The following is a 112,311-nucleotide window of genomic DNA, read 5'->3' as shown; positions in this document are numbered from 1 at the left end:
CGGAGCTGGTGGTGCTGCCCGACGAGCCGTACCGCTTCACGCCGGACGACGGCCCCGAGTGCTTTCCCGCGCTGCCCGCGGCCCTGGTCAGCGGGCGGCACCTGACCTGGTACGGGCCGTCGCTGGCCGAGGCCCCCGCCGTGCTCGGCCGCGCTCTGCGCGCGGCCCTCGGACCCGGTTGACCCGCGCCGTCCCGCCGCCCGGCCGTGCCGTCACCCGGCCGCCGTCCGCGCCGCCCGCCGCCTCAGCCGCCGGCGGCGCGGACCAGCGCGCGCAGGACCCGCAGGTCCGTGCCCGCCTCCGGGTGCCACTGCACGCCCAGCACGAACCCGTCACCCCCCGCGCGTTCGACGGCCTCCACCGTGCCGTCGGCGGCGTGCGCGCTCGCGGTCAGCCCGGCGCCGAGGGCGCCGACGGCCTGGTGGTGGTAGGTCGGCACGTCCACGGGCCCGTCCAGCAGGCGCCCCAGCAAGGTGCCCGGCACCGGCGCCACGCGGTGCGTGCCGAAGACGCCGGGCGGCCCGCCGTGCCCGTCCAGGTGCTGCACCAGCGTCCCGCCAAAGGCGACGTTGAGCAGTTGCATGCCCCGGCAGACGCCCAGCAGCGGCACCCCGGACGCCAGCGCCGCGTCGATCAGCGCCAGCTCCCACGCGTCACGCCGCCCGGCGGGCGGGCCGGTGCGCGGGTCGCGCCGGGCGGCGTAGCGGGCCGGGTCCACGTCGGGGCCGCCCGCGATGACCAGCGCGTCCACCCGGGCGGCCACGGCGGCCGCCGCGCCCGGTGCCGGATCGGGCGGCAGCAGCGCCGCCAGGGCGCCGGCGCCCTGCACCAGCCGGTGGTAGGCGGCGGGCAGCAGCGCCGCGGGCTGGTGCCACACCCCCCAGCGCACGGAGTCCTCCAGATAGGTGCTGACGCCGATGAGCGGAGCGGGCACCGGTTGCCTCCCGGGGTGTCGCGGTCAGTCGCGGTCGAGTGCGGACGTGGCCTCGGCGAGCAGCGCGAACTCCTCCTCGGGCGCCGCGGCGACCAGCCGGTGCCGGGAGTGGAGGGCGAAGTAGGCGGCGGCCACCAGGTACAGGGCGAGCGCGATCCCGGCCGCCCACGGGTCGACCAGGAACGTGGCCACCACCGCGAGACAGGCCAGGACGAGCGCCACCGACGAGGTGAGCTGCCCGCCGGGTGTGCGGTAGGGGCGGTGCAGCCCCGGCTCCCGGCGGCGCAGGACCACGTGGGAGAGCGACATCAGCACGTAGGAGACGGCGGCCCCGAACACCGCGACGTTGAGCATCCGCGCCCCGTCCCCGGTCGCGGCGGCCAGCGTGAAGCCGATCGCGCCGGGCACCAGCAGTCCGAGGTACGGCGCCTGGCGGCGGCTGGTCAGCGACAGGAAGCGCGGCAGGTACCCCGCCCGGGAGAGGGCGAAGAGCTGCCGGGACCCGGCGTAGACGAGGGAGAAGAACGACGCCACCAGCCCGGCGAGCCCCGCGTAGTTGACCAGGCGGCTCAGCGCCGTCGGCTCACCGCCCGCCGCCGCCTCCAGCGCGGCGACGAGCGGGCTGTCGGCGTCCTTGATGGCGTCCGACCCGGCGGCGCCCGCCGCGGGCAGCAGCGTGAGCAGGGCCAGCAGCACCAGGATGCCGATGGCCAGGCTCATGGCGCGCGGCAGCGTGCGGGCCGGGTCGCGGGTCTCCTCGGCGGCCAGCGGCACGCCCTCCACCCCGAGGAAGAACCACATGCCGAAGGGGACGGCCGCCCACACCCCGAGCAGGCCGTACGGCAGCCAGGACCCGGACCCGAAGGCCGACGCGTCACCGGCGACGTCGGTCAGCCCGGCGGCGTCGAAGTGGGTGAGCGCACCGGCGGCGAAGACCAGCAGGGCGGCGACCGCGATGCCGGTGACCACGAAGCTGAACCGCAGCGCCTCCCCGACGCCCCACAGGTGCACCCCCGTGAAGAGGACGAAGCAGGCCAGGTAGACGGGCCACCCGGAGGTGAGCCCGAACAGGCCGAGCGACTCGACGTAGCCGCCGATGAACACCGCGATCGCGGCGGGCGCGAGCACGTACTCGATGAGGACGGCCGTCCCGGTGAGGAAGCCGCCCCAGGGGCCGAGCGCACGGCGGGCGAAGCCGTAGCCGCCGCCCGCCGTGGGCAGGATCGCGGACAGCTCGGCCAGGGAGAACACCAGACACGTGTACATCAGGCCCATCGCCACCGTGGCGATGACCAGGCCGCCGAAGCCGCCCTCGGCCAGCCCGAAGTTCCAGCCCGCGTAGTCCCCGGAGACGACGTAGGCGACACCGAGCCCGGTCAGCAGCACCCAGCCCGCGCTGCCGCGCCGCAGCGAGCGGCGGGCCAGGTAGGCGTCCGGCTGCGGCTGCCCCTGCCCCTGCCCCTTCCCGGCGCGGCCCGGTGACGCCGTTTCCCCGCCCATGGGCATCTCCGCTCTGTGACGGCATTGGTGTCGTGCGACACCTTTGCGGGGCCGCCGGGGGCGGCGCAAGACCGCCTGCCTCCCCGGGGTGCCGCCGCGGGCGCACTCTCAGGACAGGAAGCCCCGCAGCAGGGCGGCGGTGCCCGAGCAGTGCTCGCGCATCACCGCGCGGGCTCCCTCCGCGTCGCCGTCCAGGACGGCCGCCACCACCGCCGCGTGCTGGCGCTGGGCGTGCTCCAGGTTGCGCACCAGCAGCGGGATGCCGTCCAGCAGGCCGTTGAGGGTGGCGCGGACGGCCGCGTACTGGGCGGTGAGCGAGGGGGAACCGGCCAGCTCGGCCAGGGCGAGGTGAAAGAGGGTGTCCTTGCGGCGGTAGTCCTCCGGCGGGGCGTCGCCGGTGGCCGCCAGCGCCGAGCGCAGCCGTCCGGCCCCCGCCGCGTCCAGCTCCCGGGCGGCGCACAGCCCGGCCGCCCCGCACTCCAGCACCTCGCGGAAGCGCAGCACGTCCTCCAGGTCCACGTCCGCCGCGCGGCGCCGCAGCTCCTGCGGGGCCCGCCGCGCGTCCGCCTCCCGGTGCCGCACGAAGGTGCCGCCGTACCGGCCGCGCCTGCTGGCCACCAGACCCTGGTCGGCCAGCACCTTCAGCACGTCGCGCAGGGTGACCCGGCTGACGCCGAGCCGCGCGGCCAGCTCCCGCTCGGACGGGAGCCGTTCCCCGGGCGGCACCAGCCCGAGCCGCAGCACCTGGAGTATCTGCTCCAGGGCCTCCTCGAACCCGTTGCCCGCCCGGACCGGACGCAGCACCGGCGCCAGCCGGTCGCCGTCCGCCCACCGCTCCCGTGCCGCCGTCCGGCTGTCGTCCACCTGCCTCCCCTTCCCCTCCAATGGTCCGCAGCACTACCTTATGGCTCCCACGGCATGGACAGGAGGCCAGCAGTGGCCCAGCGCACACCCCCGCTCCCCGTCGGAGAACTGCGCCGGCTGGTGGACACCGGTGACCTCGACACCGTCGTCCTGGCGTTCACCGACATGCAGGGCAGGCTCCAGGGCAAGCGGTTCGCCGCCCGCCACTTCCTCGACGAGGTTCTCGGCCACGGCACCGAGGGCTGCGCCTACCTGCTGGCCGTGGACGCCGACATGAACACCGTCGACGGCTACGCCACGGCGTCCTGGGACAGCGGCTACGGCGACTTCGTGCTGCACGCCGACCCCGCCACGCTGCGCCGCACCCCCTGGCACCCGGGCACCGCCATGGTCACCGCCGACCTCGCCTGGCACGACGGCTCACCGGTGGCCGCATCGCCCCGGCAGATCCTGCGCCGCCAGCTCGACCGGCTCGCGGAGCGCGGCTGGAGCGCCCAGGTCGGCACCGAGCTGGAGTTCATCCTCTTCAAGGACACCTACGAGCAGGCGTGGGACCGGGGCTACCGCGGCCTGACCCCGGCCAACCAGTACAACGCCGACTACTCCGTCCTGGGCACCGGACGCGTCGAACCGCTGCTGCGCCGCATCCGCAACGAACTGGCCGCCGCCGGACTCGCCGTGGAGTCCGCCAAGGGCGAGTGCAACCTCGGGCAGCACGAGATCGTGTTCCGCTACGCGGACGCCCTCACCACCTGCGACCAGCACTCCCTGTACAAGACCGCCGCCAAGGAGATCGCCGCCCAGGAGGGCTACGCGCTCACCTTCATGGCCAAGTACGACGAGCGCGAGGGCAACTCCTGCCACATCCACCTCTCCCTGCGTGACGCGGACGGGCGTCCGGTGCTGGCCGATCCGGCCGGACGGCACGGCATGTCCGCCACCATGCGCCACTTCCTGGCCGGACAGCTCGCCGCCCTGCGCGAGTTCACGCTGCTCTACGCCCCCAACATCAACTCCTACAAGCGCTTCCGCCCCGGCTCCTTCGCGCCCACCGCCGCCGCCTGGGGACCGGACAACCGCACCTGCGCCCTGCGCGTCATCGGGCACGGCCCCGGTCACCGGCTGGAGAACCGCCTGCCCGGCGGAGACGTCAACCCCTACCTGGCCGTCGCCGGGATGATCGCCGCGGGGCTGCACGGCGTCGACCACGCCCTGGAACCGCCCGGGCCGTGTACCGGGAACGCCTACGCGGGCGACGCGCCCCGGGTCCCGGCCACCCTCCGCGACGCCGCCGGACTGTGGGCCGCGAGCCGTCTCGCCCGCGAGGCGTTCGGCGACGAGGTCGTCGAGCACTACCGCACCATGGCCCGCGTCGAACAGGACGCCTACGACGCCGCCGTCACCGACTGGGAGCGCTACCGCTCCTTCGAGCGCATGTGAGGAGCCGCGGACCCGTGACCCGCGTACACGAGCACCACGTGACCAACCCGGCGACCGAGGAGCGCGTCGCCACCGTTCCCGCGGCCGCCCCCGCCGACGTGGACGCGGCCGTGCGCCGCGCGGCCGCCGCCCAGCGCGGCTGGGCCGCCGCCGCGCCGGCCGACCGGGCGCGGCTGCTGCGCCGCTTCGCCGACGCCGTCGACGGCCACCTGGAGGAACTGGCCGCCCTGGAGGTCGCCGAGGCCGGCCACCCGGTCACGGGCGCGCGGTGGGAGGCGGGCAACGTCCGCGACGTGCTGGAGTACGCCGCCGGGGGCGTGGAACGCCTCAGCGGCCGCCAGATCCCGGTGCCCGGCGGCGTCGACCTCACCCTCCTGGAACCCCTGGGCACCGTCGCCGTCATCGCGCCGTGGAACTTCCCCATGCCCATCGCCGCCTGGGGCAGCGCCCCCGCGCTCGCCGCGGGCAACGCGGTACTGCTCAAACCCGCCGAGGCGACGCCGCTCACCGCCCTGCGGCTCGCCGCCCTCGCGCTGGACGCCGGACTGCCCGAGGGCCTGTTCCAGGTGCTGCCCGGAGCCGGGGACGTCACCGGGCGCGCCCTGGTGGACCACCCGGGCGTCGCCAAGGTCGTCTTCACCGGCTCCACGGCGACGGGCCGCGAGGTGATGGCCCGCTGCGCGGAACAGGTCAAACGCGTCACGCTCGAACTGGGCGGCAAGAGCCCCAACATCGTCTTCGCCGACGCCGACCTGGAACGGGCCGCCGCCGCCGCGCCCGGGTCCTTCCTGGACAACGCCGGCCAGGACTGCTGCGCCCGCAGCCGCATCCTGGTGCAGGCGGAGGTCTACGACCGGTTCCTGGAACTGCTGGAGCCCGCCGTGCTCGGCTTCGCCTGCGGCGACCCGGCCGACCCGGCCACGGCCATGGGACCGCTGATCTCCGCGGCGCAGCGCGAACGGGTCCGCGGCTACGTGCGCGAGGACGAACCCGCCGCCATCCGCGGCACCGCACCGCGCGGCCGGGGGTACTGGTACCCGGCCACCGTGCTCGAACGGGAGGCGTCCGACCGGGTGGCCGTGGAGGAGGTCTTCGGCCCCGTCGCCGTGGTGCTGCCCTTCACCGACGAGGCCGACGCCGTGCGGCTGGCCAACGCCACCGACTACGGCCTGTCCGGCTCCGTCTGGACCCGCGACACCGCCCGCGCCCTGCGCGTGGCGCGGGCCGTCGCCGCGGGCAACCTCTCCGTCAACTCCCACGCCAGCGTCCGCTACGGCACCCCCTTCGGCGGCTACAAGCGCTCCGGGCTCGGCCGGGAGCTGGGCCCCGACGCGCTCGCCGCCTTCACCGAGACGAAGAACGTCTTCCTCAGCACCGACTAGCGCGGGCGCCGGGGGCCGGCCGCGGCGCAGGGCGGCAGACCGGCACCGGGCGGCCGGACCGAAACGGAACCGAAGGAGCAGCAAGTGACCGCAGCAGCAGTGTGCCGCCGCCTGGTGGACCGGACCGCCGTCGTCACCGGGGCGGCCAGCGGCATCGGGCTGGCCAGCGCCCGGCGGCTGGCGTCCGAGGGCGCGCACGTGGTGTGCGCCGACATCGACGCCGAACGCGGCGAGGCGGCGGCGAAGGAGTGCGGCGGCCTCTTCGTCCGCACCGACGTGACGGACGCCGGGCAGGTCGAGGCGCTGTTCGCCGCCGCCCACCGGACGTACGGCTCCGTGGACGTCGCCTTCAACAACGCCGGCATCTCCCCGCCCGACGACGACTCGATCCTCACCACGGAGCCGGACGCCTGGCGGCGCGTCCAGGAGGTCAACCTCACCTCCGTCTACCTGTGCTGCAAGTACGCCATCCCCCACATGCGGCGCCAGGGACGCGGGTCGGTCATCAACACGGCGTCCTTCGTCGCCCGGATGGGCGCGGCCACCTCCCAGATCAGCTACACCGCCTCCAAGGGCGGCGTCCTGGCGATGTCCCGCGAGCTGGGCGTGCAGTTCGCCCGCGACGGCATCCGGGTCAACGCCCTGTGCCCGGGCCCGGTGAACACCCCGCTGCTGGCGGAGCTGTTCGCCCAGGACCCCGAGCGCGCCCAGCGCCGCCTGGTGCACGTGCCCGCGGGCCGGTTCGCCGAACCCGAGGAGATCGCCGCCGCCGTCGCGTTCCTGGCCAGCGACGACGCGTCCTTCGTCAACGCGGCCGAGTTCCTGGTGGACGGCGGCATCGCCGGGGCCTACGTGACGCCGCTGTAGCCGCGCGACCTGCCGGGGCGGGGCGCCGGCGGGCTACAGGAACGTTTGGCCCTCGCCCCGGTAGGTCGGGGCCGTCGCCGTCACCCGGTCGCCCTCCACGAGGTGCAGCGCGTCGAACCGCTCCGCCGGCTCGCCCGACTTGGCGTGCCGGAACCACACCTTGTCGCCGATGAGCAGGTCGTCCGCGGCAGGGCCCAGCAGCGGTGTCTGCACCTCGCCCGCGCCCTCGGCCGCGTCGTAGCGCAGCCCCTGCGGCAGGTAGGGCACCGGCAGCCGGTCGGCGCCCGGCGCGCCGGAGGCCGGGTAGCCGCCGCCCAGCACCGTCACCACCCCGAGCCCGGGACGGCGCACCACGGGCAGAGCGAACAGCGCCGCGGGGCGGCCCGCGAAACCGGTGTAGTGGTCGAACAGCCGCGGCATCAGCAGCCCCGAACCGGCGGCGACCTCCGTCACCGCGTCCTCGGCGACCGTGTGCTGGACGCTGCCGGTGCCGCCGCCGTTGACGAACTCCAGCTCCGGCTGCACCGCCCGGACGGCCCGCACCACCGCCGCCCGGCGCTCCGCCAGCTCCCGCCGCGCGACGTGCTGCATGAGCCGCACCGCCCGCGAGCGCAGCGGCCGGCCCGGCACCGCGTCCCCCACCCCGGCCACGTGCCCCTCGTACCCCATCAGGCCCACCAGCCGGAAGCCGGGCCTGCGGGCCACCGAACGGGCCAGCTCCGCGACCTCGGCCGGGGAGTGCAGCGGGGACCGGCGCGCCCCCACGCGCAGCCGGCCGCCGAGGAGCCGCAGGGAGGTGTCCAGCTCCAGGCAGACCCGGATCTCCTGGGTACCGCCCGCCCGCGCCCGGTCGATGAGGGAGAGCTGCGCCGGGTCGTCCACCATGACGGTCACGGCCGCGGCGAGCCCCGGGTCCGCCGCCAGCTCCGCGTACCCGGCGCGGTCGGCGGAAGGGTAGGCCAGCAGCACGTCCCGCAGGCCGCACCGGGCCAGCCACAGTGACTCCGCGAGCGTGAACGCCATCACGCCCGCGAACCCGGGGTGATCCAGCGCCCTTTCCAGCAGCGCCCGGCAGCGCAGGGACTTGCTGGCCACCCGGACGGGCTTCCCGCCCGCCCGGCGGACGAGGTCCGCGGCGTTGGCGTCGAACGCCGCCAGGTCGCACACGGCCAGCGGCGCGTCCAGGTGGGCGGTGGCCCGGTCGTACCGGGCCCGGTCGGCGGCGGGGTGTACGAACGCGGAGGACATCCGGGCAGCTTGCCAGAGCCGTGCCGCACGCGGCACCCCCGCGGCGTCCCGGCCGCCGCCCCGGCCCCGCCCCGCCCCGGGCGGGCCGGGGCGGGGCGGCGGAACGCGTTACCGCCGCCGGGGGAGGGCACCGTAAAGTGACGCGCACACCATGACCGAAGGTCGGCGGCGCGTGCGCTCCGCGGACGGACCGGCCGTCCCGCACTCCGGCGGGCGGCATCGAGGGCGAGAGGGGTGCCGGTGAGCACGGAGGCGGACCCGGCGACCTGGCCCCAGCCGCTGCCCCGCAGCCCGCACGGTCCCGAACGCCCGGCACGCCCGGCGCACCCGGCGGGGCCGGTGCGGCCCCCCGTCCCGCCGCAGGGCGCGGCGCCCTCACTGCCGCCCCGCCCGCCCGCCGGAGCGCCGCCCCGGCCCCCGGCGCCGCCCCGGACCGCCGCGCCGTCCGAGGGCCCCGCCCCGCACGTGCCGTGCCCGGCCCCGCCCGCCGGGTGGCCGGCGGACGGCACCGGCGCGCCGCCGCAACCGCCCGGCGGGCCGCCCGCCGCGCCCCGCCCGCGCCGCAACCGGCCCCGCACCGCGGCCGCCGCGCTGTGCCTGGTCCTGGGCGTCGGCCTGGTGGGCGGCGCCGCCACCGGGAGCTGGCTGGGCGACCCGTCCAGCGGCGGGCCCACGGCGGCCGAGACCTACGGCGTCGCCCGCGACCTGTGGCGCGAGCTGCCCGTCGACACCCTCTTCCCCCGCATCCTGGACGGCGAGGGCGCGGGCCCCGGCGGCGCGGACCGCCGCTGGATACGCGCGGCCGTCGCCCCCGCCGGCACCTGCGCCCAGGCGCTGGACGAACTCCTGGTCCAGGTGCTGGCCCCCGTGGGCTGCCACCGCCTGGTGCGCGCCACCTACATCGACGAGACGTCCTCCAGCCTCACCACCGTCGGCCTGGTCTTCACCGAGGCCGACCCCGCGGGCATGCGCGAACTGCACCGGCGCTTCGCCGCCGAGGAACTGGCCGCCCGCCCCGACCTCATGCCCCGCCCCTACGCGCCCCGGGGCACCGACGCGGCCGGGTTCGGCGACGACCAGCGCGCCACCTGGACCGTCCGCGTCGCCACCGACGTCCCGGTGATCACCTACGCCGTCACCGGCTTCGCCGACGGCCGCGCCGTCAGCGACCCGCAGCCCGCCGACGAGGCCACCGCCGACGGCCAGACCACCGCCCCCGCCCAGGCCGGGCTCGGGCACACCGCCCGGGCCGTCGCCGAACGCGTCGAGCGCGGGGTGCGCGAGGCCGCCGCGCACGGCGCCCGGGAGCGCCGGTGAGGGGGGCAGCGGCCCGCGGCCGCGTCCTCGCCCTGCTCGGCGCGGTCCTCCTCGTCCTGCTGCCGCAGCTCACCGCCGGGACGGCTCGGGCCGACACCATCCGTGAACGCCAGTGGCCCCTGACGACGGTCGGCGCCTACCAGGCGTGGGAGACGACCAGGGGCGCCGGTGTCACCGTCGCCGTGCTCGACACCGGCGTCGACGCCGGCCACCCCGACCTGCGGGGCGCCGTCCTGCCCGGCAGGGACGTGGTCGGCTTCGGCGCCGACGAGGGCGACGAGGCGTGGGCGCGCCACGGCACCGCCATGGCCGGGATCATCGCCGGGCGCGGGCACGGCCCCGGCGGGCAGGAGGGCGTCATCGGCATCGCGCCCGAGGCCGAGATCCTGCCCGTGCGCGTCCTGCTCGAAGAGGCCGACCCGGCCCGCGACGAGGCCCGCGACGCCCGGGGCAGCGCCCTGGCCGAGGGCATCCGCTGGGCCGTCGACCAGGGCGCGGACGTGATCAACCTCTCCCTCGGCGACGACAGCGCGTCCGCCCACCCCGACGCCGAGGAGGACGCCGCCGTGCGGTACGCGCTGCGCGAGGGCGCCGTCGTGGTGGCCTCCGCCGGCAACGGCGGCGAGGACGGCGACCCGGTGTCCTACCCGGCCGCGTACCCGGGCGTCATCGCCGTCACCGCCGTGGACCGCGACGGGGCCCGCGCCCCGTTCTCCACCCGGCGCTGGTACGCCACCGTCAGCGCGCCGGGCAAGGACGTCGTCATAGCGGACCCGGACCGCCGGTACTACCACGGCTGGGGCACCAGCGCGGCCGCCGCGGTCGTCTCCGGCGCCGTGGCCCTCGTGCGCGCCGCCCACCCCGGCCTCAGCCCCGCCCAGATCAGGCAGCTCCTCGCGGACACCGCCCGCGCCACGCCGCCGGGCGGCCGCAGCGACGCCCTGGGCGCCGGGGTGGTGGACGCCGCCGCGGCCGTCGAGGCCGGGGCCCGGATCGAGCCCGGCGCCCAGGTGCCCGAGCCCCGGGCCCACACCGCCGAGCACTTCGGTCCCGGCCCGGCGCCGAAGGACGACGCGGACACCGGCTGGCTGGCCGTCGGCGCGGGCGTGCTCGGCGCGCTGTTCGTCGGCGCCGCCGTGAGCCTCTACCTCAGCGCCCGCCCACCCCGCAGGACGTGAGGGCCCCGGGCGGCCGGTACCCTCGCCGGGTGGCGCTCAAGAACATCCCCGACCCCGGGTTCGCGGACGACGACGGCCGCGCCGATCCGGAGCTGGCCCGCGCGCTCGCCGACTGGGCGGCCGACCGCGCGGCCGAGCCGCGCGTGCTGTCCGCCCTGGCCACCGCCCGGCTCCTGGTCCCCGTCCTCGCCGTGCTCGGCGAGGCCGAGACGGGCCCCGACGGGCTGCGCCGCGACAAGACCAGCGACATGGCCGTGCCCACCCTGAACGCCCCCGGCGGACGGCGCGCCCTGCCGGTGTTCACCTCCACCTCCGCGCTGGCCCGCTGGCGTCCCGACGGCAGGCCGGTCGCGGTGCCGCTGGGGCAGGCGCTCCAGGCCGCGGCGCAGGAGGGCGCCGACACGCTCGTCGTGGACCTCGCGGGCCCGGTCACCTACCAGCTCACCGGTGCCGCCCTGCGCGCGCTGGCCGCCGGACGGACGCGGGAGGGCGGCCCGCTGGCCGACCCGGCCGTCGCGGCGGCCGTCCGCGCCGTCGCCGCCGCCGAGCCCGCGGTGCTCAGCGCGCACCTGGCGCCCGGCGGCCGGGCGGACGGCACCCTCGCGCTGCGGCTCGCCGACGCGGCGCCCGCCCGGGAGGTGGCCGCCCGGGTGTCCGGGGCGCTGGCCGCCGACGGCGTCCTGCGCGAGCACCTGGTGCGCGGTCTGGACGTGGCGCTGCTGCCGGCCGGTGCCGCCCTGCCGGGGGAGCCCCTGTTCAGCCGTACACCGGGCCGGTGAACTTCTCGCCCGGACCCTGACCCGGCTCGTCGGGGACGACGGACGCCTCCCGGAAGGCGAGCTGGAGCGACTTCAGGCCGTCCCGCAGCGGCGCGGCGTGGTAGGAGCCGATCTCGGTCGCCGAGGCCGTGACCAGCCCGGCGAGGGCGTGCACGAGCTTGCGGGCCTCGTCCAGGTCCTTGTGCTGCTCGCCCTCCTCGCTCAGGCCCAGGTTCACGGCGGCGGCACTCATCAGGTGCACGGCGACGGTCGTGATCACCTCGACGGCCGGCACGTCGGCGATGTCGCGCGCCATGCTGTCGAAGCCGGAGCCCTCGGGCTCCGACGGGCGGGCGGGGCGGGGGGCGTCGTCGCTCATCGTTCCTTCGCTTTCTGCTGGACGGTGCGACCAGCCTAGGCTCGGCCGCGGCCGAGCCGCTCCCGGCCCGCGGGGGCGGCCGTACCCGGCCGGCTCGTGTACCATGGAGGGCGACCGGCCGGACGTCTGAGCGCTCACGCGCACACAGCGTTCCGGCCCGCAAGTGGAGGCTCCGCTCTCCCACCTGACCGGCTCTGCGGCCGGCGGGTCAACGGTCAGGCTGCGCCCCGCGGTGATCGCGGCGGTGCTCCCGGTCTGTGAGGAGCCCCGTCTTGCGTCCCGTCAGGGGCGTTTCTCACGTCGCGCCCAGGACGGGCGGTTCCCACCCACAGACACGTGACGCGGCTGTCCGCCAGGCAGCTGCGTGGTGCTACCTAGGAGGCCCCATCAGCGCCGAGCCCCGCATCAACGACCGGATTCGCGTCCCCGAGGTGCGACTCGTCGGTCCCAGTGGCGAGCAGGTCGGCATCGTGCCGCTTGCCAAGGCCCTGGAGCTTGCGCAGGAGTACGACCTCGACCTCGTCGAGGTGGCCGCCACCGCGCGTCCGCCCGTGTGCAAGCTCATGGACTACGGGAAGTTCAAGTACGAGTCGGCCATGAAGGCCCGTGAGGCGCGCAAGAACCAGGCGCACACGGTCATCAAGGAGATGAAGCTCCGGCCGAAGATCGATCCGCACGACTACGACACCAAAAAGGGTCACGTCGTCCGGTTCCTCAAGCAGGGTGACAAGGTCAAGATCACGATCATGTTCCGCGGTCGTGAGCAGTCGCGCCCCGAGCTGGGCTTCCGGCTGCTGCAGCGGCTCGCGGACGACGTCCAGGAGCTGGGCTTCGTCGAGTCCAACCCCAAGCAGGACGGGCGCAACATGATCATGGTGCTCGGTCCGCACAAGAAGAAGACCGAGGCCATGGCCGAGGCCCGCCAGGCGCAGGCCGACCGCAAGGCCGAGCGTCAGCGGGACACCGCCGCGGAGGAGTCCGCAGAGGAGCCGGCCGAGGCGTGAGCCTCACCGGGGCCGCCGGCCCCGGCCCGACCAACCGAGACAGCTGACGTTCCCGCCTGCCCGCCCCACCGGGTGGAGCCGACGGGAACGGCATCACGAGGAGAGAACGGCGACATGCCGAAGAACAAGACGCACAGTGGTGCGAGCAAGCGCTTCAAGCTCACCGGCTCCGGCAAGGTGATGCGCCAGCGCGCCGGCCGCCGCCACCTTCTCGAGCACAAGTCGTCGACGCTGACGCGCCGTCTTGCGGGCAAGACCGAGATGGCTCCGGCCGACGCCAAGAAGATCAAGAAGCTTCTCGGCAAGTGAGCCGGCGGCCCGCCCCCGACCGGGGCAGGGCCCCCGCCTTCGACCGGGACCCCATCGATGTCCGGGCCGCGTGCGTAGACCGCGGCCCCGCTACAAGGAGTTAACACGTGGCACGCGTCAAGCGGGCAGTCAACGCCCACAAGAAGCGCCGGGCGATCCTGGAGCAGGCCAGCGGCTACCGCGGCCAGCGCTCCCGCCTGTACCGCAAGGCCAAGGAGCAGGTCACCCACTCCTTCGTCTACAACTACAACGACCGCAAGAAGCGCAAGGGCGACTTCCGCCAGCTCTGGATCCAGCGGATCAACGCCGCGGCCCGCGCCAACGGCATGACCTACAACCGCTTCATCCAGGGCCTGAAGGCCGCCGAGGTCGAGGTGGACCGCAAGATCCTCGCCGACCTCGCCGTCAACGACCCGAACGCGTTCGCCGCGCTCGTCGAGGTCGCCCAGAAGGCGCTGCCGAGCGACGTCAACGCCCCGAAGGCCGCCTGACGCCCGGCGGCCCCGCCGCGTGACCGGACCCGCAGGCCCCGGCCTGCGGGTCCGCCGCGTATCCCCCCAACGCACCGGGCACCCGCCCGTCCCGCCGACGAAGAGCGAGAACGCCGCACGATGGGCACCGCCGAGCTGATCTCCCCGCGCAACCCCCGGGTCGCCTTCGCCCGGCGGCTGGCCCGCCGTGCCGTCCGGGGCAAGGAGCGCCGGTTCCTCGCCGAGGGGCCGCAGGCCGTGCGCGAGGCCGTCAGCCACCGGGGCACCGGGGACGGCGCGGGCCCCGGGCGGCCCACGCTCGGCGAACTGTTCGCCACCGAGGACGCCGCCGCCCGCCACGCGGACATCGTGGACGCCGCCCGCGCCGCCGGCGCCCGGGTGCTGCTGGCCCCCGACGCGACGATGGCCGAGATTTCCCAGACGGTGACCCCGCAGGGCCTCATCGGCGTCTGCCACTTCCTGGACGCGCCCTTCGAGGACGTGCTCGCCGCGCGGCCGCGCCTGGTCGCGGTGCTGGCCCACGTCCGCGACCCGGGGAACGCGGGCACGGTGCTGCGCTGCGCGGACGCGGCGGGCGCGGACGCGGTGGTGCTCACCGACGCCTCGGTGGACCTGTACAACCCGAAGTCCGTGCGGGCCTCGGCCGGATCGCTCTTCCACCTGCCCGTGGCCGTCGGCGTCCCCGTCGAGCGCGCCGTCACCGGGCTGCGCGCCCACGGCGTGCGGGTGCTGGCCGCGGACGGCGCCGGGGAGTGCGACCTGGACGACGAGCTGGACCGGGGCGCGATGGGCGGCCCCACGGCCTGGCTGTTCGGCAACGAGGCGTGGGGCCTGCCCGAGCCGACCCGGGCGCTGGCCGACGCGGCCGTCCGGGTGCCGATCCACGGCCGGGCCGAGTCGCTGAACCTGGCCACGGCGGCGGCGGTCTGCCTGTACGCCTCCGCCCGCGCCCAGCGCGGAACGCCCCCGGGCCCGTCCGGCGGCTGACGCACGGCGTGCGGGCGCCCCCGCGCGCCCCGGGCGCCGCCCCCGGGAGGCGGGGACCGGGGCCGCGCGGGGATAGGGTGGGGCGCCGTGACGGAGGGCAGGGGAGTGAGCGGGATGGAGTTACCGGACCCCGCGTGGTGGGGGCTGTCCCCCGACGACCTGCCCGACGGCCTCGTCGTCGCCGACGAGCTGGGCCGCGTCGTCTGCTTCAACGCCGCCGCCGCCCGCATCACCGCCCAGCGCCCCCAGCAGGCGCTCGGGCGGCCCGTCGAGCGGGTGCTGCCCCTCCAGGACACCGAGGGCCGCCCGTGGTGGCAGCTCACCGACCCCTACGGCGGACTGAGGACCCGGCGCGGACAGCCCGAGCGGAACCTGCTGCTGCCCGGCGGGCGCGAGGTGCTCGTCTCCGCCCGGTACGTGCGCCCCGCCCCCGCCGGGCCGCTGCACCGCCTGGTGGTCGCGCTGCGCGGCACCGAGGCCCGGCGGCGCACCGAGCGGCGGCACGCCGAGCTGATCGCCACCGTCGCCCACGAACTGCGCTCCCCGCTGACGTCGGTCAAGGGCTTCACGGCCACCCTGCTGGCCAAGTGGGAACGCTTCACCGACGACCAGAAGCGGCTGATGCTGGAGACGGTGGACGCCGACGCCGGACGCATCACCCGGCTCATCGCGGAGCTGCTGGACATCTCCCGCATCGACTCCGGCCGCCTGGAGCTGCGCAAGCAGCCGGTGGACGTCGCCGCCGCCGTGCGCCGGCACGTGGAGGCGCACGTCGCGGCGGGCGAGCCCGCCGGGCGGTTCCGCAGCGGCATCGCCTCCCCGCTGCCCCCGCTGTGGGCGGACCCCGACAAGATCGACCAGGTCCTCGGCAACCTGCTCGAAAACGCGGTGCGGCACGGCGAGGGAACCGTCACCATCGAGGTGGCACCCGCCGAGCCCACCCGGACCGTCCCGGAAGGAACGACCGTCACCGTGAGCGACGAAGGTCCCGGCATCCCCGAGGAGTCGATGAGCCGTGTCTTCACCCGCTTCTGGCGGGGCAGCAAGCGCGGCGGCACCGGCCTTGGCCTCTACATCGTCAAGGGCATCGTCGAGGCGCACGGCGGCGTGATCACGGTCGGCCGCTCGGCGGCCGGCGGCGCCCGGTTCCAGTTCACCCTGCCCGTGGGCACCCCCGCCGTCCTGGCGTGACCCGCCAGGGCGGACGGGGCGCGGCCCGCGGGCTCCTCCGCGTCCCCGCGCGCCGCCCGGCCCCCGTAGACTCGTGGTTTGGCACCTCATCGACGCCTGACCGGCGCCGTCGGCCCAGGTGCCACCGCCCGGGCACGTCGCTCACAGCGCGCAGGTGTCAGCCAATCGGAAGCACGGGAAGAGATGTCGGCACCAAACAAGTCGTACGACCCTGTCGAGGTCGAGGCACTGAAACCGGAAGCGATCGACCGGGCGCGGGAGGCGGCGGTCGCCGCGATCGCCGCGGCGGCCGATCTCGACGCGCTGCGCGAGGTCAAGGCCGCCCACGCCTCGGACCGCTCGCCGCTGGCCCTGGCCAACCGCGAGATCGGCGCCCTGCCGCCGCAGGCCAAGGCGGACGCGGGCAAGCGCGTCGGCGCGGCGCGCGGCGCGGTGAACCAGGCGCTCAAGGCCCGCCAGGAGGAACTGGAGGCCGAGCGTGACGAACGGGTCCTGGTCGAGGAGGCCGTGGACGTCACGCTGCCCTACGACCGCGTGCCCGCCGGGGCCCGGCACCCGCTGACCACGCTCATGGAGCGCATCGAGGACGTCTTCGTCGCGATGGGTTACGAGGTCGCCGAGGGCCCCGAGGCCGAGGCGGAGTGGTTCAACTTCGACGCGCTCAACATCGGCCCCGACCACCCCGCCCGCTCCACCCAGGACACGTTCTTCGTGGCCGGCGGCGAGGGCGGGACGGGATCCGGCGTCGTCCTGCGCACCCACACCTCGCCGGTGCAGGCCAGGGCGCTGCTGGAGCGCGACCTGCCCGTCTACGTCATCTGCCCGGGCCGGGTGTACCGCTCGGACGAGCTGGACGCCACCCACACCCCGGTCTTCCACCAGGTCGAGCTGCTGGCCATCGACGAGGGCCTGACCATGGGCGACCTCAAGGGCACCCTCGACCACATGGTGCGGGAGCTGTTCGGACCGGGCATGAGCACCCGGCTGCGGCCCAGCTACTTCCCGTTCACCGAGCCGTCCGCCGAGATGGACATGGTCTGCTACGTCTGCCACGGCGCGTCCGTCGGGAACCCGGAGCGGCCCTGCCGCACCTGCTCCTCCGAGGGCTGGATCGAGCTGGGCGGCTGCGGCATGGTCAACCCGCGGGTGCTCACCGCCTGCGGCGTCGACCCGGAGCGCTACAGCGGCTTCGCCTTCGGGTTCGGCATCGAGCGGATGCTGATGTTCCGCCACAACGTCGAGGACATGCGAGACATGGTCGAGGGTGACGTGCGCTTCACCCGGCCGTTCGGGATGGAGATCTGATGCGGGCCCCGCTTTCCTGGCTGCGGGAGTACGTCGACCTGCCGGCCGCCGACACCGGCCGCGACGTCGCGGCCAAGCTCATCGCCGCGGGTCTGGAGGTCGAGACCGTCGACCGGCTCGGCGCCGACCTGACCGGGCCGCTCGTCGTCGGCAAGGTCCTGGCCATCGAGGAGCTGACCGGGTTCAAGAAGCCCATCCGCTACTGCCAGGTGGACGTGGGCGACGCCAACGGCAGCGGCGAACCGCAGAACATCGTCTGCGGCGCCCGGAACTTCGCCGTCGGCGACAAGGTCGTCGTCGTGCTGCCCGGGGCCGTGCTGCCCGGCGGCTTCGCGATCTCCGCACGCAAGACCTACGGCCACGTCTCCGAGGGCATGATCTGCTCCGCCGCCGAGCTGGGCATGGGCGACGACCACGCCGGCATCATCGTGCTCCCGCCGGAGTACGAGCCCGGCACCGACGCGATCGAGCTGCTGGAACTCGTCGACGAGGTCCTGGACATCGCGGTGACCCCCGACCGCGGCTACTGCCTGTCGATGCGCGGCATCGCCCGCGAGACGGCCACCGCCTACGGGCTGCCGCTGCGCGACCCGGCGCTGCTCGACGTCCCCGCCCCGGACGGCTACGGCCCGCCGGTCCACGTCGCCGACCCGGCGGGCTGCGACCGGTTCACCGCCCGCGCGGTCACCGGCGTGCGCCCCGAGGCACGGTCCCCGATCTGGCTGCAGCGGCGGCTCCAGAAGGCGGGCATGCGCCCGATCTCGCTCGCCGTGGACATCACCAACTACGTGATGCTCGAACTCGGCCAGCCGCTGCACGCCTACGACCGCGGCAGGATCGAGGGAACGATCGGCGTGCGCCGCGCCGAGCCGGGCGAGAAGATCGTCACCCTCGACGGCGTCACCCGGGCGCTGGACCCGCAGGACCTGGTCATCACCGACGACTCCGGGCCCATCGGGCTGGCCGGGGTGATGGGCGGCGCCCACACCGAGATCGCGGACGCCGCCGCCGACCCGGCCACCGGAGACGTCGAGGGCACCCGCGAGATCGTCATCGAGGCCGCCCACTTCGACCCGGTCGCCGTCGCCCGCACGGCCCGGCGCCACAAGCTCAGCTCGGAGGCGTCACGCCGCTTCGAGCGCGGCGTGGACCCGCAGGCCGCCGCCGCGGCCGCCCAGCGCACCGTGGACCTCCTGGTCCTCCTCGCGGGCGGAACCGCCGAGGCGGGCGTGACCGAGGTCGCGGCGCCCAGCGCGCCGCGCACCCTCACCCTCGCCGCCGACCACCCCGACCGGGTAGCGGGCGTCGGCTACGGGCGCGAGACCGTCGTGCGCCGCCTCCAGCAGGTCGGGTGCGACGTGAGCGGCACCGACGAGCTGAGCGTCACCGTGCCGAGCTGGCGGCCCGACCTGACGGACCCGAACGACCTGGCCGAGGAGGTCATCCGGCTGGAGGGCTACGACAACCTGCCCTCCACCCTGCCCCGGCCCCCGGCCGGGCGGGGCCTGACCGCCCGGCAGCGCCTGCACCGCCGGGCCGGGCGGGCGCTGGCCGGCGCCGGCTACGTCGAGGCGCCGAACTACCCGTTCGTCGCCGACGCCGTCCTGGACCAGCTCGGCCTTCCGGCGGACGACGCCCGGCGCCGCACGGTACGGCTGGCCAACCCGCTCTCGGACGAGGAGCCCGCGCTGCGCACCACGCTGCTGCCGGGCCTGCTGGCCGCGCTGCGCCGCAACGACGGCCGGGGCAGCCAGGACGGCCAGGCCGGGCTGGCGCTGTTCGAGACCGGGCTCGTCTTCCTGCCGACCGGCCAGGAGCGGCCCGCCGCCGCGCCCGGGGTGGACGCGCGTCCCGCCGACGAGGAGATCGCCGCACTGGACGCCGCGCTGCCCCGGCAGCCGCGCCGGGCCGCCGTCGTCCTGGCCGGAGCCCGCGAGCAGGGCGGCTGGTGGGGCGCGGGACGCCCCGCGAGCTGGGCGGACACCGTCGAGGCCGCCCGCAGCGTCGCCCGTGAGGCCGGCGCGGAGCTGACCGTCACCGCCGACCGCCACGCGCCCTGGCACCCGGGCCGCTGCGCCGCGCTGTACGCGCGGGTGAACGGCGAGCGGACGCTGGTCGGCCACGCGGGCGAACTGCACCCGAGGGTCACCAAGGCGCTGCACCTGCCCGCGCGCACCGCCGCCATGGAGATCGACCTCGATCTGCTGGAGCGCGCCGGGACGGGCGTCGTCCAGGCGCCGCACGTGTCCGCCTTCCCGGTGGCCACCCAGGACGTCGCCCTGCTCGTGGACGCCGCCGTACCGGCCGCCGAGGTCGAGGGCGCGCTGCGTACCGGAGCGGGCCCGCTGCTGGAGTCGGTGCGGCTGTTCGACGTCTTCACCGGCGAGCAGCTCGGGGCCGGACGCAAGTCGCTGGCGTACGCGCTGCGCTTCCGGGCGCCGGACCGCACGCTGACCGCCGAGGAGGCGTCCGCGGCCCGCGACGCCGCCGTGGCCGCCGCCGTCGAGCGCACCGGCGCGGAGCTGCGCGGCGCCTGACGCCGCACCCGGCACGCGAGGGGGCCCGGCCGGTGATCCGGCCGGGCCCCCTCGCGTCGTGCCCCGGCGCCACCCGTGCGCGGTGGCGCCCGGCGGCGTCAGCCCACGTACGGGTAGAAGCCCGCGCCCGTCTTGCGGCCGAGCCGGCCCGCGTCCACCATGCGCTGGAGCAGCGGGGGAGCGGCGTACAGCGGCTCCTTGAACTCCTCGTACATCGAGTACGCCACCGAGGCGACGGTGTCCAGGCCGATCAGGTCCGCCAGCTTGAGCGGGCCCATCGGGTGCGCACAGCCCATCTCCATGCCGTTGTCGATGTCCTCGCGGCTGGCCGTGCCGGACTCGAACATCCGGATCGCCGAGAGCAGGTACGGGATCAGCAGGGCGTTCACGACGAAGCCCGAGCGGTCCTGCGCCCGGATGGCGTGCTTGCCCAGCACCTTGGTGACGACCGCCTCGGCGCGGGAGACGGTGCCCTCGCTGGTGGTCAGCGCCGGAATCAGCTCCACGAGCTGCTGCACCGGCGCCGGGTTGAAGAAGTGGATGCCGATGACGTGGTCCGGACGCGTGGTCGCGACGGCCAGCTTCACCAGCGGGATGGAGGAGGTGTTGGAGGCCAGGATGGCGTCCTGCCGGGTCACCACCTGGTCGAGCACCTGGAAGATCTCCGTCTTGATCTGCTCGTTCTCCACGACGGCCTCGATGACGAGGTCGCGGTCGGCGAACTCGCCGAGATCCGTGGTGAAGGTCAGGCGCCCCAGGGTGGCGTCCCGGTCCTCCTCGGTGATCTTGCCCCGGCCGGCGGCCCGTTCCAGGGAGTTGACCAGCCGGGTGCGGCCCAGCTCCAGCGCTTCGCCGGTGGTCTCGGCGACCATCACATCCAGTCCGGCCCGCGCACACACCTCGGCGATGCCGGCGCCCATCTGGCCGCAGCCCACCACACCCACGCGTTCGATGTCGGTCACATCGTGCCTTTCGCTGATCGTCCGGTCCGCGGCGCACGGCCGTCAGGTTGGTGGCCGCGGCTTGGTGGCCGCGGCGCCTCGCCGTCCGACGTTACCGTCGTCCGCGGCCCACGTGGGCCGCGGGTGCCGCTTCCTCCCGGTCGGGACGGGTTCTGCGTTTCTGCCACGCGGCGGCACCGGGCCGGTGCATCCTGGACGAACGTCACCAGGGGTATCCGCGCGGGCACCAGGCGTAGGAGGCAGCGGCATGGGTCAGATCACGCGACGTACGTTCACCGCGGTGGCGGCGGGGGCCTGGGCGTCCGCGCTGGCCGCGGGCGACGCGGCCGCCCGGACGCGGGAGCACGCGCCCGGTCCCGCGCCGGACGGCCGGGCCGCCGGCGGCGGCGCGCGGCGGCAGGGCGAGATGCGGGGCATGTGGGTGGCCACCGTGGGGAACATCGACTGGCCGAGCCGGCCCGGCCTCGGGGCCGACGCCCAGCGCCGCGAGCTGACGGCCCTGCTGGACACGGCGGTGCGGCGACGGCTCAACACCGTCATGCTCCAGGTGCGGCCCGCCGCCGACGCGCTGTGGCCCTCGCCGCACGAACCCTGGTCCGCGGTGCTCACCGGGACGCAGGGCCAGGACCCCGGCTGGGACCCGCTGGACTTCGCCGTCCGCGCCGCGCACGAACGCGGCCTCGCTCTGCACGGCTGGTTCAACCCCTACCGCGTGGCCAACCACGCCGATCCCGCGCGGCTGAGCGCCGCCCACCCGGTCCGGCGCCACCCGGACTGGGCCGTGCCCTACGGCGGCAAGCTGTACTACAACCCGGGGCTGCCGCAGGTGCGCGCCTTCGTGCAGGACGCGATGTTCCACGCCGTCGAGCACTACGACCTCGACGGCTTCCACTGGGACGACTACTTCTACCCGTACCCGGTGGCGGGCGAGGCGTTCGACGACGACGCGGCCTGGGCCGAACACGGCGGCGGCTTCGCGGACCGGGGCGACTGGCGGCGGCACAACGTGAACCTGCTGGTGCGGGAGGCGGGGGAGCGGCTGCGCCGCACCCGGCCCGGGGCGCGCTTCGGCGTCAGCCCGTTCGCCATCTGGCGCAACCGCGCCACCGACCCCGCCGGCTCGGACACCCGGGGCGGGGTGGAGACCTACGACGACCTGTACGCGGACACCCGCCGCTGGGTGCGCGAACGCCGCATCGACTACGTCGTCCCCCAGGTCTACTGGCACATCGGGTTCGCCGCCGCCGACTACGCCAAGCTCGTCCCCTGGTGGGACGAGGTGTGCCGGGGCACGGGCGTCGACCTGTACGTCGGGGAGGCCCTGTACAAGGTGGCCGACCCCGCGCAGCCCGAGGCGTGGCAGGACCCGGCCGAGCTGTCCCGGCACCTGACGTTCTGCCGGGACCACCCCCGGGTGAAGGGGCACGTGTACTTCTCGGCCCGGCACGTCGTGGCGGACCCGGCCGGGGCGATGAGCCGCGTGGTGCGCGACCACTACCGGCGCGCCCTGCCCGGTCCGCGCGGGTGACGGCCCCGGCGCCCCCGGCCCGGCGCCCGGCCGGGGCGGCTCAGCGGCGGCGGCCGCGGGGGGTGTGCCGCACCTCGGTGTCCGGGCCGGGGGAGACCACCGTCTCGTGGCCGTCCCCGTCCCGTACGCGGTAGGGCGGCTGGCCGCCCGGCCCGAGCACCGCCACCACATCGGCCGTGCGGTCGTGACGCCCGACGACCCGCCCGTGCGTGACGAGTTCGTCACCCACCTCTGCACGCATCCTGACCACTCCTCCGTCAGATTCGCCCCTGTCTGTACGCTTTCGTCCCTGACAGTCTAGGCCGCCCGGCGTCCGGGGCCCAGTGGAAGCCGGCGCCACCGCCGGGCGGGGCGGGACGCGCCCGGCGGTCACGCCGGGATGGCCTGCTCGCCGCCTCCGGCCTCCTCCGCGCACGCGGCGGCCAGGTCGTCCAGGGACAGGTGCAGCGCGTGGGCCAGGGCCGCCACGGTGAAGAAGGCCGGGGTCGGGGCCCGGCCGGTCTCGATCTTGCGGAGGGTCTCGGCGGACACCCCGGCCGCCGCTGCCACCTCGACCATGCTGCGGTCCCCGCGGGCGTCCCGGAGCAGCGCTCCGAACCGCTCTCCGCGTCGCCGCTCCCGGGGGCTCAGGGGAACTCTCACCATGCCCGTGATACTAATACCGGTATAAGTATTGGGTACCGTCGCATCGCGGGGAGTCACGGCACATGGTGGAGATCAAGACCGGCGCGGCACTGGAGGCCATGCGGGAAGCCGGACGCGTCGTGGCGAAGGCGCTGGCGGCCGCCCGCGCGGCGGCAGCCGTGGGAGTCCGCCTGAGCGAACTGGACGAAGCCGCCCGCGCCGTTCTCGCCGAGTCCGGAGCGCGCTCCCCGTTCCTGGGCTACCAGCCCTCCTTCGCCCCGGTCCCCTTCCCCGCCGTGATCTGCGCCTCCGTGAACGACGCCGTCGCGCACGGCATCCCCGGCGCCTACCGCCTGTGCGACGGCGACCTGGTCAGCATCGACTGCGGAGCCGAACTCGGCGGCTGGACCGGCGACGCCGCGATCAGCTTCACCGTCGGGACCCCCCGTCCCGCCGACCTCGAACTCATCGCCGTCACCCAGCAGGCCCTGGACGCGGGGATCGCCGCCGCCACCACCGGTCACCGCATCGGTGACATCTCCCACGCCATCAGCACGGTCGCCCGCAAGGCCGCCTGCGGCATGCCGGCCGACTTCGGCGGCCACGGCATCGGCCGCCAGATGCACGAGGATCCCCACGTCCCCAACCACGGACGCCCCGGCCGCGGCTTCCCCCTGCGCCGCGGCCTCACCCTCGCCATCGAACCCATGCTCATGGCTGGAGGACGCAACGACTACTACACCGACCCCGACGGATGGACCCTGCGCACGACCGACGGCAGCCGGGCTGCCCACATCGAGCACACCATCGCCGTCACCGGGGACGGCCCCCGCATCCTCACCCTGCCCTGACCGCGGAGCGGGGCCGCGGCGGCCGTGCGGGCGTCGGCCCCCTACCCGGGCCGGTCCGCCGTGACGAGGTAGTAGTCAAGCGTCCGCTGCTCGTAGGCGCGCAGGAAGTTCCGCGGCCAGGTCCCCGGGGCCCACCACAGGCTGAGCCAGAGGTCCCAGCCCGGCCAGACGTGCGCCCCGATCGACTCGACGCGCACGCTCGTGAACCCGGCCTCCGCGAACGCGTCAGCGAGCGCCTGCACCGGCCGGGCGATGTCCAGGCCGCTCGCGTACGAGTCCAGCAGCCGCGCGAGTTCCCCGGACCGGCCGGGTGCGTCGTCCACGGTGAAGAAGCTGGCGACGGCCACCCGGCCACCCGGCCGCAGCACCCGCCACGCCTCTGCCGCGAAGGCGCCGAGATCCGGGAAGTGCTGAGCGGCCTCCACGCTGATGACGGCGTCGAACTCACCGCCGTCCAGGGGAATGCTCTCCGCGGCCCCCTGGACGAACCGCAGCCGGGCCGGTTCCTCACGGAGCAGGCCGGCGTGCGTGCTGCGCGCCCGCCGCAGCTGCTCCGGGTGGATGTCCATGCCGGTCACCGTGGCGGGGCCGCGTTCCCGCAAGGCCACCGCGCAGCCCATGCCGAGCCCGCAGCCCACCTCCAGGACCTTCGGCTCCCGCGGCAGCCCGGCGGCGTCCAGGACGCGGCGGTAGAGATCCTCCTGGCTGCGGACCCGCTCCGCCTCGCCGAGCGGCAGGCCCAAATCCACGCCTTGCCAGTACCCGAAGTTGATGAACCCCCCGGCGAAGCTCCGGTCGCCGCTCAGATCGGCCGGACCGTACGTCTGCTCCACCACGGGCCGCATGGCGGGGCGAACCCGCTGAGCACCGTCTGACACTGTGCCGCACCTCCTGGAAGTGCCCCCACCGCGTCGTCACACGCGGTTCCCTAAGACCGTTCGTGACCGTTCTCGTCCCAGACGGGACCGCGCTGACCGCCTGCCGCTCCCCGGCTCATCGGCGACGGTGTTCCAGCATGGCAGGCATCCCGCGGCCACAGTAGCCATTCCGGCGGCCCGCCCGGCACAAGGCCGTCTCGCGGCCACGGCGGATCAGCCGGCGGCCGGGCGGAACCGGCCAGCCGCGACGCCCGCCGGCCTACGGAAGCGCTCGGCTCCGGGGCTCCGGGGCGGGGTGCGGGAACGGCGTTGCATAAAAGTTCGCCCCTTCGTATAGTCATGCCATCGAGAAGGAGGAACGATGGCGGTACGTGCGGCAGTGGCGGGGGCGAGCGGCTACGCGGGAGGGGAACTCCTGCGCCTGCTGCTCGGGCACCCCGAGGTGCGCATCGGCGCGCTGACCGGGAACTCCAACGCGGGGCGTCCGCTCGGTGAGCTCCAGCCTCAGCTCGCGGCGCTGGCCGACCGGGTGCTGGAGCCGACCGGCGCGGAGGTGCTGGCCGGGCACGACGTCGTCTTCCTGGCCCTGCCGCACGGTGAGTCCGCGGCCGTCGCGGAGCGGCTCGGCGCGGACGTGCTCGTCGTCGACTGCGGAGCCGACTTCCGCCTGGCCGACGCCGCGGACTGGGACCGCTACTACGGTACCCCGCACGCCGGGACCTGGCCGTACGGCCTGCCCGAACTGCCCGGGGCCCGCGAGGCGCTGCGGGGCGCCCGGCGCGTCGCCGTCCCCGGCTGCTATCCGACGGCCGTCTCCCTGGCCCTGTTCCCCGCCTACGCCGCCGGGCTGGCCGAGCCGGAGGCCGTGGTCGTCGCGGCCACCGGCACCTCGGGCGCGGGCAAGGCGCTCAAGCCGCACCTGCTGGGCAGCGAGGTCATGGGCGCGATGAGCCCGTACGGCGTCGGCGGCGTCCACCGGCACACCCCGGAGATGGCGCAGAACCTCTCCGCGGCGGCCGGGGAACGGGTCACCGTCTCCTTCACCCCGACGCTCGCCCCCATGCCCCGGGGCATCCTCGCCACCTGCTCCGCCAAGGTGCGCCCCGGCGTCACCGGCGCCGCGCTGCGCGAGGCGTACGGCAAGGCGCTCGCCGGTGAACCGTTCGTGCGGCTGCTGCCCCCGGGGCAGTGGCCGTCCACCGCCCACGTCACCGGCGCCAACACCGCGCTCCTCCAGGTCGCGCTGGACGAGACGGCCGGACGGCTCGTCGCCGTCAGCGCCGTCGACAACCTGACCAAGGGCACGGCGGGCGGCGCGGTGCAGAGCATGAACATCGCCCTCGGGCTCCCGGAGGAGCTGGGGCTTCCCACCACCGGAGTGGCCCCGTGAGCCGCACGCACCCCGCGGCCGGGGACGACAGAGACGGAGAAGGCTTGTGAGTGTCACCGCTGCGAAGGGCTTCACGGCGGCGGGTGTCGCCGCCGGGATCAAGGAGAGCGGCGCCGCGGACCTGGCGCTGGTCGTCAACAACGGCCCCCGGCTGGCGGCCGCCGGGGTGTTCACCGCCAACCGCGTCAAGGCCGCGCCCGTCCTGTGGTCGCAGCAGGTGCTCACGGGCGGTCAGGTCTCCGCGGTCGTCCTCAACTCCGGCGGCGCCAACGCCTGCACCGGCCCGCTGGGCTTCGGGGACACCCACGCCACCGCCGAGAGGGCCGCCGAGGTGCTGGGGCACAGCGCCGCCGAGATCGCCGTCGCCTCCACCGGCCTGATCGGCATCCGGCTGCCCATGGACAAGCTGCTGCCCGGCATCGGGGCGGCCGCCGCCGCGCTCTCCCCGCACGGCGGGGAGAAGGCGGCGATCGCCATCAAGACGACCGACACCGTGCACAAGACCGCCGTCGCCGAGGGCACCGGGTACACCGTGGGCGGCATGGCCAAGGGAGCGGGCATGCTGGCCCCGGGCCTGGCCACCATGCTCGTCGTCCTCACCACCGACGCGGACGTCCCCGCCGGGGAGCTGGACCGGGCCCTGCGCGCCGCCACCCGCACCACCTTCGACCGGGTGGACTCCGACGGCTGCATGTCCACCAACGACACCGTGCTCCTCCTGGCCTCCGGCGCGTCCGGCACCGTCCCGGACGCCGCGGAGTTCGCTGAGGCCGTGCGCACCGTCTGCGACGACCTGGGGCAGCAGCTCATCCGGGACGCCGAGGGCGCCTCCAAGGACATCCGCATCGAGGTCACCGGCGCGGCCAGCGAGGACGACGCCGTGCTCGTGGGCCGCTCCATCGCCCGCAACAACCTGCTCAAGTGCGCGCTGCACGGCGAGGACCCCAACTGGGGCCGCGTGCTGTCCGCGATCGGCACCACCAGCGCCGTCTTCGAGCCCGACGAGCTGAACGTGGCCATCAACGGCGTGTGGGTGTGCAAGCAGGGCTCCGTCGGTGAGGACCGCGAACTGGTCGACATGCGCTTCCGCGAGGTGCGCGTCACCGCCGACCTCGCCGCCGGTCCGCACTCCGCCGTCATCTGGACGAACGACCTCACCGCCGACTACGTCCACGAGAACAGCGCCTACTCCTCCTGATGAGGGTCATGAGTACTCGAAAGCACACCGCACTGCCCAAGGCCCGTACGCTCATCGAGGCGCTGCCCTGGCTCACCCGGCACCACGGCAAGACGGTCGTCGTCAAGTTCGGCGGGAACGCCATGGTGGACGACGCGCTGAAGGCCGCCTTCGCGCAGGACGTCGTCTTCCTGCGCCACGCCGGGCTCAAGCCGGTCGTCGTGCACGGCGGCGGGCCGCAGATCAGCGCGCAGCTCGACCGCCTCGGCCTGGCCTCGGAGTTCAAGGCCGGGCTGCGCGTCACCACGCCCGAGACGATGGACGTCGTGCGCATGGTGCTGGCCGGGCAGGTGCAGCGCGAACTCGTCGGCCTCCTCAACCGGCACGGCCCGCTGGCCGTCGGCATGACCGGCGAGGACGCGCACATCATGACCGCCGTCCAGCGCTTCGCCGACATCGACGGCGAGCGGGTGGACATCGGCCGCGTCGGCGACGTCACCGCCATCGAGACGGGCGCCGTGCGGGCGCTGCTGGACGACGGGCGCATCCCCGTCATCTCCTCCATCGCCCGCAGCGCCGACGACGAGCACGTCTACAACGTCAACGCCGACACGGCCGCCGCCGCGCTGGCCGCCGCGCTCGGCGCCGAGACGCTGATGGTGCTCACCGACGTCGAGGGCCTGTACGCCGACTGGCCGCGCAGCGACGACGTCATCAGCCGGCTCACCGTCAGCGAGCTGGAGAAGCTGCTGCCCGAGCTGGCCAGCGGCATGGTGCCCAAGATGGAGGGCTGCCTGCACGCGGTACGGGGCGGCGTGCGGACGGCCCGCGTCATCGACGGCCGGGTGCCGCACTCGATCCTGCTGGAGATCTTCACCGACGAGGGCATCGGCACCATGGTCGTGCCGGACGAGGAGACGCGGTCATGAGCAACCGGAGCCTGGCCGAGCGCTGGCAGGGCGCGCTGATGGACAACTACGGCACCCCGCGGCTGTCCCTGGTCCGCGGCGAGGGCGCCCGGCTGTGGGACGCCGACGGCAAGGAGTACCTCGACTTCGTCGGGGGCATCGCGGTCAACGCGCTCGGCACCGGCCACCCCGCCGTCGTCCGCGCCGTGCACGACCAGCTCGCCACGCTCGGGCACGTCTCGAACCTGTTCATCTCCGAGCCGCCGGTCGCGCTGGCCGAACGCCTGCTGGAGCTGGCCGGGCGGCCCGGCGCCGTCTACTTCTGCAACTCCGGCGCCGAGGCCGTCGAGGCCGCGTTCAAGATCGGGCGGCGCACCGGGCGCACCGGCATGGTCGCCACCACCGGCGGCTTCCACGGCCGCACCATGGGCGCCCTCGCCCTGACCGGCCAGCCCGCGAAGCGGGAGCCGTTCCTGCCGCTGCCCGGCGACGTCACCCACGTCCCCTTCGGCGACACCGAGGCGCTGCGGGCCGCCGTCACCGAGGACACCGCGCTGTTCGTCGTGGAGCCGGTCCAGGGCGAGAACGGCGTCGTCGTGCCGCCCGAGGGCTACCTCGCCGCGGCCCGGGAGATCACCCGGGCCACCGGGACGCTGCTCGTGGTGGACGAGGTGCAGACCGGCATCGGCCGCCTCGGGCACTGGTTCGCCTGCCAGGCCCAGGGCGTCGAGCCGGACGTCGTCACCCTGGCCAAGGGGCTCGGCGGCGGCCTGCCCCTCGGCGCCACCCTCGCGTTCGGGGAGGCCGCCCACCTGCTCACGCCGGGGCAGCACGGCTCCACCTTCGGCGGCAACCCCGTCTCCTGCGCCGCGGCCCTCGCCGTCCTGGACACCCTCGCGGCCGAGGGCACGCTCGGCTCCGTCAAGCGGGTGGGCGGCCACCTGGCGGACGGCGTACGGGCGTTGGGGCACCCGCTGGTCGACCGGGTCCGCGGCGCCGGACTGCTGCTGGGTATCGTGCTCACCGAGCCGGTCGCCGCCCAGGTGCAGCAGGCGGCTCAGGACGCGGGCTTCCTGGTGAACGCGGTCGCGCCGGACGTCGTCCGGCTGGCCCCGCCGCTGATCATCACGGAGGGCGAGGCGGACGCACTGCTCCGCGCGCTCCCCGGCGTCCTCGACGCAGCCGCACGGGCGGGCTCCGCCGTCGCGGCGGAGCCCGCCCGAGACCTGAGAGGGTGACCATGAGCGAGGAGCAGCGCGACGGCCAGGCCGTTCCGCAGACGCGGACGGCCCGGCACCGCCGGATCGTGGACATCCTGAACCGGCACCCCGTGCGTTCCCAGAGCCAGCTCGCCGGGCTCCTCGCCGACGACGGCCTGACCGTCACGCAGGCCACCCTCTCCCGCGACCTGGACGAGCTGGGGGCGGTGAAGATCCGCAACACCGGCGGGGAGCTGATCTACGCCGTCCCCGGCGAGGGCGGCGACCGCACGCCCCGCGCCCCTCTGGGGGAGTCGGCGACCGAGGCGCGCATGGCCCGGCTGGCGGGGGAGCTGATGATCTCGGCGGAGGCCTCCGCCAACCTCGTCGTGCTGCGCACCCCGCCCGGCGCCGCCCAGTTCCTCGCCTCGGCGATCGACCAGGCCGGGGTCCACGAGATCATCGGCACCATCGCGGGCGACGACACGCTGCTGCTGATCAGCCGCGCTCCCGACGGCGGACAGCCGCTCGCCGCCCACCTGCTCCAGCTCGCCGAACGCCACCGCTGACCCGGGCCCGGAGCGGGCGCCACCGCCTCCGGGGCGGCGTGCGAGGATCGCACGATGAGAAATCCCCGCTGCGGGCTACTGCGCTGGCAGTTCGACATGACCTGGTCGCTGTTCGAGTACCACCTGGAGCGGCTCGCACCCGAGGCCCTCCTGTGGGAGCCCGCCGACCTGAGCTGGACGGTGCGCCCGGACGCCGCCGGGAACTGGCTGCCGGACTGGGCCGACGCCGAGCCCGACCCCGTTCCCGTTCCCACCATCGGCTGGGTGAGCTGGCATATCGGCTGGTGGTGGAGTACCGCCATCGATCACGCACAGGGGCGTACGCCGCGGGAACGCACCGACGTCACCTGGCCCGGCGACGGCCCGGCGACCGTCGCCTGGCTCCAGGACCTGCGGACCCAGTGGCTGGCGGTCCTCGACGACCTCACCGACGCCGATCTGGACGCCGCCTCCACGCTGCCGTGGCAGACCCCTCCGGACAACACCACCGGACACATGATCGCCTGGCTGAACGCCGAGCTGATGAAGAACGTGGCGGAGATCGGGCAGCTGCGGCTGATCTGGGCGGCCTCGCAGCCGCGGCCGGGGAAGCGGTAGGGCCCGGCAGCCGGATCGCCGTGCGGCCGGCAGCGGCCCCGGGCGGGAAAGCAGGTGACGCGGGCGCGGGCGCCGGGTGATGATCGGCGCGTCCGCCCCGTCACCGACGTCCCCGGGAGCCGCCCCGTGCCGCACCGCCTCACCGTCCCCGGTCTCTTCCCGCCGCCCGGATACGCGCACGCCGCCGTCGTGGAGGCGGGGGAGCGGCTGGTCTTCACCGCGGGCGGCGTCCCGCTGGACGCGTCCGGCGACCTCGTCGGACCCGGCGACCGGCCGGCCCAGACCCGGCAGGTCCTGGCCAACCTGTCGGCGGCGCTGGAGGCGGCGGGCAGCGCGCTCGGGCACGTCGTCTCCACGGAGGTGTACGTGGTGGCCGAGCGGGACGAGGACCTGTACGCGGTGTGGGACGAGGTGCGGGCCTCGGACCTGTCCGCCGGTCCGCACGCCTCCACCCTGCTCGGGGTCGCCCGGCTCGGCTATCCCGGGCAGCTCGTGGAGATCACCGCCGTGGCGACGGTCCCGGGCTCACCCGCGCCGGGCTGAGCCGGGACGGGGCCGGTCACGGCGTGGGGGGCAGTGGCAGGGGCAGACCGGGCAGGCCGTCGAGGCTGGTGGCCACGTGCTCCTTCGACTGGAAGTACGCGTCCAGGCTCTCGTCCGTCTCGCGTCCGAAGCGGGAGCCGTGCAGCGGACGGTCCGCGTCGTAGCTCATGAACGGCACGGCGAAGCCGCAGGTGTCGCGGATGTGCTCGGCGGTGACGACGATGATCGCCCGCAGCCCGTGAGGTGACGGGTCGATGCCGGGGAAGCGGGCCAGCAGGCCGGGGAAGCGCGGGTCGTCGCGCAGCACCGGCTCGCCGCGCCCGTGCACCCGCAGGATGTTCGGCGGCCCCGAGAAGGCACACCACATGAGGGTGATCCGGCCGTTCTCCCGCAGGTGGGCGACCGTCTCGGCGTTGCTGCCCGCGAAGTCGAGGTACGCCACGGTGTGCTCGTCCAGGACGGCGAGGGAGCCGCGCAGGCCCTTGGGGGAGAGGTTGACGGTGCCGTCGGCCGCCAGCGGCGCGGTGGCGGTGAAGAAGACGGGCTGCTCCTCGATGAACGCCCGCAGCCGGTCGGTGATGTGTTCATGTCTGTTACCCATGGCCCCATTCAACCCCGTCGCCGCGCGCGGCGGCATCGCTTTACCCCGCCCCCGACCTGCGGAAACCCGGGCGCTTTGACGAACCATACGGAGGGATGCATACTTATGCCAGTCGCCGTATGGATCGTAAGGAGTTCCCCGTGACCGAGCGCGTCGTACTCGCCTATTCCGGCGGCCTGGACACCTCCGTCTGCATCGGCTGGATCGCGGAGGAGACCGGTGCCGAGGTCGTCGCCGTCGCCGTGGACGTCGGCCAGGGCGGCGAGGACCTCGACGTGATCCGCAAGCGCGCGCTGGCCTGCGGTGCCGTCGAGGCCGAGGTGGCCGACGCCAGGGACGAGTTCGCCGACGAGTACTGCCTGCCGGCGATCAAGGCCAACGCCCTGTACATGGACCGGTACCCGCTCGTCTCCGCCCTGTCCCGGCCGGTCATCGTCAAGCACCTGGTGGCCGCCGCGCGCAAGCACGGCGCCACCACCGTCGCCCACGGCTGCACCGGCAAGGGCAACGACCAGGTGCGGTTCGAGGCCGGGATCTCCTCCCTGGCCCCCGACCTGAAGTGCATCGCTCCCGTCCGGGACTACGCCATGACCCGGGACAAGGCCATCGCCTTCTGCGAGGAGAAGAACCTCCCGATCGCGACGACGAAGAAGTCCCCCTACTCCATCGACCAGAACGTCTTCGGGCGCGCGGTCGAGACGGGGTTCCTGGAGGACATCTGGAACGCGCCCATCGAGGACGTCTACGAGTACACTGGCAACCCGGCCGACCAGCGGGACGCCGACGAGGTCGTCATCACCTTCAAGGAGGGCGTGCCGGTCGCCGTCGACGGCCAGCCCGTCACCGTCCTCCAGGCCATCCAGCAGCTCAACGAGCGGGCGGGGGCCCAGGGCGTCGGCCGGATCGACATGGTCGAGGACCGGCTCGTCGGCATCAAGTCCCGGGAGGTCTACGAGGCGCCCGGCGCCATCGCGCTGATCACCGCCCACCAGGAGCTGGAGAACGTCACGGTCGAGCGCGAGCTGGCCCGCTACAAGCGGCAGGTCGAGCAGCGCTGGGGCGAGCTGGTCTACGACGGCCTGTGGTTCTCCCCGCTCAAGCGGGCGCTGGACGGCTTCGTCGACGAGGCCAACGCCCACGTCAGCGGTGAGATCCGGATGACGCTGCACGGCGGACGGGCCGTCGTCACGGGCCGCCGGTCCGAGGCGTCGCTGTACGACTTCAACCTCGCCACCTACGACACCGGCGACACCTTCGACCAGTCGCTGTCCAAGGGCTTCATCGAACTCTTCGGGATGTCCAGCAAGATCGCGGCCAAGCGGGACCTCGCGCAGTAACCCCCGGCCGCACCCACACCCCGCCGCCCCGCCCCTGCACCGGGCGGGGCGGCGGTCTCCCACGGCGTCACACACACGGCAGCGCGGCCGGCGGGCCGCGCGAGGCAAGGAGCGAACGAGCGATGAGCAACGGAGTGGAGCCCCGGGCGGACGGTGGCGACGTGCGGCTGTGGGGCGGCCGTTTCGCCGACGGACCGTCCGAGGCGCTGGCCCGCCTCAGCGCCTCCGTCCACTTCGACTGGCGGCTCGCCCCCTACGACATCGCCGGGTCCCGCGCCCACGCCCGGGTGCTGCACCGGGCCGGGCTGCTCACGGCCGGCGAACTGGAGCGCATGCTCGCCGGCCTGGACCGCCTGGAGGCCGACGTCGCGGACGGCAGCCTCACCGGCACCATCGCCGACGAGGACGTCCACACCGCCCTGGAGCGCGGCCTGCTGGAGCGGCTCGGACCCGACCTCGGCGGCAAACTGCGCGCGGGCCGGTCCCGCAACGACCAGGTCGCCACCCTCTTCCGCATGTACCTGCGCGACCACGCCCGCCGCATCGGCGGACTGCTCGCCGACCTCGGCGAGGCGCTGGCCGGCCTCGCCGAGGCCCACGGGGACGTGGCGATGCCCGGCCGCACCCACCTCCAGCACGCACAGCCCGTCCTCTTCGCCCACCACGTGCTCGCCCACGTCCAGGCGCTCGGCCGGAACGCCGAGCGGCTGCGCCAGTGGGACGCGCGCACCGCCGTCTCGCCCTACGGCTCGGGCGCGCTGGCCGGGTCCTCCCTCGGCCTGGACCCAGAGGCCGTCGCCGCGGACCTCGGGTTCGAGCACGGCTCGGCCGCCAACTCCATCGACGGCACCGCCGCCCGCGACTTCGCCGCCGAGTTCGCCTTCATCACCGCGATGATCGGCGTGGACCTCTCCCGGATCGCAGAGGAGGTCATCATCTGGAACACGAAGGAGTTCTCCTTCGTCACCCTGCACGACGCGTTCTCCACCGGCTCCTCGATCATGCCGCAGAAGAAGAACCCGGACATCGCGGAACTGGCCCGCGGCAAGTCCGGACGGCTCATCGGGAACCTCACCGGCCTGCTGGCCACGCTCAAGGCCCTCCCGCTCGCCTACAACCGCGACCTCCAGGAGGACAAGGAACCCGTCTTCGACTCCTGCGACCAGCTCGAAGTCCTGCTGCCCGCCTTCACCGGCATGATGGCCACCCTCACGGTCCACCGCGAGCGCATGGAGGAACTGGCCCCCGCCGGGTTCTCGCTCGCCACCGACATCGCCGAGTGGCTGGTCAAGCGGGGTGTGCCGTTCCGCGTCGCCCACGAGGTGGCGGGGGAGTGCGTCAAGGAGTGCGAGGGGGCCGGGATCGAGCTGGACGAGCTGACGGACGCCCAGTTCGCCGCGATCTCGCCGCACCTCACCCCCGACGTCCGTGCGGTGCTCAGCGTGCCCGGCGCCCTCGCCGCCCGCAGCGGACGCGGCGGCACCGCGCCGTCGGCCGTGGCGGTGCAGCTCGCCGAGGTGAAGGCCGACCTGGCCCGGCAGCGGGAGTGGGCCGAAGCGAAGCGCTGAGGCGGCGGGGACGCGCCCCCGCGACCGCCGCCCGGCCCGGTGCGTCGTCCGCACCGGGCCGGGCGGCGGTCGGCGGAGTACGGCGAGGACGGCACCGGCCGTGCGGGTGCGGCAGGCAAGAGCCGCGGACGCTCTGCCGCCACCCCGCCGGGGGACGGCTCCCGGCGTCGGCTCAGGCGGCCTTGGCCTTGGTGGCGTACATGTCGACGTACTCCTGGCCGGACAGCCGCATGACCTCGCTCATGACCTCGTCCGTCACCGCGCGCAGCACGTAGCGGTCGCGGTCCATGCCGTCGTAGCGGGAGAAGTCGAGCGGCTGGCCGAAGCGGACGGTGATGCGGCGGTCCCGCCCGACCCGGGGCAGGCCCTTGCCGCCCGGCTGTACCCGGTCGGTGCCGATCATGGCGAACGGCACCACCGGCGCGCCGGTCATCAGGGCCAGGCGGGCGATGCCGGTACGGCCCCGGTACAGCCGGCCGTCGGGGGAGCGGGTGCCCTCCGGGTAGATGCCGAAGACGTTGCCCTCCTCCAGCACGCGCCGTCCCGTCATCAGCGCCGCCACACCGCCGCGGGCGCCGTCCCGGGTGACCGGGATCATGCCCACCCCGGTGAAGAACCAGGCCATCAGCCGGCCCTTCAGGCTGGTGCCCGTGACGTACTCGTCCTTGCCGATGAAGAACACCTGCCGGGAGACGACCAGCGGCAGGATCATCGAGTCGATGAACGTCAGGTGGTTGCCGGCCAGGATGACCGGACCCTCGGCGGGGATGCGCTCGGCACCCTCGACCCGCGGGCGGAAGAGCACGCGCAGTACCGTGCCGAGTACCGCTTTGATCAGCAGGAAACGGCTCATACCGGGATTCAGCCTCCGTCGGGAAGGTCCGCGCAGGCGCGCGGACGGCAGGTCAGGACGATACCCATGGACCGGGTACCCCGCCGCACGGGGTACACCACACGGCTGGGCGCGCCACTCGCGTCCGGCCCGCGGCGGTGTGCTGTTCCCGGGGTGTTCCGCCGCGCGTCTCCCCGGTGACAGACCCGCGCGCCTACGCTTCGGCCCGTCATCCGTCAGGCACACGGGCGGCGTTGCGCGCGCACCGCGTGCCGCCCGGCAGGGAGGAGCATCATGGGAGAGCAGAGCAGGCCCGGCCGCAGAGCCGTGCTGGGAGCGACGGTGCTGGGCGCCGGAGCCACGGCGCTCGGCGCGGCGGCGGGCCAGGCGCACGCCCTGCCCGGTCAGGCGGCCTCTGCCGGGGGCCGCCCCGGACGGCTGCCCGTGCCCGCCGTCGTCGCCCACCGCGGCGCCAGCGGATACCGTCCCGAACACACCTTCGGGGCCTACGAGCTGGCGCTCGACATGGGCGCGGACATCATCGAGCAGGACCTCGTGCCCACGAAGGACGGCCACCTGGTGTGCCGGCACGAGAACGAGATCGGCGGCACCACCGACGTCGCCGGCCACCCGCGCTTCGCCGGCCGCAGGACCACCAAGACGGTCGACGGGCAGCGCGTCACCGGCTGGTTCACCGAGGACTTCACCCTGGCGGAGCTGAAGACCCTGCGCGCCACCGAGCGCATTCCCGCGCAGCGCCAGCACAACACCGTCTACGACGGCCGCTGGGACGTGCCCACCTTCGAGGAGGTGCTGCGCTGGGCCCGCACCGAGGGCAGGAAGCGCGGGCGCACGGTGTGGCTGCACGTGGAGACCAAGCACCCCAGCTACTTCCGCGCCCTCGGGCTCGGCCTGGAGGAGCGGCTGGCGCGGCTGCTGCGCGCCCACCGGCTGCACCGGCGCACCGCCCCCGTCTTCGTCCAGTCCTTCGAGCCGGGCAGCATCCGGCGCATGGCCCGGCTCGTGGACACCCCCGGTGTGGTGCTGCTGTCCTCGGCGGGCTCCCGCCCGTGGGACTTCACCCAGTCCGGCGACCCCCGCACCGTCGCCGACCTCGTCACCCCCGCCGGGCTGGACTGGATCGCCTCCTTCGCCCGCGGCATCGGCCCCACCCTGGACCTCGTCGTCCCGCGCGGCCGCGACGGCCGGCTCGGCGCGCCCACCTCCCTGGTGCGCGACGCCCACGCCCGTGACCTCGTCGTGCACCCGTACACGATGCGCAACGAGAACACCTTCCTGCCCGCCGAGTTCCGGCGCGGCACCGACCCCGCCGCCCACGGGGACGCCTTCGGTGCCCTGCGCGCCTACTTCGCCACCGGCATCGACGGCCTCTTCGCCGACCAGCCCGACACCGCCCTGCTGGCCGCGGACGACTTCCGTCGCTCGCGCGGGTGATCTCCGGCCGCCGCCGAAACCGCCCGGCGGGACGCGCGCGTCCCGCCGGGCATGGACGTATCCGACCACCCGCCGCACACCCCGCCCACCGCGCCGCCGGCCGGTACCGCGTCCGGTGCCGACGGCGCCTTCGGGGCACCGCCCGCACCGGCGGGCCCCGGCCTGCCCGAGCGGCTGCGCCGGCTGCTGGCCGCCGAGTGCGCCGCCGAGGCCCACGCCGCCCCCGGCACCGAGGCGGAGGACCTGGAGCAGGCCGTCCTGCTGCGCTGGCTCGAACACCACCGCACCCACGGGCCGCCCGCCCGGCCCGGCGCGTGGCTGCGCGCCGCCGTCCGCGCCGAGGCCCGTCCGGGACGGCGGCGCGCACGCCGCGAGGTCGCCTACGCCAGCGCCTACGCGGACTGCGGGAGCGAGGCCGGCGACGCGCCCCCCGGCGCCGCCGACGAGGGCGGCGGCCCGGCCGGTCCGGTCGAGCACAGCGCCGAGCTGCGGTTCCTCGCCCAGGAGAGGGGCCGGCTCCTGCGCAGCCGCATCCCGGCCCTGCCCGGCCGCTGCCCGAGGGTGCTGACCGCCCTGCTGGCGGACGAGGACGCGACCTACCGCGAAATCGCAGGCGAGTTGGGAATCTCACAGGGGAGTCTGGGGCCGTTGCGTTCTCGTTGCCTGGGATGTCTGCGCAGAATGCTCCTGGCGGAGGTTGGAAACCCTGACCACGTGGGAAGGGTGCGATAGACGACCGGCGCCATCAGGGCAGCCAGCCCGGCCGCGCGACCCTCCTTTTGGCGCGCCGGGCCCACACACCAGAAAGAGGCGTGCGCACATGGGCATGAGCGTGACCATCTCTGCGGCGGCCGGGCCGGACACCGAGCAGATCCTCAAGCTCCAGTACCTCTGCTACCAGAGCGAGGCCGAACTGTACGGGGACTGGAGCATCGAACCGCTCACCCAGACGCTCGCGGACCTGCGCGCCGAACTCGCGGACGGCCTCGTGCTCGTCGCCCGGCTCGGCGACGAGGTCGTGGGATCGGTGCGGGGCACGGTGGACGCCGACGGCACCGCGCACATCGGCAAGCTCGTCGTCCACCCCCGGCTGCAGCGCCACGGCCTCGGCGGACGGCTGCTGACCGCGCTGGAGAGGCGTCTCGCCGAGGAGCAGGGCGCCCGGCGCTTCCGCCTCTTCACCGGCCACCGCAGCGAGGGCAACCTGCGGCTGTACCGGCGCTGCGGCTACGTCGCCTCGGCCACCGAGCGGGTATCGCCCCGGCTCAGCCTCATCACCCTGGAGAAGGCCGCCGTCGCCGCGGAGTACGCGCGCAGCGCGTGAGCGGTCCCGCGCGGGGGTCCCGCTCGCCGGTCAGGCGCCGCGGGACCTCCGCAGCCACAGCAGGCCCACCACCGGCAGCACCAGCGGAATGAACAGGTAGCCCATGCCGTAGGCCGACCACACGGTGGTGTCGGGGAAGGCGTCCGGGTCCAGGGCGGACCAGGTGCCGACGGCCAGCACTCCGGCCAGCTCCGTGACGCAGCCCGCCAGCGCCGTCCTGCGGGCCCGCTCACCGCCGCGCACCAGCGCCACGGTGATGCCCGCGTACACGGCGGCGGCCAGCGCCGACAGCGCGTAGGGCAGCGGAGCCTCGTCGAACCGCGTGGCGATCTGGTAGGCCGAGCGGGACGCGGCGCCGATGGTGAAGACGCAGTAGAGCGTCACCAGGAGCCGTCCCGGTCCGGTGCCGATGCCGCGCGCCGTACCGGTCGTGTTCCGCCGCGCCAAACCCGGGGCCGGTGCCATGGACCTCTCCTTCGCCTGCCGCGTCTCACGCACCGCCGCCACCCCAGACGTCGTACAGCCGGACCTGGAGCACCGCGAGCACCACGGCGCCCGCCGCCACCGTCGCCGACCCCCAGCGGGTGCGCTCGGCGAGGGAGAGGAAGCCGACCCCGGGGACCGCGGCGGCACAGCCCAGCAGGTAGGACACGAAGATCACCGAGCCACCGTCCGCGTCCCGCCCCCGGGAGAGCTGGACGATGCCGACGACGAGCTGGGCGAGGGCCAGCACGGTGACGACGGCCATCCCGGCGAAGTGCCAGTCCTTCGTGGGCTGGTCCCGGTAGGCCGCCAGGCCGCACCATGCGGCCAGCGCGAGCGCGGCCACGGCGACCGCGACCGTCAGCGGGGTGAACATGGCAGGGACTCTACTGCGCTGCCCGCGGTCTGCGGCGCGGCCCCCGGCCGCGCCCCGCGCGGGAGCGGAGCAGGACCCCGTGCCCGGCGGCGGGGCGCGGGGCACGTAGCCTGGGCCGTCATGAGGTTCTCCGCACAGGCCCTGCTGTTCGACAACGACGGCACCCTCATCTCGTCGCTCGCTTCCGTCGAACGCTGCTGGCGGCGCTGGTGCGAGGAGTACGGCGTCGGTGCGCGGGAGTTCGCCCGCGCGGGGCTGCACGGCCGCCCCGCCGCCGACATCATCGCCGACCTGCTGCCCGCCGGGCAGGTGCCCGCGGCGCTGGCCCGCATCGAGCACCTGGAGATCGCGGACGTGGCCGGCGGCGTCGAGCCGCTGCCCGGCGCCGTGCGGCTGACCGGGGTCCTGCCGCCCGAGCGCTGGGCCGTGGTCACCTCGGCGACCCGCGCGCTGGGCGAGGCCCGGCTGCGTGCGGCCGGGATCGCGCCGCCGCTGGTCGTCGCCGCCGACGATGTCGTGCGGGGCAAGCCCGATCCCGAGCCCTTCCGCGCAGCGGCGGCCAAGCTGGGCGTCGACCCGGCGCACTGCGTGGTCTTCGAGGACGCCCCCGTGGGGCTCACGGCGGCCCGGGCGGCGGGCATGCGCACCGTGGCCTTGACCACAACGCACGCGCGTGCGGAGCTGTCCGCCGACGCCGTCGTACCCGACCTCTCCGCTGTGTCCGTGCAGGTCACAGCGGATGGGCTGGAACTGCAGGCCGAGGTCTGAGCGCCGGGGCCGAGGGGTGCGCGGGCGCTCCGGGCCGTCCGGCATGCGGACGAACGTCTCGCCTGCCGGGAAGCGGCGCCCGGGGTCTGTTTTACTGGGCGCCATGACCACGACGCGCGGCCGCACCCCTGCCACCGAGGCGATGTCCCTGCCCGGTGGCCGCTGCACGCGTCGAATGTGTGACCGCTGAGGGCCCCTGCCTGAGCCGTCTCGCGCCCCGAAGCGAGACCCGCCGGACCTGAGCCGTGCCTCCCCCTCACCCGGGGTCCCGCCGCTCCGGCGCTCACGGGCGGTCCGCCGCGCCGCAGCCCGGCGCCCGCCCGCACCGCCCCCACGCAACACCGCCGTGCGCCGTCCGCGACCCGGGCGCCGCGCACTCGACAGTGACGGAAACCCAGTGATCACCACCACGGACCTGACGAAGGTCTACCGCACCAAGGACCGCGAGGTCACCGCCCTGGACGGGGTGAACCTGCACGTCCGCGAGGGCGAGGTCTACGGCGTCATCGGCCAGAGCGGCGCCGGGAAGTCCTCGCTCATCCGCTGCGTGAACCTCCTGGAGACCCCCACCTTTGGCACCGTGACCGTGGCGGGTGAGGACCTCACCGCCCTCGCCGGACGGGGGCCGCGGCCCTCCGCCGCGCTGCGGGCCGCGCGCAGCCGCATCGGCATGGTCTTCCAGCACTTCAACCTGCTGTCCTCACGCACCGTGCAGGGCAACGTGGAACTGCCGCTGGAGATCCTGGGCGTCTCCCGCGCCGCGCGGCGGCGCAAGGCACTCGACCTGCTCGACGTCGTCGGGCTCGCCGACCGGGCGCACGCCCACCCGGCCCAGCTCTCCGGGGGCCAGAAGCAGCGCGTGGGCATCGCGCGGGCGCTCGCCGGCGACCCGAAGGTGCTGCTGTCGGACGAGGCCACCTCGGCGCTCGACCCCGAGACCACGCGCTCCGTCCTGCAACTCCTGCGCGACCTGAACCGGCAGCTCGGCCTCACCGTGCTGCTCATCACCCACGAGATGGACGTCGTCAAGAGCGTCTGCGATTCGGCCGCCCTCATGCGCGGCGGCCGGATCGTGGAGTCCGGCACCGTGCCCGAGCTGCTGGCCACCCCGGGGTCGGAGCTGGCCGCCACGCTCTTCCCGGTCGGCGGCGCCCCCCTGGAGCCGGGCCGCACGGTGGTGGACGTCACCTTCCAGGGCGATGCCACCGCCCGTCCGGTGATCTCCCAGCTCTCCCGTACCTACAACATCGACATATCGATCCTCGGTGCCGCCATGGACACCGTCGGCGGACGGCAGACCGGCCGCATGCGCATCGAACTGCCCGGCGGTTTCGACGACAACGTCGTGCCCATCGGCTTCCTGCGCGAGCGGGGCCTGACGGTGGACGTCGTCACGGCGGCCGGGAGCGCGGACCACGGCGCGTCCGCGCAGCGCCCCCGGGGCGGCACGGCGGCAGACCCGGCGGACGCGACCCCCGCGCACGCCGCGGCGGCACCGGAGCGGAAGGCGGCACGATGACCTGGGCCCAGATGCAGCCGCTGCTGCTCCAGGGATGCGTCGACACCCTCTACATGGTCGGCTGGTCCGCGCTCCTCGCCGTGCTCGGCGGGCTGCCGCTCGGCGTCCTGCTCGTCCTGACCGACCGCGGCGGCATGCTGCGCAGCCCCGCGGTCAACCGGATCGCCGGCGCCGTGGTGAACGTCGGCCGCTCGCTGCCCTTCATCATCCTGCTGGTCGCCCTCATCCCGTTCACCAGTCTCGTGGTGGGCACCTTCATCGGTCCCACGGCCGCCGTCGTCCCCCTGGCCGTCGGCGCGATCCCGTTCTTCGCGCGGCTGGTGGAGACCGCGGTGCGCGAGGTCGACCGCGGCCTCGTCGAGGCCGCGCAGGCGATGGGCGGCGGCACCGGAACCGTCGTGTTCAAGGTGCTGCTGCCGCAGGCCCTGCCCTCACTGGTGGCCGGGCTGACGACCACCGTCATCGTGCTGATCGGCTACTCCGCCATGGCCGGTGTCGTCGGCGCCGGCGGCCTCGGCGACCTGGCCCACACCTACGGCTACCAGCGTTTCGAGACGTCGCTGATGCTCGTCACCGTCGCCGTGCTCGTCGTCCTGGTCACCGCCGTCCAGCTGGCCGGCGACACCGCGGTCCGGCTGCTGGGCCGCCGGCGGGGCACGGCGGGCTGACGCCCGCGCGGGCGCGGCCCGCGCCTGTCGTGTGCCGCCCCCGCGGCGGCGCACAGCGAAACGTCCGGCCCCGCCGTCCGCGGGGAGCCGGAACACCCAAGGCCCGAACTTTTTGTCGGGCAGGCACCACCGAAAGAGAGCACTCCTCGTGCGCACCACCAGCAAGATCACCGCCGCCGTCGCGGCCACCGCCGCGCTGACCCTGGGGCTGAGCGCCTGCGGCACCGCGTCCGACCCGCAGGACTCCCCGGGCGCCACGGGGGAGGGGCCGCTGACCGTGGCCGCCTCGCCGACGCCGCACGCCGCCATCCTGGAGTACGTCCGGGACCACCTGGCCGAGAAGGAGGGGCTGGACCTCAAGGTCAAGGTGGTCAACGACTACGTCCTGCCGAACACCGCCACCGAGAGCGGCGACGTCGACGCCAACTACTTCCAGCACAAGCCCTACCTGGACGACTTCCAGGCCAAGAACGGCACCCACATCACGCCGGTCGTGAACGTGCACCTCGAACCGCTCGGCCTGTACGCGGAGACGGCCGACGGCCTTGAGGACATCAAGGCCGGGCACACGATCGCCCTGCCCAACGACACCACCAACGGCGGGCGCGCGCTCCAGCTCCTCGACGCCCACGGCCTCATCGAACTGGCGGAGGGCGCCGGACAGGACGCCACCCTGGCCGACATCGCCGACCGCAAGGGCCTGGAGTTCAAGGAGCTGGAGGCCGCCACGGTGCCCCGGGCGCTCGGCGAGGTGGACGCCGCCGTCATCAACGGCAACTACGCCCTCGAAGCCGGTCTCGCGCCCGCCGAGGACGCCCTCGTCCTGGAGGAGGCGGAAGGCAACCCGTACGCCAACTTCCTCGCGGTCAAGGAGGGGAACGAGGACGACCCGCGCGTGGTCAAGCTGGCCCAGCTCCTCACCTCCGACGAGGTCAGGGCGTACATCGAGAAGGAGTACGGCGGCTCCGTCGTGCCCGCGTCCGGCACCGCCGGGGACTGACCGCCCGCAGCACCGCCGCGCCGCACGCGCCCGCGCCCGCGCCGCGCGTGCGGCCCCGGCGGCGGGTCCCGCGGCACCGGGAACCCGCCGCCGGGGCCCTCCCCGGCCATGCTGCATGCTGTGCACCCGACCCCCGTGGCATGGAGCGGCGCATGACTTCGACTTTCCCGGACATCTCGATCAGTACGGACCGGCTCGTGCTGCGCCCGTTCGAGGAAGCGGACGTGCCCGCGCTCACGGACATGATGAACGACGAACTCGTCACCGCGTGGACCGCGGCCCCGCACCCCTACACCGAGGCCGACGCCAGGCGGTGGATCGACCGTACGGCACCCGAGGAGCGCAGCGCTGGCCGCGGCGTCGTCCTCGCCGTGACCGAACTGCTGACGCAGCGTCTGGTCGGGCAGGTCCACCTGAAGGACACCGACTGGCGCACCCTGGCCACCCGCGCCGGGTTCGTCGTCGCCCCCTGGGCCCGGGGCGAGGGGTACGCCGCCGAATCGGTCCTCGCCGTCGCCGGCTGGCTCTTCCGCGACCAGTGGTTCGAGCGGCTGGAGCTGCGCACGGCGGCGGGGAACACCGCGTCGCAGCAGGTCGCCCAGAAGGTCGGCTGCGTCAGTGAGGGCGTCCTGCGCAACGCGTGGACGGCGCGCATGCGCACCGAGGACGGCACGTGGACGGACATGCGCACGGACCTCATCGTGTGGAGCCTGCTGCCCGAGGACCTCGACGACGACAGCGACGAGCAGGCCGTGGGCCGGCTCGGGTAACCTCACTCGCGCCCGGCCGGTGAGCCCTCCGGACGCCGGTCCCCGGGTGCCCCGCGCGGCCCGCCCGCGCCCGCCGTCCGTTCCGCGCACCCACGCACCGCACGCCGTTCCCCGACCGCGCCCCGGCCGCGATTCCCCCTCGCGCCCCCGGGCCCCGCTCGCTCCGCCGCACCCCTTTGCCGCATCCCGCCCCGCAGTACAGGAGAGTCCCGCCGATGGCCGACCGTGTCACCGTGATCGGCTGGGACGGCTCTCCGATGGACGGCGCCGCACGGGCCGCGCTCGGCGCGGCCACCCTAGTCGCCGGAGCCGCACACCACCTCGCCCTGCCCGAAGTGCCGCCGGGCGCCGAACAGGTGCGGCTGGGGAGCGTCCCGCTCGCCGCCCAGCGCATCGCCCGGCACCGCGGGACCGCGGTCGTCCTCGCGGACGGCGACCCCGGCTTCTTCGGCGTCGTGCGTGCCCTGCGCGCGCCCGAGCACGGCCTGGAGGTCGAGGTCGTCCCCGCCGTGTCGGCCGTCGCCGCCGCCTTCGCCCGCGCGGGCATGCCCTGGGACGACGCCCAGATCGTCGTCGCCCACAGCCGGACCCTGCGCCGCGCGGTCAACGTGTGCCGCGCCCACCCGAAGGTCGCCGTCCTCACCGCGCCCGGCGCCGGGCCCGCCGAACTCGCGCTGCTGCTCGCCGGTGTGCACCGCACCTTCGTCATCTGCGAGGGGCTGGGCACCGGACGGGAGAGCATGACCGTGCTCACCTCCGACAAGGCCGCCGACCACGTGTGGCGGGACCCGAACGTGGTGATCGTCGTCGGCGGGCACGGCGCGGGCGCCCAGTCCGGCACCGTGCAGGGCAGCGGCTGGCTCGCCGGGCGGCCCCCCGGCTACCCCGGGGGCCGGCGCGGCTGGGCCCTGCCCGCCGGGCCGGACGCCGGGCCGGACGGCGCCCGCCGGGGCGAGCGGGACGGCGGCCCGCCGCGCGAGGGGTCCGGCGCGCGGCTGACGACGGGCGAGTCCGCGCACCTGCGCGCGGCCCAGCTGGCCCGGATCGGGCCCCGCCCGGGTGACCTGGTGTGGGACATCGGCACCGGAGCCGGGACCGTCGCCGTGGAGGCGGCCGGGTTCGGGGCCGCCGTCATCGCGGTGGACCGCAACGCCGAGGCGTGCGCCCGCGCGACGGCGGCCGCCCGGGACGCCGCGGTACAGCTCCAGGTCGTGCACGGCGGCGCCCCGCAGGTGCTGGAGGACCTGCCCGAACCCGACGTCGTCCGCGTCGGCGGCGGCGGTCCGCGCACCGTCGCCGCCTGTGCCGAGCGGCGGCCCGAGCGGATCGTCACGCACGCCACCACCCGGGACGAGGCGGAGGAGGCAGGCCGGGTGCTCGCCGAGGCCGGATACCGGGTGGAATGCGCCCTGTTGCAGACGGTCGAACTGGACACGTCGCAGTGGCGCGAGCGGGACCGCACGGTGGTCTTCCTGCTCTGCGGGACCCGGGTGTGATCTGGGGCGGACAACCGTGATCAACCGGGGCCAGTCGTGCACCCGTGGCCGGTCGTGTCAGGGGTGCCGGGTAGGCTGATGGACTGTTGTGCCGTCACCCGGGATTGACGCTTTGTTCGATATTGTCCGGATGGCGGACGCGGGAGTCGTGCCGCGCGCCGCGCGTGCTCGTTCTCCCTACGGGGGAGTCCCACCGGGACTCGAAGGAGCACTACCGATGGCGAGGGGTACGCATGACTGACACCGGCCAGGTCCCGGGCGAGGGGCAGCCGGAGAACGCAGGCGCACAGCCCGGAGGGCCGGACGCGCCGGCCCCGGGCGCGTACGCCTACGCGGACCCGGCCACCGGCGGTGCGGCGAGCGACGAGGACGACCTGCTGCTGATGCCCGCCGCGCAGGGGGCCTGGACGGAGTCCGCCCACCCGGCCCCGGCCCGGCCCGTCCCCACCGGCGCGCAGTACCCCGCGCCGACGGGGACGGACGGCCACGGCTCCGCCGCGTACGGCGCCTACGGCCCCGAAGGCGCCGCAGCCGGTGCGCCCGGCGACGCCGCGCCGAACGGCGCGCCGGAGCAGAACGCCGCCCAGCCGGGGAGCGCGCCGCGCCGCCCGCTGCACCTCGGCCCGCCCGTGCCCGAACAGTCCAACGCCGTCCGGTCGCTGGCCGACCGCGGCCCGAGCCCGCAGGCGGGCCCCGCGCAGCCGGCGGACGCCGCGACGGCGGGCGGCGGGTGGCGGGCGGAGCCGGGCCGTTCCGACGGCGTCCCGGCGGCCGGTCACGGCGCCGGGCAGGCCGCCGGGGACACCGGACAGGCCGTCGGCGCGGCCGGGCACGCGGGTGCCGCCGCCCACCCTGCCGGGGACGGCCAGGGATACGGGGAGACGCCGTCGCGGAACCACGGCGAGTCGGCCGGGCCCAGCGGCGCCGGGCAGCCGTCCGCCGTCGGCGCCGAGCAGGCCGCCGGTGGCGGCGGGCCCGTGCCCGGGAGCGCCGGGCCGGTCGCTGAGACGGCCGGGCCGGTCGCCGCAGGCACCGAGCAGTACGCCGCGCTGCCTCCGCAGCCGGGCGCCTGGTCCCCGCAGGCACCGGTCGCGGAGCCCGCCGGGCCGGTGGCCGGCGGTCTCGCGGAACCGGGCGCCGAGGCTGCTGGGCCGGACGCCGGGGGCGTCGCGGAGCCGGTGGCTGAGGGCGTTGCGGAGCCGGTGTCCGGGGGCGTTGCGGAGCCGGTGGCCGCCGGGACGGCCCCGGTGGCTGAGCCGGTCGTGGAACCGGGCGCGCCCGGTGGGACGGAACCGGGTGCCGGAGTGGCTGGGGAGCCGGGTGGTGAACCGGTCGTGGAGCCGGTTGCCGTGCCGGTCGCGGAACCGGTTGCCGGGCCAGTTGTGGAGCCGGGTGTTCCGGATGTGTCCGGGGCTGGCTTCGCGGAGGTGGCGCCGGGCGCCGTGGACGCGGCCGCGCCGGGTGCGCCGGAGGCGGCCGGGGAACCGGCCGCGCCCCTGGCGGCGGAGCCGGGCGGCCCGGTGGCCGCGGAGGCGGGTCCCGCCGCGCCGGAGGGCGGCCCGGAACCGGCCGCCGCCCCCGAGCCGCCGCCCGCGCCGGAGCAGGTCGCGCCGCAGCCCCCGCACGTGGAGGAGCCGCGGCCCGCGGAGCTGCCGCACGTGGGGGAACCCCCGCACGCCGGAACCGCGCCCGAGCCCGCACCGGCGCCCGAGCCCGGACCGGCGGCCGGACCCGCGGCCGGTGCGGAGCCGGTCGGCCCGCGGCCGGAACCCGGGCTCCAGCCGGAGCCGCAGGACGGTCCGGACGACGCCCCCGCGCCCGGCCCGTCGGAACCGCGGCCCGCCGCCGGACCGGCGGCCGCCGACGCCGCCGCCCCGCACCCGGGGCTCCCTCCGGGGGAACCGGCCGCCGATCCGGAGCCCGGGCCCGCGCCCCGCGCCGTCCCGGCCACCCCTCCGGCACCCGGCTACCCGGACGCCGAGCGGGAGGCCCTGCACCGGGCGATGCGCGAGCGGCGCGACGTCCGCAACGGGTTCCGGCCCGACCCCATCCCGCACGAGGTGCTGCTGCGCGTCCTGGAGGCGGCCCACACCGCACCGAGCGTCGGCCACTCCCAGCCCTGGGACTTCGTCATCCTCCGCTCCGAGGAGACGCGCCGCGCCATGCACGAGCTGGCCACCCGTCAGCGCGAGGCGTACGCGCGGTCCCTGCCGCGCGCCCGCGCCAAGCAGTTCCGGCAGCTCAAGGTCGAGGCCATCCTCGACACCCCGGTGAACATCGTCGTGACCGCCGACCCGACGCGCGGCGGCCGCCACACCCTGGGCCGCCACACCCAGCCGCAGATGGCCCCGTACTCCTCGGCCCTCGCGGTGGAGAACCTCTGGCTCGCCGCCCGCGCCGAGGGCCTGGGCGTCGGCTGGGTCAGCTTCTTCGACGAGCGGGAGCTGGTCGGCGCACTCGACCTGCCCGAGCACCTGGAGGTCGTCGCCTACCTGTGCGTCGGCTACGTGGACTCCTTCCCCGACGAGCCGGAACTCGTGCGCTCCGGCTGGTCCAGGCGGCGTCCCCTGTCCTGGGTCGTGCACGAGGAGTCCTACGGACGGCGCGTGCTGCCCGGAGCCGAACCGAGCGACCTGCTGGGCGAGACGCTCGCGGGCATCCGCCCGCTGGACGCCAAGGCCCTCGGGGAGGCGTGGGAGCGCCAGAAGCGCATGACCAAGCCGTCCGGCGCCCTCGGCATGCTGGAGATCATCTCCGCGCAGCTCAGCGGGCTGGCCCGGCGGTGCCCGCCGCCGGTCCCCGAACCCGCCGCCGTGGCCGTCTTCGCCGGGGACCACGGCGTCCACGCCCAGGGCGTCACCGCCTGGCCGCAGGAGGTGACGGCGCAGATGGTCGCCAACTTCCTGAACGGCGGCGCGGTCTGCAACGCCTTCGCGAACCAGGTCGGCGCGGAGGTGTGCGTGGTGGACGTCGGCGTGGCGTGCGAGCTGCCCGGCACCCCCGGCCTGCTGCCGCGCAAGGTGCGGCCCGGCACCGCCGACGTCTCCACCGCTCCCGCCATGACGCGCGAGGAGGCGCTGCGGGCCATCGAGGTCGGCATCGAGACGGCGCGCGACCTGGTCACGGCGGGCAACAAGGCCCTGCTCACCGGTGAGATGGGCATCGCCAACACCACCGTCTCGGCCGCGCTCATCTCCGTCTTCACCGGCGCCGACCCGGCCGAGGTCACCGGCCGGGGCACCGGAATCAGCGACGAGACGCACGCGCACAAGGTCGACGTCGTCCGCCGCGTCCTGGAACTGCACCAGCCGGACCCGGCCGACCCGATCGGTGTCCTGACCGCCGTCGGCGGCCTGGAGCACGCCGCGCTCGTCGGGTTCATCCTCGGCGGCGCCTCGCTGCGCACCCCCGTGGTCCTGGACGGCGTGAGCGCCGGAGCGGCGGCCCTCGTCGCGCGGGCCATCGCCCCCGAGGCGCTGGCGGCGTGCATCGCGGGCCACCGCAGCGCCGAGCCCGGGCACGTCGCGGCCCTCACCAAGCTGGGACTGCGCCCGCTGGTCGACCTCGACCTGCGGCTCGGCGAGGGCACGGGAGCCCTGCTCGCGCTGCCCGTCGTGCAGAGCGCGGCCCGCGCGATGCACGAGGTGGCGACCTTCGACGCGGCAGGTGTCACCGAGAAGAGCTGACCCCGCGCGCCGTCCCGGCGCCCGTCTACGATGCAGCGAGACCAGCACGCCCGCCGCTCCACCGCCGCAGCGGCTCACCACCCTTCCCCGAGGAGCCGCACCGCCATGCCCGACACCCCCGCCTACCCCGTCGGACTGCGGCTGGCCGGACGCCGCGTGGTCGTGCTCGGCGGCGGCACGGTCGCCCAGCGGCGGCTGCCCGCGCTGGTGGCCGCGGGGGCGGACATCGAACTCGTCGCGCCCGCCGCCACCCCGTCGGTGGAGGCCATGGCCGAGGCCGGTGAGCTGCGCTGGCAGCGCCGCGCCTACCGGGACGGCGACCTGGCGGGCGCCTGGTACGCGCTCATCGCCACCAGCGACGCGGCGGCCAACGCGGCGGCCTCCGCCGAGGCCGAGGCCCGGCGCGTGTGGTGCGTGCGCAGCGACGACGCCGAGGCGGCCACCGCCTGGACACCCGCCACCGGGCGCAGCGAGGGCGTCACGGTGGCCGTCCTCACCGGCCGCGACCCGCGCCGCTCGGCCGCCGTACGGGACGCCGTGGTGGCGGGGCTGCGCGACGGCACCCTCGTCGCCCCCCAGCACCGGGCCCGCACCGCCGGGGTGGCGCTCGTCGGCGGCGGCCCGGGGGACCCGGACCTGATCACCGTGCGCGGCCGCCGCCTGCTGGCGGAGGCCGACGTGGTCATCGCCGACCGGCTCGGCCCCCGTGACCTGCTCGACGAGCTGCCCCCGCACGTCGAGGTCATCGACGCCGCGAAGATCCCCTACGGCCGGTTCATGGCGCAGGAGGCCATCAACCACGCGCTCGTGGAGCACGCGAAGGCCGGGAAGTCCGTCGTGCGGCTCAAGGGCGGCGATCCGTACGTCTTCGGGCGTGGCATGGAGGAGGTCGAGGCGCTGACGGCGGCCGGGGTGCCCGTGACCGTCGTGCCCGGCATCTCCAGCTCCATCAGCGTGCCGGGAGCCGCCGGCGTCCCGGTCACCCACCGGGGTGTGGCGCACGAGTTCACCGTCGTCAGCGGGCACGTGGCCCCCGACGACGAGCGTTCCCTCGTGGACTGGAAGGCGCTGGCCGCCCTGCGCGGCACCCTCGTCCTGCTCATGGCCGTCGAACGCGTCGGCGCGATCGCGCGGACCCTCGTCGCCCACGGGCGGGACGCTCACACGCCGGTGGCCGTCGTCCAGGAGGGCACGACCGCCGCGCAGCGCCGCGTCGACGCCACGCTCGCCACCGTCGAGGAGACCGTGCGCCGGGAGGGCGTGCGTCCGCCCGCGGTCGTCGTCGTCGGCGACGTCGTGGCCGTCGGGCCGCTCGCGCCGGGGCGCTCCCGTGGCTGAGCCCGTCACCGTCGAGGACGCGGACGACCCCCGGCTGCGCGACTACACCGGCCTCACCGACGTGGAGCTGCGACGCCGCCGCGAACCGGCCGAGGGCCTGTTCATCGCCGAGGGCGACAAGGTCATCCGGCGCGCCCTGCACGCGGGCTACCCGATGCGCTCGATGCTGCTGTCGGCCAAGTGGCTGGACACCATGCACGACGTCATCGCGCGGACGGCCGCCCCCGTGCACGTCGTCAGCCCGGAGCTGGCCGAGCGCGTCACCGGATACCACGTGCACCGCGGCGCCCTGGCCTCCATGGGACGGCTGCCCCTCCCGGCCCCGGCCGGCCTGCTCCCGGCGGCCCGCCGGGTCGTCGTGCTCGAATCCGTCAACGACCACACGAACGTCGGCGCGATCTTCCGCAGCGCCGCCGCGCTGGGCATGGACGCCGTCCTGCTCTCCCCGGACTGCGCCGACCCGCTCTACCGGCGCGCGGTCAAGGTGTCCATGGGCGCCGTCTTCGCCGTGCCGTACGCCCGGTTCGACGCCTGGCCGGACGGCCTCGACGCGCTGCGCGCCGCCGGGTTCGAACTGCTGGCGCTCACCCCGGACGCCGGGGCCGTGCCGCTGGACGAGGTCGTGGCCCGCCGCCCCAAGCGGGCGGCCGTCATGCTGGGCGCCGAAGGCGACGGGCTCAGTGCCCGCGCCCTGCGGGCCGCCGACACCCGCACCCGCATCCCGATGGCCCACGGGGTGGACTCGCTCAACGTGGGCGCCGCCGCGGCCGTCGCCTTCCACGCGATGCGGCCGTAGCGAGGAACGCGGCCGCACCGCACGGGCCCGGGCGGGCGGCGCGCCGTGCCCCGTCACCGGCGCGCCGGCGCGTCACCCGGCCCGGACGGGAGCCGCCGCCGCGCCCCCGCCGGCGGGGGGAGCCGACGCGCGGTCCGCGGGGCCCTGGCAGCCCTGGGCCGCCGCGATACCGAGCGCCACGAGCACGGTGACCGTCACGAACACCACCAGCCGCTGCCGCAGCAGCCTGCGGCCGGCGTCGTCCCGCGGCCTGCGCGCCGGGCGCGACGGCCGGTGCGGGGGACGGCCGTCGCGGCCCGGCCCCGGGCGGGCGGGACGCCGGGCGCCGGAACCGGCGGACCGCCTGCCCTCACCGTTCGCGGGCCGTGGCACTGCCCGGGGCGGCGGCGTGCCCGGCGCCCGGCCGCGCCGTCCAGCGGGCGGCCCGGACGGCTCCGCCCCCGCGGCGGCACCGGACGCCGGGCCCGTCGGCACCGCGCCCGCGGGCCGGGGCGCCGTCGCCGCGCCCTGCCGGGGCGCCGGACGCGGCACGGGCCCGCCGGGGCGCTGCCGCACCGGCTCGGCGGCGTGCCGCGCGGCCGGGCGCGGCACCGGCGCTCCCGGCTCCGGCAGCCCGCGGGCCTCGCGGGCGGCGATCTCCTTGAGCCGTAGCGACAGTTGCAAGGTGGTGGGCCGCTCCTCGGCGGACTTGGCCAGGCACGCATGCACGATGGGCGCCAGCGCCGGCGGCACCAGGTGGAGCTGCGCCTCCTCGTGCACGACGCGGTAGAGCATCACCTCGGAACTGCCCTGCCCGAAGGGGGAATCACCGGTCGCCGCGTACGCCAGGGTCGCCCCGAGCGAGAAGACGTCGGTGGCCGGGGTCACAGCCGCGCCCCGCACCTGCTCCGGCGCGAGGAAACCGGGGGAGCCCACCGCCGTCCCCACGTGGGTGAGCGTGCTCGCCCCGGTGGCCCAGGCGATGCCGAAGTCGATGATGCGCGGCCCCTTGGGGGACAGCAGGATGTTGGACGGCTTCAGGTCGCGGTGCACCACACCGGCCTCGTGCACCGCCACCAGCCCCTCGGCCAGCGCCGCGCCGACGGCGGCCACCTGCGCGGGCGGCAGCGGCCCGCCCTCGTGCACCTTGTCGTGCAGCGAGGGGCCGGGCACGTACTGGGTGGCGAACCAGGGACGCTCCGCCTCCAGGTCGGCCGCCACCAGGCGGGCGGTGCAGCCGCCGCGGATGCGCCGGGCCGCCGACACCTCGCGGGCGAAGCGGGAGCGGAACTCCTGGTCCTCGGCGAGGTCCGGGCGGATCACCTTGAGCGCCACGCGCTGCCCGCGCCGGTCGGAGCCCAGGTACACCACGCCCATGCCGCCCGCGCCGAGCCGCCGGTGGAGCCTGAACGACCCGACGACTCGCGGGTCCTCACGTCGGAGCCGCATCATCGTCATGTCCTTCCCCGACCTCCGGTGGGGAGGCCCCGCGTGCCCGTCGCTGCTGACGGTGACAGCTTACGGACTGGTGCCGCCGTGCGCCGCAAGGCCGCGCACGCGGCGCCGACGGTTTGTCAGCGGCCCCTGGCCCGCCGGGAGTCCGCCGTCCCCGGCCCCGGCCGGGGACGGCGCCGGGGGCCGGGCCCGCCAACCACCAGGCCGTTTCCGGGACCTGACGCACCAGCAGGTGCGGACCGGCCGCCGCCGCGAACCGGGGCGCCGTCCGCGCCGGGCGGCCGGGGGCCGTGGGCGGCCCTTGAGCGGCCGCGGGGCCCCGGGTGCGGGGTGACCGACGTCACCCGCCTGGCCTGCGGTGTTCCCCCGCCCCTTCCGGGAGGACCCGGGGACGGCCGGTGTCCCTCTCCACCCTGGGGACTACGCGGGCGGGTGCGGTGTCCTCCTGCGGGATGCCCCTGACTCGGTACGCGGGCATGACGCCCGGGGGGTGCCCGCCCGCCTACGGTGGTGGACAAGCGGCGGGTGAGGAACTCGTCCCCCGAGGTCATCCACCCGCCGCCTTCGGACACACACGACAGGAGCAGGAACCATGGCGTACCCGGCAGCACGGACGACCGCGCGGACGCGGCCCGGCGGCTTCGCCGTACGGCCGGCCGGCGCGGGCGGCCGTACGCCGGGGACGCGGCACCCTCTGGTGGCCGCCGCCATGGTCCTGCCGCTGGCCGTGCTCCTCGCCGTCGTCTTCGGCGGCGTGGACGCCGTGCTGGACCATGCGTCGTCCGTGGCGGGAATGCTGGAGCGCTGAGGCGCGAGCCAGGCCCGGGAGAGCGGCCCGGGGCTGGGGTTTCCTGGCCGTACAACCCCGTGGGGACGGGGGTGCGACGGACGGCACGTAAGCCCGGGCAGCCATCGAGCTGCCCGGGCTTCGCGCTGCCCGCCTCCCGCCGGGGGGCGGGCAGGAGACACGGACCGGGCCCGGACGCGGACAAGGCCCCGACCACGTGGGTCGGGGCCTTGCCTGTGGTGGACGATACTGGGATTGAACCAGTGACCTCTTCCGTGTCAGGGAAGCGCTCTCCCGCTGAGCTAATCGTCCATGGGAGCCCGGCGCCGCCGGGAACCGCGTGCGCGATACTGGGATTGAACCAGTGACCTCTTCCGTGTCAGGGAAGCGCTCTCCCGCTGAGCTAATCGCGCGGGAAGGTCCGAAGCGGACCAGTGGACGATACTGGGATTGAACCAGTGACCTCTTCCGTGTCAGGGAAGCGCTCTCCCGCTGAGCTAATCGTCCATGGAGGTGGAGACGGGATTTGAACCCGTGTAGACGGCTTTGCAGGCCGTTGCCTCGCCTCTCGGCCACTCCACCAGGAGTGAGTGCGGGACCGGCTGGGCCCCCACTGTTCCGAGCGGACGACGAGATTCGAACTCGCGACCCTCACCTTGGCAAGGTGATGCTCTACCAACTGAGCCACGTCCGCACTGCCCTCCGGCCCGCTCAAGCGGTCCGGCGACGTGTTGAACTTTAGCTGATTCCCGGGCCAGCTCAAATTCCGTTCACCCAGCGTGCCCGTCCTAGACTCGCTCCTGTGCTCGATTCCGCCCCTCTCGCCCGCTTCGGAGGCCTCGTCGCCTCCGACCTGCGCGACGTGACCCACGACCCTCGGGCGCTGGACTCCAGCGGCTGGTGGGCGGTCGTCGCCGACTTCGAGGGACGGCCCCTGTGCGCCCGGTTCGGTGACGTCCGCCCCGCCCCGCCGCGCGCCCGCGCCGCCGCCCAGTGGCACGGTCCCGCCCCCGGCGCCTGGACGTCCTCGCTGGACCGGGACGGCTACGTCGCGGGGGTGCGGCGCATCCGCGCGCACATCGCGGCGGGCGAGGTCTACCAGGCCAACCTCTGCCGCGTGCTGACCGCACCGCTGCCCGCCCCGGACACCGCCGACATCGACGGCCTCGCCGCGCTGCTGGCCCGCGGCAACCCCGCGCCCTACGCCGGCACCGTGCGGCTGCCCGCGCACGGCGTCGAGGTCGCCACCGCCTCACCCGAGCTGTACCTGCGCCGGTCCGGGCGCACGGTGACCTCCGGTCCGATCAAGGGCACCGGACGCACCGCGGCCGACCTGCTGGAGAAGGACCACGCCGAGAACGTCATGATCGTCGACCTGGTCCGCAACGACCTGGGACGGGTGTGCGCCCCCGGCAGCGTCACCGTGCCCGCGCTGTGCGCCGTCGAGCCGCACCCGGGCCTGGTCCACCTGGTCTCCACCGTCCGCGGCGAACTGGCCGACGGCGCGGGCTGGGCCGAACTGCTGGCGGGCACCTTCCCGCCCGGCTCGGTGACCGGCGCGCCCAAGGCCAGCGCGCTCGGCATCATCCGCGCCCTGGAACCCGTGCCGCGCGGCCCGTACTGCGGCGCCGTCGGCTGGGTGGACGCCGACCGGGGCACCGGCGAGCTGGCCGTCGGCATCCGCACCTTCTGGACCGACCGCACCGCCCCCGGCGGCCCCGCGCTGCGCTTCGGCACCGGTGCCGGGATCACCTGGGGCTCGGACCCGGACCGGGAATGGGCGGAGACCGAACTGAAGGCGTCCCGGCTCCTCACGGTAGCGTCGGGGGTGCACCGACAGGCGGGAACCGGAGGCAGGACGTGACGCTGATCTGGCTGGACGGGAAGCTGCGCGACGCCGACAGCGCGCGGGTGTCGGTCTTCGACCACGGACTGACGGTCGGCGACGGCGTCTTCGAGACGCTCAAGGCCGTCGCGGGCCGCCCCTTCGCGCTCACCCGCCACCTGGAGCGCCTGGCCCGCTCCGCGCGCGGCCTCGGGCTGCCCGAGCCCGACGGGGACGAGGTGCGGCGGGCCTGCGCGGCCGTCCTTGAGGCCCACCCGGTCGCGTTCGGCCGCCTGCGCGTCACCTACACCGGCGGCCCGTCCCCGCTCGGCTCCGACCGGGGCGAGGCCGGGCCCACGCTGGTGGTCGCCGTCGGCGAGGCCGTCCGGCGCCCGGACACCACCGCCGTCGTCACCGTCCCCTGGACGCGCAACGAGCGGGGCGCCGTCACCGGCCTCAAGACCACCTCCTACGCCGAGAACGTCGTCGCCCTGGCCCAGGCCCGCCGCCAGGCCGCCACCGAGGCGCTGTTCGGCAACAGCACCGGTCAGCTGTGCGAGGGCACCGGCTCCAACGTCTTCGTCGTCCTGGACGGCGAGCTGCACACCCCGCCGCTGGCCTCCGGCTGCCTGGCCGGCGTCACCCGCGCCCTCGTCCTGGAGTGGACCGGAGCCAAGGAGACCGACCTGCCGCTCGACGTGCTGGAGCGCGCCGAGGAGGTCTTCCTGACCTCCTCGCTGCGCGACGTCCAGGCCGTCCGCCGGATCGACGGGCGGGACCTGCCCGGCGCCCCGGGCCCGGTCACCGCCGACGCGATGCGCACCTTCCAGGAGCGCGCGGGTGCCGACATCGACCCCTGAGCACCGCCGGGCGCCCGTGCGGCGGCGCCGCGCCCGGGGTAGGTACCCCCGATGACGACCACGCTGCGCCCCACCGGCCCGGAGGAGCGGCAGGCCGACGGCGGCCGCTCCCGCACGTACGCGATCTGTGACAACAGCCGGCCCGTCGGCACCCTGCGGCTCACCGCCCGCCCGGCGCCGGCCGGGGCGGGCTCCATCGACGCGCTCACGGTGCACGAGCCCGACCGGCGCCGGGGCCGGGCGACGGTGGCCGCGCTCGCCGCCGAGGAGGTGCTGCGCGGCTGGGGCTGCCGCCGGGCCGACGTGGCGGTCCCCGCCGGAGCCGGCGGCGCGCTGCGGCTCGCCGGGGCCCTCGGCTACACCGAGAGCAACCGCCACCTCGTCAAGGAACTCGGTGGCGAGGCATCCGGCCCGCCCCCGCTGCCCGGGGGCAGCACGGTCCGCCCGATGTCGGACACCGACTTCACCGCCTGGCTCGGCCCGGTGCGCGCGGAGTACGCCCGCACCTGGGTCCGCCACGGCCTGCCCGCCGCCGAGGCGGCGGCGAAGGCCGAGCGGGACCACGCCACGCTGCTGCCCGGGGGCGCCGCCACACCGGGCACCGCCCTGCAGGTGCTCTCCCACGCGGGCACGGACGTGGGCACCCTGTGGCTGGCCCTGCCCGGCGCCCGTCCCGCCGCCGGGGACGCGGGCGGCGGCTACGTCTACGACGTGCGGGTGGCGCGGGAGCACCGGGGGCGGGGGCACGGGCGCACCCTGCTGCTCCTGGCCGAGCGCGAGTGCCTGGCCGCCGGGGCGCGGTCGCTGGCGCTCAACGTCTTCGCCGACAACGCACCCGCCCGCGGGCTGTACGACGCGCTCGGCTACCGCCCCGCCCGGATCTTCCTGACCAAGCCGCTGTGGTGACGCACGCCCCGGCCCCGCCCCGGCCCCGCGCAGGCCTCGCCGCGGACCCGGCGAGGCGCCGGCGAGGCGCTGGCGAGGCGCCTGCGCGGGTCAGGGCGCGGAGGCGCCGAGCAGGCGGTCCGCGACGGCCGCCACGCGCTCGCGCAGCCCCTCCTGGCTCGCGCCGCCGTCCAGCCGCTCGCCGCCGATGACGTACGTCGGGGTGCCGGTGACCCCGAGCGCCCGCCCCTCGGCCTCGTCCGCGTCCACCGCCAGCAGGTGCCGCCCGTCGATGAGCGCCAGCTCCACCTCGTCCGCGTCCAGCCCGAGGTCGCGGGCGATGCCGGGCAGCACCGGCTCGCCGCGCTCGCCCAGCTCGGCCGTGCGGGCGAGCAGCGCCCGCACGTAGTCCTCGCCCCGGCCCTGGGCGTACGCCTCCTCGGCCGCCTGCGCCGCCGCGTAGGCGTGCCGGTGCCGGGCGAGCGGGAAGTGCCGCAGCCGCACCTCCAGCGCCCGCCCGTACCGCTGCCGCAGCAGGTCGACGTCGGTGAGCGCGGTGTGGCAGTCGGGGCACTGGAGGTCGAACCACGTGTCCAGCACGGCCGGGGCGGGGGAGGCGGAGGTGTCGGTCATGGGGCCAGTCTGTCAGCCGGACGTGGCCCCGCCGACGCCGAGCGGTGCAGGATGGAGGCATGCTCACCGTGACCGTCTGCGCCGCACTGACCGCCGTCGGGCTCGCCGCGTCCACCGCGCTGGCCTGGCGCCGCCGCTTCTCCGCCGCCGCCCGCCTCGCCGCCGTGTCCCTCCTGCCCCTGGGCCTGGCCCTGTCCGGGCTGCTCGCCCTGGCCGGACGGATCGGCCGGGCGATCGGCTCGTGGGCCGGCGCCCTGGTGCTCGACCCGCAGGTGTGGGCGGGCTTCGGCATCCTCGCCTCGGCGGTGGTGCTGTACGCCGCCGGCCGGCTGGCGGCCTCCCGAACCGCCCGGCGCGGCGGTCCCGCCGCCGCGGACGCCGGCCGGGGCCGTCCGGCGCCGCCGCCCGCCGCCGGACGTCCCGCGGTGTCGAGGGGCCAGGCCGGGAAGGAGAGCGGGGGCGAGGACTTCTCGGAGATCGAGGACATCCTGAAAAAACACGGGATCTGATGAACTCCGCGCCCGTTCGGGCGTTTTGGCCCCGGCGGGCCGGCTGACTGCGCCATCATCGCGGCGAGATGCCGCACGACCCACCGGGCCCCGCCCCGCACGCCCCGCCCCGCCGCACCGGCGCGCACGCCGCCGCGGACACCCCGCACCCGGACGCCGAGCCGCGCGGCTGCCTGTTCGCCCTCTCCCAGCCGCCGCTGATGCTCTTCCTCGCGGTGATCGGCGTCCTGCTCCTGATCACCGCGGTGCACGACCTGTTCCTGCTGTGAGCTGTTCCCGCTGTGAGCCGGGGCCCGGTGAGCCGGGGCGGCGGTCAGTTGCCCGCCGACTCCCGCTGCCGGGCCCGGTAGGCCGCCACGTGCAGCCGGTTGCCGCAGGTGCGGCTGTCGCAGTAGCGGCGCGAGCGGTTGCGGGACAGGTCGATGAACGCCCGCCGGCAGTCCGGCGCGGCGCAGCGGCGCAGCCGCTCCCGCTCCCCGGCGACGAGGAGGAAGCCGAGGGCCATGCCCCCGTCCGCCGCCAGGTGGTCGGCGACGGAGGCGCCCGGCGCGAAGTAGTGCACGTGCCAGTCGTAGCCGTCGTGGTCGGTGAGCTGCGGCGTCGTGCCGGCGTCGGCGACCAGCGCGTTCACCAGGTCCGCCGCGCTGCGCTGGTCGGCGGCCGCGAAGACCTGCGCGAACTGCTCGCGCACCCGCCGCACGGCCAGCAGGTCACCGTCGGTCAGGTCGCTCACCCCGCTGAAGGCGTTGCGCCGCACGTAACCCGCCAGGGCTTCGAGGTCGGTGAGCGTGTCGGGCGTCCCGTCGTCCGCCCTGGTGTTGAGCAGGTCGACCACGGCGTCGAGCGCATACCGGGTGTCGTGGTTGATCAGCACGGTCGGTCGCTCCCCAGGCCGGTGTCGTCTCCGCTCCCATGGTGCGCCATCGGCGGGGCGTGGGAGCGGTGCGTCGTGCCCGGAGACTCTAGCCGGTCCCGGCGCACCGGTGCCGCCGCCACGACGGCGCGTGGCGGCGGCACCGGCGTACCGCGCGGGCCCCGGCCCCGTGCCGTCGCCCCGAGTCGGACGGCACGGGGAACCGGAGGTCTTCAGCTCTCGGCGAGGATGTGCGAGAGCTCGGTGTCGAGGTCGAAGTGACGGTGTTCGGTGCCCGGGGGCACCGCCGCGTCGGTCCGCTTGAGGAACGACTCCAGAGCCCGCGCGGGGGCCTCCAGCAGCGCTTCGCCCTCGGGGGAACTGAGGGCGATGCAGACGACGCCCTGCCCGTGGCTTCGGGAGGGCCAGACACGGACGTCTCCGGTGCCCGTGGGGCGGTGCAGCCCCTCGGCGAGGAGATCGCGGGCGAAAACCCACTCGACGGTCTCCTCGGCACCGGTGTGGAAGGTGGCATGCACGGCGTAGGGGTCGGCCGTGTCATACCGGAGGCCCGCGGGTACAGGCAGGGAGGACTCGCTCGACACAACGAGGCGCAGGTGCAGCTCGCAGCTGACCGTGGTGTTCATAAGCGCCAGGGCCTTTCGCTCAGTGTGCGCTCGGGGGTTCGCACGTCGGCGAAATCGACATGCCACCTACCGGCCGGTTGTAAACCCCTCTGACCGGTTTGTTCCTCCGCAAGTCGTTCGTACAGCGGATCGGCACTTGCGGTCATACGTCCGTCCCGGTGAACGCTCACCCGCGGCCCGCGTGTCGTCCCGCCCCCGGGTGCGGCGGCCGGGACGCCGGGGGGGGGTGGCAATCCATGGTCATCGGGCGCTGTGGCATGCGGTAATGTGGGCGTCGCACCGCGGGCGATTAGCTCAGTGGGAGAGCGCTTCGTTCACACCGAAGAGGTCACTGGTTCGAACCCAGTATCGCCCACCGCGTGCACCGGGCCCGGAGGCGTGAACTCCGGGCCCGGTGGCGTTTGCGGGCCCTGGCCCGCGCCTCGCCCGGCCCCGGGCGGCCGGGTCCGCGGGTGCCGCCGGACGGCCCCGCCACGTTTTGGCGAACCACCACCGGCGCTGTATGGTTCTCTCCGTGCCGCAGGGCACAGGGGGCGATTAGCTCAGTGGGAGAGCGCTTCGTTCACACCGAAGAGGTCACTGGTTCGAACCCAGTATCGCCCACCCCAGCAGGCCGGTCCGGCACCCGCGGACCGGCCTTTCGCGTACCCGGCCCACCCCGCGCGGACGGGCCGTGGCGGGCCCGGCGCCCGCCGCCCCGGCCGCCGGGCGCCGCGGCTCCCGGGGCGGGCGACCGCTTCGCGCCCGCAGGGCCGGGCTCGGTACGATTCCAGCTGCGCCCGGCACCCGCCCCGCGCATCCCGGCATGAGTCAGGAGAGATCCGGTGTCCGATGTCCGTGTGACCGTCCAGCGCGATTCCGAGCGGGAAGAACGCGTGGTGACCACGGGCACTACGGCCGCCGCCCTCTTCGACGGCGAGCGCGCCGTCGTCGCCGTCCGGGTGGGCGGACAGCTCAAGGACCTCGCCTACGCGCCGGCCGACGGCGAGGTGGTCGAGCCCGTCCTCATCTCCAGCCCCGACGGCCTGGACATCCTGCGGCACTCCACCGCCCACGTCATGGCCCAGGCCGTGCAGGAGCTGTTCCCCGAGGCCAAGCTCGGCATCGGACCGCCGGTCAGGGACGGCTTCTACTACGACTTCGACGTCGCCGAGCCCTTCCACCCGGAGGACCTCAAGCGCATCGAGAAGAAGATGCAGGAGATCGTCAAGCGCGGGCAGCGCTTCTCCCGCCGCGTCACCACCGACGAGGACGCACGCGAGGAACTGGCCGGCGAGCCGTACAAGCTGGAGCTGATCGGCCTCAAGGGCTCGGCCGCCGAGGCCGCCGAGGGCGCCGGAGCCGAGGTGGGCGCCGGTGAGCTGACCATCTACGACAACCTCGACGCCAAGACCGGCGAGCTGTGCTGGAAGGACCTCTGCCGGGGTCCGCACCTGCCCACCACCCGCGTCATCCCCGCGTTCAAGCTGATGCGCACCGCCGCCGCCTACTGGCGCGGCAGCGAGAAGAACAAGCAGCTCCAGCGCATCTACGGCACCGCGTGGCCGAGCCGGGACGAGCTGAAGGCGCACCTGGAGTTCCTCGCGGAGGCCGAGAAGCGCGACCACCGCAAGCTCGGCGCCGAGCTTGACCTCTTCTCCATCCCGGAGGACATCGGTTCGGGCCTGGCCGTCTTCCACCCCCGGGGCGGCGTCATCCGGCGCGCCATGGAGGACTACTCGCGCAGGCGGCACGAGGAGGCGGGCTACGAGTTCGTCTACACCCCGCACGCCACCAAGGGGCAGCTCTTCGAGAAGTCCGGGCACCTGGACTGGTACGCCGACGGCATGTACCCGCCCATGCAGCTCGACGAGGGCCAGGACTACTACCTGAAGCCCATGAACTGCCCCATGCACAACCTGATCTTCGACGCCCGCGGGCGGTCCTACCGCGAGCTGCCGCTGCGCATGTTCGAGTTCGGCACCGTCTACCGGTACGAGAAATCGGGGGTCGTGCACGGCCTGACCCGCGCCCGCGGCTTCACCCAGGACGACGCGCACATCTACTGCACCCGCGACCAGATGGCCGGCGAGCTGGACTCGCTGCTCACCTTCGTGCTGAACCTCCTGCGCGACTACGGCCTCACGGACTTCTACCTGGAGCTGTCCACCAAGGACCCCGAGAAGTCCATCGGCTCGGACGAGAACTGGGAGGAGGCCACCGAGGCGCTGCGCCAGGCCGCCGGGAAGCAGGGCCTGGAACTCGTCATGGACCCGGGCGGCGCGGCGTTCTACGGCCCCAAGATCTCCGTCCAGGCCCGGGACGCCATCGGCCGCACCTGGCAGATGAGCACCATCCAGGTCGACTTCAACCTGCCCGAGCGCTTCGACCTGGAGTACACGGCGGCCGACGGGTCGCGGCAGCGTCCCGTCATGATCCACCGTGCGCTGTTCGGCTCGATCGAGCGGTTCTTCGCGGTGCTGCTCGAACACTACGCGGGCGCCTTCCCGGCCTGGCTGGCCCCGGTGCAGGCGGTCGGCATCCCGATCGGCGACGACCACGTGCCCTACCTCGGGGAGTTCGCCGCCGAGGCCAGGAAGCGGGGGCTGCGCGTGGAGGTGGACGCCTCCTCCGACCGGATGCAGAAGAAGATCAGGAACGCTCAGCGCGCCAAGGTGCCCTTCATGGTCATCGCCGGGGACGAGGACATCGCGGCCGGGGCGGTGAGCTTCCGCTACCGCGACGGTTCGCAGAAGAACGGCATCCCGCGCGAGCAGGCGCTCGCGGAGATCGCCGACGCCGTCGAGCGCCGCGTCCAGGTCTGACGGCACCGCCCGGGTGCGGACCGCCGCACGGACCGCACCCGGGCGGTGCCGCCCCTCCCGGGGCCCGGCTCCCTCCGGCGTGCCCCGGCCGCCCCGGCGACGCACGGGCGGCGGGCCACGCCATATGCTGATCCGCATGAGCAGCGAGCCGGAGCAGCAGATCGGGGTCGGAGCGCCGGACGCCTTCCAGCGTCTGTGGACGCCGCACCGGATGGCGTACATCCAGGGGGAGAACAAGCCGTCCGGCCCGCGGGCCGAGGACGGCTGCCCGTTCTGCCGCATCCCGGACAAGAGCGACGAGGACGGGCTCATCCTGGCCCGCGGGCGCCACGTCTACGCCGTGCTCAACCTCTACCCCTACACCGGCGGCCACCTCATGTCGGTGCCCTACCGGCACGTCGCCGACTACACCGGCCTCACCGACGAGGAGACGGCCGAGCTGGCCGAGTTCACCAAGCAGGCCATGACCGCGCTGCGGGCCGCCTCCGGCGCGCACGGCTTCAACATCGGCCTCAACCAGGGGACGGCGGCCGGCGCGGGCATCGCGGCGCACCTGCACCAGCACGTCGTACCGCGCTGGGGCGGCGACACCAACTTCATGCCCGTCGTCGGGCACACCCGCGTGCTGCCGCAGCTGCTCGCCGACACCCGCCGCATGCTCGCCGAGGTCTGGCCCCCGGCGAGCCGCGGCTGACGCCCCGCCGGCGTCCGCGGTCCGGCTAGCGGGTCCGGCTACAGGTACTCGTCGGCCTTGTTGGGGACGTGCGCCTGCACCTGCCCGCTGAGGAACTGCGAGCGGTTGCCGAACCGTTCGGTGTCCACGCCGTTGTCCTCCAGCACCTTGAGGGCCGCGGCGTGCACGACGCGCAGCACCGGGGTGGCCGCCCGCAGGGCGTCGTCGGCCATGAAGCGGTGCCGCCAGGGGGGCGCGGCCCAGGTGTGCCGCAGTCCGAACGGCTCGGGCAGCGAGACCTTGCCGCCGAAGAAGTCCAGCACCGGCGGGAACCAGGTCAGCGGCGCGCGGGCGGTCAGCCGCACCACCTCCTTGGCCTCCACCAGGGGCAGCGGCACCTTCTTGGTCTCCCAGAACTTGATGTGCCGGGCGACCTCCTTCTCCTTCGGCGAGGGCTTCGTCGTGAACAGCCCGTGCACCGGGCCGAGCGCGTGCCCGGTCACCTCGATGCGCAGCGTGTGGTGCAGCACCGTCACGGTGATCATCATGGTGAGGACGAGCTGCCCGTCCCACAGCACGAACTGCACACCCAGGTAGTGCCGGTTCCCGCTGCCGAACTGCTGCTCGTTGCAGATGCGCTGGACCTCGAAGTCCTTGACCGTGTAGGAGTCCACCACCTGCCCGCCGGGCCGGGAGACGTCCTTGGCGCCCTCGCCGACCGGTGCGACGATCCAGTGCCGTATCGACGGCTTCGGGAACCCGCCGGTGTGCAGCGGGGTGCGCTCCAGCATCCGCAGCCGGTCCTCGATGGCGCGCACGACGTCCCAGCTGCGGAACGGGTTGATGTCGTCCACGCCCTTGGCGGGCGTCAGCTCCTCGGCGAGGTGCCAGCTCCCCCAGCGGGTGCCCATCCCGAGTATGCCCTTGGGGCCCGCGTAGAAGACGACGTTGCTGTTCTGCTCGGCGGCGACCTGGATCAGCGCCTCCCGCAGCTTCCTGGCGCCCTCGTCGTTCGGGTCCTGCGGGACGGCCTCGGGGATGCGCGCGCCGACCCCGCCGCCGCCCAGCAGCGCCGACCAGAACCCCCGCAGGTCCTTGGCGTAGCGCTCGCAGATGCGCTTGGCCCACAGCCAGCCGATGATCGGCGCGACCGGCATGGCCAGCAGGTAGAGCAGGAGCAGCCCGCCCGCGGGCAGCAGGACGGCGCCCGCGAAGACGAGCGCGGCCAGCCCGAGGAGCGCGAGCAGGCCCACCATGCTCGCCGCACCGGTCAGCTTGGCCAGCTTGGCGAAGCCCACCACCTTGGCCACGTTCGCCACGGCTCCGCCGGAGGTCAGCCGGCTCTGCACCCCGGCCAGCGTGCGGCGCAGCTGGAACCCGGCCAGCCACAGCAGGACACCCGGCAGGAACAGGATGCCGAACAGCACCATGACGATGGTGAGCTGCACGTCCCGCGCCTTGCGGATGCGGGAGGCCGCCAGGCAGTGGTCCGCGACGGTGAGCGGGTCCGCGCCGAAGGACTGGATCAGCGGCTTGCGGCCGCCGCCGAGCATGCGCACCTGCACGGCTCGGGCGAACGCCTCGCCGAGGTTCGGCTCGAACAGGGACAGCTTGGGGCTCTTGACCTTCGTCTCGTCGTTGATGGCGACGAGGTCGGAGACCGGCCCGTCCCGGTAGGCGGCGGAGGCCAGCGCCTGGGTGGCGGCCGTCTGGCCCGAGCCCCCGGCCAGCGGTATCTGCGCACCGGAGCTGAAGTCCACCTCGAGGGACTGCCGTCGGTCGTCGAACCCTGCCATCGTCTGGGCCCACCCCCACTCGCGTCCACGACCCCGCCGGGGTCCGTTCCCGGCTCCGGCGGGCGGCGAAACATCTGCCGCCCCGTCAGGGTAGCGGGGATCGGCGCCGGACCCCGGCAGCTTCCCGCATCCGCCCGGCCGGGGCGCCTGCGCGCGAGGGCGGCGGCGGTACGTGGCTACGATGGGGCCCGCCGGTGGCATCAGGCGCCGCCTGGCCCGCATCGACTCCCCGGGACGGCCATGCTGAACAAGTACGCGCGTGCGTTCTTCACGCGTGTCCTCACCCCGTTCGCCGCGCTGCTGCTGCGCCTGGGGGTGAGTCCGGACGCCGTCACCCTGGTCGGGACGGCCGGCGTCGTGGCCGGGGCGCTCGTCTTCTTCCCCCTCGGCGAGTTCTTCTGGGGCACGGTCACCATCGCGCTGTTCGTCTTCTCCGACCTGGTGGACGGCAACATGGCCCGCCAGGCCGGCCGCTCCAGCCGCTGGGGCGCCTTCCTGGACTCCACGCTCGACCGGGTCGCGGACGCGGCCGTCTTCGGCGGCCTCGCGCTGTGGTACGCCGGTGCGGGGGACAGCGTCCTGCTGTGCGCGCTGGCCGTCTTCTGCCTCGCCAGCGGCCAGGTCGTCTCGTACACCAAGGCGCGCGGGGAGAGCATCGGGCTGCCGGTGGACGTCAACGGGCTCGTCGAGCGGGCCGAGCGGCTGGTGATCACCCTCGTCCTCACCGGAATCGCCGGTTTCGAGACGTTCGGGGTGCCGCACGTCGGCGTGCTGCTGCCGGTCGCGCTGTGGGTGGTGGCGGTGGGCAGCCTCGTCACCCTCGTCCAGCGCGTGGTCACCGTGCGCAGGGAGGCCGGGGAAGCGGACGGGGCGGGCGCCGGACGGCCGGGGCAGGCGCCCGGCGCCGGCGGACCCGCCCGGCACGAGGCGGCCGGCAACGGGGCCGAACAGGGGAGGGGCGCGTGAGGGAACGGATCGCCGACGGGCTGTACGGACTGGGCTGGGCCGCCGTGAAGCGGCTGCCCGACCCCGCCGCCGCCGCGCTGGGACGGCGCGTCGCGGACACCGCGTGGAAGCGGCGCGGCGCCGGGGTGCGGCGGCTGGAGGCCAACCTCGCGCGCGTCGTGCCCGACGCCTCGCCGCAGCGCCTCGCGGAGCTGTCCCGCGCGGGCATGCGCTCCTACCTGCGCTACTGGATGGAGTCCTTCCGGCTGCCCGCGTGGAGCCGGGAGCGCATCGCGGACAGCGTCGAGGTGACCGACATCGACCGGCTGACCGGCACCCTCGCCGGCGGACGCGGTGTGGTCCTCGCCCTGCCGCACATGGCCAACTGGGACCTGGCGGGGGCCTGGGCCACCACCCACCTGGGCCTGCCGCTCACCACCGTCGCCGAACGGCTGAAGCCGGAGAGCCTCTACGACCGGTTCGTCGCCTACCGGGAGTCGCTCGGCATGGAGGTGCTGCCGCACGACGGCGGGGCCGCCTTCGGGAAGCTCGCCCGGCGGCTGCGCGCGGGCGGGCTCGTCGCGCTGGTCGCCGACCGGGACCTGTCCGCCTCCGGCGTGGAGGTGAGGTTCTTCGGCGAGAGCGCCCGCATGCCGCAGGGACCGGCCCTGCTGGCCCAGCAGACGGGTGCCCTGCTGCTGCCCGCCAGCCTGTGGTTCGACGACACCCCGGTGCTCAAGGGGCGGGTGCACGCGCCCGTGGAGGTGCCGGAGACCGGCACCAGGGCGGAGAAGTCCGCCGTCATGACCCAGGCCGTCGCGGACGCGTTCGCCGAGGGCATCGCCGCCCACCCCGAGGACTGGCACATGCTGCAACGGCTGTGGACGGCCGACCTCGCGCCGCGCCCCGCCGGCGGGCGCGCGGAGGTGGGCCGGGCATGAGGATCGGCATCGTCTGCCCGTACTCCTGGGACGTGCCCGGAGGCGTGCAGTTCCACATCAGGGACCTGGCCGAGCACCTGATCCGGCTCGGGCACGAGGTGTCCGTGCTGGCACCCTCCGACGACGACACGCCCCTGCCCCCCTACGTCGTCTCCGCCGGGCGGGCCCTGCCGGTGCCGTACAACGGCTCGGTGGCGCGGCTGAGCTTCGGCGTGCTCTCCGCCACCCGCGTGCGCCGCTGGGTGAACGACGGCGACTTCGACGTGCTGCACGTCCACGAGCCCGCCGCGCCCTCCCTGGCCCTCCTGGCGTGCTGGTCGGCGCGCGGCCCCATCGTGGCGACGTTCCACACCTCCAACCCGCGTTCGCGGGCCATGGTGGCCGCCTACCCGATCCTCCAGCCCGCGCTGGAGAAGATCAGTGCCCGGATCGCGGTGAGCGAGTACGCGCGGCGCACCCTGGTGGAGCACCTGGGAGGCGACGCGGTGGTCATCCCCAACGGCGTGGACGTCGGCTTCTTCGCGGACGCGGAGCCCCGGGCCGAGTGGCAGGGCGGCACCATCGGCTTCGTCGGCCGCATCGACGAGCCGCGCAAGGGGCTGCCCGTGCTGATGCGGGCGCTCCCCGCGATCCTGGAGCGCCGCCCGCAGACCCGGCTGCTCGTGGCGGGGCGCGGGGACGAGAAGGAGGCCGTCGCCCCGCTGCCGGCCGCGCTGCGCGACCGCGTGGAGTTCCTCGGCATGGTCAGCGACGAGGACAAGGCGCGGCTGCTGCGCAGCGTGGACGTGTACGTCGCCCCCAACACCGGCGGGGAGAGCTTCGGCATCATCCTCGTCGAGGCCATGTCCGCGGGCGCCCCGGTGCTCGCCAGCGACCTCGACGCGTTCGCGCAGGTCCTGGACGGCGGCGCGGCGGGGCAGATGTTCGGCAACGAGGACGCCGCCGCCCTCGCGGAGTCCGCCGCGGCGCTGCTCGGCGATCCCGGCCGCCGCGCGGACCTGCGGGAGCGGGCCGTCCGGCACGTGCGCCGGTTCGACTGGTCCACGGTCGGTGCGGACATCCTCGCCGTCTACGAGACCGTCGCCGAGGGCGCAGGCGCCGTCGCGGCCGACGAGCGCCCGTTCCGGCCGTTCGCCCGGCTGCGCGGGAGGTCCAGCCCGACCGGGGTCTGAGGGGCGGCGCCGCTCCAGTACTGTGGCCTGCCGTGACCCCGCTCTCCTGGCTCATCTGGATCACCGTCGCGCTGGTGCTGGCCGGCCTCTACCTCAGCTGGACCGCGGGCCGGCTCGACCGGCTGCACGCGCGCATCGACGCGGCACGGGCCGCGCTGGACGCCCAGCTCCTGCGCCGGGCCTCCGTCGCCCAGGAGCTGGCCACCGCCGAGGTCTTCGACCCGGCCGCCTCGATGGTGCTCTACCAGACCGCGCACGACGCCCGGCAGGCCCCCGAGGATCAGCGCGAGGTCGCCGAGAGCGACCTCAGCCAGGCGCTGCGGGCCGTGTTCGCCGAGGCCGGGCAGGTGGACGCCGTGCGGGCGGTGCCCGGCGGGGAGGAGTCGGCGGCCGAGCTGACCGCCGCGGTGCGCCGGGTGCCCATGGCCCGGCGCTTCCACAACGACGCCGTGCGCGCGGCGCGGGCGCTGCGGCGGCACCGCACGGTGCGCTGGTTCCGGCTCGCCGGGCACGCGCCCTTCCCGCTCGCCTTCGAGATGGACGACGAGCCGCCACCGGTCCTCGCGGACCGGGCGAACGGCGGCGGAGCGGGCCACTGACCCCGAATTGGCCCTTGGTGCCGGGCCGCCCGGCGCGTTTCCATGCGTGAGGGAGCGTGAGGGGTCGGGAAGTGGACCAGGTGGCCGGTCCGGGTGAGGAACCGAACGGGCCTACGATGGTTGCTTCGGCCCTTCGCCGTCTTTGTCGTCTTATCGCCGAGTGAGGTCACCGTGTCCAGCACATCCCCCAGCACCGCCGCCCAGGCCCCCGCGACCGGCACGGCGCGCGTCAAGCGCGGCATGGCCGAGCAGCTCAAGGGCGGTGTGATCATGGATGTCGTCACGCCGGAGCAGGCGAAGATCGCCGAGGACGCCGGTGCCGTGGCGGTCATGGCCCTGGAGCGCGTTCCCGCCGACATCCGCAAGGACGGCGGGGTGGCCCGCATGTCCGACCCGGACATGATCGAGGGCATCATCGAGGCCGTCTCCATCCCGGTCATGGCCAAGTCCCGCATCGGCCACTTCGTCGAGGCGCAGGTCCTCCAGGCGCTCGGTGTGGACTACATCGACGAGTCCGAGGTCCTGACCCCGGCCGACGAGGTCAACCACAGCGACAAGTTCGCCTTCACCACGCCCTTCGTCTGCGGCGCCACCAACCTCGGCGAGGCCCTGCGCCGCATCGCCGAGGGCGCGGCGATGATCCGCTCCAAGGGCGAGGCCGGTACCGGCAACGTGGTGGAGGCCGTGCGCCACATGCGCCAGATCAAGGGCGACATCGCCCGGCTCAAGGGGCTGGACAACCACGAGCTGTACGCCGCCGCCAAGGAGCTGCGCGCCCCCTACGAGCTGGTCAGGGAGGTCGCCGAGCTGGGCAAGCTGCCCGTGGTGCTGTTCTCCGCCGGCGGCGTGGCCACCCCGGCCGACGCGGCGCTCATGCGGCAGCTCGGCGCCGAGGGCGTCTTCGTGGGCTCCGGCATCTTCAAGTCCGGCGACCCGGCCAAGCGCGCCGCCGCCATCGTGAAGGCCACCACCTTCCACGACGACCCGAAGGTCGTCGCCGACGCCTCCCGCAATCTGGGCGAGGCCATGGTCGGCATCAACTGCGACACCCTGCCCGAGGCCGAGCGCTACGCCGGCCGCGGCTGGTGAACCCCCGCGTCCCCGGGCCGCGCGCCCGGCCCGGGGACGCCCTCCCGGCGCGGCGCGCCGCCGCGGCCCGCGGGCGCCCCCGCGGCGTCCACCGCACGTCAGAGAGGCATTCGTGAGCAACCCCGTCATCGGTGTCCTGGCCCTCCAGGGCGACGTCAGGGAACACCTCGCCGCGCTCACCGCGGCGGGCGCCGCGGTGAGCGAGATCCGCCGCCCGGAGGAACTGGCCGCGGTGGACGGCCTGGTCATACCCGGGGGCGAGTCCACCACCATCTCCAAGCTCGCCACGGCCTTCGGGCTGCTGGAGCCGCTGCGCGACCGGGTGCGGGCGGGCCTGCCCGTCTACGGCTCCTGCGCGGGCATGATCATGCTCGCGGACAAGATCCTCGATCCCCGCTCGGGTCAGGAGACGGTCGGCGGCATCGACATGATCGTGCGCCGCAACGCCTTCGGGCGGCAGAACGAGTCCTTCGAGGCGGCCGTCGAGGTCGCCGGGGTCGACGGCGGTCCGGTGGAGGGCGTCTTCATCCGGGCGCCGTGGGTCGAGTCCACCGGGGCCCGGGCGGAGGTCCTGGCCGTGCACGAGGGGCACACCGTCGCGGTACGCCAGGACCACCTCCTGGCCACCTCCTTCCACCCCGAGCTCACCGGCGACCACCGGGTGCACGAACTCTTCGTGAACCTGGTGCGCACGAGCGGCTGACCGGCTGGCGGTAGGATCGCCCGCGTTGGACTTTCACCGGTGACTTTGAAGGAGCGAGGCTGTGTCCGGCCACTCTAAGTGGGCAACCACCAAGCACAAGAAGGCCGTGATCGATGCCAAGCGCGGCAAGCTCTTCGCCAAGCTGATCAAGAACATCGAGGTCGCGGCGCGCACCGGCGGTGCCGACCCGGACGGCAATCCCACGCTCTACGACGCCATCCAGAAGGCCAAGAAGAGTTCGGTCCCGAACAAGAACATCGACAGCGCGGTCAAGCGCGGTGCGGGCATCGAGGCGGGCGGTGCCGACTACGAGACGATCATGTACGAGGGCTACGGCCCCAACGGCGTCGCCGTGCTCGTCGAGTGCCTCACCGACAACCGCAACCGCGCCGCCTCCGACGTGCGCGTCGCCATGACGCGCAACGGCGGCTCCATGGCCGACCCCGGCTCGGTCGCCTACCTCTTCAACCGCAAGGGCGTCGTGATCGTCCCCAAGGGCGAGCTGAGCGAGGACGACGTCCTCGGCGCGGTCCTGGACGCGGGCGTCGAGGAGGTCAACGACCTCGGCGAGTCCTTCGAGGTGCTCAGCGAGGCCACCGACCTCGTCGCGGTGCGCACCGCGCTCCAGGAGGCCGGCATCGACTACGACTCCGCCGATGCCAACTTCGTCCCCACCATGCAGGTGGAGCTGGACGAGGAGGGCGCCCGCCGGATCTTCAAGCTGATCGACGCGCTGGAGGACAGCGACGACGTGCAGAACGTCTTCGCCAACTTCGACGTCTCCGACGAGGTCATGGCCAAGGTCGACGCCTGACCGCGCCGCCTGGCCGCACGCCGCCCGGACACCGCGCCGACGGGCCGCACGGGAACACACCCCGGGCGGCCCGTCGTCTTGTCGGTGCCGCCCGATAACCTGCCGGAACAGGTGCCCGGAGGGCGGCGTGGCGGCTCGGCGGCCACGGGAGCGATCGCAGGAGGGGAGGGCGCGGTGCGCGTGCTCGGCGTGGACCCGGGGCTCACCCGCTGCGGCGTCGGTGTGGTGGACGGGGTGGCGGGGCGCCCGCTGCGCATGGCCGGCGTCGGCGTCGTGCGCACCCCGGCCGACGCCCCCGTCGCCGAACGGCTCGTGGAGATCGAGCGGGGCATCGAGGAGTGGCTCGACGCCCACCGGCCCGAAGCGGTCGCCGTGGAGCGGGTGTTCAGCCAGCACAACGTGCGCACCGTCATGGGCACGGCGCAGGCCAGCGCGGTGGCCATGCTGTGCGCGGCCCGGCGCGGACTGCCGGTCGCGCTGCACACCCCGAGCGAGGTCAAGGCCGCCGTCACCGGCACCGGGCGGGCGGACAAGGCCCAGGTCGGCGCCATGGTCACCCGGCTGCTGCGGCTGGAGGCCCCGCCCCGGCCCGCCGACGCGGCCGACGCCCTGGCCCTCGCCATCTGCCACATCTGGCGCGCCCCCGCACAGGGCCGCCTCCAGCACGCCCAGCACGCCGCACAGGCCCGCCAGGCGCAGGCTCAGGTCAGGGCCCAGGCGCAGCGGCAGGCCCAGGCGCTGAGCCGGGAGGCGGCCCGCGTCCGCCGCGCGCAGGCCGCCGCACGCCCGGCCCAGACCCGTGCCCCCCGCGTCCCGAAAGGCCCCACCCGATGATCGCGTTCGTCTCCGGCCCGGTGGCGGCCCTCGCCCCGGACACCGCCGTCATCGAGGTGGGCGGGATCGGCATGGCGGTCCACTGCACGCCCGCCACGCTCGCCGCGCTGCGCCCCGGCGAGCCCGCGCGCCTGGCCACCTCCCTGGTCGTCCGGGAGGACAGCCTCACCCTCTACGGCTTCGCCGACGACGACGAGCGGCAGGTCTTCGAACTGCTCCAGACGGCCAGCGGCGTCGGACCGCGCCTGGCCCAGGCCATGCTCGCCGTCCACCGTCCCGACGCGCTGCGCCGCGCCGTCGCCGGCGGTGACGAGAAGGCGCTCACCGCCGTGCCCGGCATCGGCAAGAAGGGCGCGCAGAAGCTGCTGCTGGAGCTGAAGGACCGGCTCGGCGCCCCGGCCGGCGGCCCGGCCGCCGCCCGGCCCGGGGCCGGCGGGGCGCCCGCTGCCTGGCGCGAGCAGCTCCAGGCCGCGCTGCTCGGCCTCGGCTACGCCCAGCGCGAGGCCGACGAGGCCGTCGAAGCCGTCGCCCCCCAGGCCGAGGCCGCGGGCGACGGGGCCCAGCCGCAGGTCAGCCGCCTGCTGCGGGCCGCCCTGCAAACCCTGAACCGCACCCGCTGAGGCCTCCGCCGAGGCCAGAGGAGGAAGCCGAAGCATGACCTGGGACGACCACCTGGCCGACGCCGCCGACGCGGACGCCCCCGAGGGCGCCCACCCGGCCGGGCCGCCCGCCGAACGGCTGGTCGGCGCCGGCGCCGACAGCGAGGACACCGCCGTCGAGGCGGCGCTGCGGCCCAGGTCGCTGGCCGAGTTCGTCGGCCAGCCCAAGGTCAGGGAACAGCTCGACCTGGTGCTCAGGGCCGCCCGGCAGCGCGGCACCACCGCCGACCACGTGCTGCTCTCCGGCGCGCCCGGGCTCGGCAAGACGACCCTGTCCATGATCATCGCCGCGGAGATGGGCGCCCCGCTCCGCATCACCTCCGGCCCCGCGATCCAGCACGCCGGTGACCTCGCCGCGATCCTCTCCTCGCTCCAGGAGGGCGAGGTGCTCTTCCTGGACGAGATCCACCGGATGTCCCGCCCCGCCGAGGAGATGCTCTACATGGCGATGGAGGACTTCCGCGTCGACGTCGTCGTCGGCAAGGGGCCCGGGGCCACCGCCATCCCGCTGGAGCTGCCGCCTTTCACCCTGGTCGGGGCCACGACGCGGGCGGGGCTGCTGCCGCCGCCGCTGCGGGACCGCTTCGGGTTCACCGCCCACATGGAGTTCTACGATCCGGCCGAACTGGAACGCGTCGTCAACCGCTCGGCCCGGCTGCTGGAGGTCGAGACGGACGCCGCGGGCGCCGCCGAGATCGCCGGCCGCTCCCGGGGCACCCCGCGCATCGCCAACCGTCTGCTGCGCCGCGTCCGCGACTTCGCCCAGGTCAAGGCCGACGGCGTCGTCACCCGGGACATCGCGGTACGGGCGCTCGCCGTCTACGAGGTGGACGAGCGGGGCCTGGACCGGCTGGACCGCTCGGTGCTGGAGGCGCTGCTCAAGCTGTTCGGCGGCGGTCCCGTCGGCCTGTCCACCCTCGCCGTCGCGGTGGGGGAGGAGCGCGAGACGGTGGAGGAGGTGGCCGAGCCGTTCCTCGTCCGCGAGGGCCTGCTCGCGCGCACCCCGCGCGGCCGCGTCGCCACCGCGGCGGCCTGGGCGCACCTGGGCCTCACCCCTCCGGAGCAGTCCGCCCAACCCGGACTCTTCGGCGGATGACCGGCCGACATTCGTCCCTGCCGGAACCTCGGCCCCCTGTGGGGCGTTGTTCCAGCGGCAGGGCCTCGCTTAGACTCCGCCGACGCCCTCCCTGGGACGGGCGGAATCATCCATACCCCCCAGGCCGCGCCCCCGCGGCCTTGCAAAGGACACTCATCCGCCGTGGATATCGCATTTCTCCTCCCCTTCGTCGTGCTCATCGGCGCCATGTTCCTGATGACGCGGTCGGCCAAGAAGAAGCAGCAGCAGGCCGCGCAGATGCGTGACCAGATGGAACCGGGCACCGGCGTCCGCACGATCGGCGGCATGTACGCGCGGGTGAAGGAGGTCGGTGAGGACACCGTCCTGCTGGAGGTGGCCCCCGGCGTGCACGCGCACTACGCCAAGAACGCCGTCGGCGCCGTCCTGGAGGACGAGGAGTACGACCGCATCGTGCACGGCACGCCCGTCGTGGACGGGGACGCCCCCGAGGTGCCGGACGACGCCTCCGCGCTGACCGCTACCACGGGCGCCACCTCGGATGAGACGATCGACCTGGGCAAGGACGGCAGCGGACCGGACGAGCCCGCCGCCGAGGACGTGGAGTCGAAGGACAAGCGCGACGGCGACAGCGGCACGAAGTAGCCCCACACGCCGCCGGACCTGGCGGGTCCGGCGGCGCCGCACGTTCCGCACACCACTTCGCGCACCGCGCGGCGAGACCCGCGCGCGGGCGGCTGGACAGGGAGAGACAGAAGGTGGCAACACCGCAGAAGCGCCGGAGGTCACCGGCGGCCCAGGGCAGACCATGGCGCGCCCTCACGCTGGTCATCGTGCTCACCGCGCTGCTCACCGGCGGCATGTTCCTCTCCGGAGCGACCACGCCGCGCCTGGGCATCGACCTCGCGGGCGGCACCAGCATCACGCTCACGGCCAAGGACCAGCCCGGCCGGCCCAGCGCGGTCAACGAGGCCAACATGAACACCGCCGTCTCCATCATCGAGCGGCGTGTGAACGGGCTCGGCGTCTCCGAGGCGGAGGTGAAGACCCAGGGCGACCGCAACATCATCGTCAACATCCCGCGCGGCACGGACGAGAAGCAGGCCCGCGAACAGGTCGGCACCACCGCCGAGCTGGGCTTCAGGCCCGTCCTGAACGCCGCACCGGTCACGCCCCCCGGCCAGCCCCAGCCGGGCGAGGAGCCCGGGGCGGAGCCGTCCGCCCCGGCCGCGAGCCCCTCGCCCTCCGGCGAGGCGCCGCAGGACGACGAGGAGGCCGTCGCGCCGGAAGACGAGACGGAGCAGCCGCAGGAGTCGGCCGGTCCCGCCGACGGCGCCTCACCGCAGGGCGCCCGCGCAGGCGTGGTCACCCGGGACGAGACGGAGTCGCCCGGGCCCGGCGCGTCCGCGTCGCAGGAGGGCGAGAGCGGCGAGCAGTCCCCGCCGCCCGCGGAGCAGGAGCAGTCCCCGCCCCCCGGGGAGCAGGGCGACCCGGCCCAGCTCGCCGCCGCTCTCCAGCAGCTCGACTGCTCGACGCCCGAGGCGCGCTCCGACGCCAGCCAGCAGGTCGCGGCGGCCAAGCCCACCGAGCAGGTCGTGGCCTGTGACCGGGAGGGCGCCTTCAAGTACGCGCTCGGTCCCGTGGAGGTCCCGGGCACGAACGTCGAGGGCGCGGACGCCGTCTTCGACCAGCAGCGCGGCATCTGGCTGGTGACGATGGACTTCGACAGCAAGGGCGCCCAGCAGTTCGCCGACGTCACCCAGCGCATCTCCACGCTGCCCCAGCCGCAGAACCAGTTCGCCATCACGCTGGACGGCCAGGTCGTCTCCGCGCCCTCGGTCTCCACGCGCATCGGCGGCGGCCAGGCGGAGATCAGCGGCAGCTTCACCCAGGAGTCCGCGGCCGACCTGGCCAACGTGCTCAAGTTCGGCGCGCTGCCCATCACCTTCGAAGAGGCCAACGTCCTCACCATCTCCCCGTCGCTGGGCGGGGAGCAGCTGAAGGCCGGGCTCATCGCCGGCGGCATCGGCCTGCTGCTGGTCGTGGTCTACCTGCTGTTCTACTACCGCGCCCTCGCCCTCGTCGCCATCGGCAGCCTGCTGCTGATGGGCGGGCTGACCTACGTCGTGATGTCGCTGCTCGGACCGGGCATCGGGTTCGCCCTGAGCCTTCCGGCGGTGTGCGGCGCGATCGTCGCCATCGGCATCACGGCCGACTCCTTCATCGTCTACTTCGAGCGGATCAGGGACGAGGTCCGCGAGGGCCGCTCGATCCGCCCGGCGATCGAGCGGGCCTGGCCGCGCGCACGGCACACCATCCTCATCTCCGACGTGGTGTCCTTCCTCGCCGCGGTGGTCCTCTTCTTCGCCGCCGTCGGCTCGGTGCAGGGCTTCGCCTTCGTCCTGGGCCTCACGACGCTGCTCGACGTCCTGATCGTCTTCCTGCTGACCAAGCCGCTCACCACGCTGCTGGCCCGCCGCTCGTTCTTCTCGAACGGGCACCCCATGTCGGGCCTGGACCCCAAGCGGCTCGGCGCCAGGCCCCCCATCCGGGGCCGCCGCGCCACCGCTGCCACCGTCACGCCGAAGGAGGCCTGAGATGTCCCGCATCGGCGCACTCGGTGCCAAGCTGTACCGGGGCGAGGCGGCGTTCGACTTCGTCGGCCGCCGCAAGCTCTGGTACGCCATCTCCGTGCTCCTCATCGCCATCTCCCTCGGCGGGCTCTTCGGCAAGGGCCTCTTCATGGGCGTGGAGTTCCAGGGCGGCGCGGTGTTCACGACGCCGCCCACCCAGGTGACCGTCGAAGAGGCGCGCCAGATGGCGCAGGACGCGACGGATAACGACGCCCGGGTCCAGCGGCTGGGCAACGACGCCCTGCGCATCACGATCACCGGCCTGGACACCGAGACCTCCAACGCGGCCCGCGACGAGCTGGCCGAGGAGTTCGGCGTGCCCGCCCAGGAGCTGGGCGCCGAGCTGGTCGGGCCGAGCTGGGGCGAGCAGATGACCAGCAAGGCCCTCACGGGCATGATCATCTTCCTGGTGCTCGTCAGCGTCTACCTGGCGATCGCCTTCGAGTGGCGGATGGCGCTGGCGGCCCTCGTCGCCCTCCTGCACGACCTCGTCATCACCGTGGGCGTCTACGCGCTCGTGGGCTTCGAGGTCACCCCCGGCACGGTCGTCGGTGTCCTGACGATCCTCGGCTACTCGCTGTACGACACGGTCGTGGTGTTCGACAAGGTGAACGAGAACACCGGCACGCTCGGGAAGCAGAACCGCCACACCTACCCGGAGCTGGCGAACCTGGGCCTCAACGCGACGCTGGTGCGGTCCGTCAACACCTCCATCGTGGCGCTGCTCCCGGTCGCCGGCCTGCTGCTCATCGGCGCCGGACTGCTCGGCGGCGGCATGCTCAAGGACATCGCGCTGTCGCTGTTCGTCGGCCTGACGGCGGGTACCTACTCCTCGATCATGATCGCCACCCCCGTCGTCGTGGACCTCAAGAAGAACGAGGCCGACGTCAGGGCCCACGACCGCCGGGTGCTCTCCCGGCGTGCCAAGGGCACCCCGGAGGACGACGACGCCGAGGGCGCGGACGGCGAACGGGACGCCGCCGCCTCCGCAGCCGGCGGAGCCCGGGAGGACGGGACGGACGAGTCCGTCGACGCGGCCCCGGCCGGCGCCGGTGTGGCCGGCCCCCGGCCGGGCGCCGGACGCGGCCCGGCCGACGGCCTCGGGCGCAAGGACGCACCGGGGAAGCGCCGGTGAGCGCGGGAACGTCACCGGCCCCGCCCTCCGGCGAGCTGACCGGACTGCTGCTCAGCCGCATCCGCGACGTGCCCGACCACCCGAAGCCGGGCGTGGTGTTCAAGGACATCACCCCGCTCCTGGCCGACCCGGCGGCCTTCGCCGCGCTCACCGACGCCCTCGCCGGTCTCTGCGCGGAGCTGGGCGCCACGAAGGTCGTCGGCCTGGAGGCGCGCGGCTTCATCCTGGCCGCACCCGTCGCCGTCCGGGCGGGCGTCGGCTTCGTGCCGGTCCGCAAGGCGGGCAAGCTGCCCGGCGCGACGCTGGCGCAGGGGTACGACCTGGAGTACGGCAGCGCCGAGATCGAGATCCACGCCGAGGACCTCGGCGCCGACGACCGCGTCCTGGTCATCGACGACGTGCTCGCCACCGGCGGCACCGCCGAGGCGTCGGTCCACCTGCTCCGGCGCTCCGGCGCCCACATCGCGGGCGTCGCCGTCCTCATGGAGCTGGGCTTCCTCGCGGGGCGCGGCCGGGTGGAGGCGGCCCTGGGCGGAGCGCCGCTGCGGGCGCTGATCTCCGTCTGACGCGGCCGCCCGCCCGGTGTGCGGGCGGCCCGGCGCAGGGGCCCGGACCACTGGTCCGGGCCCCTGCGCGTCGGGGCGCGGCCGGACGGCGTCCCCGGCGGACGGCCGCGTGGCGGGCCGGGTCGATACCATGGCAGTCCGACCGCCACGTGGCCGGAACCGTTCGAGGAGTGCTCTTGCCAGACGAGGCCCAGCGACTCAGCGCCGCCGAGCGACGGGAAGCGGACGCCGCCCGGCAGCCGGACACGGCCGCCGGGCCGCGGCGCCGCGGTGCCGCGCCCGCCGGTGCGCAGGCCGCCCGTGAGGTCGGGGCCCGGGGCGGCGCCACGGCGGCCCGCAAGGCCCCGTCGGCGCAGCAGCCCCCCGCGGCCCCGCAGGACGGACCGCCGCCCGCCGCGTCCGGCAACCCGCAGCCCGAGCCGTCCGCCGCCCGCACGCCGGCGCCCGCGAAGGCCATCTCCGGAGTCTCCGGGCGCTCCGGCTCCTCCAACCGGGTCAGGGCCCGCCTGGCCCGGCTCGGCGTCCAGCGCTCCAGCCCGTACAACCCGGTGCTGGAGCCGCTGCTGCGCATCGTGCGGGCGAACGACCCCAAGGCCGACACCACGACGCTGCGCCAGATCGAGCGGGCCTACCAGGTCGCCGAGCGCTGGCACCGGGGCCAGAAGCGCAAGAGCGGCGACCCCTACATCACCCATCCGCTCGCGGTGACGACCATCCTGGCCGAACTGGGCATGGACCCGGCGACCCTGATGGCGGGGCTGCTGCACGACACCGTCGAGGACACCGAGTACGGCCTGGACACGCTGCGCCGCGACTTCGGCGACCAGGTGGCGCTGCTGGTGGACGGCGTCACCAAGCTGGACAAGGTCAAGTTCGGCGAGGCGGCGCAGGCCGAGACCGTGCGCAAGATGGTCGTCGCCATGGCCAAGGACCCCCGGGTGCTGGTCATCAAGCTCGCCGACCGCCTCCACAACATGCGCACCATGCGGTTCCTGCGGAGGGAGAAGCAGGAGCAGAAGGCCCGCGAGACGCTGGAGATCTACGCCCCCCTCGCGCACCGCCTGGGCATGAACACCATCAAGTGGGAGCTGGAGGACCTCGCGTTCGCGATCCTCTACCCCAAGATGTACGACGAGATCGTGCGGCTGGTCGCCGAACGCGCCCCCAAGCGGGACGAGTACCTGGCCACCGTCATCGACGAGGTCCAGAGCGACCTGCGCGGCGCCCGCATCAAGGCCACCGTCACCGGACGCCCCAAGCACTACTACAGCGTCTACCAGAAGATGATCGTGCGGGGCCGGGACTTCGCCGAGATCTACGACCTGGTGGGCATCCGCGTCCTGGTGGACACCGTCCGCGACTGCTACGCGGCGCTCGGCACCGTGCACGCGCGGTGGAACCCGGTGCCCGGGCGCTTCAAGGACTACATCGCGATGCCCAAGTTCAACATGTACCAGTCGCTGCACACGACGGTCATCGGGCCCGGCGGCAAGCCGGTCGAGCTGCAGATCCGCACCTTCGACATGCACCGCCGCGCCGAGTACGGCATCGCCGCGCACTGGAAGTACAAGCAGGAGGCCGTGGCCGGGGCCTCCAAGGTCCGTACCGACGTCCCCGGGCGCACCGGCCGGGGCGGCGGCAAGGACACCGTCAACGACATGGCCTGGCTGCGGCAGCTCCTGGACTGGCAGAAGGAGACGGAGGACCCGGGCGAGTTCCTGGAGTCCCTGCGCTTCGACCTCTCCCGCAACGAGGTCTTCGTCTTCACGCCCAAGGGCGACGTCATAGCGCTTCCGGCCGGCGCCACCCCGGTCGACTTCGCCTACGCGGTGCACACCGAGATCGGCCACCGCACGATCGGCGCCCGCGTCAACGGGCGCCTGGTGCCGCTGGAGTCCACCCTCGACCACGGTGACACGGTGGAGATCTTCACCTCCAAGGCGCCGGGCGCGGGCCCGTCCCGGGACTGGCTGAACTTCGTCAAGTCACCGCGGGCCCGCAACAAGATCCGGGCCTGGTTCTCCAAGGAGCGCCGCGACGAGGCCATCGAGCAGGGCAAGGACGCCATCGTCCGCGCGATGCGCAAGCAGAACCTGCCGATCCAGCGCATCCTGACCGGCGACTCGCTGGTGACCCTCGCCCACGAGATGCGCTACCCCGACATCTCCTCGCTCTACGCCGCGATCGGTGAGGGCCACGTCACCGCGCAGAACGTCGTGCAGAAGCTCGTGCAGGCCCTCGGCGGCGAGGAGGCCGCCAACGAGGACATCGCCGAGACGGCCCCGCTGCGCCGCCGGGCCAGCCGGCGCTCCAGCGCCGACCCGGGCGTCATCGTCAAGGGCACGGAGGACGTGTGGGTCAAGCTGGCCCGCTGCTGCACGCCGGTGCCGGGCGACCCGATCATCGGGTTCGTCACCCGGGGCAGCGGCGTGTCCGTGCACCGGGCGGACTGCGTCAACGTGGACGCGCTGGCGCGGGAGCCGGAGCGCATGCTGGACGTGGAGTGGGCGCCCACCCAGTCCTCGGTGTTCCTCGTCGCCATCCAGGTCGAGGCGCTGGACCGCTCCCGGCTGCTGTCCGACGTGACGCGGGTCCTGTCCGACCAGCACGTCAACATCCTGTCGGCCGCCGTGCAGACTTCGCGGGACCGGGTGGCCACCTCCCGGTTCACCTTCGAGATGGGCGACCCCAAGCACCTGGGCCACGTCCTGAAGGCGGTACGCGGCGTGGAGGGCGTGTACGACGTCTACCGCGTCACCTCGGCCCGCAGGCCCTCGTAGGCCCCCGAAGCCCCGCGCCCCGCAGACGGAGGCGGCCCGGTGTTCCCGCCGGACCGCCTCCGCGCGCGTCATGCCGCGGCGCGGCTCAGCCGCCGAACTCCTGCAAGCCCTTGAGCGCCTGGTCCAGCAGGGCCTGCCGGCCCGCCAGCTCCTGCTCCAGCTTCCCGGCCTTCGCCGTGTTGCCCGCCGCCCGCGCCGCCTCGGCGTCCGCGCGCAGCTTGTCCACGGCGTCCTGGAGCTGCCCGGTCAGCCCCGCGGCGCGCGCCCGCGCCTCGGGGTTGGTGCGCCGCCACTCCGCTTCCTCGGCCTCCGCGATGGCCTGCTCCACCGCGCGCATCCGGCCCTCGACGCGGGCCCGCGCGTCCCTGGGCACGTGCCCGACGGCGTCCCAGCGCTCGTTGACGGCCCGGAACGCCGCACGGGCCGCCTTCAGGTCGGTGACCGGGAGCAGCTTCTCCGCCTCGGCGGCCAGCTCCTCCTTGCGGGCCAGGTTCTCCCGCTGCTCGGCGTCCCGCTCGGCGAACACCTCGCCGCGGGCCTGGAAGAAGACGTCCTGGGCGGCGCGGAAGCGCTGCCACAGTTCCTCCTCGTGCTCCCGCTGGGCGCGTCCCGCCGCCTTCCAGTCCTGCATCAGGTCCCGGTAACGGGCCGCCGTTGTGCCCCAGTCCGTCGAGGAGGACAGCGCCTGCGCCTCAGCCACCAGCTTCTCCTTGCGGCGCCTGGCCTCCTCCCGCTGCGCGTCCAGCGCCGCGAAGTGCGCCTTGCGGCGCTTGGAGAAGGCCGAGCGGGCGTGCGAGAAGCGGTGCCACAGCTCGTCGTCGGACTTCCGGTCCAGCCGCGGCAGCCCCTTCCAGGTGTCCACCAGGGTGCGCAGCCGCTCGCCCGCGGACCGCCACTGGTCGCTGCGGGCCAGCTCCTCGGCCTCGGCGACCAGTTCCTCCTTGGCCTTGCGGGCCTCCTCGGCCTGCCGGGCCTTCTGGGCCTTGCGCTCCTCGCGGCGCGCCTCCACCCGCTGCGTCAGCGCGTCGAGCCGCACCCGCAGCGCGTCGAGGTCGCCGACGGCGTGGTGGGCGTCCACCTGCTCGCGCAGGTGCCCGATGGCGGCCTCCGCGTCCTTGGCGGCCAGGTCGGTGCTCCTCACCCGGCGCTCCAGGAGCCCGATCTCGACGACCAGCCCCTCGTACTTGCGCTGGAAGTAGGCGAGTGCCTCCTCCGGGGAGCCTGCCTGCCACGAACCGGCGACCTTCTCGCCCTCGGCCGTACGCACGTACACGGTCCCCGTCTCGTCGACGCGGCCCCACGGGTCGCTGCTCACAGCGCCTCCTCCACCTGACACCGGCAGGGCAGCGCGCGCCCCCGGCGTCGTCCACAGTTCGTCCGGCATCCGATGTTCACCGTGCGGATCACCTGGCCGGAGCAGGGATTCGCGCACCACGCCAACATAGGCGAGATGCGGGCGCGCTGTCCGCACCCGGCGCGTACGAAGACGCCGCCCGGAGGCGGAGCGCGGGCTCAGCCCTCGCGTACCGTCGCCTTGTCGATCACCACGGTGGCCACCGGGGTCGTCACCTGGAGCTGCTGGTCCGTCTCGGTACCCGCGTCCGCGATCTTCCGCAGCACGTCCATGCCGCCGGTGATCTGCCCGAACGGCGTGTAGTCGGGCGGCAGCGGGCTGTCCTCGTACACCAGGAAGAACTGGCTGCCGCCGCTGTCGCGGCCCTCGTCGGTCTGGGCCCGGTAGGTGTTGGCCATGGCGACCGTGCCCGCCGGGTAGGTGCCGTCCGCGACCTTCGGGTCGTCCAGGTTCTCGTCCGGGATGGTGTAGCCGGGGCCGCCCTGCCCGTTGCCCTGCGGGTCGCCGCACTGGAGCACGAAGATGCCCTGGTCGGTGAGGCGGTGGCAGCGGGTGTGGTCGAAGTACCCCTCACCGGCGAGGAAGGCGAAGGAGTTCACCGTGTGCGGCGCCTTCTCCGCGTCCATGGCGATGGTGATGTCGCCGCAGGTGGTCTCCAGCGTCATCGTGTAGGAGGCCGACGCGTCGACCGACATCTTCGGCTCCTGGTCCCACTGCTTGCCGTTCGGCTCGCCCGGCGCCGGCTCCTCGCAGGGGTCGGCGGGGGTGCTGGGGGAGGGCTGGGCCTTCGGCTCGGCGTCGCCGTCGCCGGAGAACGCCCCCGCCGCCGCGAGGGCGCCGCCCGTGCCGAGGCCGACCACGAGGACGGCGGCGATCACCACGTTGCGCACCCGGGCGCGGCGGCGGGCGGCGGCCTGCCGCCGCAGCCGGCGTTCGTACCGCTGCCGTGCGAGCTGCTTGCGCCGCTGCTCCTTGCTGACCACGCGCTTCTCCTTCGGGCACGACTCGACGGACTCCGGCCGCGGCTGCCTGGCCGCCGCGGCTTGCCCGTACGGTATACGGGTTCGCGGCCGGTGCACCGCCGCCGGTAGGCTTCGGTCCGGACGCCATCCGCTGTCGGACGACTGAAGGACGATCGTGCTCGTTGCCGGGTTCCCCGCCGGGGCCTGGGGGACCAATTGTTATCTGGTCGCCCCCGCCGCCGGTGAGGAGTGCGTGATCATCGACCCCGGCCACCAGGCCGCCGAAGGCGTCGCGGAGACCGTCGCCAAGCACCGGCTGAAGCCGGTCGCCGTCGTCCTCACCCACGGCCACCTCGACCACGTCGCCTCGGTGGTCCCCGTGTGCGGCGCGCACGACGTGCCCGCCTGGATCCACCCGGACGACCGCTACATGATGAGCGACCCGGAGAAGGCGCTCGGGCGGTCCATCGGGCGGCAGCTCATGGGCGACCTGACGATCGGCGAACCCGACGACGTCCGCGAGCTGGCCGACGGCTCCGTGCTGTCCCTGGCCGGCCTGGAGCTGACCGTCGCGCACGCGCCCGGCCATACCGAGGGGTCGGTGACCTTCGCGATGCCCGAGCGGGCCGACGTGCCGCCGGTCCTGTTCTCGGGTGATCTGCTCTTCGCCGGCTCCATCGGACGCACCGACCTGCCCGGCGGTGACCACGCCGAGATCCTGCGGTCCCTGGCCCGTGTGTGCCTGCCGCTCGACGACGCGACCGTGGTCCTGTCCGGGCACGGTCCCCAGACCACCATCGGCCGTGAGCGCGCCACCAACCCGTACCTGCGGGAGGTGGCCGCCGGCCGCGGAGCGGGCGCACCGCCGGCTCCCGGACGAGGAATGTGACGACGACCTGACGTGAGCACCTTCTCCGCCCCCAAGGGCACGTACGACCTGATCCCCCCCGGCTCCGCCGACTTCCTCGCCGTGCGCGAGGCCATCTCCGCGCCGCTGCGGCGCGCGGGGTACGGCTACGTCGAGACGCCCGGCTTCGAGCAGGTGGAGCTGTTCGCCCGCGGTGTGGGCGCCTCCACCGACATCGTCACCAAGGAGATGTACACCCTCACCACCAAGGGCGGCGACGAGCTGGCGCTGCGCCCGGAGGGCACCGCCTCCGTGCTGCGCGCGGCGCTCCAGGCCAACCTGCACCGCGGCGCCCTGCCGGTGAAGCTGTGGTACTCGGGCTCCTACTACCGCTACGAGCGCCCGCAGGCGGGCCGCTACCGGCACTTCTCGCAGGTCGGGGCCGAGGCCCTGGGCGCGGAGGACCCGGCGCTCGACGCCGAGCTGGTCATCCTGGCCGCCGACGCCTACCGCTCGCTGGGCCTGCGCGACGTGCGGCTGCTGCTGAACTCGCTCGGCGACGCGGAGTGCCGCCCCGTCTACCGCGCCGCGCTCCAGGAGTTCCTGCGCGGCCTCGACCTGGACGAGGAGACCCGCGCCCGGGTGGAGATCAACCCGCTGCGGGTGCTGGACGACAAGCGGGAGGCCGTGCAGCGCCAGCTCGCCGGCGCGCCGCTCATGCGCGACCACCTGTGCGAGGCGTGCAAGGGCTACCACGAGCAGGTCCGCGACCTGCTGACGGCGGCGGACGTGGCCTTCGAGGACGACCCCAGGCTGGTGCGCGGGCTGGACTACTACACCCGCACCACCTTCGAGTTCGTCCACGACGGCCTGGGCGCGCAGTCCGCCGTCGGCGGCGGCGGGCGCTACGACGGGCTCTCGGAGATGATCGGCGGGCCCGCGCTGCCCTCGGTGGGCTGGGCGCTCGGCGTGGACCGCACGGTGCTGGCGCTGCGCGCCGAGGGCGTCACGCCCGAGCTGCCCGCGCACACCGAGGTGTTCGCGGTGCCGGCCGGCGAGGAGGCCAGGCGCACGCTGTTCGGCCTGCTCACCGTGTTGCGCAGGTCGGGGGTGGCCGCGGACTTCGCGTACGGCGGCAAGGGCATGAAGAACGGCATGAAGTCCGCGAACCGCTCCGGTGCCCGGCTCGCCCTGGTGCTGGGCGAGCGCGACCTCGCCGAAGGCGTGGTGCAGGTCAAGGACCTGGCCAGCGGTGAGCAGGAGGCCGTGCCGCTGGCGTCCGCGGTGGAGCGGGTCCGGGCGAAACTGAGCTGACCTCCCGCTCGTTGGGGCACAATGAGCAGCACGCCGAGGCAGACGGACGACGGGACGACCGCGATGATGACCGAGACGGCACCCTCCGCAACGGACGGCACCGAACCTGAGCAGCGCCCGGAGGGCGCCGTCGCGGCCAGCCGCGCCTTCGCGTGGACGCTGATCGTCAGCGGTGCCGCGGGGCTGCTGGCCGCCTTCGTCATCACCTGGGACAAGTTCAAGCTGATGCAGGCGGAGATCGACGGGACGCACTTCGTCCCCGGGTGCAGCCTGAACCCGATCGTCTCCTGCAAGGACATCATGGAGAGCGACCAGGCGTCGGTGTTCGGCTTCCCGAACCCGCTGCTGGGCCTCGCCACGTACGCGGCCGTCATCACGATCGGGGCGGCCGCGCTGGCCGGCGCCCGCTACCGCCGCTGGTTCTGGCTCGGGCTGCAGGGCGGCACGCTGTTCGGCGTCGCCTTCTGCACCTGGCTCATGTACCAGTCGCTGTACAACATCGTCGCCCTGTGCCTGTGGTGCTGCCTGGCCTGGGTCGCGACGATCGTCATGTTCTGGTACACCACCGTGCACAACCTGCGGCACCGCATCCTCCCGGCCCCCGGGGGGCTGCGGCGCACGGTGCTGGAGTTCCACTGGCTGCTGCCGACCCTGCACATCGGCATCATCGGCATGCTCATCCTCACCCGCTGGTGGAGCTTCTGGACGAGCTGACCCGGGCACTGTCGGCGGCGTGACTTAGGGTTTCCGGCGTGGAGCCCGATCTGTTCACCGCCGCAGCCGAGGACCGCCAGGCCAAGGAGCCGTCCGCCAGCCCGCTCGCCGCCCGCATGCGGCCGCGCACTTTGGACGAGGTCGTGGGCCAGCGCCACCTGCTGCGCCCCGGCTCCCCGCTGCGCCGCCTGGTGGGGGAGGGGGCGGGCGGCCCGGCCGGGGCGTCGTCCGTGATCCTGTGGGGCCCGCCGGGGACGGGCAAGACGACGCTCGCCCACGTGGTGAGCCGGGCCACCGACAAGCGGTTCACGGAGCTGTCGGCCATCACCGCGGGCGTCAAGGAGGTCAGGGCCGTCATCGACGGCGCCCGGCGCTCCTCGGGGGCGTACGGCAAGGACACCGTCCTGTTCCTCGACGAGATCCACCGCTTCTCCAAGGCCCAGCAGGACTCGCTGCTGCCCGCCGTGGAGAACCGCTGGGTCACCCTGATCGCCGCCACCACGGAGAACCCGTACTTCTCGGTGATCTCCCCGCTGCTCTCCCGCTCGCTGCTGCTCACCCTGGAACCGCTCACCGAGGACGACCTGCGCGGCCTGCTGCGCCGGGCCGTGGCGGACGAACGGGGCCTGGCCGCCTCCGTCACGCTGCCGCAGGACGCGGAGGCGCACCTGCTGCGCATCGCGGGCGGGGACGCCCGGCGCGCGCTGACCGCGCTGGAGGCGGGCGCGGGCGCGGCCCTGGCCAAGGGGGAGGAGGCGATCACGCTGGCCACCCTGGAGGAGGCCGTGGACCGCGCGGCGGTCGCCTACGACCGCGACGGCGACCAGCACTACGACGTCGCCAGCGCGCTGATCAAGTCCATCCGGGGCTCCGACGTGGACGCGGCCCTGCACTACCTGGCCCGCATGGTCGAGGCGGGGGAGGACCCGCGCTTCATCGCCCGGCGGCTGATGATCTCCGCCAGCGAGGACATCGGGCTCGCCGACCCGACCGCGCTCCAGACGGCCGTCGCCGCCGCGCAGGCGGTCGCCATGATCGGCTTCCCGGAGGCCCGGATCACGCTCAGCCAGGCGACGATCGCCCTGGCGCTCGCGCCGAAGTCCAACGCCGCCTACCTGGCGATCGACGCCGCGCTGGCGGACGTGCGCGCCGGGCACGCGGGGCCCGTTCCGGCGCACCTGAAGGACAGCCACTACCGGGGTGCGCAGAAGCTGGGCCACGGCGAGGGCTACCGGTATCCGCACGACGCGCCCGGGGGCGTCGCCGCCCAGCAGTACGCGCCCGACGCCGTCCACGGCAAGCGGTACTACGCCCCGACCCGGTACGGCACCGAGGCCCGGTACGCGGACGTCGCCGAGCGGGTGCGGGCCCGGCTGCGCGACGAGGAGCCGCCCCGGTAGGAGGAGTGCGGGGCGCCGGGGGCGCTCAGGCCGGGTCCGGGGCGTCGGCGGCGTCGAACAGCCGGTGCATCGCCTGGCGCAGCCGGACCACGTCCTCGGCCGGGTCGGGGAAGGGGAAGTGCACGTCGAACGTCTCGCCCTCGCCCCCGGCCGGCGGGCAGTAGCGCACCCGCAGCCCGTGGCGGTCCAGCGCCAGCGGCACCGCCCGCAGTCCGGTGGCGCAGGTCTCCGCCCGCTCGCCCAGCAGCGCGCACAGCCCGTGCACCTGCTCACCGTGGGCGGCGGCGAGGTGCTGGAGCAGGTCGGCCTCGTGGGCGGCCAGCGGGTCGGGGCGCGCGGCGGCGAACTCCTCCGGCTCCACCTGGGCCGTGCCCCACAGGTCCTCCACGGTGGCCTCGCCGACCTCCAGGCGCAGCAGCACCTGCCCGGGGGCGTCCGGGGCCGGTGCGGACGGCAGTCGGCCGGCCAGCAGCGTGCGGATGCCCGGCAGCTCCGCGCCGGGTACGGCGGTCAGCCAGCCGCCGATCTGCGCGCGGCCCCGGATGCGGTGCGGCACCGCGACGGGGGCGACGTCCGTGAGGTCCATCACGGCCACCACGTCGTCGCCCCGGGCGTACGTGGCGGCCCTGGCGGCGCAGGAGTCGCCGCTGACCAGCAGGAACACGTCGCCGTCCGGGGCGACGGCGCAGCCGCTGGGCAGCGTGGTGCCCAGTCCGCCGGGCTCGGCGCCGGGAATCGCGAGCACGACCGATACGCTGGATTCGACGAGGGTTCGTACGCGCTCGGCGGCTGTGGGCCGCCCGGCGTCTTCCACGGGACGCGGCTGACCCGCCCCGGTGTCGTTCTCGGTACCGGGCAGGGGGCTCCCAGGTCGAAACATGCGTTCTCCTCCGCTAAGGTAAGCCTCACCTAACTTACACGGAGGTTCGTTCCACGTGAACCAGTCGCGTCCCAAGGTCAAGAAGTCGCGTGCGCTCGGCATCGCGCTGACCCCGAAGGCCGTCAAGTACTTCGAGCAGCGTCCCTACCCGCCGGGTGAGCACGGCAGGGGCCGCAAGCAGAACAGCGACTACAAGGTCCGGCTGCTGGAGAAGCAGCGGCTGCGCGCCCAGTACGACATCAGCGAGCGCCAGATGGTCCGCGCCTACGACCGCGCCCGCAAGGTCGACACCAAGACGGGCGAGGCGCTGATCGTCGAGCTGGAGCGCCGCCTCGACGCGCTCGTCCTGCGCTCGGGCTTCGCCCGCACCATCTACCAGGCCCGTCAGATGGTCGTGCACGGCCACATCGAGGTGAACGGCCGCAAGGTCGACAAGCCCTCGTTCCGCGTGCGGCCCGACGACGTGGTGGCCGTCCGCGAGCGCAGCCGCTCCAAGACGCCGTTCCTGGTGGCGCGCGAGGGCGGCTTCGCCCCCGACGGCGAGATCCCGCGCTACCTGGAGGTCAACCTCCAGGCGCTGGCGTTCCGGCTGGACCGGGACCCCAACCGCAAGGAGATCCCGGTCATCTGCGACGAGCAGCTCGTCGTCGAGTACTACGCCCGCTGACGCCCCGCCGCCGTCCCGCCCCCGGGCGGCCGGGAACGGTCCCGAGCCAGGACCGTCCCGGCCGCCCGGGGGCGGCGGCGCGGGCGCGCCCCCGGGCGCAGGCGACGTCCGCCGGCGGCCGCCCGGTGCCGCACGCCCAATGCGTTACGGGCCGGGCGCCCTCGCGCGATAAGGTCGAAACCTGCCGCCAGGGCCCGTCCGGCGGCAGGCCCCGACCATGAACCCGAGGGAAGCGGTGCAGCGTGTCCGGTGGAGAGGTGGCCGGTCTCCTCGTGGCGGTCTTCTGGGCGATCCTGGTGTCGTTCCTCGCCGTCGTGCTCGTGAGGCTCGCCCAGACGCTCAAGGCCGCCACCAAGCTGGTGTCCGGCGTCACGGAGCAGGCGGTGCCCCTGCTGGGTGAGGCGTCCGCGACCGTGCGCTCCGCGCAGAGCCAGCTCGACCGGGTGGACGCCATCGCCGCCGACGTCCAGGAGGTCACCGCCAACGCCTCCGCGCTCTCCTCCACCGTCTCCACCGCCTTCGGCGGACCGCTGGTGAAGGTCGCCGCGTTCGGCTACGGGGTGCGCCGGGCCCTGGGCCGCGGGACCGAGCCGCCGAAGTCCACCGTCGTCGTGGCGGGCGGCCTGCCCTCCGCCCGCCGCGCCCGCCGCCGGCGCGGCGCCGGAAAGGACTGAACGGCCCCATGTTCCGACGCACCTTCTGGTTCAGCGCCGGCGCCGCCGCCGGCGTCTGGGCCACCACCAAGGTCAATCGCAAGCTGCGCAGCCTCGCGCCCGAGTCGCTGGCCGTCCGCGCCGCCGACCGGGCCGTCATCGCCGGGCACCGGCTGAGGGAGATCGCCGTGGACGCGCGGTCCCAGATGATCCAGCGCGAACACGAGCTGAACGAGGCGCTCGGCCTCACCCCGCACCCCGACGGCGCCCGCCGCGCGCGCGAGCTGTCCGCGCGGCAGCGCCCCCCGACGCTTCCCGGACGGGACCCGCGGGCCACGAGCGGCCCGCCCCACCGCAGTCACGGAAATGAGGACCACTGATGGAGTCGGCTGAAATCCGCCGCCGCTGGCTGAGCTTCTTCCAGGAGCGTGGGCACACGGTCGTGCCGTCGGCGTCGCTGATCGCGGACGACCCGACGCTCCTGCTGGTCAACGCGGGCATGGTGCCCTTCAAGCCGTACTTCCTCGGCGAGGCCAAGCCGCCCTACGACCGGGCCGTCAGCGTGCAGAAGTGCGTGCGCACGCCGGACATCGAGGAGGTCGGCAGGACCACCCGGCACGGCACCTTCTTCCAGATGTGCGGCAACTTCTCCTTCGGGGACTACTTCAAGGAAGGGGCCATCAGGCTCGCCTGGGAGCTGCTGACCACCGCCCAGGCCGACGGCGGCTACGGGCTGGACCCCGAGCGGCTGTGGATCACCGTCTACGAGCGGGACGAGGAGGCCGAGCGCATCTGGCGCGACGTCGTCGGAGTGCCCGCCGAACGCATCCAGCGCCTGGGCATGGGCCCCAACTTCTGGTCCATGGGCGTGCCGGGGCCGTGCGGCCCCTGCTCGGAGATCAACTACGACCGGGGTCCGGAGTTCGGCGAAGAGGGCGGCCCGGCCGTCAACGACGAGCGCTACGTGGAGATCTGGAACCTGGTCTTCATGCAGTACGAGCGCGGCGCGGGCACCGGCAAGGAGGACTTCGAGATCCTCGGTGACCTGCCCGCGCAGAACATCGACACCGGCCTCGGCCTGGAACGCCTGGCGATGATCCTCCAGGGCGTCCACAACATGTACGAGACGGACACCCTGCGGGTCGTCATCGACCGGGCTACCGAGCTGACCGGCGTCCGGTACGGCGCGGCCCCCGGCACCGACGTCTCCCTGCGCGTCATCGCCGACCACCTGCGCACCTCCGTCATGCTCATCGCCGACGGCGTCACCCCCGGCAACGAGGGCCGCGGCTACGTCCTGCGCCGCATCATGCGCCGCGCCATCCGCAACATGCGGCTGCTCGGCTCCCAGGACCCGGTGGTGGGCACCCTGGTCGACACGGTCATCGACACGATGGGGCAGCAGTACCCCGAACTCGTCACCGACCGGGGCCGCGTCAGGGCCGTCGCCCTCGCCGAGGAGGCCGCCTTCCTCAAGACGCTGCGGGCGGGCACCAACATCCTGGACACCGCCGTCACCGAGACCAAGTCCGCCGGCGGCTCCGTCCTCTCCGGCGACCAGGCGTTCCTGCTCCACGACACCTGGGGCTTCCCGATCGACCTCACGCTGGAGATGGCCGCCGAACAGGGCCTGAGCGTGGACGAGCAGGGCTTCAGGCGCCTGATGAAGGAGCAGCGGGAGCGGGCCAAGGCCGACGCCCAGGCCAAGAAGACCGGCCACGCCGACCTGTCCGCCTACCGGCAGGTCGCCGACGCCGCCGGCGCCACCGAGTTCACCGGCTACCACCACACCGAGGGCGAGACCACCGTTGTCGGCCTCCTGGTGAACGGCGTTCCCTCCCCGGCCGCCCACGAGGGCGACGAGGTGGAGGTCGTGCTCGACCGCACCCCCTTCTACGCCGAGGGCGGCGGCCAGCTCGCCGACACCGGACGCGTCAAGCTGGCCAGCGGGGCCGTCGTCGAGGTGCGCGACGTGCAGCAGCCGGTGCCGGGCGTCAGCGTGCACAAGGGCGTCGTCCAGGTCGGCGAGGTCACCGTCGGGGCCGCGGGCTACTGCGTGATCGACGTCGTGCGCCGCCGTGCCATCGCCCGCGCCCACAGCGCCACCCACCTCACCCACCAGGCGCTGCGCGACGCGCTGGGCCCGACCGCCGCCCAGGCCGGTTCGGAGAACGCCCCCGGGCGGTTCCGCTTCGACTTCGGCTCGCCCACCGCCGTGCCCGGCACGGTGCTCGGTGACGTGGAGCAGCAGATCAACGAGGTCCTTGCCCGCGAACTCGACGTCACCGCCGAGGTCATGTCGATGGACGAGGCCCGCAAACAGGGCGCCATCGCCGAGTTCGGCGAGAAGTACGGCGACCGGGTGCGCGTGGTGACGATCGGTGACTTCTCCAAGGAGCTGTGCGGCGGCACCCACGTGCACAACACCGCCCAGCTCGGCCTGGTCAAGCTGCTCGGCGAGTCCTCCATCGGCTCGGGGGTGCGCCGGGTGGAGGCCCTGGTCGGTGTCGACGCCTACCAGTTCCTCGCCCGCGAGCACACCGTCGTCTCCCAGCTCACCGACCTGGTCAAGGGCCGGCCCGAGGAGCTGCCGGAGCGCATCTCCGGGATGCTCACCCGGCTCAGGGACGCCGAGCGGGAGATCGAGCGCTTCCGCGCCGAGAAGGTGCTCCAGGCCGCCGCGGGGCTGGCCCAGGGCGCCCGGGACGTGCGCGGCGTGGCGCTGGCCACTGCCCGGGTCCCCGACGGGACCACCGCCGACGACCTGCGCAAGCTGGTGCTGGACGTCCGTGGCCGCATCCCCGCCGACCGGCCCGCCGTCGTCGCGCTGTTCAGCGTGGTCAACGGCCGCCCGCTCACCGTCATCGCCACCAACGAGGCGGCCCGCGAGCGCGGCCTGAAGGCCGGCGACCTGGTGCGCACCGCCGCGAAGACGCTCGGCGGCGGCGGTGGCGGCAAGCCGGACATCGCCCAGGGCGGCGGCCAGGACGCGGCCGCCGTCGAGGAGGCGCTGGCCGCCGTCGAGCGGCAGGTCGGCGAATCGCTGGTCGGCGCCTGATGCGACGCGGCAGGCGGCTCGCCGTCGACGTCGGGGACGCCCGGATCGGGGTCGCCACGTGCGACCCCGACGGGCTCCTCGCCACGCCCGTCGAGACGGTGCCGGGGCGCGACCGTCCGGCGGCGCACCGGCGGCTGGCGGAACTCGTCGCGGAGTACGAGCCGCTGGAGGTCCTGATCGGGCTGCCCCGCTCCCTGAACGGGGGCGAGGGACCGGCCGCCGCCAAGGTACGGGCCTTCGCCCGGGAGGCGGCGCGGCGGATCGCGCCGGTGCCGGTGCGGCTGGTGGACGAGCGGATGAGCACCGTCACCGCCGCCCAGTCGATGCGGGCCTCCGGCGTGAGCGCGAAGAAGGGCCGCGCACGCATCGACCAGGCCGCCGCCGTGGTGATCCTCCAGGGCGCCCTGGAGACCGAACGGGTGGCGGGGCGGCCGCCGGGCCAGTGCGTCGAAGTGGTTGTCTGATCGCAGTACGGTAACGTTCCGCGCGACACGGCGGCCTGTCGAAAATCTGCACGCCGTCCGAGTACGGGCACGTTGCCGAAGCGCGGCATAGGGGATCGATGACTGAGTATGGCCGGGGCCCAGGCTCCCAACCGTGGCATCCCGAGGACCCGCTCTACGGGGACCGGGGCTGGGACGGCAACGTCCGGCAGCAGGACGGCTGGGACGGCTACGGGCACCAGCAGCCGTCCTACCCGGAGGCGCAGCAGCAGCCGCCTCCGCAGGACGACCCCTACGCCGTCTGGCAGACGCAGCCCGGGCAGCACGGCTCCCCGGAGCCCGGGGGCGGCGGGCCCGGTGATCCGTACGGGGCGCAGCTTCCGCCCCAGCCCTACGGCGGCCAGGGCGCACCGCCCGGCTCCTACGACGCCCCCGGCGCCTACCCGGCGCCGCCGCGGCAGCAGGAGTCCGCCCCCCAGCACGACCCCTACCGGCCGTACGAGCCGCACCAGGCGCACGAGCAGGAGCCGTACGGGCAGCAGGACGCCTACGGGCAGCGCCGCGCACCGGACCCGTACCAGCAAGGCGCCTACCCGCAGGACCCGGACCCGCAAGGCCCCTACGAGCAAGGCCCGCACGAGCAAGGCCCCTACGAGCAAGGCCCGCACCAGCAGGGCCCCTACCGGCAGCACGAGCCGCACCAGGCGCACGAGCAGGACCCGTACGGGCAGCGGCACGAGCCGGAGCCCCCGCAGCGGCAGGACGGGTACGGACCGCCGGACGAGCAGGACGCGTACCGGCCCGGCGCGCCGCCACCCGCCGGGACCGGGCGGGTCCGGACACCGGAGCCCGCGCCCGGACCGGACCCGGAGACCGGCTGGGACCCGGGACCGGACGAGGGCGAGCAGGCGTTCTTCGCCGGACGCGACGGCGAGCGCGCGGACGGCGGCGAGGAGGACGGCCGTGCCGGGGAACCCGCCACCCGGGCCGGGCGCCGGGCCGCCCGCACCCAGCGCGGCGGCGGGAAGAAGAGCGGCAAGAAGAACGGCATGGCCTGCATGGTCGTGGCCCTGGTACTGCTCGGCGGGGCGGGCGGCGCGACCTACGCGGGCTACAGCTTCTACCAGAGCCGCTTCGGCCCGGCCCCCGACTACGCGGGCGAGGGCACCGGCGAGGTGCAGGTGGAGGTCCCGGAGGGGGCGTCGCTGTCCCAGGTCGCCAACATCCTCAAGGAGGCCGGTGTGGTCAAGAGCCACGACGCCTTCGTGGAGGTCAGCCAGGCCGGCGGGACGGAGGGCCAGCACGTCCAGCCCGGCATCTACACGCTCCGCAAGGAGATGTCCGCCGAGAACGCCTTCGAGCTGATCCTCGACCCCGCGAGCCAGAGCGGCCTGATCGTCCCGGAGGGGCGGCGGGCCAGCGAGATCTACGCGATGATCGACGAGAAGACCGGCTCCCCCGAGGGCACCACCGAGAAGGCCGCCGAGAAGCTGGACGTGGAGCTGCCGTCCTGGGCCGAGAACAACCCGGTGGACCCGCTGGAGGGCTTCCTCTTCCCCTCCAAGTACAGCGTCTCCAAGGACACCGACCCGGCCGCCGTCCTCACCGAGATGGTCGAGCGGGCGAAGGCCGAGTTCGACCGCGTCGGCCTGGTGGCCAAGGCGCGCGAGGTCGGCCACACGCCCTACGAGGTGCTCGTCATCGCCTCGCTGCTGGAGGCCGAGGCGCAGGACAAGGACGACTTCGCCAAGGTCTCGCGGGTCATCTACAACCGGCTGGAGGTGAACCCGGAGACCAACGGCAAGCTGGACTTCGACTCCACCATCAACTACGCGATGGGCCGCTCCACCCTTGAGGTCTCCGTGGCGGACACCAACCTCGACTCGCCCTACAACACCTACCGCAACGCGGGCCTGCCCCCGGGGCCGATCGACAACCCGGGCCACCACGCCATCGAGGCGGCGACCAACCCGGCCGACGGGGACTGGCAGTTCTTCGTGACCGTCAAGCCGGGGGACACCCGCTTCACCGCGACCTACGAGGAGCACCAGGAGCACGTGGCCGACTTCAACGAGGAGATGGCCCGGCAGAAGGAGGAGGACGAGTGAGCGGCGTCCAGCACCGCGCGGCCGTCCTCGGCTCGCCCATCACGCACTCCCTCTCCCCGGTGCTGCACCGCGCGGCCTACGCGGAACTCGGGCTGGGCGAGTGGACCTACGAGCGCTTCGAGGTGGAGGAGGCCGGGCTCGCCGCCTTCCTGGACGGCCTGGGCCCCGGCTGGGCGGGACTGTCGCTCACCATGCCGCTGAAGCGGGCCGTCATCCCGCTGCTGGACCGGGTGAGCGAGACGGCGGCGGCCGTGGAGGCCGTCAACACCGTGGTGTTCACCGGCGAGGGCGAGCGGCACGGCGAGAACACCGACATCCCCGGCATGGTGGCGGCGCTCAGGGAGCGCGGCCTCGGACAGGTGCCCGAGGCCGCCGTGCTGGGCGCCGGGGCGACGGCCTCCTCCGCGCTGGCCGCGCTCGCCCGCGTCTGCCCGGGGACGGTGACGGCCTACGTGCGCAGCGAGGCGCGGGCCGTCCAGATGCGCGGCTGGGGTGAGCGGCTGGGCGTCCACGTGCAGACCGAGCCCTGGGAGCGGGCGGCGGCGGCGCTCACCGCGCCGCTGGTCATCGCCACCACCCCGGCCGGAACGGCCGACGTGCTCGCCGGGTCCGTGCCCGGGCGGCCCGGCACCCTCTTCGACGTGCTCTACGACCCCTGGCCCACCCCGCTGGTGGCGGCGTGGGAACGGGCGGGCGGGCAGGTCGTCGGCGGCCTCGACCTCCTCGTCCACCAGGCCGCGCTCCAGGTGGAGCAGATGACCGGCCGCGCCCCCGCCCCGCTCGCCGCCATGCGGGCCGCCGGCCAGGCGGCGCTGGCCGCCCGTCCGGCCTGAGCGCCCCGCCCGGCGCGCCCGCCCGGGCCGGCGCGCCCGCCCGGGCCGGGTCCGCCTGCCGGACGGGGTGTCCGCGAGGTGGACCGGCGTCCGGTGCTGTCCTGCGGACGTGGCAGGATCGGGGGCAAGCACCGGCGAGTGAGGAGCACCGTTGAGCAGGTTGCGCTGGCTGACCGCGGGGGAGTCCCACGGACCCGCACTGGTGGCGACGCTGGAGGGGCTGCCCTCCGGCGTCCCGGTCACCACGGAGATGGTGGCGGACGCCCTGGCGCGGCGGCGGCTCGGCTACGGCCGCGGCGCCCGCATGAAGTTCGAGCGCGACGAGGTCACCTTCCTCGGCGGCGTGCGGCACGGCCGCACCCTGGGCTCCCCGGTGGCGGTCATGGTCGGCAACACCGAGTGGCCCAAGTGGGAGCAGGTGATGGCCGCTGACCCGGTCGATCCGCAGGAGCTGGCCGCCCTCGCCCGCAACGCGCCGCTCACCCGGCCCCGCCCCGGCCACGCCGACCTGGCGGGCATGCAGAAGTACGGCTTCGACGAGGCACGGCCCATCCTGGAGCGGGCCTCGGCGCGGGAGACCGCGGCCCGGGTGGCCCTGGGCACGGTGGCCCGCTCCTACCTCAAGGAGACGGCCGGCATCGAGATCGTCTCGCACGTCGTGGAGCTGGGCGCCGCCCGGGCGCCCGCGGGCACGCTGCCCGTGCCCGGCGACGTCGGACGGCTGGACGCGGACCCGGTGCGCTGCCTGGACCAGGCCGCGAGCGAGGCGATGGTCGCCGAGATCGACCAGGCCCACAAGGACGGTGACACGCTCGGCGGCGTCGTCGAGGTCCTCGCCCACGGCGTGCCGGTGGGCCTGGGCAGCCACGTCCACTGGGACCGGCGGCTGGACGCGCGGCTGGCCGCGGCCCTCATGGGCATCCAGGCCATCAAGGGCGTCGAGCTGGGCGACGGGTTCGACCTCGCCCGCGTCCCCGGCTCCCAGGCCCACGACGAGATCGTCGGCACCGCCGACGGCATCCGCCGCGCCTCCGGGCGCTCGGGCGGCACCGAGGGCGGGCTGAGCACCGGCGAACTGCTGCGGGTGCGGGCCGCGATGAAGCCCATCGCCACCGTGCCCCGCGCGCTGTCCACGGTGGACGTGGCCACCGGGGAGGCGGCCAGGGCGCACCACCAGCGCTCCGACGTGTGCGCGGTGCCCGCCGCCGGGATCGTGGCCGAGGCCATGGTCGCCCTCGTGCTCGCGGACGCCGTCGCGGAGAAGTTCGGCGGCGACAGCGTCGCCGAGACCCGCCGCAACGTCACCGGCTTCCTCGACCACCTGGCCGTGCGGTGAGCGGCCCGGCCGTCATCCTGGTCGGCCCCATGGGCGCGGGCAAGACGACCGTCGGGCGCCTGCTGGCCGAGCGCCTCGGCGTCACCTTCCGGGACACCGACACCGACATCGAGACGGAGGCGGGCAAGCCCGTCTCCGACCTCTTCATCGACGAGGGCGAGGAGCACTTCCGGGACCTGGAACGCGCGGCGGTGCGTGCCGCCGTCACCGGACACGACGGCGTGCTCGCCCTCGGCGGCGGCGCGGTGCTGGCCGGGGAGAGCCGCGCCCTGCTCGCCGGGCGCCCGGTGGTCTTCCTGGAGACGGGCGTCGCCGAGGCGGTCCGCCGTGTGGGCCTGGACGCCCCCCGGCCGCTCCTGGCCGTCAACCCCCGGCAGCGCTGGCGGGCCCTGATGGAGGAGCGCCGCCCGCTGTACACCGAGGTGGCCCGTGCGGTGGTCAGCACCGAGGGCCGCACACCCCACGACGTAGCCGACGACGTCCTCGACGTCCTGGACCTGAGGAAGGCATGAGCCCCAAGACCCCCATCCGGATCACCGTCGGCGCGAGCGCGGGCAGTGAGGCGTACGACGTCCTCATCGGGCGGCAGCTCCTGGGCGAGCTGCGCGGGCTCATCGGCGAGCAGGCGGCCCGGGTGGCCGTCCTGCACCCCGAGGCACTGGCCGAGACCGGCGAGGTGCTGCGCCGCGACCTCGCGGAGCAGGGGTACGAGGCCGTCGCCGTGCAACTGCCGAACGCCGAGGAGTCCAAGACGGCCGAGGTCGCCGCCTACTGCTGGAAGGCGCTCGGCCAGACGGGTTTCACCCGCACCGACGTCATCGTCGGTGTCGGTGGCGGGGCCACCACCGACGTGGCCGGTTTCGTCGCCGCCACCTGGCTGCGCGGGGTGCGCTGGATCGCGGTGCCCACCACCGTGCTCGGCATGGTGGACGCCGCCGTCGGCGGCAAGACGGGCATCAACACCGCCGAGGGCAAGAACCTCGTCGGCGCCTTCCACCCGCCCGCCGGGGTGCTGTGCGACCTGGCCGCCCTGGACTCCCTGCCCGTCCACGACTACGTCTCCGGCCTCGCGGAGGTCATCAAGGCGGGCTTCATCGCCGATCCGGCGATCCTCGACCTGATCGAGGCGGACCCCGAAGGAGCCCGCGTGCCGGGCGGGCCGCACACCGCCGAACTCATCGAGCGCTCCGTGCGCGTCAAGGCGGACGTCGTCTCGGCCGACCTCAAGGAGGCCGGGCTGCGGGAGATCCTCAACTACGGCCACACCCTCGCGCACGCCATCGAGAAGAACGAGCGCTACAACTGGCGGCACGGCGCCGCTGTCGCGGTCGGCCTGGTCTTCGCCGCCGAACTCGGCCGCATCGCCGGGCGCCTGGACGACGCCACCGCCGACCGGCACCGCACCGTCCTCAAGGCGGTCGGCCTGCCCGTCACCTACCGCGGTGACCAATGGCCCAAGCTGCTGGAGACCATGAAGGTGGACAAGAAGACGCGCGGCGACCGGCTGCGCTTCATCGTTCTCGACGGGCTCGCCCGCCCCGCCGTGCTGGAGGGCCCCGACCCGGCCATGCTGCTGGCCGCCCACGCGGAGATCGCCGAGTGAGCCCCTCCGCGCACCCTTCCCCGCGTCCCGTCCTGGTGCTCAACGGGCCCAACCTCGGCCGCCTCGGCTCCCGCGAGCCGGACGTCTACGGCTCCACCACCTACGCCGGGCTCGTCGAGGAGTGCACCGCCCTCGGTGCCGAGCTGGGGTTCGAGGTGCAGGTGCGGGAGACCAACGACGAGGGCGAGCTGGTGCGCTGGCTCCACGAGGCGGCCGACGGCCGGGTGCCCGTCGTCCTCAACCCGGGGGCGTTCACGCACTACTCGTACGCCATGCGCGACGCCGCCGCGCAGCGCACCGCGCCCCTGATCGAGGTGCACATCTCCAACCCCTACGCCCGCGAGGAGTTCCGCCACACCTCCGTCGTGGCCACCGTCGCCAGCGGCACCGTCGCCGGGTTCGGGATCGGCTCCTACCGGCTGGCCCTGCGCGCCCTCGCCGAGCAGACGGACGCGGGCGGCGGCGCGGGCTGACGGGAACCGGCCGGCGGGTAGCGGTGCGCGCAGGGGCGCGGCCGCGGTGCCGCGGGGGAGCGGTACCGTGCGGTGGACGAAGGGGCATGCGCGCCGTGACGGCGCGCCGGACGACGGAGTGGGACCGGATGCAGCACTACGCGGGCCAGGGCGCGCACCACCCCGTCCCCCCGGGCCACCCGCCGCAGCCCGCGCGCCCGCCCGCCGAGCGCGGGGGCGGCCCCGGCTGGGGCGGCCCGCCCGCGCCCGGCGGACCGCCGCCGCAGCCCCCGCACGCCGTTCCCCCGCCGCAGCACCACCCGCAGCCCCCGGCCCCGGGCGCGCCGCCCGCCGCACCGCCCGCTTCCGGTGAGGCGACCGGGCAGGTACGGCTGCCGCCCGCGGGGCCGGTCCGCACCCCGCCGCGCCCCGGCGAGCCGGTGCACGCCGCGGCCGGCGGCACGGCCGCGCCGGACGCCGCCCACGCGGCCGTCGCCGTCCTGCTCATCGGCCCGGCCGGCGCGGGCAAGACCACCGTCGCCCGGTACTGGGCCGACCACCGCCGGGTGCCCACCGCGCACATCAGCCTCGACGACGTCCGCGAATGGGTCAGGTCCGGCTTCGCCGACCCGCAGCAGGGCTGGCACGACGGCTCCGAGGCGCAGTACCGGCTCGCCCGCAGGACCTGCGGCTTCGCCGCCCGCAACTTCCTGGCCAACGGCATCTCCTGCGTCCTGGACGACGCCGTCTTCCCCGACTGGCCGGTGGTGGGCCTCGGCGGGTGGAAGCGGCACGTCGGCCCGGGACTGATCCCCGTCGTGCTGCTGCCCGGCCTGGACGTCGTCCTGGAACGCAACGCCGAGCGCCGCGGCAACCGCCGCCTCACCGACGAGGAGGTGGCCCGCATCCACGGCCGGATGGCCGGCTGGTACGGCTCGGGGCTGCCCATCATCGACAACTCACGGCAGGACGTGGAGAGCACCGCCCGGCTGCTGGACGACGCCGTGGCACGCAGCCTGGCCAGCCCGCCCTCCTGGTGACACGGGGGTCCGCCCCGCCCTGCGGCCTGCGGCGGGGCGGACCCCCGTCCGGGTGCGCTGGAGGGGCCGGGCCGCTCCCTGCGCCGTACGCTCAGGGCATGTCCGAGGTGCACATGGCCCGTCGCTCCCGGCTGCGCGACCGGCCCGCGGCGGACGAGGCCACGGCCGTGCTGGTCTCCGCGCCGGCCAACCTGCGTTACCTCACCGGGTGCGCCCCGCCGGGCGCCGCCCTGCTGCTCGCCCCGGACGGCCGCGACACGCTGGTGACCCGGCAGGACGGCCGGCCCGGCCCGTCGCTCCCGCCCGATCTCGGTGACGCACTGCGCGTCCACGCGCTGCCCGGGCCGGACGCGGAACCGGTGGCCGTCGCCGCCGGACTGGCCGCCGCCGCGCGGGCCGCCGTCCTCGCCGTCGAGGAGCACCACCTGACGGTGGCCCGGCACCGGGTGCTGGCCGCCGCCGCGCCCCGGCTGCGCCTGGCCGACCTCGGCTGCGCGGTGGAGCGGCAGCGGCTCGTCAAGGACGACGAGGAGATCGCGGCGCTGCGCATCGCCGCCGAGATCACCGACCAGGCGCTCGGGGAGCTGCTGGAGTCCATCCTCGTCGGCCGCACCGAACGCCACCTCGCGCTGGAGCTGGAGCGCCGCCTCATCGACCACGGCGCCGAACGGCCCGCCTTCCCGACCTCCGTCGCCACCGGGCGCCACTCGGGGCTGGCCGGCCACGTCCCCAGCGACCTGCGGGTGGAGGAGGGCGACTTCCTCACCGTCCGGCTCGGCGCCAGCTACCGGGGCTACCGGTGCCGCATCGGCCGGACCTTCGTCATCGGCACCGCTCCCGCCGACTGGCAGATCCGCCTCTACGACCTGGTCTTCACCGCCCAGCGCGCCGCCCGCGAGGCGCTGGCGCCCGGCACCGAGTACCGGGCGGTGGACCGGGCCGCCCGGCAGCTTCTGGAGGCCGCCGGGTACGGTGGGGCCCTGGGGCCGGCCGTCGGAGCGGGGGTCGGGCTGGAAATCGGGGAGGACCCTGCGCTGTCGCCCGCGGCCGTGGGTAAACTGGACGCTTGTGTGCCGGTCACCGTCGAACCAGGGGTCCACCTCCCGGGCCGGGGCGGCGTCCGGATCGATGACACACTCGTCGTCCGCTCGTTGTCGGACGGCGGGCCGGAGCTACTCACCATCACGACCAAGGAGCTCCTCGCTCTCTGAGCCCCGGGCGGGCCCGCGGGGCCGGTGCCCTTGGTTCCCGAAGCAGCGTCTGTAGGAGATTCCGCGACCGTGGCCACCACGAACGACCTCAAGAACGGCATGGTGCTCAAGCTCGACGCGGGCCAGCTCTGGTCCGTCGTCGAGTTCCAGCACGTCAAGCCCGGCAAGGGCCCTGCCTTCGTGCGCACCAAGCTGAAGAACGTGCTGTCCGGCAAGACCGTGGACAAGACGTTCAACGCCGGCACGAAGGTCGAGACCGCCACCGTCGACCGGCGCAGCATGCAGTTCTCGTACATGGACGGCGAGTACTTCGTCTTCATGGACCTGGACACCTACGACCAGCTCCACGTCGACCGCAAGACGGTCGGGGACGCCGCGAACTACCTCATCGAGGGCTTCGAGGCGACCGTGGCGATGTACGAGGGCAACCCGCTCTCCGTCGAGCTGCCGGCCGCCGTCGAGCTGGTCATCGAGCACACCGAGCCCGGTGTGCAGGGCGACCGCTCCACCGGCGGCACCAAGCCCGCCCGCCTGGAGACCGGCTACGAGATCGGCGTGCCGCTGTTCATCACCACGGGTGAGAAGATCAAGGTCGACACCCGCTCCGGCGAGTACCTCGGCCGGGTGAACAGCTAACCGTGGCTGCTCGCACCAAAGCACGCAAGCGCGCCTTCCAGATCCTCTTCGAATCCGACCAGCGCGGCAGCGGCGTGACCGACGTGCTGGCCGACTGGGTGCGGCACGCCCGCACCGACAGCCGGCAGCCGCCGGTCAGCGAGTACACGATGCAGCTCGTCGAGGGCTACGCGCGGCACGCCGCCCGCATCGACGAGCTGATCGCCACGCACTCCGTGGGCTGGACGCTGGACCGGATGCCCGCGGTGGACCGCAACCTGCTGCGGCTGGGCGCCTACGAACTCCTGTGGGAGGACGGCACGCCGGACGCCGTCGTGCTGGACGAGTGCATCCAGCTCGCCAGGGAGTTCTCCACGGACGAGTCGCCCGCCTTCGTCAACGGCCTGCTCGGCAAGCTCAAGGAGCTGGCGCCGGGCCTGCGCGGGCCAAAGGGCCCCGCCGCGTGAGGCGAGGCGGCCCGCGCCGCCGAGAGGAACGGCCCAGGGGCCCGGAACAGCCGTTCCGGGCCCCTGGGCCGTCGTCGCGGGCCCGCCCGCACGCCGCCGCCGGACGGCGGCTCCGCCGCGTCCGCCCCGGCGGGGAGGCGGACGCGGCGGCCCTGGCGGGCGGGCAGGGCGGTCAGGCGTCCTCGTGGGCCACGGCCCGGCGGGCGTCCGCGTCCAGGACGCCCCAGCTGATCAGCTGCTCGGTGAGGACCGAGGGCGACTGGTCGTAGATGACGGCCAGCGTGCGCAGGTCGTCCTGCCGGATCGACAGCACCTTGCCGTTGTAGTCGCCGCGCTGGCTCTGGATCGTCGCCGCGTAGCGCTGGAGCGGCCCCGCCTTGTCGGCCGGGACGTGGGCGAGGCGCTCCAGGTCGAGCACGAGCTTCGGCGGCGGCTCGGCGGCGCCGCCCGGCGTGCTGCCCGGCAGCAGCTCCTGGACCGGCACACCGTAGAAGTCCGCCAGCTCGGCGAGGCGCTGGACGGTCACCGCCCGGTCCCCGCGCTCGTAGGAGCCCACCACGACCGCCTTCCAGCGGCCCTGGGACTTCTCCTCCACGCCGTGGAGGGAGAGGCCCTGCTGGGTGCGGATGGCCCGGAGCTTGGCCCCGAGCTGCTTGGCGTATTCGCTGGACATTAAGGCTCCCCGGAAGAGGCGTTGGTAACTCACTGTGAGGTTACGCAGCGTAATGTGCGGCGTCAAGCCGGGGCCGGGAACCTCCTGGGCCACCCGGGTCCCCGCGGCCCCGCGCCGGCCGCCGTGACCAGCGCGTCGCGGCGACCGGCCCAGGTACCCCGTGCGCCGCGGTGCCGGGTGCCCTGATACCGTGAGGGTGAACCATCCAGGCGTCCTTTAAGGCCCGTCCCGTGAGGCGGGGAAGGAGGTCCGTTACCCATGGACACCACCAACGGCGGCCCCGCGGACGGCGCCCCCGCTCCGGCGCGGCCCGTGCTCGAAGCCCCCGACATCGCGCGGGTGCTCACCCGCATCGCCCACGAGATCGTCGAACGCGCCAAGGGCGCCGAGGACGTGGTCCTCCTCGGCATCCCGACCCGCGGCGTGCACCTCGCCCGGCGGCTCGCCGCCAAGCTGGAGGAGATCACCTCCCGCCCCGTCCCGGTCGGCTCGCTGGACATCACCATGTACCGCGACGACCTGCGGCTGCGCCCCGCCCGCGCGCTCGCCCGCACCGAGATCCCCGGCGAGGGGACCGAGGGCGCGCTCGTCGTCCTCGTCGACGACGTCCTGTTCTCCGGCCGCACCATCCGCGCCGCCCTCGACGCGCTCGGCGACATCGGCCGCCCCCGCGCCGTGCAGCTCGCGGTCCTGGTGGACCGCGGCCACCGCGAGCTGCCGATCCGGGCCGACTACGTCGGCAAGAACCTGCCCACCTCGCTGCGCGAGACGGTCCGCGTCCAGCTCACCGAGGAGGACGGCCGCGACGGCGTGCTGCTCGGCGTGCGCGCCACCCCCGACGACGGCAGGTAGTCCCGCACCGCCCGGCGTCCGCCCCGCCCCGCCCCGCGCGGTGCGGCCCTGCCGCACGCCCGCCTGCCCCGCCGGCCGGCCACCGCCGCCCGCCGGACCCCTCGCCCGCACGCCCCGCCCCGCACCCACGGAAGGCACACAGATGAAGCGCCACCTCATCTCGGCCGCCGACCTCGCCCGCGACGACGCCGTCCTCATCCTCGACACCGCGGAAGAGCTGGCCCGCCTCGCCGACCGGCCGGTCAAGAAACTGCCGACGCTGCGCGGACGCACCGTCGTCAACCTGTTCTTCGAGGACTCCACGCGCACCCGGATCTCCTTCGAGGCCGCCGCCAAGCGCCTGTCCGCCGACGTCATCAACTTCTCCGCCAAGGGCTCGTCCGTCTCCAAGGGCGAGTCGCTGAAGGACACCGCCCTCACCCTGGAGGCCATGGGCGCCGACGCCGTCGTCATCCGGCACCACGACTCCGGCGCCCCGCACCGGCTGGCCACCTCCGGGTGGATCGGCGGATCGGTCGTCAACGCCGGCGACGGCACCCACGAGCACCCCACCCAGGCGCTGCTGGACGCGTTCACCATGCGCCGCCGCTTCGGCGGCGGGGCCGGCGCGGACCTCGCCGGGCGCCGGGTCACCGTCGTCGGCGACATCCTGCACAGCCGCGTCGCCCGCTCCAACGTGTACCTGCTGAGCACGCTCGGTGCCCACGTCACCCTCGTCGCGCCGCCCACCCTGGTGCCGGTCGGCGTCGGGAGCTGGCCGTGCGAGGTCTCCTACGACCTCGACGCCGTCCTGGCCACGTCCGACGCCGTCATGATGCTCCGCGTCCAGCGCGAGCGGATGAACGCCGCCTTCTTCCCGACCGAGCGCGAGTACGCCCGCCGCTACGGCCTCGACGGCTCCCGCATGGCCCGGATGCCGGACCACGCGCTCGTCATGCACCCGGGGCCGATGAACCGCGGCATGGAGATCACCGCCGACGTGGCCGACTCGCCGCGCTGCACCGCCGTCGAGCAGGTCACCAACGGCGTGAGCATCCGCATGGCCGTCCTGTACCTCCTGCTCGGCGGCGCCGCCCTGGCCGCCGGGGAACCGACCGCACGCCCCACCGAGGAGAGCAAGTGAGCACAGCCAAGACCCTGATCCGCGGCGCGGACGTCCTCGGCGGCGGGGCGCGGGACGTCCTGATCGACGGCGGGACCATCGCCGAGGTCGGCACCGGCCTCGACGCCGCGGGTGCCACCGTCGTCGACGCCGCCGGGCTGGTCCTGCTCCCCGGCCTGGTGGACCTCCACACCCACCTGCGCGAACCGGGCCGCGAGGACTCCGAGACGGTGCTCACCGGCACCCGCGCCGCGGCCAGCGGCGGCTTCACCGCCGTGCACGCCATGGCCAACACCTTCCCCGTGGCCGACACCGCCGGCGTCGTGGAGCAGGTGTGGCGGCTGGGCCGCGAGTCCGGCTACTGCGACGTGCAGCCCGTGGGCGCCGTCACCGTGGGGCTGGCCGGCCAGCAGCTCGCGGAGCTGGGCGCCATGCACGACTCCGCGGCCGGTGTCACCGTCTTCTCCGACGACGGCAAGTGCGTGGACGACGCGGTGATCATGCGCCGCGCCCTGGAGTACGTCAAAGCCTTCGACGGCGTCATCGCGCAGCACGCCCAGGAACCCCGGCTGACCGAGGGCGCCGAGATGAACGAGGGCGTCGTCTCCGCCGAGCTGGGCCTCGGCGGCTGGCCCGCCGTCGCCGAGGAGTCCATCGTCTCGCGCGACGTGCTGCTCGCCGCCCACGTCGGCTCCCGGGTGCACGTGTGCCACCTGTCCACGGCCGGTTCGGTGGAGATCGTGCGCTGGGCCAAGGCCAAGGGCTGGAACGTCACGGCCGAGGTCACCCCGCACCACCTGCTGCTCACCGACGAGCTGGTGCGCTCCTACGACCCCGTCTACAAGGTCAACCCGCCGCTGCGCACCGAGGCCGACGTGCTGGCCCTGCGCGACGCGCTGGCCGACGGGACGATCGACTGCGTGGCCACCGACCACGCCCCGCACCCGCACGAGGACAAGGACTGCGAGTGGGGCGCGGCCGCGATGGGCATGGTGGGCCTGGAGACGGCCCTGTCCGTCGTGCAGCACACCATGGTCGACACCGGGCTGCTCACCTGGGCGGACGTCGCCGACCGGATGTCCTTCCGGCCCGCCCGCATCGGACGGCTCGCCGGGCACGGCCGCCCCGTCTCGCCCGGTGAGCCCGCCAACCTGACGCTGGTCGATCCGGCTTACCGTGGAGAGGTGGACCCCGCGGGCTTCGCCTCCCGCAGCCGCAACACCCCCTACCGGGGCCGCGAGCTGCCGGGCCGCGTCACACACACCTTCCTGCGGGGCCGGGCCACGGTGACGGACGGGAAGCTGGCGTGAACACAGACGTACTGACACTCCTCGCGGACGGCGCGGTCGAGCGCAAGTCACAGGAGGTGACGCACTGGGCCGAGCGGATCGGCTGGGTCGTGGGCATGATCCTGGTCATCGCCCTCGTCTACTGGCTGATGCGGCAGGGCTGGAAGTGGCGCGCCACCCTCCAGGGCGACCTGCCCGAGCCCGCGCCCGTCCCCGCCACGGCGGACACCCCCGAGCTGACCCTGACCGGCCGCTACCACGGCTCCACCGCCGCCGGGCAGTGGCTGGAGCGCATCGTCGCGCACGGGCTCGGCACCCGCAGCCGCGTCGAGCTGAGCCTGACCGCGCGGGGCCTGACCGTGCTGCGGCCCGGCGCGCGGGACTTCGCCATTCCCCGCGAGGCACTGCGCGGCGCCCGGCTCGACAAGGGCATCGCCGGCAAGGTGGTCACCGAGGGCGGCATGCTCGTGATCACCTGGCAGCTCGGCGACCGGACCCTGGACTCCGGCTTCCGCGCCGACCACCCGGCGGAGCACCCGCGCTGGGTCACGGCCGTCACGCAGGCCGCCGCGGCCGGCCCGGCCGCCGCACACACCACCGCACACACCGGCGACAGCGCCGTCGCCGGACGGCACGACCGGGAAGGCGCAGCATGACGACCTCCACCCGCACCCCCGCACCCGCCGCACTCGTCCTGGAGGACGGACGCGTCTTCCGCGGCCGGACCTACGGCGCCGTGGGCGAGACCTTCGGCGAGGCCGTCTTCTCCACCGGCATGACCGGCTACCAGGAGACGCTGACCGATCCGTCCTACCACCGCCAGGTCGTCGTCATGACGGCCCCGCACGTGGGCAACACCGGGGTCAACGACGAGGACGCGGAGTCCCGGCGCATCTGGGTCGCCGGCTACGTCGTCCGGGACCCGGCCCGCCGGCCGTCGAACTGGCGCTCGGTGCGCTCGCTGGACGAGGAGCTCGCCGCCCAGGGCGTCGTCGGCATCAGCGGCGTGGACACCCGCGCCCTGACCCGGCACCTGCGCGAACGCGGCGCCATGCGGGTCGGCGTCTTCTCCGGCGACGCGCTGGAGGCCGACGCCGCTCTGCTGGCCAGGGTGCGCAGCGCCCCCGGCATGGCGGGCGCCGACCTGTGCGGGGAGGTCGCCACCACCGAGCCGTACGTCGTCCCCGCGCTCGGCACCAGGCGGTTCACCGTCGCCGCCGTCGACCTCGGCATCAAGGGCATGACGCCGCAGCGCATGGCCGAGCGCGGCATAGAGGTGCACGTGCTCCCGGCGACGGCGACCGTGGAGGACGTCTACGCCGTGCGGCCCGACGGGGTCTTCTTCTCCAACGGCCCCGGCGACCCGGCCGCCGCCGACCACCCCGTGTCGCTCATGCGCGGCGTCCTGGAACGGGGCACGCCGCTGTTCGGCATCTGCTTCGGCAACCAGGTGCTCGGGCGGGCACTGGGCTTCGGCACGTTCAAGCTGAAGTACGGGCACCGCGGCATCAACCAGCCGGTGCAGGACCGCACCACCGGCAAGGTCGAGATCACCGCGCACAACCACGGCTTCGCCGTGGACGCCCCCCTGGAGGGCACCCCGAAGACTCCGTTCGGACGCGCCGAGGTGACGCACGTGTGCCTCAACGACAACGTGGTGGAGGGCCTGCGGCTGCTCGACCGGCCGGCCTTCAGCGTCCAGTACCACCCCGAGGCGGCGGCCGGTCCCCACGACGCCGCCTACCTGTTCGACCGCTTCACGTCCCTGATGGAGGGCCAGCGTGCCTAAGCGCACCGATATCCAGTCCGTCCTGGTCATCGGCTCCGGCCCGATCGTCATCGGCCAGGCCGCCGAGTTCGACTACTCCGGCACCCAGGCGTGCCGGGTGCTGAAGGCCGAGGGCCTGCGCGTCATCCTGGTCAACTCCAACCCGGCGACGATCATGACCGACCCGGAGATCGCCGACGCCACCTACGTCGAGCCGATCACCCCGGAGTACGTCGAGAAGATCATCGCCAAGGAGCGCCCCGACGCGCTGCTGCCGACGCTGGGCGGCCAGACCGCGCTGAACACCGCGATCTCGCTGCACGGAGCGGGGACGCTGGAGCGCTACGGCGTCGAGCTGATCGGCGCGAACGTCGAGGCGATCAACAAGGGCGAGGACCGCGACCTGTTCAAGGAGGTCGTGGCGGCCGTCCGGGCGAGGACGGGGCACGGCGAGTCCGCCCGCTCGGTGATCTGCCACTCCATGGACGAGGTCGTCGCGGGCGTCGACGGGCTGGGCGGGTACCCCGTCGTCGTGCGGCCGTCCTTCACCATGGGCGGCGCCGGGTCCGGCTTCGCCCACGACGAGGACGAGCTGCGCCGCATCGCGGGCCAGGGCCTGTCCCTCTCGCCCACCACTGAGGTGCTCCTGGAGGAGTCGATCCTCGGCTGGAAGGAGTACGAGCTGGAGCTGATGCGCGACCGGAACGACAACGTCGTCGTCGTGTGCTCCATCGAGAACTTCGACCCCATGGGCGTCCACACCGGCGACTCCATCACCGTCGCCCCCGCGATGACGCTCACCGACCGCGAGTACCAGGTGCTGCGCGACATCGGCATCGCCGTCATCCGCGAGGTCGGCGTGGACACCGGCGGCTGCAACATCCAGTTCGCCGTCAACCCGGCCGACGGGCGGGTCATCGTCATCGAGATGAACCCGCGCGTCTCCCGCTCCTCCGCGCTGGCGTCCAAGGCCACCGGCTTCCCGATCGCCAAGATCGCCGCCAAGCTGGCCGTGGGCTACACACTGGACGAGATCCCCAACGACATCACCGAGCAGACCCCGGCGTCCTTCGAGCCGACGCTCGACTACGTCGTCGTCAAGGCCCCGCGCTTCGCGTTCGAGAAGTTCCCGGCCGCCGACGCCACCCTCACCACCACCATGAAATCGGTCGGCGAGGCCATGGCGATCGGCCGCAACTTCGCCGAGGCGCTCCAGAAGGCGCTGCGCTCGCTGGAGAAGAAGGGCAGCCAGTTCGACTTCACCGGCGACCCGGGGGGCCCGGAGGACAAGGCCCGCCTGCTGGCCGCCGCCGTCCGGCCCACCGACGGGCGGATCAACACCGTCATGGCCGCCATCCGCGCCGGGGCCACCCCCGAGGAGGTCTTCGAGGCGACGAAGATCGACCCCTGGTTCACCGACCAGCTCTTCCTCATCAAGGAGATCGCCGACGAGATCGCCGCCGCCGAGCTGCTGACGCCGGACCTGCTGGCCTACGCCAAGCGCCACGGCTTCTCCGACGCCCAGATCGCCGCCCTGCGCGGCCTGCGCGAGGACGTCGTGCGCGAGGTGCGGCACGCGCTCGGGGTACGGCCGGTGTACAAGACGGTCGACACCTGCGCGGCCGAGTTCGCCGCCCGCACCCCGTACTTCTACTCCTCCTACGACGAGGAGAGCGAGGTCGCCCCCCGCGAGAAGCCCGCCGTCATCATCCTCGGCTCCGGGCCCAACCGCATCGGGCAGGGCATCGAGTTCGACTACTCCTGCGTCCACGCCTCCTTCGCGCTCGGCGACGCCGGCTACGAGACGGTCATGGTCAACTGCAACCCCGAGACCGTCTCCACCGACTACGACACCTCCGACCGGCTCTACTTCGAGCCGCTCACGCTGGAGGACGTCCTGGAGGTCGTGCACGCCGAACAGCAGGCCGGGCCGGTGGCCGGCGTCATCGTCCAGCTCGGCGGGCAGACGCCGCTGGGCCTGGCGCAGGCGCTCAAGGACAACGGCGTGCCCATCGCCGGCACCCCGCCCGAGGCCATCCACGCCGCCGAGGACCGCGGCACCTTCGGCCGCGTCCTGACCGAGGCCGGGCTGCCCGCGCCCAAGTACGGCACCGCCTACTCCTTCGAGGAGGCGCGGGCCATCGCCACGGGCATCGGCTACCCCGTCATGGTCCGGCCCTCCTACGTGCTCGGCGGGCGCGGCATGGAGATCGTCTACGACGAGCCCTCCCTGGCCGCCTACCTGGAGCGGCACGCCGGGCTCATCTCCGAGCACCCCGTCCTCATCGACCGGTTCCTCGACGACGCCATCGAGATCGACGTGGACGCCCTCTACGACGGCACCGAGCTGTACCTCGGCGGCGTCATGGAGCACATCGAGGAGGCCGGCATCCACTCCGGCGACTCCGCCTGCGCCCTGCCGCCCATCACCCTCGGCGGCCACGACATCAAGCGGCTGCGCGCCTCCACCGAGGCCATCGCCCGCGGTGTCGGGGTGCGCGGCCTGATCAACATCCAGTTCGCGCTGGCCGGGGACATCCTCTACGTGCTGGAGGCCAACCCGCGCGCCTCCCGCACGGTGCCCTTCACCTCCAAGGCCACCGCCGTGCCGCTCGCCAAGGCCGCCGCCCGCATCTCGCTGGGCGCGACCGTCGCCGGGCTGCGCGCCGAGGGCCTGCTCCCGGCCGAGGGCGACGGCGGCACCCTGCCGCTGGACGCGCCGATCTCCGTCAAGGAGGCCGTCCTGCCCTGGAGCCGCTTCCGCGACGTGCACGGGCGCGGCGTGGACACCGTGCTCGGCCCCGAGATGCGCTCCACCGGCGAGGTCATGGGCATCGACTCCGTCTTCGGCGCCGCCTACGCCAAGTCCCAGGCCGGGGCGTACGGCGCGCTGCCCACCAAGGGGCGCGCGTTCGTCTCCGTCGCCAACCGGGACAAGCGGTCCATGATCTTCCCCGCGCGGGAACTGGTCGCCCTCGGGTTCGAGCTGCTGGCCACGTCCGGCACCGCCGAGGTGCTGCGGCGCAACGGCATCAAGGCCACCGTCGTGCGCAAGCAGAGCGAGGGCGAGGGGCCGGACGGCGAGAAGACCGTCGTGCAGCTCATCCACGACGGCGAGGTGGACCTCATCGTCAACACCCCCTACGGCACCGGCGGACGGCTGGACGGCTACGACATCCGCACCGCCGCCGTCGCCCGGTCCGTGCCCTGCCTCACCACCGTGCAGGCGCTCGCCGCCGCCGTCCAGGGCATCGAGGCCCTCGGGCGCGGCGAGGTCGGCGTCCGCTCCCTCCAGGAGCACGCCGAGCACCTGGGCGCCGTCCGGGCCGCCCGCTGAACCGCGGGGCGCGGGGCAGGGCCGTGCGCCCTTCCCCGCGCCCCGCACCCGCCCGCACCGTCGCGCCTCCCGTCCTGCCCGGCCCGTCCGGGGCGCCCAGGGCGTCGTGCGGCGCCGGTGCCCCCACCCGCCCACGGCACCCGCGGAAGGCGACCCCTGGCATGTACCGCCTGCTCTTCGACCTCCTCCTCCGGCGGCTGGACCCGGAGAGGGCCCACCACCTGGCCTTCGGCTGGATCCGCGCCCTGGCCCGCGTCCCCGTCCTGCGCACCTTCGCCGCCGCCCTCCTCGCGCCCCGCGACCCCGCGCTGCGCGTCGAGGCGCTCGGCCGACGCATGCACGGACCGTTCGGACTCGCCGCCGGGTTCGACAAGAACGCCGTCGGCATCGACGGCCTGACGATGCTCGGCTTCGATCACGTGGAGATCGGCACCGTCACGGCCCGGCCGCAGCCGGGCAACCCGCCGCGGCGGCTGTTCCGCCTGGTGGCGGACCGGGCGCTGATCAACCGCATGGGCTTCAACAACGAGGGCTCGGCCGCCGTCGCCGGCCGGCTCGCCGCCCGCGCCGCGGGACGCCCGCCCTTCCGCGCGGTGGTCGGGGTCAACATCGGCAAGACGAAGGCGGTCCCCGAGGAGGAGGCCGTCGCCGACTACGTCACCTCCGCGGAACGGCTGGCTCCGCACGCGGACTACCTCGTCGTCAACGTCTCCTCGCCCAACACCCCGGGGCTGCGGAACCTCCAGGC

At 74.7% G+C, this 112,311-nt stretch carries 107 protein-coding genes, 7 tRNA genes and 1 pseudogene (2 of these 115 cut by a window edge); 88 read left to right on the top strand and 27 right to left on the bottom strand.

The window, feature by feature from the left end; translation table 11 throughout:
• A protein-coding gene (locus V1J52_RS13360; protein ID WP_330139952.1) for a helical backbone metal receptor crosses the window boundary here: on the top strand, positions 1-182 show its 3' portion. 565 nt of this gene lie to the left of the window's left edge; only the last 182 of its 747 coding nucleotides appear in the window; its start codon lies beyond the left edge, outside the window; it ends in the stop codon at positions 180-182.
• Between the two features lie 62 nt (positions 183-244).
• On the opposite strand, the gene V1J52_RS13355 is transcribed toward V1J52_RS13360, so the two are convergent.
• The 3 genes from V1J52_RS13355 to V1J52_RS13345 all read right to left on the bottom strand — a co-directional run bounded on the left by V1J52_RS13355 (position 245) and on the right by V1J52_RS13345 (position 3,298).
• Entirely contained in the window at positions 245-934 is a 690-nt protein-coding gene (locus V1J52_RS13355; protein WP_330139951.1) for a gamma-glutamyl-gamma-aminobutyrate hydrolase family protein, read from the bottom strand.
• A 24-nt stretch (positions 935-958) separates the two neighbouring features.
• Complete coding sequence (gene eat, locus V1J52_RS13350) at positions 959-2,440, bottom strand: ethanolamine permease (protein ID WP_443075811.1); 1,482 nt, start codon at positions 2,438-2,440, stop codon at positions 959-961.
• Positions 2,441-2,542: 102 nt separating this feature from the next.
• On the bottom strand, positions 2,543-3,298 hold the full coding sequence (locus tag V1J52_RS13345; protein ID WP_330139949.1) for a FadR/GntR family transcriptional regulator: 756 nt from the start codon (positions 3,296-3,298) through the stop codon (positions 2,543-2,545).
• 72 nt (positions 3,299-3,370) lie between these two features.
• On the opposite strand from V1J52_RS13345, the gene V1J52_RS13340 reads away from it, so the two are divergent.
• The 3 genes from V1J52_RS13340 to V1J52_RS13330 all read left to right on the top strand — a co-directional run bounded on the left by V1J52_RS13340 (position 3,371) and on the right by V1J52_RS13330 (position 6,987).
• Positions 3,371-4,738: a glutamine synthetase family protein gene (locus V1J52_RS13340; protein ID WP_330139948.1), complete on the top strand. Its 1,368-nt coding sequence runs from the start codon at positions 3,371-3,373 to the stop codon at positions 4,736-4,738.
• Positions 4,739-4,752: 14 nt separating this feature from the next.
• Complete coding sequence (locus V1J52_RS13335; protein WP_330139947.1) at positions 4,753-6,120, top strand: aldehyde dehydrogenase family protein; 1,368 nt, start codon at positions 4,753-4,755, stop codon at positions 6,118-6,120.
• An 84-nt stretch (positions 6,121-6,204) separates the two neighbouring features.
• A complete protein-coding gene (locus V1J52_RS13330; protein WP_330139946.1) occupies positions 6,205-6,987 on the top strand; it encodes a 3-oxoacyl-ACP reductase in 783 nt (260 codons plus the stop codon).
• A 33-nt stretch (positions 6,988-7,020) separates the two neighbouring features.
• On the opposite strand, the gene V1J52_RS13325 is transcribed toward V1J52_RS13330, so the two are convergent.
• Positions 7,021-8,235, bottom strand: a complete 1,215-nt coding sequence (locus tag V1J52_RS13325) for an amino acid deaminase/aldolase (protein WP_330139945.1) — start codon at positions 8,233-8,235, stop codon at positions 7,021-7,023.
• 240 nt (positions 8,236-8,475) lie between these two features.
• Between V1J52_RS13325 and V1J52_RS13320 the strand changes: the two genes are divergently transcribed.
• Genes V1J52_RS13320 through V1J52_RS13310 form a run of 3 tightly spaced genes read left to right on the top strand, consistent with a single transcriptional unit; the run spans position 8,476 to position 11,509 of the window.
• The gene (locus V1J52_RS13320) at positions 8,476-9,552 is read left to right on the top strand and encodes a hypothetical protein (RefSeq protein WP_330139944.1); all 1,077 of its coding nucleotides are present in this window, start codon (positions 8,476-8,478) and stop codon (positions 9,550-9,552) included.
• Entirely contained in the window at positions 9,549-10,730 is a 1,182-nt protein-coding gene (mycP, locus tag V1J52_RS13315; RefSeq protein ID WP_330139943.1) for a type VII secretion-associated serine protease mycosin, read from the top strand. Before V1J52_RS13320 ends, mycP begins: the two co-directional genes overlap by 4 nt.
• Before the next feature lie 29 nt (positions 10,731-10,759).
• The gene (locus V1J52_RS13310; RefSeq protein ID WP_330139942.1) at positions 10,760-11,509 is read left to right on the top strand and encodes an SseB family protein; all 750 of its coding nucleotides are present in this window, start codon (positions 10,760-10,762) and stop codon (positions 11,507-11,509) included.
• Here the strand turns inward: V1J52_RS13310 and V1J52_RS13305 are convergent.
• Positions 11,487-11,867, bottom strand: coding sequence for a DUF1844 domain-containing protein (locus V1J52_RS13305; RefSeq protein ID WP_330139941.1), 381 nt, complete (start codon positions 11,865-11,867; stop codon positions 11,487-11,489). The genes V1J52_RS13310 and V1J52_RS13305 overlap by 23 nt on opposite strands.
• Before the next feature lie 386 nt (positions 11,868-12,253).
• On the opposite strand from V1J52_RS13305, the gene infC reads away from it, so the two are divergent.
• From infC to pheT, 7 genes are all read left to right on the top strand, one after another.
• Complete coding sequence (gene infC, locus V1J52_RS13300) at positions 12,254-12,871, top strand: translation initiation factor IF-3 (protein ID WP_330140111.1); 618 nt, start codon at positions 12,254-12,256, stop codon at positions 12,869-12,871.
• Between the two features lie 114 nt (positions 12,872-12,985).
• Positions 12,986-13,180 (top strand): 50S ribosomal protein L35, encoded by a 195-nt coding sequence (gene rpmI, locus V1J52_RS13295; RefSeq protein ID WP_330139940.1) that lies wholly within the window; start codon positions 12,986-12,988, stop codon positions 13,178-13,180.
• Between the two features lie 107 nt (positions 13,181-13,287).
• Positions 13,288-13,671, top strand: coding sequence for a 50S ribosomal protein L20 (rplT, locus tag V1J52_RS13290; protein WP_330139939.1), 384 nt, complete (start codon positions 13,288-13,290; stop codon positions 13,669-13,671).
• 120 nt (positions 13,672-13,791) lie between these two features.
• A complete protein-coding gene (locus tag V1J52_RS13285; protein ID WP_330139938.1) occupies positions 13,792-14,658 on the top strand; it encodes a TrmH family RNA methyltransferase in 867 nt (288 codons plus the stop codon).
• A gap of 114 nt (positions 14,659-14,772) precedes the next feature.
• Positions 14,773-15,849 carry a sensor histidine kinase gene (locus V1J52_RS13280; RefSeq protein ID WP_330139937.1) on the top strand — a complete coding sequence of 359 codons (1,077 nt, stop codon included), beginning with the start codon at positions 14,773-14,775 and terminating at the stop codon, positions 15,847-15,849.
• A 183-nt stretch (positions 15,850-16,032) separates the two neighbouring features.
• Positions 16,033-17,154 carry a phenylalanine--tRNA ligase subunit alpha gene (gene pheS / locus V1J52_RS13275; protein ID WP_330139936.1) on the top strand — a complete coding sequence of 374 codons (1,122 nt, stop codon included), beginning with the start codon at positions 16,033-16,035 and terminating at the stop codon, positions 17,152-17,154.
• Complete coding sequence (gene pheT, locus V1J52_RS13270) at positions 17,154-19,691, top strand: phenylalanine--tRNA ligase subunit beta (RefSeq protein WP_330139935.1); 2,538 nt, start codon at positions 17,154-17,156, stop codon at positions 19,689-19,691. Before pheS ends, pheT begins: the two co-directional genes overlap by 1 nt.
• A gap of 98 nt (positions 19,692-19,789) precedes the next feature.
• On the opposite strand, the gene V1J52_RS13265 is transcribed toward pheT, so the two are convergent.
• Entirely contained in the window at positions 19,790-20,653 is an 864-nt protein-coding gene (locus tag V1J52_RS13265; RefSeq protein ID WP_330139934.1) for a 3-hydroxybutyryl-CoA dehydrogenase, read from the bottom strand.
• Between the two features lie 247 nt (positions 20,654-20,900).
• On the opposite strand from V1J52_RS13265, the gene V1J52_RS13260 reads away from it, so the two are divergent.
• Entirely contained in the window at positions 20,901-22,181 is a 1,281-nt protein-coding gene (locus V1J52_RS13260) for a glycoside hydrolase family 10-like protein (RefSeq protein ID WP_330139933.1), read from the top strand.
• 40 nt (positions 22,182-22,221) lie between these two features.
• Here the strand turns inward: V1J52_RS13260 and V1J52_RS13255 are convergent, their stop codons facing one another.
• Together V1J52_RS13255 and V1J52_RS13250 are read right to left on the bottom strand one after the other, a co-directional pair.
• Positions 22,222-22,422 carry a DUF1918 domain-containing protein gene (locus V1J52_RS13255; RefSeq protein ID WP_330139932.1) on the bottom strand — a complete coding sequence of 67 codons (201 nt, stop codon included), beginning with the start codon at positions 22,420-22,422 and terminating at the stop codon, positions 22,222-22,224.
• 128 nt (positions 22,423-22,550) lie between these two features.
• Positions 22,551-22,826, bottom strand: a complete 276-nt coding sequence (locus tag V1J52_RS13250; RefSeq protein ID WP_330139931.1) for a helix-turn-helix domain-containing protein — start codon at positions 22,824-22,826, stop codon at positions 22,551-22,553.
• A 62-nt stretch (positions 22,827-22,888) separates the two neighbouring features.
• Between V1J52_RS13250 and map the strand changes: the two genes are divergently transcribed.
• Positions 22,889-23,656, top strand: a complete 768-nt coding sequence (map, locus tag V1J52_RS13245; RefSeq protein ID WP_330139930.1) for a type I methionyl aminopeptidase — start codon at positions 22,889-22,891, stop codon at positions 23,654-23,656.
• Between the two features lie 41 nt (positions 23,657-23,697).
• Here the strand turns inward: map and V1J52_RS13240 are convergent, their stop codons facing one another.
• Entirely contained in the window at positions 23,698-24,501 is an 804-nt protein-coding gene (locus V1J52_RS13240) for a class I SAM-dependent methyltransferase (RefSeq protein WP_330140110.1), read from the bottom strand.
• Positions 24,502-24,895: 394 nt separating this feature from the next.
• On the opposite strand from V1J52_RS13240, the gene argC reads away from it, so the two are divergent.
• From argC to V1J52_RS13205, 7 genes are all read left to right on the top strand, one after another.
• Positions 24,896-25,924, top strand: a complete 1,029-nt coding sequence (gene argC, locus V1J52_RS13235; RefSeq protein WP_330139929.1) for an N-acetyl-gamma-glutamyl-phosphate reductase — start codon at positions 24,896-24,898, stop codon at positions 25,922-25,924.
• 46 nt (positions 25,925-25,970) lie between these two features.
• Entirely contained in the window at positions 25,971-27,122 is a 1,152-nt protein-coding gene (gene argJ, locus V1J52_RS13230; RefSeq protein WP_330139928.1) for a bifunctional glutamate N-acetyltransferase/amino-acid acetyltransferase ArgJ, read from the top strand.
• Positions 27,123-27,130: 8 nt separating this feature from the next.
• Complete coding sequence (gene argB / locus V1J52_RS13225) at positions 27,131-28,030, top strand: acetylglutamate kinase (protein WP_330139927.1); 900 nt, start codon at positions 27,131-27,133, stop codon at positions 28,028-28,030.
• On the top strand, positions 28,027-29,247 hold the full coding sequence (locus tag V1J52_RS13220) for an acetylornithine transaminase (protein ID WP_330139926.1): 1,221 nt from the start codon (positions 28,027-28,029) through the stop codon (positions 29,245-29,247). Before argB ends, V1J52_RS13220 begins: the two co-directional genes overlap by 4 nt.
• Positions 29,248-29,249: 2 nt before the next feature.
• Entirely contained in the window at positions 29,250-29,777 is a 528-nt protein-coding gene (locus V1J52_RS13215) for an arginine repressor (protein WP_330139925.1), read from the top strand.
• A 54-nt stretch (positions 29,778-29,831) separates the two neighbouring features.
• Positions 29,832-30,374: a DinB family protein gene (locus tag V1J52_RS13210; protein ID WP_330139924.1), complete on the top strand. Its 543-nt coding sequence runs from the start codon at positions 29,832-29,834 to the stop codon at positions 30,372-30,374.
• A gap of 126 nt (positions 30,375-30,500) precedes the next feature.
• Positions 30,501-30,917 (top strand): RidA family protein, encoded by a 417-nt coding sequence (locus V1J52_RS13205; RefSeq protein WP_330139923.1) that lies wholly within the window; start codon positions 30,501-30,503, stop codon positions 30,915-30,917.
• Positions 30,918-30,933: 16 nt separating this feature from the next.
• On the opposite strand, the gene V1J52_RS13200 is transcribed toward V1J52_RS13205, so the two are convergent.
• Entirely contained in the window at positions 30,934-31,518 is a 585-nt protein-coding gene (locus V1J52_RS13200; protein WP_330139922.1) for a pyridoxamine 5'-phosphate oxidase family protein, read from the bottom strand.
• Positions 31,519-31,658: 140 nt separating this feature from the next.
• Between V1J52_RS13200 and V1J52_RS13195 the strand changes: the two genes are divergently transcribed.
• On the top strand, positions 31,659-32,855 hold the full coding sequence (locus V1J52_RS13195; RefSeq protein WP_330139921.1) for an argininosuccinate synthase: 1,197 nt from the start codon (positions 31,659-31,661) through the stop codon (positions 32,853-32,855).
• Between the two features lie 122 nt (positions 32,856-32,977).
• Positions 32,978-34,423 carry an argininosuccinate lyase gene (gene argH, locus V1J52_RS13190; protein ID WP_330139920.1) on the top strand — a complete coding sequence of 482 codons (1,446 nt, stop codon included), beginning with the start codon at positions 32,978-32,980 and terminating at the stop codon, positions 34,421-34,423.
• Positions 34,424-34,595: 172 nt separating this feature from the next.
• Here the strand turns inward: argH and V1J52_RS13185 are convergent, their stop codons facing one another.
• Entirely contained in the window at positions 34,596-35,276 is a 681-nt protein-coding gene (locus V1J52_RS13185) for a lysophospholipid acyltransferase family protein (RefSeq protein WP_330139919.1), read from the bottom strand.
• Positions 35,277-35,549: 273 nt separating this feature from the next.
• Here V1J52_RS13185 and V1J52_RS13180 point away from each other — a divergent pair, with 273 nt between their 5' ends.
• The 3 genes from V1J52_RS13180 to V1J52_RS13170 all read left to right on the top strand — a co-directional run bounded on the left by V1J52_RS13180 (position 35,550) and on the right by V1J52_RS13170 (position 38,034).
• Positions 35,550-36,710, top strand: coding sequence for a glycerophosphodiester phosphodiesterase (locus V1J52_RS13180; protein WP_330139918.1), 1,161 nt, complete (start codon positions 35,550-35,552; stop codon positions 36,708-36,710).
• Positions 36,711-36,761: 51 nt separating this feature from the next.
• Complete coding sequence (locus tag V1J52_RS13175; RefSeq protein WP_330139917.1) at positions 36,762-37,442, top strand: RNA polymerase sigma factor; 681 nt, start codon at positions 36,762-36,764, stop codon at positions 37,440-37,442.
• Positions 37,443-37,530: 88 nt separating this feature from the next.
• Positions 37,531-38,034, top strand: a complete 504-nt coding sequence (locus V1J52_RS13170; protein ID WP_330139916.1) for a GNAT family N-acetyltransferase — start codon at positions 37,531-37,533, stop codon at positions 38,032-38,034.
• A 30-nt stretch (positions 38,035-38,064) separates the two neighbouring features.
• On the opposite strand, the gene V1J52_RS13165 is transcribed toward V1J52_RS13170, so the two are convergent.
• Both V1J52_RS13165 and V1J52_RS13160 read right to left on the bottom strand, forming a co-directional pair.
• The gene (locus V1J52_RS13165; RefSeq protein WP_330139915.1) at positions 38,065-38,499 is read right to left on the bottom strand and encodes a hypothetical protein; all 435 of its coding nucleotides are present in this window, start codon (positions 38,497-38,499) and stop codon (positions 38,065-38,067) included.
• Between the two features lie 25 nt (positions 38,500-38,524).
• A complete protein-coding gene (locus V1J52_RS13160) occupies positions 38,525-38,893 on the bottom strand; it encodes a hypothetical protein (protein ID WP_330139914.1) in 369 nt (122 codons plus the stop codon).
• Positions 38,894-39,013: 120 nt separating this feature from the next.
• On the opposite strand from V1J52_RS13160, the gene V1J52_RS13155 reads away from it, so the two are divergent.
• The 9 genes from V1J52_RS13155 (at position 39,014) to V1J52_RS13115 (ending at position 50,934) form a co-directional block, all read left to right on the top strand.
• On the top strand, positions 39,014-39,661 hold the full coding sequence (locus V1J52_RS13155) for an HAD-IA family hydrolase (protein WP_330139913.1): 648 nt from the start codon (positions 39,014-39,016) through the stop codon (positions 39,659-39,661).
• Positions 39,662-40,058: 397 nt separating this feature from the next.
• Positions 40,059-41,180 carry a methionine ABC transporter ATP-binding protein gene (locus V1J52_RS13150; protein ID WP_330139912.1) on the top strand — a complete coding sequence of 374 codons (1,122 nt, stop codon included), beginning with the start codon at positions 40,059-40,061 and terminating at the stop codon, positions 41,178-41,180.
• Positions 41,177-41,848, top strand: coding sequence for a methionine ABC transporter permease (locus tag V1J52_RS13145; protein ID WP_330139910.1), 672 nt, complete (start codon positions 41,177-41,179; stop codon positions 41,846-41,848). Before V1J52_RS13150 ends, V1J52_RS13145 begins: the two co-directional genes overlap by 4 nt.
• A gap of 148 nt (positions 41,849-41,996) precedes the next feature.
• Positions 41,997-42,848 (top strand): MetQ/NlpA family ABC transporter substrate-binding protein, encoded by an 852-nt coding sequence (locus tag V1J52_RS13140; protein ID WP_330139909.1) that lies wholly within the window; start codon positions 41,997-41,999, stop codon positions 42,846-42,848.
• 152 nt (positions 42,849-43,000) lie between these two features.
• Positions 43,001-43,618, top strand: a complete 618-nt coding sequence (locus tag V1J52_RS13135) for a GNAT family N-acetyltransferase (protein ID WP_330139908.1) — start codon at positions 43,001-43,003, stop codon at positions 43,616-43,618.
• A gap of 215 nt (positions 43,619-43,833) precedes the next feature.
• Positions 43,834-45,114, top strand: a complete 1,281-nt coding sequence (gene cbiE / locus V1J52_RS13130; RefSeq protein WP_330139907.1) for a precorrin-6y C5,15-methyltransferase (decarboxylating) subunit CbiE — start codon at positions 43,834-43,836, stop codon at positions 45,112-45,114.
• Positions 45,115-45,347: 233 nt separating this feature from the next.
• Complete coding sequence (gene cobT, locus V1J52_RS13125) at positions 45,348-48,800, top strand: nicotinate-nucleotide--dimethylbenzimidazole phosphoribosyltransferase (RefSeq protein ID WP_330139906.1); 3,453 nt, start codon at positions 45,348-45,350, stop codon at positions 48,798-48,800.
• 105 nt (positions 48,801-48,905) lie between these two features.
• A complete protein-coding gene (cobA, locus tag V1J52_RS13120; protein WP_330139905.1) occupies positions 48,906-50,138 on the top strand; it encodes a uroporphyrinogen-III C-methyltransferase in 1,233 nt (410 codons plus the stop codon).
• Positions 50,131-50,934, top strand: coding sequence for a TrmH family RNA methyltransferase (locus tag V1J52_RS13115; protein WP_330139904.1), 804 nt, complete (start codon positions 50,131-50,133; stop codon positions 50,932-50,934). Before cobA ends, V1J52_RS13115 begins: the two co-directional genes overlap by 8 nt.
• A 72-nt stretch (positions 50,935-51,006) precedes the next feature.
• Here V1J52_RS13115 and V1J52_RS13110 read toward each other — a convergent pair whose 3' ends face one another.
• Positions 51,007-52,371 (bottom strand): serine/threonine protein kinase, encoded by a 1,365-nt coding sequence (locus V1J52_RS13110; RefSeq protein ID WP_330139903.1) that lies wholly within the window; start codon positions 52,369-52,371, stop codon positions 51,007-51,009.
• A 589-nt stretch (positions 52,372-52,960) separates the two neighbouring features.
• Here V1J52_RS13110 and V1J52_RS13105 point away from each other — a divergent pair.
• Complete coding sequence (locus tag V1J52_RS13105; protein WP_330139902.1) at positions 52,961-53,176, top strand: hypothetical protein; 216 nt, start codon at positions 52,961-52,963, stop codon at positions 53,174-53,176.
• Positions 53,177-53,392: 216 nt separating this feature from the next.
• On the opposite strand, the gene V1J52_RS13100 is transcribed toward V1J52_RS13105, so the two are convergent.
• From V1J52_RS13100 to V1J52_RS13080, 5 genes are all read right to left on the bottom strand, one after another.
• A tRNA-Val gene (locus tag V1J52_RS13100) sits at positions 53,393-53,467 on the bottom strand.
• Between the two features lie 29 nt (positions 53,468-53,496).
• Positions 53,497-53,568: transfer RNA gene (locus tag V1J52_RS13095), tRNA-Val, on the bottom strand.
• Between the two features lie 22 nt (positions 53,569-53,590).
• Positions 53,591-53,662 (bottom strand) — tRNA-Val (locus V1J52_RS13090).
• A gap of 1 nt (position 53,663) precedes the next feature.
• Positions 53,664-53,737 (bottom strand) — tRNA-Cys (locus V1J52_RS13085).
• A 39-nt stretch (positions 53,738-53,776) separates the two neighbouring features.
• A tRNA-Gly gene (locus V1J52_RS13080) sits at positions 53,777-53,849 on the bottom strand.
• 108 nt (positions 53,850-53,957) lie between these two features.
• Between V1J52_RS13080 and V1J52_RS13075 the strand changes: the two genes are divergently transcribed.
• Genes V1J52_RS13075 through V1J52_RS13065 form a run of 3 tightly spaced genes read left to right on the top strand, consistent with a single transcriptional unit; the run spans position 53,958 to position 56,746 of the window.
• Entirely contained in the window at positions 53,958-55,019 is a 1,062-nt protein-coding gene (locus tag V1J52_RS13075) for a chorismate-binding protein (RefSeq protein ID WP_330139901.1), read from the top strand.
• A gap of 2 nt (positions 55,020-55,021) precedes the next feature.
• Positions 55,022-55,840 carry an aminotransferase class IV gene (locus V1J52_RS13070; protein WP_330140109.1) on the top strand — a complete coding sequence of 273 codons (819 nt, stop codon included), beginning with the start codon at positions 55,022-55,024 and terminating at the stop codon, positions 55,838-55,840.
• Positions 55,841-55,891: 51 nt separating this feature from the next.
• Positions 55,892-56,746 (top strand): GNAT family N-acetyltransferase, encoded by an 855-nt coding sequence (locus V1J52_RS13065; RefSeq protein WP_330139900.1) that lies wholly within the window; start codon positions 55,892-55,894, stop codon positions 56,744-56,746.
• Positions 56,747-56,836: 90 nt separating this feature from the next.
• On the opposite strand, the gene V1J52_RS13060 is transcribed toward V1J52_RS13065, so the two are convergent.
• Positions 56,837-57,358 carry a DsbA family protein gene (locus V1J52_RS13060; protein ID WP_330139899.1) on the bottom strand — a complete coding sequence of 174 codons (522 nt, stop codon included), beginning with the start codon at positions 57,356-57,358 and terminating at the stop codon, positions 56,837-56,839.
• A gap of 59 nt (positions 57,359-57,417) precedes the next feature.
• On the opposite strand from V1J52_RS13060, the gene V1J52_RS13055 reads away from it, so the two are divergent.
• The gene (locus tag V1J52_RS13055) at positions 57,418-57,867 is read left to right on the top strand and encodes a hypothetical protein (protein WP_330139898.1); all 450 of its coding nucleotides are present in this window, start codon (positions 57,418-57,420) and stop codon (positions 57,865-57,867) included.
• A 68-nt stretch (positions 57,868-57,935) separates the two neighbouring features.
• Positions 57,936-58,136: a hypothetical protein gene (locus V1J52_RS13050; RefSeq protein ID WP_330139897.1), complete on the top strand. Its 201-nt coding sequence runs from the start codon at positions 57,936-57,938 to the stop codon at positions 58,134-58,136.
• A gap of 44 nt (positions 58,137-58,180) precedes the next feature.
• On the opposite strand, the gene V1J52_RS13045 is transcribed toward V1J52_RS13050, so the two are convergent.
• Both V1J52_RS13045 and V1J52_RS13040 read right to left on the bottom strand, forming a co-directional pair.
• The gene (locus tag V1J52_RS13045; protein WP_330139896.1) at positions 58,181-58,741 is read right to left on the bottom strand and encodes a CGNR zinc finger domain-containing protein; all 561 of its coding nucleotides are present in this window, start codon (positions 58,739-58,741) and stop codon (positions 58,181-58,183) included.
• A gap of 212 nt (positions 58,742-58,953) precedes the next feature.
• Positions 58,954-59,367 (bottom strand): SsgA family sporulation/cell division regulator, encoded by a 414-nt coding sequence (locus tag V1J52_RS13040; protein ID WP_003959770.1) that lies wholly within the window; start codon positions 59,365-59,367, stop codon positions 58,954-58,956.
• Between the two features lie 283 nt (positions 59,368-59,650).
• Here V1J52_RS13040 and V1J52_RS13035 point away from each other — a divergent pair.
• The 4 genes from V1J52_RS13035 (at position 59,651) to V1J52_RS13020 (ending at position 62,865) form a co-directional block, all read left to right on the top strand.
• A tRNA-Val gene (locus V1J52_RS13035) sits at positions 59,651-59,722 on the top strand.
• Between the two features lie 176 nt (positions 59,723-59,898).
• A tRNA-Val gene (locus V1J52_RS13030) sits at positions 59,899-59,970 on the top strand.
• A 221-nt stretch (positions 59,971-60,191) separates the two neighbouring features.
• Positions 60,192-62,171 carry a threonine--tRNA ligase gene (gene thrS / locus V1J52_RS13025; RefSeq protein WP_330139895.1) on the top strand — a complete coding sequence of 660 codons (1,980 nt, stop codon included), beginning with the start codon at positions 60,192-60,194 and terminating at the stop codon, positions 62,169-62,171.
• Positions 62,172-62,295: 124 nt separating this feature from the next.
• Positions 62,296-62,865 (top strand): HIT family protein, encoded by a 570-nt coding sequence (locus tag V1J52_RS13020; protein WP_330139894.1) that lies wholly within the window; start codon positions 62,296-62,298, stop codon positions 62,863-62,865.
• Positions 62,866-62,903: 38 nt separating this feature from the next.
• Here V1J52_RS13020 and V1J52_RS13015 read toward each other — a convergent pair whose 3' ends face one another.
• Entirely contained in the window at positions 62,904-64,640 is a 1,737-nt protein-coding gene (locus tag V1J52_RS13015; RefSeq protein ID WP_330139893.1) for an AbeC-like domain-containing protein, read from the bottom strand.
• 240 nt (positions 64,641-64,880) lie between these two features.
• Here V1J52_RS13015 and pgsA point away from each other — a divergent pair, with 240 nt between their 5' ends.
• The 15 genes and pseudogenes from pgsA (at position 64,881) to V1J52_RS12940 (ending at position 80,585) form a co-directional block, all read left to right on the top strand.
• Positions 64,881-65,606 (top strand): phosphatidylinositol phosphate synthase, encoded by a 726-nt coding sequence (gene pgsA / locus V1J52_RS13010; protein ID WP_330139892.1) that lies wholly within the window; start codon positions 64,881-64,883, stop codon positions 65,604-65,606.
• The gene (locus tag V1J52_RS13005; protein WP_330139891.1) at positions 65,603-66,526 is read left to right on the top strand and encodes a phosphatidylinositol mannoside acyltransferase; all 924 of its coding nucleotides are present in this window, start codon (positions 65,603-65,605) and stop codon (positions 66,524-66,526) included. Before pgsA ends, V1J52_RS13005 begins: the two co-directional genes overlap by 4 nt.
• Positions 66,523-67,698 carry a glycosyltransferase family 4 protein gene (locus V1J52_RS13000; RefSeq protein WP_330139890.1) on the top strand — a complete coding sequence of 392 codons (1,176 nt, stop codon included), beginning with the start codon at positions 66,523-66,525 and terminating at the stop codon, positions 67,696-67,698. The genes V1J52_RS13005 and V1J52_RS13000 overlap by 4 nt, the downstream gene beginning before the upstream one ends.
• A 32-nt stretch (positions 67,699-67,730) precedes the next feature.
• Complete coding sequence (locus V1J52_RS12995; protein WP_330139889.1) at positions 67,731-68,297, top strand: hypothetical protein; 567 nt, start codon at positions 67,731-67,733, stop codon at positions 68,295-68,297.
• 171 nt (positions 68,298-68,468) lie between these two features.
• Positions 68,469-69,386, top strand: a complete 918-nt coding sequence (gene pdxS / locus V1J52_RS12990; RefSeq protein ID WP_330139888.1) for a pyridoxal 5'-phosphate synthase lyase subunit PdxS — start codon at positions 68,469-68,471, stop codon at positions 69,384-69,386.
• Between the two features lie 112 nt (positions 69,387-69,498).
• Positions 69,499-70,089: a pyridoxal 5'-phosphate synthase glutaminase subunit PdxT gene (pdxT, locus tag V1J52_RS12985; protein WP_330139887.1), complete on the top strand. Its 591-nt coding sequence runs from the start codon at positions 69,499-69,501 to the stop codon at positions 70,087-70,089.
• A 61-nt stretch (positions 70,090-70,150) separates the two neighbouring features.
• Positions 70,151-70,903 carry a YebC/PmpR family DNA-binding transcriptional regulator gene (locus V1J52_RS12980; RefSeq protein ID WP_330139886.1) on the top strand — a complete coding sequence of 251 codons (753 nt, stop codon included), beginning with the start codon at positions 70,151-70,153 and terminating at the stop codon, positions 70,901-70,903.
• Between the two features lie 174 nt (positions 70,904-71,077).
• A pseudogene (gene ruvC, locus V1J52_RS12975) lies at positions 71,078-71,608 on the top strand (crossover junction endodeoxyribonuclease RuvC); the annotation flags it as partial.
• Positions 71,609-71,733: 125 nt separating this feature from the next.
• On the top strand, positions 71,734-72,357 hold the full coding sequence (ruvA, locus tag V1J52_RS12970; protein ID WP_330139884.1) for a Holliday junction branch migration protein RuvA: 624 nt from the start codon (positions 71,734-71,736) through the stop codon (positions 72,355-72,357).
• Positions 72,358-72,391: 34 nt separating this feature from the next.
• Positions 72,392-73,492 (top strand): Holliday junction branch migration DNA helicase RuvB, encoded by a 1,101-nt coding sequence (gene ruvB, locus V1J52_RS12965; protein ID WP_330139883.1) that lies wholly within the window; start codon positions 72,392-72,394, stop codon positions 73,490-73,492.
• 162 nt (positions 73,493-73,654) lie between these two features.
• Positions 73,655-74,116 (top strand): preprotein translocase subunit YajC, encoded by a 462-nt coding sequence (gene yajC, locus V1J52_RS12960; protein WP_330139882.1) that lies wholly within the window; start codon positions 73,655-73,657, stop codon positions 74,114-74,116.
• A gap of 113 nt (positions 74,117-74,229) precedes the next feature.
• The gene (secD, locus tag V1J52_RS12955; RefSeq protein ID WP_330139881.1) at positions 74,230-76,068 is read left to right on the top strand and encodes a protein translocase subunit SecD; all 1,839 of its coding nucleotides are present in this window, start codon (positions 74,230-74,232) and stop codon (positions 76,066-76,068) included.
• A gap of 1 nt (position 76,069) precedes the next feature.
• Entirely contained in the window at positions 76,070-77,239 is a 1,170-nt protein-coding gene (gene secF / locus V1J52_RS12950; protein WP_330139880.1) for a protein translocase subunit SecF, read from the top strand.
• Positions 77,236-77,805, top strand: coding sequence for an adenine phosphoribosyltransferase (locus tag V1J52_RS12945; RefSeq protein WP_330139879.1), 570 nt, complete (start codon positions 77,236-77,238; stop codon positions 77,803-77,805). Before secF ends, V1J52_RS12945 begins: the two co-directional genes overlap by 4 nt.
• A 176-nt stretch (positions 77,806-77,981) precedes the next feature.
• Complete coding sequence (locus tag V1J52_RS12940; RefSeq protein ID WP_330139878.1) at positions 77,982-80,585, top strand: RelA/SpoT family protein; 2,604 nt, start codon at positions 77,982-77,984, stop codon at positions 80,583-80,585.
• An 85-nt stretch (positions 80,586-80,670) separates the two neighbouring features.
• On the opposite strand, the gene V1J52_RS12935 is transcribed toward V1J52_RS12940, so the two are convergent.
• Together V1J52_RS12935 and V1J52_RS12930 are read right to left on the bottom strand one after the other, a co-directional pair.
• Positions 80,671-81,900, bottom strand: coding sequence for a DUF349 domain-containing protein (locus V1J52_RS12935; RefSeq protein ID WP_330139877.1), 1,230 nt, complete (start codon positions 81,898-81,900; stop codon positions 80,671-80,673).
• Positions 81,901-82,097: 197 nt separating this feature from the next.
• Positions 82,098-82,922 carry a peptidylprolyl isomerase gene (locus V1J52_RS12930; protein WP_330139876.1) on the bottom strand — a complete coding sequence of 275 codons (825 nt, stop codon included), beginning with the start codon at positions 82,920-82,922 and terminating at the stop codon, positions 82,098-82,100.
• A 154-nt stretch (positions 82,923-83,076) separates the two neighbouring features.
• Here V1J52_RS12930 and V1J52_RS12925 point away from each other — a divergent pair, with 154 nt between their 5' ends.
• The 4 genes from V1J52_RS12925 to V1J52_RS12910 all read left to right on the top strand — a co-directional run bounded on the left by V1J52_RS12925 (position 83,077) and on the right by V1J52_RS12910 (position 87,176).
• Positions 83,077-83,790: an MBL fold metallo-hydrolase gene (locus V1J52_RS12925; protein WP_330139875.1), complete on the top strand. Its 714-nt coding sequence runs from the start codon at positions 83,077-83,079 to the stop codon at positions 83,788-83,790.
• Between the two features lie 12 nt (positions 83,791-83,802).
• A complete protein-coding gene (hisS, locus tag V1J52_RS12920; protein WP_330139874.1) occupies positions 83,803-85,062 on the top strand; it encodes a histidine--tRNA ligase in 1,260 nt (419 codons plus the stop codon).
• A 66-nt stretch (positions 85,063-85,128) separates the two neighbouring features.
• Positions 85,129-85,776 carry a vitamin K epoxide reductase family protein gene (locus V1J52_RS12915; protein ID WP_330140108.1) on the top strand — a complete coding sequence of 216 codons (648 nt, stop codon included), beginning with the start codon at positions 85,129-85,131 and terminating at the stop codon, positions 85,774-85,776.
• 38 nt (positions 85,777-85,814) lie between these two features.
• Positions 85,815-87,176 (top strand): replication-associated recombination protein A, encoded by a 1,362-nt coding sequence (locus tag V1J52_RS12910; RefSeq protein WP_330139873.1) that lies wholly within the window; start codon positions 85,815-85,817, stop codon positions 87,174-87,176.
• Between the two features lie 25 nt (positions 87,177-87,201).
• Here V1J52_RS12910 and V1J52_RS12905 read toward each other — a convergent pair whose 3' ends face one another.
• Positions 87,202-88,056: a DUF2470 domain-containing protein gene (locus tag V1J52_RS12905; protein WP_443075810.1), complete on the bottom strand. Its 855-nt coding sequence runs from the start codon at positions 88,054-88,056 to the stop codon at positions 87,202-87,204.
• A gap of 55 nt (positions 88,057-88,111) precedes the next feature.
• Between V1J52_RS12905 and rpsD the strand changes: the two genes are divergently transcribed.
• The 15 genes from rpsD to nusB all read left to right on the top strand — a co-directional run bounded on the left by rpsD (position 88,112) and on the right by nusB (position 102,542).
• A complete protein-coding gene (rpsD, locus tag V1J52_RS12900) occupies positions 88,112-88,723 on the top strand; it encodes a 30S ribosomal protein S4 (RefSeq protein WP_330139871.1) in 612 nt (203 codons plus the stop codon).
• A 242-nt stretch (positions 88,724-88,965) separates the two neighbouring features.
• Positions 88,966-89,397 carry a DUF948 domain-containing protein gene (locus V1J52_RS12895; protein ID WP_330139870.1) on the top strand — a complete coding sequence of 144 codons (432 nt, stop codon included), beginning with the start codon at positions 88,966-88,968 and terminating at the stop codon, positions 89,395-89,397.
• Positions 89,398-89,405: 8 nt separating this feature from the next.
• On the top strand, positions 89,406-89,756 hold the full coding sequence (locus tag V1J52_RS12890; RefSeq protein ID WP_330139869.1) for a DUF6167 family protein: 351 nt from the start codon (positions 89,406-89,408) through the stop codon (positions 89,754-89,756).
• A complete protein-coding gene (gene alaS / locus V1J52_RS12885; RefSeq protein ID WP_330139868.1) occupies positions 89,756-92,434 on the top strand; it encodes an alanine--tRNA ligase in 2,679 nt (892 codons plus the stop codon). Before V1J52_RS12890 ends, alaS begins: the two co-directional genes overlap by 1 nt.
• On the top strand, positions 92,434-92,898 hold the full coding sequence (ruvX, locus tag V1J52_RS12880; protein WP_330139867.1) for a Holliday junction resolvase RuvX: 465 nt from the start codon (positions 92,434-92,436) through the stop codon (positions 92,896-92,898). The genes alaS and ruvX overlap by 1 nt, the downstream gene beginning before the upstream one ends.
• A gap of 98 nt (positions 92,899-92,996) precedes the next feature.
• On the top strand, positions 92,997-94,985 hold the full coding sequence (mltG, locus tag V1J52_RS12875; protein ID WP_330139866.1) for an endolytic transglycosylase MltG: 1,989 nt from the start codon (positions 92,997-92,999) through the stop codon (positions 94,983-94,985).
• A complete protein-coding gene (locus V1J52_RS12870) occupies positions 94,982-95,818 on the top strand; it encodes a shikimate dehydrogenase (protein WP_330139865.1) in 837 nt (278 codons plus the stop codon). The genes mltG and V1J52_RS12870 overlap by 4 nt, the downstream gene beginning before the upstream one ends.
• Positions 95,819-95,969: 151 nt before the next feature.
• Positions 95,970-97,154: a chorismate synthase gene (gene aroC, locus V1J52_RS12865; protein WP_330139864.1), complete on the top strand. Its 1,185-nt coding sequence runs from the start codon at positions 95,970-95,972 to the stop codon at positions 97,152-97,154.
• Positions 97,151-97,666, top strand: coding sequence for a shikimate kinase (locus V1J52_RS12860; RefSeq protein WP_330139863.1), 516 nt, complete (start codon positions 97,151-97,153; stop codon positions 97,664-97,666). The genes aroC and V1J52_RS12860 overlap by 4 nt, the downstream gene beginning before the upstream one ends.
• Positions 97,663-98,757: a 3-dehydroquinate synthase gene (gene aroB / locus V1J52_RS12855; protein WP_330139862.1), complete on the top strand. Its 1,095-nt coding sequence runs from the start codon at positions 97,663-97,665 to the stop codon at positions 98,755-98,757. Before V1J52_RS12860 ends, aroB begins: the two co-directional genes overlap by 4 nt.
• Positions 98,754-99,230, top strand: coding sequence for a type II 3-dehydroquinate dehydratase (aroQ, locus tag V1J52_RS12850; protein WP_330139861.1), 477 nt, complete (start codon positions 98,754-98,756; stop codon positions 99,228-99,230). Before aroB ends, aroQ begins: the two co-directional genes overlap by 4 nt.
• Before the next feature lie 128 nt (positions 99,231-99,358).
• A complete protein-coding gene (locus tag V1J52_RS12845) occupies positions 99,359-100,249 on the top strand; it encodes an AAA family ATPase (RefSeq protein ID WP_443075822.1) in 891 nt (296 codons plus the stop codon).
• Between the two features lie 98 nt (positions 100,250-100,347).
• Entirely contained in the window at positions 100,348-101,460 is a 1,113-nt protein-coding gene (locus V1J52_RS12840) for a M24 family metallopeptidase (protein WP_330139859.1), read from the top strand.
• A 69-nt stretch (positions 101,461-101,529) separates the two neighbouring features.
• Positions 101,530-102,096 carry an elongation factor P gene (efp, locus tag V1J52_RS12835; protein WP_330139858.1) on the top strand — a complete coding sequence of 189 codons (567 nt, stop codon included), beginning with the start codon at positions 101,530-101,532 and terminating at the stop codon, positions 102,094-102,096.
• Between the two features lie 2 nt (positions 102,097-102,098).
• A complete protein-coding gene (gene nusB / locus V1J52_RS12830) occupies positions 102,099-102,542 on the top strand; it encodes a transcription antitermination factor NusB (RefSeq protein ID WP_330139857.1) in 444 nt (147 codons plus the stop codon).
• A gap of 172 nt (positions 102,543-102,714) precedes the next feature.
• On the opposite strand, the gene bldD is transcribed toward nusB, so the two are convergent.
• Positions 102,715-103,215 (bottom strand): transcriptional regulator BldD, encoded by a 501-nt coding sequence (gene bldD, locus V1J52_RS12825; RefSeq protein ID WP_191208980.1) that lies wholly within the window; start codon positions 103,213-103,215, stop codon positions 102,715-102,717.
• A 258-nt stretch (positions 103,216-103,473) separates the two neighbouring features.
• On the opposite strand from bldD, the gene pyrR reads away from it, so the two are divergent.
• From pyrR to V1J52_RS12790, 7 genes are all read left to right on the top strand, one after another.
• Complete coding sequence (pyrR, locus tag V1J52_RS12820; RefSeq protein WP_330139856.1) at positions 103,474-104,067, top strand: bifunctional pyr operon transcriptional regulator/uracil phosphoribosyltransferase PyrR; 594 nt, start codon at positions 103,474-103,476, stop codon at positions 104,065-104,067.
• 142 nt (positions 104,068-104,209) lie between these two features.
• Positions 104,210-105,190 carry an aspartate carbamoyltransferase catalytic subunit gene (locus V1J52_RS12815; RefSeq protein ID WP_330139855.1) on the top strand — a complete coding sequence of 327 codons (981 nt, stop codon included), beginning with the start codon at positions 104,210-104,212 and terminating at the stop codon, positions 105,188-105,190.
• Positions 105,187-106,479 (top strand): dihydroorotase, encoded by a 1,293-nt coding sequence (locus tag V1J52_RS12810; protein ID WP_330139854.1) that lies wholly within the window; start codon positions 105,187-105,189, stop codon positions 106,477-106,479. The genes V1J52_RS12815 and V1J52_RS12810 overlap by 4 nt, the downstream gene beginning before the upstream one ends.
• A complete protein-coding gene (locus tag V1J52_RS12805) occupies positions 106,476-107,114 on the top strand; it encodes a PH-like domain-containing protein (protein ID WP_330139853.1) in 639 nt (212 codons plus the stop codon). Before V1J52_RS12810 ends, V1J52_RS12805 begins: the two co-directional genes overlap by 4 nt.
• Positions 107,111-108,247 carry a glutamine-hydrolyzing carbamoyl-phosphate synthase small subunit gene (gene carA, locus V1J52_RS12800; RefSeq protein ID WP_330139852.1) on the top strand — a complete coding sequence of 379 codons (1,137 nt, stop codon included), beginning with the start codon at positions 107,111-107,113 and terminating at the stop codon, positions 108,245-108,247. Before V1J52_RS12805 ends, carA begins: the two co-directional genes overlap by 4 nt.
• Positions 108,240-111,563: a carbamoyl-phosphate synthase large subunit gene (carB, locus tag V1J52_RS12795; RefSeq protein WP_330139851.1), complete on the top strand. Its 3,324-nt coding sequence runs from the start codon at positions 108,240-108,242 to the stop codon at positions 111,561-111,563. The genes carA and carB overlap by 8 nt, the downstream gene beginning before the upstream one ends.
• A 161-nt stretch (positions 111,564-111,724) precedes the next feature.
• A protein-coding gene (locus tag V1J52_RS12790) for a quinone-dependent dihydroorotate dehydrogenase (protein WP_330139850.1) crosses the window boundary here: on the top strand, positions 111,725-112,311 show its 5' portion. The gene runs 538 nt beyond the window's last position; the window shows 587 of its 1,125 coding nt (coding positions 1-587); the start codon lies at positions 111,725-111,727; the stop codon falls past the right edge of the window.

Origin of the sequence: Streptomyces solitudinis (assembly GCF_036323765.1) — a bacterium.
GTDB lineage: Bacteria > Actinomycetota > Actinomycetes > Streptomycetales > Streptomycetaceae > Streptomyces.
Note: the sequence above shows the minus strand (reverse complement) of the source record. Positions and strands in the feature narration are given on the sequence as shown.

Excerpts from the sequence above, each read along its gene's own strand:
- eat (WP_443075811.1), bottom strand. The coding sequence starts at position 2,440 with ATGCCCATGGGCGGGGAAACGGCGTCACCGGGCCGCGCCGGGAAGGGG.
- V1J52_RS13325 (WP_330139945.1), bottom strand. The coding sequence starts at position 8,235 with ATGTCCTCCGCGTTCGTACACCCCGCCGCCGACCGGGCCCGGTACGAC.
- V1J52_RS13305 (WP_330139941.1), bottom strand. The coding sequence starts at position 11,867 with ATGAGCGACGACGCCCCCCGCCCCGCCCGCCCGTCGGAGCCCGAGGGC.
- rpmI (WP_330139940.1), top strand. The coding sequence starts at position 12,986 with ATGCCGAAGAACAAGACGCACAGTGGTGCGAGCAAGCGCTTCAAGCTC.
- V1J52_RS13285 (WP_330139938.1), top strand. The coding sequence starts at position 13,792 with ATGGGCACCGCCGAGCTGATCTCCCCGCGCAACCCCCGGGTCGCCTTC.
- V1J52_RS13280 (WP_330139937.1), top strand. The coding sequence starts at position 14,773 with ATGGAGTTACCGGACCCCGCGTGGTGGGGGCTGTCCCCCGACGACCTG.
- pheS (WP_330139936.1), top strand. The coding sequence starts at position 16,033 with ATGTCGGCACCAAACAAGTCGTACGACCCTGTCGAGGTCGAGGCACTG.
- pheT (WP_330139935.1), top strand. The coding sequence starts at position 17,154 with ATGCGGGCCCCGCTTTCCTGGCTGCGGGAGTACGTCGACCTGCCGGCC.
- V1J52_RS13260 (WP_330139933.1), top strand. The coding sequence starts at position 20,901 with ATGGGTCAGATCACGCGACGTACGTTCACCGCGGTGGCGGCGGGGGCC.
- V1J52_RS13255 (WP_330139932.1), bottom strand. The coding sequence starts at position 22,422 with ATGCGTGCAGAGGTGGGTGACGAACTCGTCACGCACGGGCGGGTCGTC.
- V1J52_RS13250 (WP_330139931.1), bottom strand. The coding sequence starts at position 22,826 with ATGGTGAGAGTTCCCCTGAGCCCCCGGGAGCGGCGACGCGGAGAGCGG.
- map (WP_330139930.1), top strand. The coding sequence starts at position 22,889 with ATGGTGGAGATCAAGACCGGCGCGGCACTGGAGGCCATGCGGGAAGCC.
- V1J52_RS13240 (WP_330140110.1), bottom strand. The coding sequence starts at position 24,501 with ATGCGGCCCGTGGTGGAGCAGACGTACGGTCCGGCCGATCTGAGCGGC.
- argC (WP_330139929.1), top strand. The coding sequence starts at position 24,896 with ATGGCGGTACGTGCGGCAGTGGCGGGGGCGAGCGGCTACGCGGGAGGG.
- argB (WP_330139927.1), top strand. The coding sequence starts at position 27,131 with ATGAGTACTCGAAAGCACACCGCACTGCCCAAGGCCCGTACGCTCATC.
- V1J52_RS13220 (WP_330139926.1), top strand. The coding sequence starts at position 28,027 with ATGAGCAACCGGAGCCTGGCCGAGCGCTGGCAGGGCGCGCTGATGGAC.
- V1J52_RS13215 (WP_330139925.1), top strand. The coding sequence starts at position 29,250 with ATGAGCGAGGAGCAGCGCGACGGCCAGGCCGTTCCGCAGACGCGGACG.
- V1J52_RS13210 (WP_330139924.1), top strand. The coding sequence starts at position 29,832 with ATGAGAAATCCCCGCTGCGGGCTACTGCGCTGGCAGTTCGACATGACC.
- V1J52_RS13200 (WP_330139922.1), bottom strand. The coding sequence starts at position 31,518 with ATGGGTAACAGACATGAACACATCACCGACCGGCTGCGGGCGTTCATC.
- argH (WP_330139920.1), top strand. The coding sequence starts at position 32,978 with ATGAGCAACGGAGTGGAGCCCCGGGCGGACGGTGGCGACGTGCGGCTG.
- V1J52_RS13185 (WP_330139919.1), bottom strand. The coding sequence starts at position 35,276 with ATGAGCCGTTTCCTGCTGATCAAAGCGGTACTCGGCACGGTACTGCGC.
- V1J52_RS13180 (WP_330139918.1), top strand. The coding sequence starts at position 35,550 with ATGGGAGAGCAGAGCAGGCCCGGCCGCAGAGCCGTGCTGGGAGCGACG.
- V1J52_RS13175 (WP_330139917.1), top strand. The coding sequence starts at position 36,762 with ATGGACGTATCCGACCACCCGCCGCACACCCCGCCCACCGCGCCGCCG.
- V1J52_RS13170 (WP_330139916.1), top strand. The coding sequence starts at position 37,531 with ATGGGCATGAGCGTGACCATCTCTGCGGCGGCCGGGCCGGACACCGAG.
- V1J52_RS13165 (WP_330139915.1), bottom strand. The coding sequence starts at position 38,499 with ATGGCACCGGCCCCGGGTTTGGCGCGGCGGAACACGACCGGTACGGCG.
- V1J52_RS13160 (WP_330139914.1), bottom strand. The coding sequence starts at position 38,893 with ATGTTCACCCCGCTGACGGTCGCGGTCGCCGTGGCCGCGCTCGCGCTG.
- V1J52_RS13155 (WP_330139913.1), top strand. The coding sequence starts at position 39,014 with ATGAGGTTCTCCGCACAGGCCCTGCTGTTCGACAACGACGGCACCCTC.
- V1J52_RS13145 (WP_330139910.1), top strand. The coding sequence starts at position 41,177 with ATGACCTGGGCCCAGATGCAGCCGCTGCTGCTCCAGGGATGCGTCGAC.
- V1J52_RS13135 (WP_330139908.1), top strand. The coding sequence starts at position 43,001 with ATGACTTCGACTTTCCCGGACATCTCGATCAGTACGGACCGGCTCGTG.
- cbiE (WP_330139907.1), top strand. The coding sequence starts at position 43,834 with ATGGCCGACCGTGTCACCGTGATCGGCTGGGACGGCTCTCCGATGGAC.
- cobT (WP_330139906.1), top strand. The coding sequence starts at position 45,348 with ATGACTGACACCGGCCAGGTCCCGGGCGAGGGGCAGCCGGAGAACGCA.
- cobA (WP_330139905.1), top strand. The coding sequence starts at position 48,906 with ATGCCCGACACCCCCGCCTACCCCGTCGGACTGCGGCTGGCCGGACGC.
- V1J52_RS13110 (WP_330139903.1), bottom strand. The coding sequence starts at position 52,371 with ATGACGATGATGCGGCTCCGACGTGAGGACCCGCGAGTCGTCGGGTCG.
- V1J52_RS13105 (WP_330139902.1), top strand. The coding sequence starts at position 52,961 with ATGGCGTACCCGGCAGCACGGACGACCGCGCGGACGCGGCCCGGCGGC.
- V1J52_RS13065 (WP_330139900.1), top strand. The coding sequence starts at position 55,892 with ATGACGACCACGCTGCGCCCCACCGGCCCGGAGGAGCGGCAGGCCGAC.
- V1J52_RS13060 (WP_330139899.1), bottom strand. The coding sequence starts at position 57,358 with ATGACCGACACCTCCGCCTCCCCCGCCCCGGCCGTGCTGGACACGTGG.
- V1J52_RS13055 (WP_330139898.1), top strand. The coding sequence starts at position 57,418 with ATGCTCACCGTGACCGTCTGCGCCGCACTGACCGCCGTCGGGCTCGCC.
- V1J52_RS13050 (WP_330139897.1), top strand. The coding sequence starts at position 57,936 with ATGCCGCACGACCCACCGGGCCCCGCCCCGCACGCCCCGCCCCGCCGC.
- V1J52_RS13040 (WP_003959770.1), bottom strand. The coding sequence starts at position 59,367 with ATGAACACCACGGTCAGCTGCGAGCTGCACCTGCGCCTCGTTGTGTCG.
- V1J52_RS13020 (WP_330139894.1), top strand. The coding sequence starts at position 62,296 with ATGCTGATCCGCATGAGCAGCGAGCCGGAGCAGCAGATCGGGGTCGGA.
- V1J52_RS13015 (WP_330139893.1), bottom strand. The coding sequence starts at position 64,640 with ATGGCAGGGTTCGACGACCGACGGCAGTCCCTCGAGGTGGACTTCAGC.
- pgsA (WP_330139892.1), top strand. The coding sequence starts at position 64,881 with ATGCTGAACAAGTACGCGCGTGCGTTCTTCACGCGTGTCCTCACCCCG.
- V1J52_RS13000 (WP_330139890.1), top strand. The coding sequence starts at position 66,523 with ATGAGGATCGGCATCGTCTGCCCGTACTCCTGGGACGTGCCCGGAGGC.
- ruvA (WP_330139884.1), top strand. The coding sequence starts at position 71,734 with ATGATCGCGTTCGTCTCCGGCCCGGTGGCGGCCCTCGCCCCGGACACC.
- ruvB (WP_330139883.1), top strand. The coding sequence starts at position 72,392 with ATGACCTGGGACGACCACCTGGCCGACGCCGCCGACGCGGACGCCCCC.
- secF (WP_330139880.1), top strand. The coding sequence starts at position 76,070 with ATGTCCCGCATCGGCGCACTCGGTGCCAAGCTGTACCGGGGCGAGGCG.
- V1J52_RS12915 (WP_330140108.1), top strand. The coding sequence starts at position 85,129 with ATGACCGAGACGGCACCCTCCGCAACGGACGGCACCGAACCTGAGCAG.
- V1J52_RS12905 (WP_443075810.1), bottom strand. The coding sequence starts at position 88,056 with ATGTTTCGACCTGGGAGCCCCCTGCCCGGTACCGAGAACGACACCGGG.
- V1J52_RS12890 (WP_330139869.1), top strand. The coding sequence starts at position 89,406 with ATGTTCCGACGCACCTTCTGGTTCAGCGCCGGCGCCGCCGCCGGCGTC.
- alaS (WP_330139868.1), top strand. The coding sequence starts at position 89,756 with ATGGAGTCGGCTGAAATCCGCCGCCGCTGGCTGAGCTTCTTCCAGGAG.
- ruvX (WP_330139867.1), top strand. The coding sequence starts at position 92,434 with ATGCGACGCGGCAGGCGGCTCGCCGTCGACGTCGGGGACGCCCGGATC.
- mltG (WP_330139866.1), top strand. The coding sequence starts at position 92,997 with ATGACTGAGTATGGCCGGGGCCCAGGCTCCCAACCGTGGCATCCCGAG.
- aroB (WP_330139862.1), top strand. The coding sequence starts at position 97,663 with ATGAGCCCCAAGACCCCCATCCGGATCACCGTCGGCGCGAGCGCGGGC.
- V1J52_RS12845 (WP_443075822.1), top strand. The coding sequence starts at position 99,359 with ATGCAGCACTACGCGGGCCAGGGCGCGCACCACCCCGTCCCCCCGGGC.
- V1J52_RS12840 (WP_330139859.1), top strand. The coding sequence starts at position 100,348 with ATGTCCGAGGTGCACATGGCCCGTCGCTCCCGGCTGCGCGACCGGCCC.
- bldD (WP_191208980.1), bottom strand. The coding sequence starts at position 103,215 with ATGTCCAGCGAATACGCCAAGCAGCTCGGGGCCAAGCTCCGGGCCATC.
- pyrR (WP_330139856.1), top strand. The coding sequence starts at position 103,474 with ATGGACACCACCAACGGCGGCCCCGCGGACGGCGCCCCCGCTCCGGCG.
- V1J52_RS12815 (WP_330139855.1), top strand. The coding sequence starts at position 104,210 with ATGAAGCGCCACCTCATCTCGGCCGCCGACCTCGCCCGCGACGACGCC.
- carA (WP_330139852.1), top strand. The coding sequence starts at position 107,111 with ATGACGACCTCCACCCGCACCCCCGCACCCGCCGCACTCGTCCTGGAG.